This is a genomic window from Paenarthrobacter sp. 2TAF44 (assembly GCF_052114885.1).
Lineage (GTDB): Bacteria > Actinomycetota > Actinomycetes > Actinomycetales > Micrococcaceae > Arthrobacter.
Window position 1 is genome coordinate 114,573 of record NZ_JBFRFP010000004.1, and the last position, 115,343, is coordinate 229,915.

A 115,343-nucleotide genomic window follows, 5' to 3' on the forward strand; every position below is an offset into this window, starting at 1 on the left:
CAATGGAGGTCATGGCATTCCAGCCTGCACCGATCTTGCGGGCGGCTAGCCAGCCACCGGAACCATTGCCTGGGTACAGCCACAAAGCGCCGCCGTTGTCCCTGGCAAGGACATCGCTCTTGCCGTCACCGTCGAAATCAGTGATTTTTTGACTGGAGGTCTTGAAGGTGAACTTCCACTCGGCCAGAGCTGTCGGGGCCAATGCATAATCTGCAACAACCCTGGCGGTAACGGTTACTGCTCCACTCCCCGGATAGGTGCCAGGGGCAAGAACCTTTCCACCTACCAAATATTCCACGCCGGCGAGGGCGGGAATCGTGTAGGTATCGTTCGAGGTGCCGTCCCGGTCATTGAAAACTACGGGCGCAGGCGTCACGGGAAGGTGCCCACCAAATGTGGTGAGCGCTGCGGTGGCATCAATCAAACCCGCCCCACAGCCGGCCGGGCAACCAGCAGGAAGTGGTCGTGCCGAGTCCTTCAGCTGCTGTTCCACGTGGTCGGGAGTGAGGGCGATCCCCTCTGCCGAGTACAGGAGAGCCGCAAGGCCTGCCACATGAGGGGCGGCCATGGACGTTCCCTGCATAAACGCATAGCCCGCCGTGCCCTGCGTGGTTGTCCCTGAGTTGTAGGTGGACAAGATACCGTTCAGGGCCGAGGAACTCATCTCGCCCCCGGGAGCAGTTACATCAACGGCGCTCCCGTAGTTGGAGTACGACGCCTTCGCGCCGGTCCTGTCGCTCGCGGCAACGGTGATGACGTTCGGGCAGTTTGCAGGGCTGGAATCGGCCGCGGGGCGATTGGAATTTCCAGCAGCAACTACTACAACGGCTCCAGCGTTATGGGCGAAATTGATGGCGTTTTGGTACGTGTCAGAGCACGGCTTGATGCCACCGAGACTGAGGTTGATAACGCGGGCCGGGTTGGGATTGATGGGAGCCCCGCTAACAATGCCGCCTGCCGCCCAAATGATTCCATCTGCGATATCCGATGAATACCCACCACAGGCACCCAACGCCCGAACCGGAAGGATCTTAGCCTTCGGGGCAACACCGGTTACACCGTAAGTGTTGTTGCCGATCGCAGCGATTGTGCCAGCCACGTGCGTTCCATGCCAGGAAGAATTTATCTGCGGGCTGCCCACACCGCATTCATTTGCTGTCGACCAATCCCCGGGATCCGTAGGATCAGCGTCCCGGCCACTCCCATCCCGGGCATCGGTGGCATCGGACATCATGTCGTAGCCGGGCAGGACATTGGCGTCGAGATCCACATGACTGGTGATCCCGGTGTCCACTACTGCGACGACTACGCCTTCACCATGGTTGTATTGCCACGCCCCGGAAGGTCGAATGCCGGCCAAATCCTCAGAGAGATCCCACTGCGTGGAGTAATAAGCATCATTCGGATCAGCCGCCACCTGCATAATGTCGTCGGCTTCGGCGTAGGCAACGTTGGGATCCGCACGAAGGGTTTTCAGGAAATCCTCGGCTTTTGTCCCGGAAAGGGCCTTGGCAAGTTTGATGACCTGGCCGCCCGCTGCGTTCGGGTGCGAGCTCTGGGCAACGACTCCGAGCTTCATGGCCGCATGACCGGCGGCCTGCTCCACGGCAGCCGCAGCCGCTTTGGCGTTGTCCCGTAGCCCGACGATAAATTGGTCCGTTGCCGCCTCAGGTGCCGGACGGAGTGATTGAGGGGTGCTCGGGATGATGTCGCTATCTCCCGCTACTGCCGGCTGTATGGCCAGGCCGCCGGTGATGAGGAGCGTGGCCAACGCGAAGCCGACGGTCCTTAAGGATCGCATTGGGGAGTTTTTTACCATGGTTGGGCATCCTAGAACGGCGACTGAGCACGGTAAGGCTGGGTCGCGGGCAACTGGAGACCACCAGTTGACCCCCACAGAAAATTGTACGCAGAGGTGGCAGCACTTTCGGCCAGTCTTTTGCGAGGATTTGTCGAGGATTTGCCCTACAAAGAGCAGGACCCCGATTGCCCGAATCGGGGTCCCGCAGCGTTGCTGTCTGTCTCGCGCCTACATATCTGCGAGCGCTCCACCAGGGTTCTCGATGGCGTCGGCCACGTACCGGAGGAAGCCGGCGGCAGTCTCGCCGTCGCACACCCGGTGGTCGAAGGCTAGGGTCAACTCGGTAACCTTGCGTACGGCAAGTTCACCGTTGACCACCCACGGCCTGTCGATGATGCGGCCCACGCCGAGCATCGCAACCTCTGGATAGTTGATGATCGCGGCCGAGCCATCCACGCCGAACACACCGTAGTTGTTCAGCGTGAAGGTGCCTGAGCCGAGTTCGGCTGGGGTCGCCTTGCCGTCACGCGCGACGGCGGTCAGGCGCCGGATCTCGGCATCCAACTCGCGGGCGCTCAACTGGTGCGCGTTCCGGACAGACGGGACAACGAGACCGCGATCCGTCTGTGCTGCGAAACCCAGGTTGATTCCGTCAAAACCGACGATCTCCTGGGAGCCGTCCTCCCCGACTTCAAAGCGCGTGTTCAATGCCGGGTACTTTTTTAACCCAGCCGTGACAAAACGAGCAATGAAGGCCAGCAGACCGGGCGTGTCGTGCGGAGCGCGCTTCTTCAGTTCAGCCCGCATCTCAAGCAAAGCCGTTGCATCCACATCCACCCAGACCGTGGCCTCAGGGATTTCCGTGCGGCTCTTGGTCATGTTCGCGGCAACTGCCTTGCGAACTCCACGGACCGGAGTCCGGGCCGAGACAGCGAGCCCGGTACGGGAGTCGAGGTCGCCCTCAGCCACCGGCACCGAGGCCGGAGCCGTCTCACGAACACGAGCAGCAGGAGCTTGCGGGGCCTCAGGAGCTGAAATAGCAGCTTCCACATCCCGGCGCATGATCAGCCCACTAGCTCCCGAGCCCTCGATGTTCTCAAGGGAAACACCATGGTCCCGGGCCATCTTCCTGACGAGCGGCGAGATGACGGCGCTGAGCTTGCCGGGGATGCGCGTTCCGGCGACGGCCGGCTCGGAAGCAACCGGGGTGTCAGCCCGGATCTCCCTTTGGCGGTCGACGACGGCGACGCTCGCCTTCGGCGGGCGGGTGCGGCCTCCGGTCACGCCACCTGGAGTGCCGTATCCGATGAGTACATTGCCGGATCCAGCTTTCTCCTCGGTGCGATACGTCTCGGCGGCCGCATCAACCTCGGGCGAGGCCACGATCCCGGTCGAGACTGCATCGTCGGCAGAAGAGGTAGGTTCCGGCGCGGCGGGAGCAGCGCCCGAACGTGCGATCGAGATCAGCGGCTTGCCGACGTCGAGCGTTTGGCCAGCCTCACCGTGAAGCTCGGCCACGGTGCCCGCATAAGGCGAGGGCACCTCGACCATGGACTTCGCGGTTTCGACTTCAGCGATCGGCTGATCCACCTTGATTTCGTCACCCACAGCGACGAGCCAGTTCACGAGTTCAGCCTCAGTAAGGCCCTCCCCCAGGTCCGGCAGTCGAAATACCTGCATATCTGAGCTCATGGTCAGTCCTCCCATTGAAGGTCGTCGACGGCGTCGAGAATACGGTCGACGCTCGGCAGGTAGTAGTGCTCCAACTTGGGAGACGGGAACGGGACATCGAAGCCAGTCACACGGCGGATCGGTGCAGCGAGGTAGTGGAACGCACGCTCCTGCACACGGGCCACGATCTCGGAGGATACGGAGGCGAAGCCATGAGCCTCGGCGATCACGACGGCGCGTCCCGTCTTGCGCACGGACGCGCAGACGGTTTCATCGTCGAAGGGGACGAGGGTGCGGACATCGATGACCTCAAGCGAGCGACCCTCTTCGGCCGCAGCGGCCGCCGCTGCGAGCGCAGTGGGAACGGACGGCCCGTAGGCAATCAAGGTGGCGTCAGTGCCGGGACGAGCAACAGCCGCGCGGCCCTCGGTGGAGGTGCCGGCGTCGTGCTCTGCCCGCAAGGCGTCCAGGTCAACCTGGTCTTTGGACCAGTAGAGCTTCTTGGGCTCCATGAACATCACGGGATCATCCGAGTCGATGGCTTCGCGGAGCATCCGGTAACCGTCTGCAACGGTGGCTGGGGTGTAGACCTTCAGGCCTGCGGTGTGGGCGTAGTAGGACTCGGAGGAGTCGCAGTGGTGCTCCACTCCCCCGATGCCACCGGCGTAGGGAACACGGATAACCAGGGGCATCTTGACCTTGCCCTTGGTTCGGTTGTGCATCTTGGCGACGTGGCTGACGATCTGTTCGAACGCCGGATAGGCGAAGGCATCAAACTGCATCTCGATGACAGGCCGCATGCCGTTGATAGCCATGCCCACAGCCATGCCGACGATGCCGGATTCTGCCAGCGGGGTATCGAAGCAGCGCTGCTCGCCGAATTCGGCCATGAGTCCGTCGGTGATGCGGAAGACGCCGCCCAGGATGCCGACATCTTCGCCGAAGACCAGGACCGAGGAATCGGCACGCATGGCATCGGCCATTGCCGTGTTGAGGGCCTTGGCCATGGTGATGGACTGAGGGCCGCTCGCCTCAGCGGTAGCTGCAGCGGACGCGGCTGCGCTTGCGGTGGCGGCGCTGACGTTGCCGTTGACGTTGGTGGTGACGGTCATTTTGCGCTCTCCTCTCGTGCGAGTTCGCCGGCAAGCAGTTCAGACTGCTCTTTCAGCTGCGGGGTGGGCTTGGAGAACACGTACCTAAAGAGGTCCAGCGGCTGTACCGGGACGTCTTCACCCAGGCCTTCGCGCAATTGGGTGGCCACCGCTTCTGCATGTTCGGCAATGCGGTCGTTGGCGGCGTCATCCAAGAGTCCCTTGTCGGTCAGATAAGACTTCATGCGGGTCAGCGGATCCTTCGCTTGCCACTCGGCCACCTCACTGTCCGGGCGGTAGCGCGTTGCATCGTCGGCGTTGGTGTGCGCCTGCATGCGGTAGGTGTGGGCTTCGATAAGCAACGGCCCCGAGCCTTCGCGGGCCAGGTTCACGGCACGGTCCATGACGGCAAGGAGCGCGACGAGGTCGTTGCCGTCAACGCGCTCACCGGCCATGCCATAGCCAACAGCCTTGTGAGCCAGAGACGGTGCCACCGACTGGTGGCTGAGCGGAACGGAAATGGCGTACTTGTTGTTCTGCACGAAGAAGATGACCGGCAGGTGGAAGACGGCCGCAAAGTTCAAGGCCTCGTGGAAGTCACCCTCACTCGTGGCACCATCACCGCACATCGCCATCACCACGGTGTCCTCACCGCGGAGTTTGGCGGCATGCGCGACGCCGACGGCGTGCAGCAGCTGCGTGGTCAGCGGGGTGCACTGGATCCCGACGTGATGCTTCTTGGGATCGTAGCCACCGTGCCAGTCGCCGCGGAAGATCGTCATCGCCTCAACGGGGTCCACCCCGCGTGTCATGACGGCGACGGCGTCACGGTAGGTGGGGAACAGCCAGTCACCTTCGCTGAGGCACATGGCAGCCGCCACCTGGCAGGCTTCCTGTCCGTGGCTCGAGGGATAGACAGCCATGCGGCCCTGCCGGACGAGCGCGGAGTTCTGATCGTTGACGCGACGTCCGACGACGAGCTGCTCGTACGCGGCCATCAGTTCAGCGTCGTTCGGCGTTGGGTACTCGTGGCCGGGTTCGGTGCCTTGCTCTTCATGGGAGCGAAGGGTGCCATCCGGATTCACCATCTGAATCTGGTGCCGGGCAGGCAGCATGTAGTCCTCTACGCTGATGCCGAATTTTCTCTGGACGTCAGCAGCTTGGTCCTCTACTGCCGCTTCCGGCGCAGTGTGGTCTGCGTGGATCGTCATTGGTCCGTCCTTCTCTAGCCACTATGTGCTTCCAGTATGTTCCGGACAGCAGTTTCGTATCCAGCTTTCGTTCAAATCATGGAAGAGCATGCAGGAAGTGGCTATTCTGAAAGACGAATTGCAAATGTGAGCTGGGTAACGAGCCAGTCCTGTAGACGAATTGGAGACCACGTGAGCGAGACCGAGGCAGAGCAGACTGCCGTGCCCCTGGATGATGTTGACCGGGACATCATCCGCGAGCTCACAACTGACGGCCGGATGTCCATTACACAAGTGGCCGAAAACGTGCACATCAGCCGGGCGCACGCCTACTCACGCATTGCCCGGCTTACCGGCGAGGGGGTTTTGACCAAATTCACGGCGTTGGTGGACCCGATCAAAGCCGGCCTGCGATCTTCGGCCTACGTCACCCTCAAGGTCCAGCAGCATTCCTGGCGAGAACTGAAGGAGCGCTTGCGGGCGATTCCCGAGGTCCACCACATCGCCCTGGTGGGCGGCGACTTTGACGTCATCCTGCTGGTCCGCGCCACGGACAACATCCACCTCCGGCGTGTGATCTTCGACCAATTACAGTCCATGGACGGCATCCTGGACACCCAGACTTTCCTGGTGTTTGAGGACGTTGATACTCGGTAGCTGCCCTGGCGGCAGGCGCCTCGTACGGAACACACATTCGGGGACCATAGACTGTCCCCGTGCCCCTCAAAACTGCCTCCCTCACACGCGCCACTGTGCGGGTTACTGTTTCGGTTTTGGTGATCGCCCTGCTGTGGCTGATCGCCGCTTTTCAGTTCTTTTACAGCCCGCCGAGAGTAGTGCCTCACCGAACCGACGCGATCGTCGTTTTGGGCGGGTTAAGCAAGGAACGACTTCCAGTGGCTCAGGAACTCCAGGACAGCCTGGATATCCCCATTTTGGTGGTCTCGACGACGGGCCTTTCCGGCAACGTTGAGGGTGACGCTTTGTGCCACGAAGACGATGACCCAGATCTAGTTTGCTTCCGTCCCTCACCACTGAATACCCGAGGTGAAGCCAGAGGCCTTGCGGAGCTGATCGCGCAGAACGGATGGAAGTCCATCACTGTGGTTACCTCCGACTATCACCTGTTGCGGGCAGGTACTTTGATGCGGCAGTGCACGTCCGTAGAGATCCAAATGGTGGGCTCCCAACCCGACCTTTCGGCCGCAGCCTGGCTGGACAGATTCGTGGTCGAAACAGGTGGGCTGATCGACGTGTGGATGCAGCCGGAGTGTTCTTCTCACTAAGGTAGTGGGAGGAACTGTCAGAAAACACGTCGCCGAGCGACCGTCCACGGAAGGTGCACGAGGTGAGTCCAACACCAGCAGGCCCGCTTCCAGCGGGCCGTCATTTCAGGCGCCGTCGCTTTGGATTTCAGCTCCCGTCGGCTCCTGTCCGCACGCAACCTACGCCCATAACCGACCATCCGAGGCCTTCGTCAGCACCAATCCCCATAGTCCCCACCAAGAGCTCCGAGCAGCAACAGTTCAAGCGTCGGGTGGCGTTGGTTCTTGTCGCCCTGGTTGTTGTGGCCGTGCCGACTCTTCTGGCAGTCCTGCTTCTTGCGGGCTAGCTTTCACAAGCCCGCTAGAGTGTCGATCCTGGCTCAGCGGCAAGCTCAGCTAAGATGTTGAAGTCTCTGTCTGTCGCAAGATCGCTCTCTTGGGGGAATAACGTGCCCAGCATCATGCCCATTTTCGGTACCCGACCCGAAGCTATCAAAATGGCACCCATCGTCCATGCCTTGCACGAATCCGAAGAGTTCGACTGCATCGTTACCGTCACAGGCCAGCACCGCGAAATGCTCGACCAGGTCAACGACCTTTTCGGCATCACCCCGGACCACGATCTCGATATCCTCCAGCCAGGTCAGTCGCTCACCGACATCATGACGCGCACCATGACCGGGCTCGACAAGCTTTTCTCGGCAAACAAGCCGGACGCCGTCATCGTTCAAGGTGACACGACCACATCCACAGCTGGCGCAATCGCGGCATTCTACCATGGCATCCCCGTAATCCACGTCGAGGCAGGCCTCCGTAGCGGCAATCTCCTTTCGCCGTTCCCCGAGGAAGCCAACCGCAAGATCACCAGCCAAATCACGACGCTGCATCTTGCGCCCACTACGACCAGCCGGGCGAACCTCCTTGCCGAGGGCGTATCTGCTGAAGACATCGTGGTTACGGGCAATTCCGTGATCGATGCACTCTTCACCACAGTAGACAAGCAGATTCCCTTCACTGATCCCCAGCTCGAGGAGCTTGCAGCCAGTAGTCGCAAAATTCTCCTTGTGACCACGCACCGCCGCGAAAACCAGGGTGACGCTATGCGCGGTGTGGGCCGCGCGTTGGCCCGCATTGCAGACGCCGAGCCGGACCTCGTCATCGTCCTGCCCGCCCACAAGAATCCGGTCGTCAGGGAAGCGGTCCTGCCCGCCCTCGCGGGGAAGCCGAATGTGGTGGTCACGGAGCCTTTGGCCTACGGAGAGTTCACTCGAATGCTGTCCCTGGCACACATCGTCCTCACCGACTCCGGTGGAGTCCAGGAGGAAGCACCCAGCCTCGGCAAGCCCGTTCTTGTGATGCGTGAAAACACGGAACGTCCTGAAGCCGTTGAGGCTGGCACCGTTACTCTCATTGGCACCGACGAGGAACGAATTGTCTCCCAAGTTGACCGTCTCTTGAACGACGCCGATCACTTCGATGCCATGGCCAACGCCGTCAACCCCTACGGTGACGGTCGCGCATCAGAACGCACGGTCGCCGCGATTGCTGAGCTCCTCGGTGTAGGACAGCGGATCGACGAATTCGGTGTGACAGTTTCCGTCTAGTAAAGACGGTCATTGGAACAGGTTTGTCATGAACCGTTAGCACAAATTACAGTTCTTTCTGGAGCTTGAAAGTTGGCGTCAAGTTATTGAGTTTGGCGTGCCCACACGCCATTCTTTTGCCATAGGTCCAAGGTCTCACCCTACGAGCCCAAGGATCCACCGTGGCAAAGTTCAGGTCCGAGACATCACTACACCCCACTGCCAAAGTCAGGCTGCTAGCAGCGAGCGTCCTAGCCGCACTCATCTTGATATTTGGATTAATTCACGGGCCCGTTGCAGCCAAGGCTGCGGCATCCCCCGTCTATCCCATCAGCGGCTACTTCATCTATGGCAGTACGAGCGATGCCTCAAACACCAACAAACTCAGAGACATCAAATCAGTTGGCGGGGATACCGTGGTGACGTTCGGATCGCTGCTTAAGCCCTCCTCCCTTTCGGCAGTCCCGGCAGCGTGCGTGCTGAACGGCGTGAACTGCGCCAAAGCTGCGACCTCAGGTGTCAATGTCAACAGGTATTTCACGTACAACGACAACAGCTCTTGGGGCACTTCATCGCTTGTATGTCCGCGCGACAAGACCCTGGCCAGCGGCAGCACAATTTACACAGTGCTCGTCCTTCCCTCACAAGGGACGGGGTGCAACTCGTCCAACGGCTCCTACGACGTTGTGGTGATTACAGGCGGTACGGCATCAATCTCCATCTCCTTGGGCAGGGTAGCCACAACGCTGGGTATGAAGTACTACGCAGGGATGCCAGCGCCGGTGAAGAGGACCGACGTGACCTACCTGCCGGATCTGTCCTACCAGTCCACCTTCACGAGATTCACTGAACGATTCCTGCAGTACCAGGGCAAGGTCAACAACGTGGCCGGTCTGGCTGGCTTCTACCACCACACGGAGATGCCACTCAGCGACGGCGCCATCTGGGATTCGGTTCTCACTGTCTATGAGATCCAAAATTCGGCCATCGCCAAGTACCTGCCCACACGGTCGGCACTGGTTAGTCCCTACATTGATTCACGCAGCGCTGCTGGTGGGCGTGTCACGACAGACCAGGTACGGCGCTCCGTCAACAATATCGCCCACACTGCGAACGGCGTTGATCTGGCCATCGCCGTGCAGGATGGAATGGGAACGGGTAAGGCCGGGACCTTCTTCGGCAACGAAAGCGGCAACGCCGTGGACCAGTATGCGGCATCAATCGTCGGGAACGGTTCGTGGGGAAGCAAGTACTTGGCACCGAACCGCGACTACTTCATTGCGCTGGCCGACGGAATCGAGGGAACCGGCGCCGAGCTCTGGGCCAATCTAGAAGGTATGGCCCCGGCAACCAGTCAAAACCCGTGCGGAAGCAGCCTCCGCGGTCAAACCACCAAGTCAAGGGTTGATAAGCAATTGCAGCAGATGGGCAACTCCCCCGTAAAGGTCATCTCCTTCATGTGGGATAACTACTATACCTGCAGCGGCACCTGGACGCCCCTGTTCGATCGGTTGAAGACCGGCAGCACCACGCCTGTCATTACTGATTCCATCTTCTATGGGAACGGAGATGTCCTAGTGACGGGTTACAACCTCAGTGGCGGAACTGTAGACGTGAAGTGGACTGACACGGCTGGTAGGACCCATGAGAAGACGGTCTCTGCCACAAACTACAACGCGCAGTACGGAACACAACTGGGCATGAATCCACGCCTGGAGTCGGTGACGGCGAGCCTCGGCGGTACGTCCCTCGGTTCGGGCAAGTACTACATGATCAACGTAGTCAACGGCGCCGGCGTGAAGAACGATGCCTTCTACTCGGATCGCGGCTGATCCAGGGATAGGCAATAAGCGGCGTAAGAGTCACGGACCTTGCCGGAGGGCCGTGACTCTCAGGCGATATAGAAGCGGTTCTTCCCGTCCAACTGGTCCAGCCGGTGGCACCATACAGCGCGCTCGGAGCCGCTAGACGCCGCGTCAAGCTCATTTTCCAAGGCGTCGATATCCAGAGCGTGCTCGTCTTGCTCGAAGATAAAGTCGTCTTCAGAGAGCACTTGTGATTGCTCCGTCTGTTCAACATTGAAGGAATGTACTGACGGCCTCGCCCAGAAGATGCCATCGCCAACGGTTCGAGCCGGAACTCCAGCCGCCGTGGAGTTGGACGGGATCCGCTTTGTGACAAGGCAACGGGCAGCCAAAATGCTCCCGGAGCCAACCCGGGCACCCTTGAGGAGCAGCGCATCCTCGCCAAGCCATACGTGATCCCCCACCCAAATTGACGCACTTGGGTTGACACGTTGGTGTGAATCTACCGAATAGACCAAATGAGGGTCTGCTGTCCGCAAGGCCACACGTGAAGCGAACATCGCGTCGCGTCCAATAATTATGTGTTTCCGTTCAGTGGGGAGCATGTGCGCTTCAGAGGTGAATGAAGCCTCCGGACCAACGTACAACACGGACTCTTCAAAGACGGTCGCAACCAAACGCGTATAACGAGACGATTTGCGGATATAAATGACCGAGTCATTGCCCAGGAATCGAAGCCGCGAATTCCGAAGCATAACGCCGTCCTCCACATAGAGGACGTTGCCTGTGCCAGCAAACTCCACCGATGAGGAGACAAATTCCGATTCGGAAGTCTCAGTGAGGTAGACCTCGTTATCACGCACCTTGGTGACGTCCGCGTACGAGCGAATGGACTGGGGGGACATCACAAGGCCACCAAGACAACTACCAAGCTAGCGGGCAACGGACACAAATCCGTCTGCTGCATTCTCTCCTTCAGAAGCGGTGCCCCAGGTGGCAGCGTCGTCGAAATCTGCATCATCTGCAGACGCAACTTCAAGGACAGTGCTGTCCTTCCAGCCCACACCCGTCAAGGCGCTCAGCGCTTCGGGAGTCGGCGCGTTGCCATGCACCACCATTAGCAGTCGCTCAACTCCAGCGGCAACGACAAACCGCAACGCCACAAGGTCGGCGAGCACCCATTCACCCTGTGGTTCCACCACGGCGATATGCGAGGCTTTGCGATTCCTATCCTCGACTTCTTTAACCTCTGCTTCGACGTCGGAGACGAAGTGCACCTCAACGGTGTCGCCTGACTCAGAGACCTTTTGGCAGCGGTAACGGTAGTGACCGAAGTGGTCACCGTCCAAAACAACGTATTCCTCAAGCCCGGCAGTCTGGAGGTTGAGCTCCGAGGAACTCAGCTTCGTTTGTAAGCACTGTTCCGGACCTCGCCTTACAGGCTCGGGAAGGAGGCTGCTCCAGCGCGTTCCGTTCTCTTCGATCGCGGTCACCGCAGAGAGATCTTCGATTGGATCATAGGCTGCAAATAGCCGCTGGCCCTCCGATGTGAGCTTGACGAACTTGTAGGAGTGATCGGTCAGTAACTGCATAAATCGCGTCCGGCCCAGCGACCCCTCGATAAACCAGTTTGCACCTTTAACCTCGGAGGCAGCAGAGTCGACCCGCAATTGAACACGAAGCGTGTCGTCATCGTGGAAGGTCCGAATGTCCTCGCAGACAAACGACTTCGGCTGGGGAGCCGTGAGGAACTCACGGATAATGCACAACATCGTTGGCAGAGCGGCCCGTGCAACCGCCGAATGGCCACCGTCGACGCGATATTTAGTCAGGTTCGGGACGTCTTGAACCAGCTCAATAAGTGAGTGATTGCTCAGTTCATCTGAATTCGTGTAGAAGTAATCAATTTTGCGGCCTTCGGCGAAGTACTGCCGCAGAAGAACCTCGGGCTGCTCAATTTCATGGAGCGCACGGTTCCGGAACAGATTGTCCTTGAAGAACGGCTTGTTGAAGTAGTAAGGCAGGTTCATCTGGGGCACTGCCAGCAGCAACTGAGCGTCCGGGAAGTCTTTTGCGTAGTGGATGGCAATACTGCCGCCCTTGGAGGCGCCAAACAGGAGCATTTCCGTTGGATCAACACCATATTGGGTCCTCAGGTCCTCGATGGCTCGCCAAACTCGGTCATAAAGCGGGCGCCCGGCGCTGTCCACCATCATGTAGGAACCGGCGGCAAGATAGCGGTCCTGAAAGCACACCATCAGGGTCTCGTTCAAGTCTGTATCAGTAATTGCCTTCAGATAACTGACAGCGTAGGAGATACGGGACGTGGACGGACCAAACCCAGGAAAAGTAATCAGCAACTTTTTAGGGTTGGTGGTATTGCCGCGCAGCGAATAATAGACATCTCCGTGCTGCTCGACGCCGTACTGGTGGTCATACTTGAGCTGCTGCGGCGTTGTAAAAGCACCGCGTCCGATTTTCAGGTCGAAAGGGGCATCAATAGTTAATTTGAAGCGGGATACATCGTCCGAGCTGACGATAATGTTCCGATACTCCAGGGGGAAACCACGTGCTGGTGGCTCAATTTCATTCCCGTAAACAACCGTGGAATCTTGCAAGAGCTGGAAGCCTTGGCCACGGCGGTTCTCCCAGTCATGGATCGTCAGTTTTGCAAAGAAGAGGCCTTCCGGGAGGCTTTCGGAGGCGATACGGCGTACGCTGCCTTCCAGCCCCTTGGCTTTGAGGAATTGGCGAGCGCGCGTTTCCGGCCTCGAAGCCATGATCTTGCGCGCCAGCTCCGTTCCCAGAGGTGAATACGCTGCTGCCTTACCTGCATTCTTTATGCGGCGTTGAAAGCCTCGAATCATTTTCATTAGAGACTCAGCATTCTGTCGACGATTTTCGCGTTGATTCGCTCCGGGTCCACGCCCTCGAAGAAACGATCCCGGCGGTGAATATATATATCATCCGGACGGAGGTAGTGCTCCTGAACAATATGGTTGATGAGTTCGGAGTGCTCGTGGAAGACCGGCCCCAGTCCATCCTCACGGAAGTCGAGCCTGCCTTCGTACGGCTGGTCTCTGAAGAAGTCCACCGCGTCCCAGTGGTAGTACGCAATTGGTGTCCCGATGAATGCGGCGTCAAGGACGGCTGAACTATAATCCGTGAACACCATTTCCGCCGAGGCTATCGCCGCGCGGTAGCTGAGGTCGGACTTGACCACACGCTCGGAGAACCTGAACTGACCCGCACGCTTTTCTACGTTGGGATGCAATTTGACCTCGAGTGTTCGGTCCGTTTGCTCCAGGAATTTGATGAGGGCCGGATCCGATAGGACGGCATCGATGGCGCGGAAATACTTAGACTGGGTGAAGTGTTCAGCCGAGGACTGGTGCAAGTTGAACCGCCACGTGGGCATGAACAGGAGGTGCTCGCGGCTATGCTCGGCCCGCGCGAGTGACTCCATCCGTGGCAGACCCGAGTTGAGAGTCTCAACTGGAGCGAGCTTGCCCAGGTAGTCGGCCTCAATCTGGCCAGTGGCAACGAACACGTCGAAGTACTTGGATAGCACCCAATCCGTCATGTCGTTGAGTTGCACGCCATGCTGAAGGTAGACAAACCGAGAGTTGGCCAGTGTCTTGGCCTTGTAACGGATGTTGTAGATCTGCGAGGACACGACCAGGTCCGAGATCAGGAACTTCTCATAGAACTCTGTGGTGAAGATCGGAATGAGTTTGAAGCCCTTGGCTTCCAGCCGGGACCAATCATCTGACTTCGGGTTCAGTGCAAAGTAGACTTCGGTGAAGTCAGGGTGGTGCGTAACGAAGTACTCGTACAGGTGCTCCGCGTTATCGTCGGCCTGAAGTGGCCGGTCAAAGAATAGGATGGTCGATGAAGGTCGCAGGGGGCGTTCGTAGAAGTCGTAGCACTCGGGTCGGGCATATGCTGGCCGGAGCTCCCGTGGCAAATAGGACTTTTCGATCGTGAGGACGTCGTTGCCAAACCTCAGTCGGTAAAGCTGCAAAGCCGAGTCTTCACTGGCTTCGCCCTTGCGGAAGATAAGGTTGGCATCGCCATCGCTGAGTTGCTTGAACAGGTGGGTGTCATGTGCCGGGTTGTTCAGCCACCTAAGCCAGAACCCCTCAAACGGTTGAAGAGGATCCACCAGGGCAACGTGATCCACCAGGTCAAACTGGTGGATCAGGTCACTGAGATGGGCCAACGTTACTTGCGTAGTTTTCTGCGCCCTCATGCCGCGCAGGAACAGCGCAATGTACCTCACCAAGTACAGCTGAAGATCGTTGGAGGTGGTCGGTATCAGGGGTACCAGGCGGGTGGCGTCCGGGGCGACCTGGAGTCCGATGGCTGCTTTTGTATCTGAGGTGACGGAGAACCCTGTGGGCAAGGGAGTGACCGTTGCGATAGACCAGTACAGGCGGTAGCTGATATAGAGCCCAGAACGATCGATATCACCGATTGCTTCCAGGGCGTCGGCCAATCGCCGGGTGTTGAAAACGACGCCGAACACGTCGGTGTCGCGCGCGTAGTGGTAGCTCTGATCGATCTTTGTCCCGCCCACGTTATTCGCAATGGGGCCGGTATAGATTACGGGCTCCGCAAGATACACCGTTCGGGTACGAAGGTAATCCAACATGGTTGACACATAGCTGGCGGATATCTGATGCGACGTACGCACAAAGACGACATACTTGCTTTCAATGGAGCCACAGAGCTGGGTGATCTTTTCAGTCGTCAGGGCTTCATCGACATGCAGGAGCTCAAACTCACTTTCCGAGCGCAACCGCGCTGAAACCAAGCGTCGATACATCACAGACTCACGGTCAAGGCGTCCAGACTCTTCGAGAACGATCGTGAGTATGGGTGCTACGTCGGCCATCTATGTCCTTGGTAAGTCGAGTGCGTGGAAAAGGCGCAACGGAGAATCCCATGACAAGTCTGGCATCTGTGACGTATCGCACAGAAATATGCACCGAAATTTCCCCGAAGTTGCGCAAATCAACCCTTAGTATACGCGATGTTCCACATTCGTTGGATTTACAGGCTGCAAGGCTAAACCGACTCCCGCTATATATAGCGGGCCTTAGTCTTGCTGGGTGACAAATATCACCCCCTAGTTCACCCGGGGTTCACTCTTTGTTCGGGTCTTCATAGGAACGCTTTGGGAGGCTGTGCGGACAGAGACACTCTAGCCACACAACAGCGGAAGGAATCCAGCATGACGATCCGAACCTTGCAGGCCGGCGATTGTTTCCCGGTTGACCTCTTGAGCATTAATGATGATTGCCCTGCCACTACACGGACCAGCCCTCCTGCGCTGTGCTCCCTTGATGCCGGCCACGATGGCCAACACGTGGCCGCAGACTCTACTGCGTCCCCCGAGCTCGCCAACGCCGACACCTTCGATGAGACGGGCGATGTTAGGGGGAATTCCGGAACGTCAACCCTCACCGTTGTGAGCGTTTGGGACTGAACAGCTATTACATGGGCGGCAACCAGTGAACAGCCAGCCGGTAGTAGTCTTGTGAAAGCACAAGAGAGCGACTTTGGCCCGCACAGACGTGGTAGTTTGCAATACGGCCCGCCTCCCATCAGGAACAGTTCAAGCATGAAAGGGGCCGATCATTCGTACTCTGCGCACCGCCCTTGGGCAATTTAAAGACGGCGTACTAGCGCACGTAATGAAGGTCCCTCGCCGCAACAACGCCCATTCCATGCACGATTCGGCCCGCGGAAAGAACGATCTGGTCTTTCCGGTAGCCGTCGCGCTCGGAGACCATGATCGAAGCAATAGGCTCCCCGTCGCCACCCTCCTCCCAGAGTCCTCCAACAAAGCCTGGGGCTATGAATGGGATTGCGTCGCTCTTGAACCCCATTCCTGGCTCGAAACGTTGCAGAAGAAGCCCGTTAGGATGCTCTTCGTTGAGTCGTCCTGGGCTGAAGCGGTCGGCTGGGCCGGACCGCAAATGACCCCCAATATTCAACGCAAAGCTTTGACTGACATCGTTGAGTGGTGCAAGTCGAGAAGCATACCAACGGTTTTCTGGAGTAGAGCGCAAGAACCGTATTATGTAGAGCTATTCCACGCAGCGATGATTTTCGATGTCGTTCTTACACACGCCGCCGAGCGTGTCGAAGAGTACAAGGAAAAACTCAGACATGGCCGAGTGGGAACACTGAATTTCGCGGCCCAGCCTAAATTACACAATCCCGTCCGCCCGGATAACGGGTTCCAGGCGCGCGATGTTGGCTTTGCTGGAACGCATTCCCCCTCAAAGTCTCCTGAACTGCACAAGCAAATCGAGGTCGTCCTACGCGGGGCAAACGACGCGTCCAGCAAGATGGAGCACGGCCTGGAGATGTTTACGGACAAGCCTCACAGCAAAGCCAAGCCCTATCCACCAGCGCTGAACCCTCGCATGGTTGGAAGACTTGAGTACGAACAAATGCTCTCGGCGTACAAGGCTTACAAGTGTTTTGTGGCATCAACATCTCGGGAGATCTTCGAAGTAGCGGCCTCCGGCACGGCTGTTATCGCAGCTGGGAGGCTCATCCCCAACCATGCCTTCAGCGCCATCGAAGTTCCGTCTGCCTCAACGCGCGAGGAATCAGCGAGTTTGGTGCGCTCTCTGGTTCAAAGCACAGAGCTGCGTGATCGAACTGTTCACATGGCCCAGCGCAGGATCTGGCAGCAGCACACGTACTCGCACCGGGCGGCTGAGGTGCTTGGTGTCGTGGGCATTCCTGCCGAGCCCGCTGTAGAGACGTCCATGACAGTGGTCCCCAAGATTTCTGTTGTGGTTTCCAGCATCCGGCAAGAGCAGACAGGCCACATCCTCGGCACCGTTGGCAAACAAGTAAACGTGGATGTTGAGCTTGTTTTCTTGGCCCATGGATTTGAACCCCATGTAAGCAGCATTCGGGCTGAGGCACTGGATCATGGCATTGAAAATGTAGTAATACTGCAGCAACCCCGCTCAACATCACTGGGAAAATGCCTGAATTTCGCCGTTGATGCGTCATCCGGGACGTACGTGGCCAAGATGGACGATGATGACGTTTACGGCCCTCACTATCTGCAAGACCAGTCAGGGGCACTGCGTTTCAGCGGAGCAACTGTCAGCGGAAAGCAGGCACATTACATGTATCTCGCCGGCCCCGGCGTGACACTCCTCCGTTTTGGGCACAACGAACACAAGTTCACTGATTTTGTCATGGGACCGACAATGTTCACCGCCCGGGACACGTTGAAGGATATGCCCTTCCTGGACCTGAACCGCGGGGAAGATACTGACTTCCTGCGAAGGGTAAGGCAGGCCGGCGGAAGTGTTTATTCGTCCGACCGGTTCAACTTTCTTCAGATGCGCTCCGGCGACGGCGATGGCCACACATGGTCCGTCAAGGAAGAGGACCTCATGGCCACCGGCGTCGTCTCGTTCTTCGGGATGAACGAAGAGCACATCATCTTCTGAAGTCAGAGCAGGACGCCTTCGCCGACAACAGGGGTAGCTCGAATCCAAATACCTCGTGTATCGATGACTTTCTTGTCCGCGATGAACTGGGGATCCAAGGCACGAAACTGGTCGTGGTCCACCAGGACCACCACGACGTCAGATCGGCGAATGGATTCTTCAGTTGATACCAGTTCAACGTTGCTGCGGTTGAGGAGCCGCCCGGGCAACCCCTCGACGTGTGGTTCGGCAATGTTGATGCGCCGCTCCTTTAGGGCATCCGCAAGGTGAACTGCAATTTCAATGGCCGGTGACTCCCGGAGGTCATCGATATTCGCCTTGAACGCAAGGCCAAGGACCGAGACTTCCGCTGTGGCGGGAAGGCCAACCAGAGACGAAACCACCTGCTGGAAGACCCATTCGGGTTTGGCGTCATTGACTTCGCGTGCCGTACGGATCAATCGTGACTCTTCAGGCGCTGCCGCCACTATGAACCATGGATCCACGGCTATGCAATGACCTCCAACGCCGGGACCAGGCTGGAGGATGTTGACGCGCGGGTGGTGATTAGCCAACCTGATCAATTCCCAGACGTTAATCCCCATTTTCTCGCTAATAACGGATAATTCGTTTGCGAAAGCAATGTTGACGTCGCGGTAGGAGTTTTCCACGAGCTTTGCCATCTCGGCTGTGACAGCATCCGTCGTATGAATTTCACCCTGACAGAACACTGAGTACAGGTTCTTGGCCGCTTGGGCGGCTTCTGGCGTGAGGCCTCCTACAATCCTGTCGTTAGTGACGAGTTCAATCATCACCCGCCCCGGCAGAACGCGTTCCGGACAATGTGCTACCAAAATCGCCGGCCGCGAAGCTGATCCGTCAAGACTTAGGTCCGGCCTGAGGTTAAGGATGTATTCCGCCATGTGCTGGGTGGCTCCGGGTGGGGATGTAGATTCCAGAATCAGAAGCTCACCCCCCTGAAGCTGCGGAGCGATTGCTCGAGCCGCTGCGTCAATGTATGTAAGGTCAGCGGACCGATCCTCCTTGAAGGGCGTCGGAACTGCGACGATGTACGCTTCCGCCTTGGGTGTCGCGGTGGCGGCCGACAGTCGGCCTTGGCTGACCGCCCCTGCAACATGTACGCCAAGATCCGGCTCGACGAAGGGTACCTGACCGCGGTTAACCGCTTCCACGGTGTTCTCGTTGATGTCAACGCCGACCACAGAAAGACCGTTAGTCGCCAAGATTGCGGCTGTGGGCAACCCGATGTAGCCCAAGCCGATCACTGCGACCTTGTTAATTGTTGTCAATGCTGTCCCCTTGTTTAGACAGTGATGTGTTCTTTGGGATCTCCAAAGAACTTGATTTCGCCAGATGCCGCCAATTCTTCGTCCGTCGCGTCCCAGGTGTGCCCGTCTGCCTGACGCATTTGACAGAAGTTGAACCTGTCGGCGGCATACACCTTGCCGCCGGCCGTGGTTATAGACTTCAAGAAGGCGGTGTCCTCGCCCCTGCTAACGGGCTCAAACGGATGTGCTTCAAAGGTCTCACGGCGAGCAGTTATAGTGGGCCCCATGACGAACCGGCTGAAGCGGTGTTCCATATGCGGCATCCGAAGGACGGTAGCCCTGCTCGAGATGAAGTGCATGTGATGGGCGTGCTTTCCAACCACGTCTGCGTCAGAGTAATCCAGCGCGTACAGCAAATCGGCAAGATAGTTGGCGCCGTAGTAGTCGTCGTCGTCCATCTTCGTCAGGACTTCACCTGTGGAGGCGCCAACGCAGAGATTGAGGCACTCCCCTAAGGAAACATTCCGGGTTTGCGTTAGAACCTTGTACCGACGCACGCCATACTTCTCTGCCAGTTCCCGGGCATGGCTCGACATGATTTCAAAGCCATGAGTCAACAGCACGAGCTCGATGTCGACACCAACCTGGCTTCCGACCGTTCGGAAGACGTGCTCCAACTGATGGGGGCGAATGGTTGATACCAATGCGCTGACCGAAGGCAGCGCGGCTTGCCGTGATCGTTCGGGCAGCACCGACGCTACCACCGTCTCGGCGCGGTGTGCGTACGTGTTTTCTGCCCAGATCCGGCGTTGTCCGCGATGGACGACGCGATCATTTAGCTCTGCGCTGCGGGCGAGCATGCGTATCTGATGCTCCCCTTGGTCCTGTGACTCAGCAACGAAAACCTCGTCTGGCTCGAAGAAATGCCCGATAGCCGCGCTAGGAGTGGAAACGACTGGCGTCCCGGATGCTGTGATTTCGAAAATCCGGCGGGCACACATGCTCGGAGAATCAACCACGGAGTTGACGTTGAGGAACACCTTGTACGCCCGGTACGCAGTCAACATTCTCGAATAATCCAGGCTTCCAACAACGTTCTCATTGAACGGCACCGGGAACTGGTAGTTGGAGTCGCCACCGAGCTGCCGAGAGAAGATTTCCAACTTGGGGCCGGACTTGGCCGAGGCCTCCCTTGCTGCGGTCAGTAGCAGATCCATCTGCTGCCGGCGTTCCGGGTACTTGTGCGCGAAATACATTCCTGCGAACGCCACTCCTCTGGAGTGGCGCTCCTGCCCAACACGAACAGGATTGTGGATCGCTGGTTGGGCTGCAAACGGCAGGGCAGCCACGCGCTCGTGACCCAAGTCTTCCCGGTAAATGGGGATTCTATGCGAATCACTTGTAAACACGACGTCGAATTCCCGTGCAGCAGGCAAGAAGTCATCGTAGTGGGGCGGGTCCTCCTTGTTCCAGAAGACAGTGGGGATTGATTGCTCGCGGCACCATTCCATGAGTTCCAGGAATTCCGTTTTGGGGCCGGACGTTCCCATCAGCTGGTACTTCCAGGAGCCGCCATTTCCGTTCCAGGCAGATTCCACGAACAGAAAATCAATGGGAGTCTCCGCCAATTGTTGGCGCCAGTGATCCTTTTTCAGAGTTAGCAGCTTCCATTCGAAAGCGAACGCAGCAGCAGAGAAGTCATCCAAGATGACTCCAACAGTAAGGTCAGCTCGTCGAGGTTCTCGGTCAGGGATGCGGTGCGGCCCAAATGAAGGGGGGCCAAGGGCTGTTTTGCTGGGGGACTTTGATCTCCTCTGTTTCCGGTTGATCCTGGCTTCAACCTTCCTACGCCTGCGCCATTCCGCGACTTGTTCCACCCCGCCTTCACGATAGTGCCACGCGGCTTTCCTTAGATCCTGAACGTTGTAGATCATGCCCGGCTCCTACGCATTTTGCTCCTTGCCAACACTTCAGTCGTTTGAAGATCGGAGCGCGCCTCATCCCTGAGGCGCGCAGCAGTCAAGTTATTACCCTTAGCTAATTGACCGGTGAATTCCTGGTAGGCCTTAACCGTCTCGGCTGGACCACCATCCATGATCAGGTGTCCCTTGTCCAGCCAGAGGACCCGGCTGCACATCTTGGTGATGGTGTCCAGGGAGTGACTGACCAGGAAGACACAGCCGGCCTGTTCGCGGAGTTGGTCCATACGCCGTTTGCTTCGGTCACCAAACTGGGCGTCACCAGTGTTCAGCGCTTCGTCCACCAAAAGAATCTCCGGGTCGATGCTCGCGGCGATCGCGAAACGGAGCCTGGAGGCCATGCCCGATGAATATGACTTCATGGGCAGGTAAATGGAATCCTCCAGCCCGCAGAGTTCAACGATGCTATGGAACTTGGCCTCGACTTCCTGCCGGCTCATGCCCATGGCGAGGCAACCAAGGACAACGTTCTGATGGCCGGACAAGTCAGGCATCAGCGCAGCATTCACACCGAGCATGATGGGTGTACTCGAAGCGAAAATCGCTCCGGATGTGGGGCGCATTTGACCGCTGATGAGCTTCATCAGCGTGCTCTTGCCGGAGCCGTTACGGCCGATGATTCCCACGGACTCGCCGCGTTCCACCACCAAGGACAGTTCGTAAAGCGCACGTACCGTCACGGTGTTTGGTCGACGGCCAAGGCGGCTCAAGAACCTTGTATCCCGACGTTCCTGCGCCACTGCTTCCGAGTCCGTAGTGACCACGCGGTATTCCATCGCTGCACGGTCAACCACCACACACGGATGGCCTTCAACATCCACGACTTGCTCATCCGCGACCATAGGACTCCTCCCCTTGCCAGAAGAAGACCATACCCACGAGAAGTGCACCCAATGCCCAGACGGCTAGTGTGGCCCAGGACTGCCACGTGGGGGCTTGGGCGTAAAGGATGCAATTGCGAAGGATATCGATGACGTTGAACAACGGGTTCATTCTCAGAACGGCCAGAATGTCGGGGTGCTTCACAAACTTGTCGTAGGAGTAGAAGATTGCGGAACCGTACATCCAGGCGCGCATGAAGAACGGAAGCAGGTGGGTAGCATCGTGGACGCGCGAAATGATGCGCGCCAGGATCAGTCCAACGCCAAGATTGAAGACTGATTGAAGCAAAAGTGCCGGGATGATCAGTAGCCACAACCAGGTGATCTTCTCGACCGGCGGGATCAGGGTAATGATCAGAAGCATCGCGAGGATCAGCGGCACGTTGGACATCATTTCCCGGATGTTCATGCCGATCGGCAAAGTCGCCCGCGGAAAGTTGAAAGCCTGGACCACGGACTTATTGCTGTGGATGGAACGGGCACCGCTCGTAATAGCGCCCGATGTGCCCTGGAATATGAAGATTCCAATCACCAGGTAACCAACGTAATTCTCAATGCCGCCGCTGGTCTGGAGCAGAATGCCGAAAATAACGTAGTACGTCAGCCCATTGAAGATCGGGTTGAGCAGCAACCATGCACTGCCCAAGCGGTCTCGTCGCGTGCCACTCTGCACCCTCGCGCGGGCGTCATAAAAAATGAACTCACGGAAGTCCCAGAGCTGAACCAGATAGTCCAGAAAGCCCGGGCGCGCACCAACGCGCGTCAGGCGGCGCATGTCCACAGCCAGTGGTTGTACCAGTGCTGGCTCGGGCAGTAGTGCTTTTTTCGCCGACATCAGCTGACCCTCCTTACGTTGTTAGACGCCCAAATTTTCATAAGCCCGGATGTATGCCTGGGCATTTGCCTGCCAAGTCCTCGTGGCCAATACTTCTTGCCTGCCAGCGGCGCCAAGCCGCTTCCGTAAACCGTCATCATCAAGCAATTCGTACAACACCTCAGCCAGTCCCCCGGGATCTTCAGCGTTCGCCACTCTGCCGTTTACGCCGTCGTGCACTATCTCCCGCAAGGCGTCCAGGTTGCTGGCCACCACAGGCCGGCCGGAGGCCAGGGCCTCCACAGGTTTGAGCGGCGTCACGGCCCGGGTAACAGCCAGGTCCTTGCGTGGAACCACAAAAATATCCAGCGCCAAGTGGTAAAGGCGAGCCTGCTCCGGAGGAACACGCCCTGTGAAGAGCGTCCGTTCCGAAAGTCCCAAGCGCCGGACTTGGTCCTGAAGCCCGGGTGCAGCGGTGCCGTCCCCGACCAAAACCAGCTTCAACTGTGGCAGTCGTGGCGCAAGCAGCGCAAATGCTGTGACCAGATCGTCAAGGCCCTCGTAGTCGACAAGGCTGCTTACTGTCCCGATATAAAGCCCGTTCGGGTCCAGTCCCAGAGCCAGCCGCGCCTCGCCATGATCGAGCGGTTCAGATAAGTAAGCGCCGCCCACGGCATTCGGGCAGATAAGGATTTTATTGTCCGGAACGCCCATGGCCACGATGTTGTGTTTCATGGACTCGCCCAGCGTCACCACCAGGTCCGCGCTCTGCATGACGTCGGCTTCCCGTTCGGTAAACAACTTGTACCGTTCGCTCCGGCGAGCTTCCTCGCCACGGGTAGACGCCCACGTGTCAGCCAGTTGTCCACGGACTTCGTAGGCCCACGGGACGTCCAAGGCATTTGCGACTTCCCGGGCTACCAGGCCGTTGACGAAGTGGGTGGTGGTATGGAGGACGGCGGGCTTGAAGTCGTGGGCAAGGGACAAAATGCCTTCGGCCTGCTGCTGTAGGCGACCATGCATGGACGGCTTCATGCGCGCCGGCAGGAGACGTTCGTAGCGCACGCCGTCAACAACGTCATGCTGCCGCGCTGTCACCGCGCCGATCTGCACGGGGTAACCCAGGCGCGTTACGGCCAGGGCTTCCCAACCGGCGTCCTGTTGGGCTGTCAGGATGGAATGGCTGCGCCGCGCGTAGCCGCTGCCGGTATGCGGCACGGAGTTCGTCAGCAGATGCAGGACCCTGCGCGGCTGCGGTTTCACTGCGGATGCCGTCAACGTTGGACTCCACCCCTGGAAGACGCGGACTTCGGAATCAAGCCGCTGCCGCTGTTTCGCCATGCCGCCCCGCTCGCCAGCGAGGACGACGGCGGCGCCGCTCATGTCGCCGTCGTACCACTTGCGTCTGGCGAGGGTCGCCGGAGCCCGGGTCGCCCCCGCGGCGAGGGGCAGGAAAACATCCGCCCACGCTGGCTGCCCGGCAGCGATGGCTACTTCTGCCGCCTTGCGGGCGCGGTCGCCGTCAAGACCGGCACGGACGCCATGTTCAAACCGACGGGTAAGCCCAGCGGTGTCCCCCGCCGCGTGGGTGGCCAGCAGGAAGAGGGGACGGGCGGAATTGGGCGCAAGCCTGGCCACGAAACGGGCCAGCGGCCTAACGATCCTGGACGGCAGCCGGCGAAGGACCTGGAGGAACAAGACAAAGGGCGACTCTGTGAGGTGCTCTGACACGGTTCCCGCAGTCAGGGCAACGTTCTTGAGGAGTTGGATCACGCAGTCCCCCGGGCATCGGCAGACTCCGGATTGACCAAGGAGGTTATTGAGTCCATGTATCGAAGGGCCAGCTGGGCGTAGTCAGCGTTGTCCCTGACCCAGTCGCGTCCGCTGCTGCCTGAGGCAAGACGGCTTCGGTCCTCGGAAAGCTCCCGCCACAGCTGTGCCACTGCTTCGGCGTTCGCCGCGACGACGTCGCCTCCCCCTGCTTCAACGATGATGCGTTCCGCTTCACCCCGAACCACTGCCGTGACGTGCCGGCCAATGGCCAGAACCTCGTAGGTCTTGGAAGGGACGGTTGTCTCGAACGATTTCCAGTCATCACGGAGGGACACGATGCACGTATCAGCCTCGCGGTACTTGTCCATAACGGCCTGACCCTGCAATGAAGGGAAGAATGTCACGGGCGCGTTGAGCTCGCGGGCTAACTTCACCAGTTGCGGCCGGCTGGTGCCGTGACCCACCAATGTCAGGTGGAATCCATCGCCCAGCAGCGCGCTTGCCCTGATGAGGATGTCCAGGCGCTGGCTTTTGCCATGATTTCCGAGGTAGACGGCTTGAAAGACGTCGCGTTCCAGGGCAGGTGGCTCTAGGAAGGGCATGGAGTTCAAATCAAGGCCGTTACTCACGGTAACGACGTTCTTGATGCCGCGGTCCCGCAGCGTCTCGGTAAAGCCGTCGGTAACCGTGACAACCAGGTCCGCTCGCTGCTGGACGAACTCGACCACACGCTCCACCAGGCTTTTGACACTGCCTTGCACGATTCGCGCGTCGCGGGCCAGGTCCGGCCAGGCATCGCGCATCTCGACGATGAAAGGGACCCTGCGAAGTCGGGAAAGCACGTATCCAGTAGCCAGCGTCGGGAGGCTCGGAGCTGTGGCAAGAATCGCGTCTGGTTTCTTGCCGCCCAAACCTATGGGAACGGACATCACGGCGGAGAAGAGTTGGTCAACGAAACGTGCAAGTGGCGATGTGCCAAGATGCCGTAGGTATGGCACGCGCCTAATGGTTTCGCCGTGGGGGCCCTCCTGGTGGGCAAAAGCGAATCCGGCCTTTCGCCGGGGCAGATCCCGCTTGCCATTGGGATAGTGCGCGACGGGAGCGACGACGTCGACGTCCCAGCCGGCCTTCCGGAATTCCCGGGTCAGGGACAGCCAACGGCGCTGCGGGGGGCTGTGCTCCGGCCAATATGAGTGGGTGAGAAGCATTAGACGCAACGGGAATGCAGGATTTACGGCAGCCGCGTCCCTGGGGAGGGAAGTATCCATGGACTACTTGCCGTTGAGGCGGGGTCCGCGGATCCCCTTTGAGCGCAGGGCACGGAAGTACGCAAGGCCCAGTAGCAGCAACACCAAGACCGTCAGGCCTTGGACAAGGGGGTTGTTCTCCGCGACAGGGGCCAGGGCCACCTTCAAGGGGCCGGTGATGTCTGCGCTGACAACTGGTGGGGCTGCGGTTTTCGTAGGAGTGGGTGTGGGCGTAGGCGTCGGCTCGGCGGTGGCCGTGGCGGTCTCGGCGGGAACCTCGGGCTCTACAAAGAAGTTCTCGACAGCAACATCAGTGGGGACAGCAGGAGTGGGAGACGTAGCAGGCGGAGTCACAGCAGGCACTTCCGCGGGCGGAGCGACTGGCTCGACGACGGGCGGCACCACGGGTGCGGGAGCTGGCTCTTCGGAGGGCTGGGCAGGTTCCGTAGGAATAGGTTCCAGAGTGGCGGGAGGCGAGGACGGCTGAATGACGGGCGGGATGATGACCGGGAACGTAGGCTCAGGCGTGGGCGATGGGTCCGCCGGCTGTTCCGTGTCTGTGCCGGGGTTGGTTACCGTAGTGGCCATGGCTGGTTGGGTACCAAAAAACCCGAGAATAGCCAGCATGATGACCACAAGTGCGGCTTGAACACGTCTAATTCCGGTGCCCAACTTTCCCCCCGTTAATATGTCGTACAAAACGCCAAGGGCGTCCGTTCCAGTGCGTCCACCTGAAGGAGGGTAGGCGCGGCCGCCAACAGCAAGGAGGGCAGCCCGATTTAGTCTAGCGTATGGATAACAGTCATTTGATTCCGTAGGATCGTCTGCTGATGCCGACCCCAAGGAATTCATGACGCTCATTCGCGGAAGCCGTCCACGCATCAAAGTCATCCTCGCGGCACTTGTGCTCATAGCCGGAGTTGGAGGGACCGCTTTGGTTGCGCCCAGCCCCAGCATGGAGGCAGAGCGGCCGATTCAGGATCCACAGCCCCCAGCAGCTCCGAAGAAAACTCCGGCCGTTAAGGCTCCGAAACCGGCAAGCTACCCAATTGGTGGCTATTTCGTCTACGCCACTCCGAGCAGTTCCCGGAACCTGCAGAAGCTCAGCGAAATTAGGGCAGCAGGCGCTGACACCGTCATCACTTTTGGAACGCCTCTCGCGCCAGCTACCTTGGCCACGCTTCCCAAGGAGTGTGTCATCGATGGAGTGAACTGCGCCCAGGCTGCTGCGGGAACTCTGGAGGTCAACCGCTACTTCACGTACTCCGACGGAAGCGTATGGAGCAGCCAAGCTCTGAAGTGCCCCAAGGACCGCAGGATCACCAGCCAAGGCAAGGCATTCGTTGTGTTGGTCCTCCCAGCCCAAGGCAGCGGCTGCACGTCTACGAACGGGAAGTATGACGTGGTGGTTGCAGGCGGTGGCACTGCGGGCGGCATGGATCCAGCAGCTTCCCTGGCCTTGGCGGCCACGAAACTGGGCATGAAGTTCTATGCCGGCATGCCCCTTCCCGTGAAGAGAACGGATACGCCGTACCTCCCTGATGTTTCCTATCAGGGGACCCTTGCGCTCTTCACGGAGCACTTCCTTCAATATCAGGCTGCGGCAAATGACGTGAAGGGCCTGGCTGGCTTCTATCACAGCACAGAAATGCCCGTCACCGATGGCCACACTTTCGATCCCATCCTGGATCTGTACCGGATGCAGAACCAGGCCATCCACCGAATCCTCCCCACTCGCGGCGCAATCATTAGTCCCTACCTTGATGCGCGGGTCAGCGCTTTCAGTATCAGCCTGACGGAGGCTCGAAACGGGATCCGAAGAATTGCCCAGACGGCCAGCGGACTGGTTCTGAACATTGCCATCCAAGACGGCATGGGAACCGGCAAGGGTGGAGCTTTTCAGTCGAACGAAGCGAACTCGGCAGTTGACCGGTATGCGGAGAGCATCGTGGGCAAGGGCTCGTGGAGCAGCAAGTACGTGGCACCTGTTCGTGACTATTTCCTGGCAGCCGCTGCGGGCATTTCCGGAACAGGCGCCGTCCTGTGGGCAAACTTGGAGGGCATGGCTCCCGCCACAGCCTCCAACCCTTGTGGTGACAGTCTCCGCGGACAAAGCTCCAAAGCGAGGATAGACCGGCAGCTGCAACAGCTATCCAACGCGCAGAAGATCATTTCCTTCATGTGGGATTCGTATTACACCTGCGTTGGTACGGGCGTTCCCTTGAAAGCCCAGGTGGAGTCCGGAATCGCAACGCCAATTATTACCGACGCGACTTTCGACGCATCCACCGGCCAAGTGCGGATAACCGGCTTCAATCTTTCAGGCGGCAATGCCCAAGTGAAGTGGAGCACCAAAGGCGGACAACGCCTCATGAAAACCGTGAAGCCCACCAGCACAAATACGGCATACGGAGTCCAGGGCGGTATGAACCCGGAACTGGAGATGATCCTCGTAAACGTTGGTAAAACTACTCTGGCTGCCGGCCGCTACTACACCGTCAATGTCACCAACCAATGGGGCGCGGAAAACGACGATTTCTATTCGCAACGCATCTACACAGCACAGTCTTCCCGGGACTCCAAAGGCTAGCCACAGGCCAAGCGTGTTTGTACGCCTTAGCGCTGGCTGTCCTCGGGCTACAAGCACCGCGGCCACTTTTCAACCCATAGAGCGCGTCGACGTCCAAAGTAAGGCGATTAGGGTCCTTCGACGTGACCATGATGTTGCGATATGCACGTGGGAAGCCCCGAGCCGGGGGGTTCTATCTTGTTCCCGTAGGCGGCTGTGGCTAGCTCCTGAGTGTCGGCAGCAGCCATTACTCATTGCCGCTTGATAGAATCGTCACTGCTGACGCCGACACCAAGGAACACATGACGCTCCCGCCTGATACTGAAAATGCCGAGACTAAGTCCCGCCCTCGACGTCAAAAGAGCCCAAAACAGACCGCGCGAAATGTGTTAATTGGCTTTGCGGCCGTCGTCCTAATCGCGGGCCTGATTGGAGGCGGCTACCTTTACAACTTGGCACAGACCTTCAACTCGGGGACCACGAAGATTGAGTCAGCCTTCCCTGACGAGGCCACCCGACCCCAAAAGACCGAGCCTGCGAATGGTGCCCCCGCGCCCATGAATATCCTCGTGATGGGCAGTGATACCCGCGGGTCCGACGAATTGGACGTGGACACTGCTGCAGCCACCGATCAGCGCGCTGACACTCTGATGCTTGTCCACGTTCCGGCCGACCGGAAAAATGTCTACGCCGTTTCCCTCATGCGAGACCTGTGGGTCAACATCCCAGGGAAGGGCGAGTCCAAGATCAACGCGGCGCTTGCTCTTGGCGGTGTACCCCTGATGGTGCAAACTGTGGAGTCCCTCTTCCAGCAGCGGATCGATCACGTGGCAATGGTGGACTTCGAAGGTTTCAAGGGTCTCACCGATGCCTTGGGTGGCGTGGAAATAGACGTAAAGATCCCGTTCGCACCTGCATCTGGTCCAATGAGTGGCCACTACTACACAGCCGGCAAACAGACGCTAAACGGTGATGAAGCTCTCGCCTTTGTCCGCGAACGGAAGTCATTCAGCGACGGCGACTATCAGCGTGTGCGAAACCAGCAAGCGTACATGAAGGCAATCATCAGTAAGACGATTGCGCGCGAAACCTTGACGAACCCTGTGACCGTCAGCAGCATGGTGAGCGCGGTTTCGCCCTTCGTTAGCGTGGATAAGGGGTTCGACGCCGCCGCTATCGGCAGCCTCGCATTGGGTCTGAAGGACATTAGGGTGAACGACACTGTGATGTTTACCTTGCCCACACTCGGCACCGGTACTTCTCTGGACGGCCAATCGATTGTCGTTGCCGACACGACTGCCATTTCCGAGATCGCAGGCGCGCTCTCCAAGGATCAGCTAGGCGCGTACGTCACAGCACACGCACTCGAAAGAGGAAACTAGTGGGTAGGCCTGGGCAGGCAGTTCAGGAGATTCCTTCAGCTTCATGAGGGACCTCCGCGACTCGGCAAGCGCGAACTCGGCGGAATTACGCGAATACAGACCGAGATGGCTTTCCCAAGCGTTTTTGGAGCACTTGGCAAAAGGAGAGATGGTACCGACGCGGAATCCCCCACATCCATTCCGTATCCTTACCCTGTGCACAGGGAATATTTTTCGCTCGCCGGTGGCTGAACGGTTGTTACAGGCCGGGCTGGATCAGGTTTAGGACGCAAAGTTCGAGGTGAAAAGTGCTGGGAAGCGTGCCATGGTCGGCGAGCCCATCCAGCCACTGTCGGCCGAGATTATTCGAACGTTCGGCGGGAATGCCGCCAACTTCAAGGCAAAGCAGCTTATCGCAACAATGCTCCGTCAGAGCGACCTCATACTCACCATGAGCTCTCGACACCGACCAGCGGTTCTGCAACTCGATTCATCGCTGCTGAAACGAACCTTCACGATCGGGGAATTCGCAAGGATGCTCAGTGTCCTTCTGGAAGATGCATCAGTAGCGCCCTTGGGAACAATTGCAGATTGGCATCAAGTCCCAGCCCGTGCTGCTGCAGTTCGTCACGTGGCAATACCGGAAGATGCCAGTGCCAACGACGTGGTGGACCCATACCGCCGCGGATCTGACGTTTATAAACAAATGGAGGATGAACTTGCGCCTGCCATCCTCTCCATCCTGCGTTTTGCCAGGTTGAATGCAATATCTGACTCCGGGTTCGAGCTGTAAACCCAATCTGGGCCTGGACTAGGTTGCGTTATGTTCGAGTAATGGAAGCACGCAAAATCGCTCCATGAATATGGCAGAAGTTATAGTCAGACATGCCTTCCGCGTTTACCTCCGCACATCGTTCAACTTTTCGCAGTGATATAGCCGGTTTAAGGACGATCGCCATTGTCTCAGTAGTCCTAGTCCATGCTGGGGTGAGTTGGATACCTGGCGGATTTGTGGGCGTAGACGTTTTCTTTGTAATCTCCGGGTTTCTCATTACCGGTCAACTACTACGGGAAAATGAAGCTACAGGCAGACTCAATCTTCCAGAGTTTTGGGCCAGACGCGCTAGGCGGCTCTTCCCCGCATTGGCCTTTGTAGCGGTGACGGTCTTGGCAGTCAGTCCGTTCATATTTTCGCCCCTGGAGCTCAAAGAACTCGCAAGTCAGGCCGTCGCAGCTGTCCTTTCCGCATCAAATGTGCTCTTCGCATTCCAAGCTGCGGACTACTTCGGTCATGAAGTACAAGAGAGCCCTTTCCTCCATACGTGGTCTTTGGGAGTCGAAGAACAGTTCTATTTGGCTTTGCCCTTGCTCTTCCTGATCATTTCGTGGGCCGCACGACAATTGCGCTGGAGCATGCGCCTCGTTGCACTTTTGAGTTTGGTATCTTGTCTCGCTGTTTCGTTTGCTGCCTCAGCTGCCTTGACCCCAGAGCATCCGTTCTGGGCCTTCTATACAATCCCGACAAGGGCCTGGGAGTTTGCAGCAGGCGGGATTCTCGCAGTCGTTATAGGAGCCGTGAACTTGTCGAGGACGACGGCGGCAGTTGTTGCTTCCACCGGCGCGGCAGCCATTGTGGTTAGTTGCTTGTTTATTGGAGCCAACCAACCCTTTCCGGGCGTAATGGCGGCGCTTCCCGCTGCGGGTGCGCTGCTTGTGATTCTGGGCGGCTCAACGCCTAACCGGATGTCAAGCTTGTTTGGCACTAAGTTGATGGTTTGGACCGGCGAGCGGTCTTATTCCTGGTATCTCTGGCATTGGCCTGCCGTCGTTCTGGTTAGCGTGAGCTTTGACGTCCACTCAGTGTGGCTTGGTCTTGCGGCGTCGGCGCTAGCATTGGGCTTGGCGCACGCTACTTTCCTTTGGGTTGAGTCGCCGATCCGCGTGTCGAAAGCCCTTCGGGCCAGCAAACGCGCCACGTACACAGCCATGTCGGCCGGGTTTGTTGTCTGCGTTCTGGCCTCAGCGGGAATTTACGCTGGCGGTACATTGGCGTCAACAACAGGAGAGAATCGGACATGGCTTGCCGTACGTGAACAGGGTGCGCCTCAGGCATGCCCGGAGCGCCGCCACGCAGATTCCGGAATCGCGTACTGTGTTTCGGGTTCGACTGATGCCGCGAAAACTGTCATGGTGATTGGGGATTCCCACGCTGCACAGTGGGTTCCTACGCTGGCGAGGGTCGGTGCTGAGGACGGTTTCCGCCTCGTAATTCGCGCCCTCGATGCCTGCCCGGCTGCTGATGTGACGGTCCTGGCACACGGCGCCGTTTATTCCGATTGCGATTACTTCCATCGCGAGACTGAAGCGCTCATATACGAGCTTCGACCGGAAGTCGTTCTTACAGCAAATTCAAACAGCTATGTCGGACAAATCCCGGACAACGCGGGCAGTGTCAAATCTGTGGCCACTCAGTCCAGATTGTGGCGCGCAGGCTTCGCGTCCATTATTGAAGCAGCGCGCGACTCCGGAGCCGTGGCGGCAGTTATCGACGACACTCCGAGGCCCGGAGGTGACGCAGGTGTGTGCGTGACACGTCCTGGCGGAACCGAGCAGGGTTGCTCTCCGACGCGTTCCAGGGCTTTTGAGGACATTGCCACTCTACGAGACGCGGAACGGGCCGTCCAAGAGCAATGGACAATCAATCACGTCTTAAGTTTCGACGACCACCTCTGTCCGACTGATACATGCCTCATCGCCGATGGTGGAATCCCAGTTTTCACCGATAGCAACCACCTTTCCCAGGTCTGGGTCACCGCTCAGGAGCCGAAAGTCAGGGACTTCATCTCAGCCGCTTTGAAAGCCGCGATTAGTACTCCGTGAGCAAGGGACCTCTGTCGGTGCAAGTGTCTTCGGCCGCAGTTCGTTCCAACAGCTCGCGCAGTGACGTCATGAACGGTCCAATGAAGCTGCTGATCCGTATGCTCACCAGCCGGCCGTCGACGACTGACTCCAGCAGAAATTCTTCGCCCTGACGGGTCGTAAGGACACCATCTGCGACCCAGACCGAACCCGTACTGCCGCCAAACAATACTGACTGGAGTCTGTTTCGACTGTCCACCAGGGCCCCCTCCGGATCGACTTGGGCTTCGTGTCTTCAACTTAAGACAGTGGCCACAGCGCAGCACGAGTAGTGGGTACTCGACTTTTGCAGTCATTTAGGTAAGGACTACTTGGATTTGATGCCGTAAGGACATGTTCGAGTCCCCGTGACCTGTTGCGTCGGTGATAGAGTCTGACGGCGACACGAGTGGTTGGCAGCGGGCTGGCTGGCGTTTTCCGGTATTCTCCGTATTGCCTTCCGCTCATTTAAGGGGGAACGTGAAGATTCTTGTAACAGGCGCAAACGGGCGTCTGGGAATGGTCGTGCGCCAACAGCTTCAGCGCCGCGCAGATCTTTCCGCCATCTACCTGATCAGCCCCCGTGCCATCCCACAGACTGCAGCGGATGTCAGGGCAGACATCTCTGATCCCTCCGACTTGAAGCAGGCGGTCCTTTTTGCGGAGCCTGACGTCATTATTCATCTTGCTGGTGTCAGCGGGGCGGCATGCGACGCCAACCTGAAACTGTCAGAGGCTGTCAATGTCACGGCGATGCAGGTGCTCTGCGATGCCGCAATGACTGCGGGCACCTCTCGCATCGTTTTTTCCTCTACGGCCGCCGTCTATGGTGACCGCAATACGGAACCTGTGAGCGAGGCGCATCAGGTGGATTTAAGCAGTACGTATGCTCGGATGAAACACGAGGCCGAGGAAATCCTTCGGGAGGCAACGGATTCGGCGGTACTTTCAAGTGTCGCCTTGCGCATTTTCAACATCTACGGCGACAAATTTTCAGACTCGCTCGTCCATCGTTTGTTGTCTTCAACGCCTTTAAGGCCCTCACGATTGCAGGGCCTCGACACCTTCGTTCGCGACTACATTCACGCACCCGACGTGGCGGAGGCAATCTTGCGGTCCACCAACGTGCCGTTGCGGGGCCATCTGACTCTGAACATCGGAAGTGGCGAAGCCACGAGTAACAGGAAGTTGGTTCACCTTCTCAGCAAACTCGGAAAAATCCACTATGAGGTGGATGAACCGCGGGCCAGCTTCAGTTGTGCGGACATTGGTTTGGCTACGAGGCAGCTAAACTTCTGTCCCGAAACTCTTGATGACGTCCTGACGGCTTCAAGAGATTGGGCCAGCCTTTAGGACGAGGTCACACCGGTTCGCTCGCCCTGCTTGAACCACGTCAAGGTTCGCTCAATTCCGGTTTGCAGATCAACAGGTGTGACGTCTGGGAACAGTTCCTTCATCAAGCGGCCATCGCTTCGCGATGCCCGGACGTCTCCCGCCCGCGGATCGTGGTGGGAAATAGTCAGCTTCTGCTTCATAGCGCCTTCGAGGCCGGCAATGACCTCAAGCAAAGACGCATTGGATCCGAAAGCCAGATTGACTGGACTTTCTGAGCTCAATTGCTGCTGGCAGGCCGCAAGAAGAACTTCGCAGACCGTGTCTACATACGTGAAGTCACGGGATTGCAGTCCATCGCCATGCACCTCCAGCGGCTCACCACGGAGCGCGGCATCGAGGAACTTTGGGATAACTGCAGCATAGGCATGGCCGGCACGTTGACCTGGCCCGTAGACGTTAAAGAATCGAAACGCCAGCGTCTGCATACCGTATGTGCGCCCATAAGCGATGGTGTAAGACTCGGCAGCAAGCTTGCTAGCCGCGTAAGGGCTTACCGGACGAGTCCAGTCAGTCTCCGACTTAGGCAGGACTGGATTGCTGCCGTAAACGGAGCTCGACGAGGACATGAGAAAATGCTTGACGCCGTGCCGCCTGGCTGCTTCCAGGACGTTTAGGGTACCCGTTGCGTTGGCATGGTGGCTCTGCAAGGGGCGGGCCACTGATCTAGGCACGCTACCCAGTGCTCCGAGGTGGACGACAGAGTCGACACCTTCCATAGCAACGTCGAGGATAGCCTCATCAAGAATGGACCCCTCGATGACGTTCACAAGTCGTCCAGAAAGGTTTTCGGCATGTCCGGTGCTGAAGTTGTCAAGGACAACGAGCTCGGCCTGCGGATCGTTTTCGTTGATATATCGAACCAGGTTCGACCCGATGAAACCGGCACCACCAGTGATCAAGATCTTCATACTTCAATTGCTCCTTTATCTTGCCAGTGCTTCGGAAAAGCACAGCATCCGGTATGGTCTCGGCCAGGCTCACAAATGCTCCACTGATGCACCTTTGAGTGCATTTTTTGTGTCAAGCACCGGTACATCCGAATTATCCAGAATATTCAAGTCAAGGTAGTCGTGATCGGTGACCAGAAGGACCGCGTCGGATTTGCTGACCGTTTCGGCATCCAATGTTCCTCGTAGCATTTCCTTGGGCCAGTGGTGGTCTTCGACCAAGTCATCAACCCCTAAGACAATTGCACCAAACTCTTCAAGGAGCTCCCTAATACGCAAGGAGGGCGCCTCCCTGACATCCCCGGTGTTCTTCTTGTACGCCAGCCCGACCATCAAGATCCGTGAGCCTTTCAGAGGCTTGCCGACATTGTTCAAGCTCATGAGCAGGCGGCGGACGACATAGTCCGGCATGTGGTCATTGATGTCGTTGGCAAGTTCAACGAAGCGGAAGGCATGGCCAAGCTGACGACGAACGTGCCAAGAGAGATAGCTCGGATCCACAGGCAGGCAGTGTCCGCCAACGCCGGGACCCGGTACAAACTTCATATAGCCGAAGGGTTTGGTTGAGGCAGCGTCAATGGATTCCCACAGATCGATTCCCAAGGCGTGCGCATAGATCGCAAGCTCGTTAACCAGGGCAATGTTCACATGCCGGAAGGTGTTCTCCAGCAGCTTTGTCATTTCGGCTTCCTTTGGGGTTCCGACGGGAACAGTCCTTTCGACTAAGGAATCGTAGAAATCCTTGACGCGGACGAGCGATTCCGGTCCGAGTCCTGAAACGACCTTTGGCGTCTCGACGAAGCCCCACACCTTGTTGCCAGGGTCGATTCTTTCTGGACTGTAGCCTACGTAGAAATCGACATCCGCCGTTAGTCCGGAGCCGGTTTCCAAAATCGGCACAAGCAGTTCCTCGGTGGTTCCGGGGTGTGTGGTGGATTCGAGAATGACAGTGGAACCGCGGGTAATGAATTGCGCCAATGCCTTTGCCGAATCCGTGATGTAGCTCAAATCCGGAAGGCTCTCCTTAAGAGGGGTTGGCACCGTGATGATGGCGAAATCGAAACCAGCGGCCTCGGTGTAGCTAGTGGTGGGAAGGTAGCGCCCGGAGTCCAGTCTGCGCCGGAGTTCGTCATTTGTGATGTCTCCAACAAACGACTCGCCATTGCTCAGGGCGACGATCCTCCGTTCATCAATGTCCAACCCGACCACGTCATAGCCGACTTCGACAGCTCTCATGGCCACGGGAAGGCCTACATAGCCCTGTCCGACTATGACTGCTTTCTTTGATTTATCCATGAGTGGATCCCTATCGGTTGTTTGCTGGAACTTTGCGGGAATTTTCGCTGGCAATCGGGCGCGCGTTGGGGCGTCGACGGCGCCGTGCACGACCTGATACGCGTGGCGGCCCTATCGAGGCTTTTCGGTGACGGGGTGCCTTTGATGGTCGCTGCTGCCACCTGATGATCAACGTCCCGCATATGAGAAAAAGGCTCATGGTGGCGTAGCCAGTGACGCATGCCCATGCCGCGCCAAGGCCCCCGCTGCCGGGAATGAACACCAGCAGAAACAAACTCATCGCTGCCATGCCCACGACGCCGGTCCAACTGGAGAGCTTTATGTGCCCTGCGCCGGCCACTGCACGACTCAAAACCAGGTAGGGCGACAAGGCGATCTCGGCCAAGGCAAGCACACGGACGATGTCGACGGCTGGTGCATATTCTTGCCCAAACACCAGGGGAATGAGCCATGGCGCTGCAACATACATGACAGCCGTGTACGCCCCCGTCACTCCCGCAGCTCCGAGGACGAAGGTCAGCAGTTTCTTTCTGCCGAATTGATTCTGTGCAGCATCGCGGAAAGCGACTTGACCGACAGAATTGGATACGACCTGAATCAGACTCGCCGGCGTTGTCGCAACGGCGTACAAGCCAACAGCGCGGGTGTCGGCTAAGGCAGCAAGAAGATATTGATCCAGTCGGTAAGTTATGGACTGGCCCAGATTCATGCCCATCAGGCCGACGCCCTTGCGCAAAAGCTCTTTCGTTCCACCCGATGTCGGTTCGGTTGTTTTGAGGACAACGCCCTTGCCGATGATGCTGATGGCGATGACGCTGCGTGTTGTGAAACCGGTCGTGTAGGCAAGGAGTGCACCGAGCAGACCGTGCCCAAAAATCCAGAAAACGATGAGGGCAGCAGCGGTGACACCGAACCCGACGCTGTTCGCCATCGATGCCCGGCTTGGGAAGCCGGTGGCGCTCAGGGCGTCCGCCGTCTGATTGGCGAAGAACGCCGCAAGCCCCAAAGGCAGCACGCCCAAAATAACTTCGTTGACGCCCAAATGCACGTCAATTGCGCCAAGCAAGAAATAAGAGACGAGGATAAGGAGGACCAATTGCAAAGCGCCCAGCCATAGCGACGTTTTGGCATAGGCCCGCATCGTGACTCGTGGATCCCGGGGAAGAAGGATGCGCAGTGAAATGTTCGTACCAAGCCCACTTACCAGCGAAACGATCGTGACGGTGGTGATCAGGATCGCTAGGACTCCGCGGTCGTCCGGGAGGAGCATTCTGGCCGTGATAACGCCGCACAGCAAGGCCCCGAAGAGACCGGCCACGCTCCAGGCGGTAGTCCCAAGGACCTCTTTTCCTGACCCGGAACGGGTGGCGGCAAGCAGACGTCTCAATGTACTTTGCGCCCTTTAAGCCAGCTCAGCCCTATAGCGACGAGAATGAGTGCAACCCCGCCCGTGCCCCATGCGAAGATGGGCGCAAATGAATTCCTGACGTGCATCAGCAGGAGCGAGGCGGCAACGCCGAGGAAAGCCAGGGGCACGGGGCGCGGCGGAACGATGGAGAGACGGGAAGCCAGGAATCCAGCCAGCGCCAACGCGAGCAGTATGCCGGGGATCCCGAAATTGTGGTGTCCTTCGGCAATGATCGAACCGCCGATGGGACCTACACGGTGGGCAATCTCTGCGTTCATCAGACGAAAGTCCGTTTCAGCATCATCCCTGGGCAGGCCGAGTATTCCCGCGAGCCCACGCTCCAGAGGAGCTGCGTAGGTGGCCCCAGCCAAGTATGGTTCGTGCGCGGCTTCGTGCCAGCCAATAGTGGTAACGATAACCCGTGCCGAGTAGCCCATCTCCTCAATCGCCTTGATCGGCGAAGCGGACACCTCGTGAAGGGAGGTGTCCCCGAGTCCTTGGCTGCGGACCTGCTGTACTGCGGAGATCGCGACCAATCCGACGAGGACGCAGACCACCATTGATGCGAATGAAGGCGTCTTCCTGCAGCGGATGAATACAGCAAGGGCCGCGATCAACGGAAAGAGAGATTCACTGCGCAACCCCATGGGCAGGGCAAGCAGCAAGAATGTGAACAAGAAGACTAAACCCGTCCGCGAGATTAGCCGAGTAGTGTCCTGCGCTATGAGCGCAGATCCAATGGTAATTCCGAAATAGATAATGCCCACGGAATTTCCGGAAGTTGCCTCCAGGTATTCGCTGTAGCTGTTAAGGAAGAACAATGGGCCGAGCTGCGTATAGCAAACGAACAGCCAACTTGCGACCGCCACCGACAGTGTCAGTCCGCCCACGTCAACAATCGCGTCCCGCATGGATCGGTCAGATGAGTGTTCCTGCAGCTCAGAGGGCCGCATCTTCGTACCGGAGTTACTGGAAAGCCATGCGACAAACCCTATCGCCGTGGCATAGCTCAACAGGCCAAGGTCGATGAGGTAAGCGGCCCGGATCATCACAGGGTCGCTGTACCAGCCTGTCCACGTTCCATCCAGGAATGACGCCATTCGTCCGTTGTCAAGGGCCGGGGAGACGAACAATCCCAGGTGGAAAAGGCAAAGTATCAAGAAGTACAGGAAGGGAAAAGACCAAACGCCATCGGAGAGTGACTTGGCGACCAAGTAGCCCAGGGCGCACGCTAGCAGGAGCGAGATGATCGCCACCCTTTGGATCGGGGCCTGCTCGAAGACTGGTGCAAGCACTAGCAGACAGATTAGGATGGCGCTTCCGACGTGAGCAAGTACGGCTCCGTGGAGTTTCGCTCTGGATAAGACCTCGTCCGGCAGAACTGAGTGCGTAGTCTGTGTCTGGACCTTCACGCGCACCACAGCCTGCGGAAGTGGCCGACTGCAACCTCAATATCCAGTTCAGAACCGTACAACTTTCTACGGGCCAGCTCCCGGGTTTCAGGCGTTGGCCTGTCTCTTAGTGCATCGGCGATGGCATCGGCCCAAACGGATATGGCAGTTTGCAATGACAGAAGCTGTATCCCTCCGACATGCTGCGCGAGGTGAACGGCGCCTGCAACATCAGATGCAATAACGGGCGTACCAGCCGCACATGCCTCTACCAGCACGCCGGGCAGTCCCTCCAATGTGGAAGTGAACAACAGAAGATCTGCAGAGGCCAGCAGATCAGGGACGTCCATGCGTTCGCCGGCATAATGAACACGGTCCGTAACACCTAATTGCTCGGTTATCGACAGCCAACGCGACCGGTTTGCTGCCGACTGGACCTCGTCAGCTCCATCTCGACCTACAAAAACCAAGGCTCCCATCGGGTGTGCTTTGGCATACTCACCGAAGAACCGGATGGCCCCGTCTCTATTCTTAGTGGGGATGTCAGCCCGACCTATGTGGAGAATCAATGGTTCGGCCGGGGCGATCCCGAGCTCATCGCGGATGTCAGTGGTACCGGCGCTGGAGAACTTTTCCAGATCGAAACCTGTCATCAAGACACGGCAACGTGGGTCATTCGCCCAATCTTTCTTCCAGGCCACCGTTAGCGTTGAGGGAGCGATTCCGATGATGTCGGTTGCGAACTGGTTAAGGAGCCAGCGCATTGCCGCGTACTTTGCCCGCGCCGGCAGCGACTGTTCGGCACGGGGCCGGCCGTCGCTGCTGAAATTAGCGATCCGGATACGGGCGCCACCAAGGGTTGCCAACGCGAGGATGAATCCAGAAGCAAGATGAACGTGCGAGTGGACGACTTTGATGCGGTTGCCCCGGAGAAACCGGACGAACTTAAATGCAAACCAGGGGCTGGAGAGGCGTAAAGGGACAATCGTGGCGCCCGCCGCTCTGTAGTCGCCTGCCAGGGACCCTTCCCGCCCGGTGAGTGTGACCATTGTCAGTTTCGGGCCGGTCGCAGGCAGGGCTCGGGCTACTTCAAGCATCCGCATCTCGACGCCACCGCGGTCGACGGACCCGAGGATGTGGGCCACAGTAGAGCTGCTCTTTTCCGTCACCGTCATGATCTTTCCAGTGCTTTCGGCGCAGCCTCGAGTTGGCTGAAAAAGTCAATAACCCTTTGCGGGTCAAGTGAAGCGATAATTTGACGAGCATGCTCCAGGTTTGTGGCCCCCTGCTGTGTCATCCACTCATAGTTGTTAAGGGCTGAGCGGAGCAATCCGGTTAATTCTTCAACGGATCCTGAGGTAAAGAGGCAATCCGGTGGAAGCAATTCCGGGATTCCGCCTATGTCGGAACCAATGCAGGGCAGGCCCCGGGCCATCGCCTCAATGAGGGCTCTCGGGACACCTTCAGTGCGGGATGGCATGGCAAAAAGGTCAGCACGGTCAAGGATGTCGCGTATTTCCTCGGGCGTTTCAATGTGTCCATGGAAGTTGACATGCTTATCGATGCCTAGGTCTTTGGCCAGCTCAACAAGTACCCGATGTTTCGCGCCTCCGCCAACAAGTTCCAGGGTAATGCTGTGACCCTTGCTTAGGAGTTGGGCAGCTGCCTGGAGCAGGAGATCGTGGCCCTTGTACATCTGGTTGTGCGTTCCGACGGCGACCACGATAAGGCCCTCCCGCTCGGGGTGAGTAATTTTCGGTTGCGCAGCGAGCGTGCCGTCGGTGATGGCTATTCCGCTGCGGACGAGCGAGGCGGCACCTGCATGCACTGGGTATCGTCGCTGTAGTGTCCTCTCGGAGACGTAGATTGCGCCGTCGACGCTGGAAACTTGTCGCGCTACAAGTAGTTTCGCCAGCCATGCCAACTTGACTCCCGGCTTCCCCGCGACACCAGCCTTGAGGACGTCATAGGGGTCGCCCACCACGTGCGCGAAGGTCCGGGCTCCCAAGCGGCGACCCGCGCTAACGGTGATTCCACCGATTACACCGGGGAACCGGCCCCCGTAAACAGCACTGGCGTCGGTGGAAAACCGGCGCACAAGTTTGCGTATCTGCATGAACCGGGTCACCATGCCTCTTGCTCCCTGATACGAGGGGACCGCAAGGACCTTGACACCGTCGCCTTCAACGAGGCGGCCGCTGTCCCGAGGAATGTCTTCGACCCTGGCGACAACGATGACTTCGTCAAAGCTGTTCAGCCACAGCAGATGGTTCTCGTACCAGTCCTGCGAAGCATCCGAGTAAACACGGCCATCCAAGCCTCGGTGCAAACGCGCTTCCGTGGCATAGAAGACCGTTCGTTTACTGGCAGTCATGGGGTGGGTCCGATCTCAGTCGCAACAGTGATGAGTGAGGAAGTCATGGCTTATTCTTGCTTTCTGGTCATCAAGCTGCTTGTCCGAGTGTTCTTGTCGCCAGCGTAAAAGTGGTATTGGCGGTTCCAGAGCCGCTCTCTGTCAAAGTCGCGGAACACTACAGCCTGGGCATTGAGAGCAATTGCCTTGGCCTCTTCAGGGTTTATCAAGACTATGCGTAGTGCGGTTTCAAGTGCCGACGAGTCATCGATGGGCACAATCTTCCCGCATCCCGGATGTGGAATCACATCGCGGACCCCCGTGGCATCGGTTGCCACGATTGGGGTCCCGGAAGCCGCTGCTTCCAGAAGTACGGTCGGAAGGCCTTCACGGCGGGACGGAAGGCACAGCAGGTCTAATGCCGCGTACACCGTCGCAGTATCGTCCAAGTTGCCCGTCCTGTGTACCCAGGGCTCATCGAACGCAGCTACTGTCTCTGGGCGTAGCGATTCGATCCCATCGTCCGGTCCCACCAGGACGAGGTGGACGTCATCCATGTGCTGTCTAAGTGACTGCACTGCGTCCATGAGCGCGTCGATGCCCTTGTCAGCTGTGATGCGGCCGACGAAGCCTACAACTTTGGCATCGGCAGGGATATCGTGGTCCGCGCGGAATGATGTGCGCAGCTCAGGGTCCTGTCCCTTGAGTTGATAGCTCTCGAGATCGATGCTGTTAGCAGAGCCCTTTCCGAAAACTGTGACGTCAGCCGTGAGTCCTGCCTGGATCATCTGCTCCTTCAGAGCATGGCCGACAGCCACGACGTCTGTGGAAAGCCTAATGATTGTCTTCTCGATGAGAAGCATCATCTGTTTGCTGGCGCCGGTCATGGTCTCTGATCGAAGCCCATAGACGCAGTAAATGCGCCGAGGCTTCTGCAGCACCCAGGAAGCGATTGCACCCAGCAGTGAAGCCTTCGGTGTGCCGTACACAATGACATCAGGCTGGAGCTTTCGGATGAGCCTAAAAATCCGCCAAAGTGCGCGCAGATCAGACAACACCGACGGGTCACGTTCAATCGGCAGGGCGTGCGACGATACATTGTCCTGCTCCGCGAGGGAACTCAAAAGACCGGTATCGCCTGATGCAACCGCAACGCGCAATCCCCGACGCTGCAGGTAACCCATCTGGCCGCTCAACTGGGAGCTAACCGAGATGTCAGTTGTCTGGATGAAAAAAATGTCTGTCTTGGATTTCATTCTTGAGCCCGCTCCTCTGCCGCCAAAGTACTTTCCCCCATACCTAAGGATTGGCCAGCGGACGTTTGGCTGATCCGCTGGCCAAACCACAGCACCTCGGCCCTGCGGACGACGCTATCCATTTTGGGTGAGCCGAATTTCGCAAGCCAATAACCAACCTTGAGCATCAAACGGCACAATGCAGGAGGCAGCTGAAGGGGTTCCTTGTGCCCGTGCTGGAGCACAACGTCGCGCACGGTCAGTCCTTCCCACGGTTGCACACTGACAGTCGGCACACGTTCCGGCGCGTCGCCTACGGCGAGCACGTACTCCGCTAGACCGCCAAGACTGGACACCGGTGAGGGAGCGGAACCAGGTGCGGCCACGCTGGCAAGTGGTGAACGCGCGTACCTGATCAGACTCCGCGTAGTGCTTCGGCTGGGGTCCTGAATCGACGTGGCCCGGACAATCCGGACTGTCGACGGCCTCGTGAGGGTCTGATCCATGAGCAATTGCAAGGCTCGTTCGCCTAGGGCTTTGGACTGTGAATAAGGTGAGAAGGGTTGATGATCCCACGAACCGTCAAGCACAGGCCGCCGTCCCTGCACAGCAGCACTACTTATGTGGATGTACGTCGGGACACCGGCCTGCTGTGCCGCCAGCCAGATGAGGGCTGGCAAGACCGCGTTGGCACCAAAAAGCTCCAGACTCTGGCCGCTACCTGGGGTAGCAAGTCCAGCTGCATTTACCACGACATCCTTGTCCGCAAATGAGGCGGCCAGCGCGACGATCTCCTCGACGTGCTTGGAAGCTTCCGCTATGACCTCCTGAGCAGACCACTTTGGATCAGCCACCACGCGTGGGGCGACCTGCTTCAAGACGCCGTGGCCCGCAGAGGCCAAAACGTCGACCAGAGCGCCGCCAACAAATCCACTGCCCCCGACCACAATCCAGTCAGCCATCGAGACGGCTCCTTCCCACGTCGGCGTGACGGTTGCTCGCCCAGCGTCGAATCGCTGCCGGGGTCATGAGATACCCTGCGATAAGCACCCCGGCGATGCCCAGATATAGGACTGCTGTCCAGGGCGCTGCCTGGGCGGCAAGTATTCCCAGGGCACCTGTGGCGCAGCTGCCAGCAGCGACGATGGCGGCAACCTGGAGGTGGGTCAGACCGAGGTCTTCGAGCTGATGGTAGGTGTGGCTGCGGTGGGATTCATACCAACGCTGGCCTCCGGCAATTCTGGACAGCAGCGTGTACGTTGCGTCTGCCAGGTAGATGGCTATTGGCCCAAGGATTGCGAGGAGCGGCGCTCCCGAGCAGAAAGCTGCAAAAGCCATGACAGAAACTGCTGCGCCGAGCAGGTAGCTGCCGCTGTCGCCAAGGAAGATCCGATTCCGCCCAAGATTCCAAGGCAAGAAGGCGGCATAAACGGCAGCAAGTACCAATCCGGCCGCAGTCAGCCAGGGCTGCGACGTCAGCATTCCAGTCACCGCGTAAGTCCCACCGAATACGGCACCGTTCAAGCCCGAGATTCCGTCGACGCCATCCATGAAATTCGCGACATTTATGAACCCTGTTATGAACAGTCCTCCGAGCGGGATGATCCACGGTTCCGCGCCGGAAACGGCAACCACTGCCGCCGCGGCGGAAAGCCCGATCAGCAGTTGGCTTGCCACCCGATATTTGATGGAAATTCCTTTGAAGTCCTCCAGCCAGCCGGCGCCGGCCGCTGCCGCGGACGCAAGAAGAACACAAATGACTAGTTTCGGCGCATGTCCTCCCGCCAAGATGACCAGACAACCGGTTATGAAGCCAACAAGGGTTGCAAGACCAGCCCCACGAATCGCCGGGGACGAATGCGAGGAACGGGCTGATGGGATGTCGACGACTCCCAGTCGCCGCAGCAGGGGCAGGACCACATATGGAGCAAGAAGGCTGGCCAGCAGTCCGAGACCCGCCGCCGCGAACTCAAAGCTCACGCTGGCCCCTTCGAAGCGAGTTTGTTCGTTCCCGTTTCAAAGTCATCCGCAAAGAGCTGATACCACGCTTCGACGTCGAGGTCATCGGGCTCAAGTTGAGCGGCCATAGTATGGGAGATCTTTGGATGGATCGGACGCACATCTGATTCGTTGTGGCTGACCAAGACTTCGTGGAGCTTCTCGCCTTCGCGAAGGCCTGTATATACAATTTCAATGTTCTTGCCGCTGGCTGCAATCATCCGCTCAGCGACATCCTGGATCCGGACAGGCTCACCCATATCCAGGATCAACACCTCTCCTGGGCTCCCGATGCCGCCCGCCTGCACGACAAGCTGACACGCCTCGGGGATTGTCATGAAGAACCTAGTAACTTCTGGATGTGTGATGGTCAGCGGACGACCGGCAGCAATAAGCGTCTGGAACGTCGGAAGCATAGATCCCCTGCTGCCGATGACATTACCGAAGCGCACGGATAGGTACCTTCCACCACAGTTGGCGGCGGCCCAGGCGGTAAGCTGCTCAGCCAGCCGCTTTGAGTGCCCTAGTACACTCGTCGGGTCGGCGGCCTTGTCAGTAGAAATGTTTACGAAGGTCGAAACACCAGCTTCGCGAGCCGCGTTCAGGACGTTGAGCGTGCCGAGAACGTTGGTCTTCCAAGCCTCGCCCGGGTATTGCTCCAACATTGGCAAATGCTTGAGCGCAGCCGCATGAAACACCACCTCGGGTCGCCGCTCCCGGAAAATTTCCTCCAGTGCCTGTGGGTCACGGATATCGGCCAGGACGACATCCTTGGTGTCGAGGAGCCCGTGCCCCGCGATTGATATCTGCGCGCTTTGAAGACCGGATTCATCGCGGTCCAGCATCATCAGCTCGGCCGGTTCGAACCTGACAATCTGTCGGCACAGCTCAGACCCGATGGAACCGCCGGCCCCTGTCACAAGAACACGTTTGCCTTTAAGGTAGCCGGCAATGGAGGCCACCTCCGTGTCCACGGGATGCCGTCCAATAAGGTCTTCTATGGCGATGTCACGGACGTCGGCAGGCGCGGCTCTGCCTTCCATGATCTCGCTTAGGCTCGGTAGGACCTTGACTTGAATGCCGCAGGCTGCTGCTGCATCGGAAATGGATCGAAGGAGTTCCGAATCAGCCCTGGCAATCGACACGATCAGGACTTCAACTTCGGATTCATTGACGATCTGCGAAAGCCGGCTGCTGTCGCCCAGGACAGGGACACCTGCGAGCCTAAGGTTACGCTTCAAAGGATCGTCGTCGATTAATCCGACAGGCTGGTAACCGGAATGAGCGTCGGCATACATATTCCTGATCAACAACTGGCCCATGTGACCCGCGCCGTAGATGAGCGTGCGCTTCGCGTCCGTTTGGGGCTTGAGCAGGCGATCGGAGTTCAGTCGGCGGAGATATCGTGAGGAACCCATGAGCAGGAAGGCCAGAGGCAGCGCCATGAGCGTTGCGCTGCGGGGAATTCCGAAGCTCTCGCCGAGGAAGACTACGGGAATGCCAACGAGCATGGCAACGGAAATAACGGTAACCAGCAGGGCCGCAGCTTCTTCAAAACTCGCAGAAGTGTACCGACCCCGGTAGAGCCAGAATAGCCAGCCGACGAGTAGTTGGGCGATGACCAAGGCAACACAAACGGCTAGCAGCGGAGGCAAGCTCATCTGACTGCCATCAAACTCATAGCGGAAGAAAACACCGGCAATTAGCCCGATAATCCAAGACGCGGCATCCAAGCCAAATTGAAGGCGGTGGCTGAATGGGTTCAAATGCGAACTATTTTGGGGAGCGATCTCCGTCGAAGGCGTCCCCATAAGGTCACTTACGGTGTTGATCCGGTTGTTGTGTTTCATCGACTATCCCCAATGTTGTGCAAGTCGGGACTGAGCTAGTCCCTAGAATCTTGAAGCGCTGAAAGGCTGGTGAAACCGACATTGACGACTGAAGTCTGCAGCGGGATTCGATGCGCCAGGCATTGTGAAATTTGGATGCGAGGGGCAACGAAGCGTACATTCCAGTTCTCTCGGACCGGCTACGGCTTTACGCTGCCGTGGCGCATTTCTTGCCGATTCTTGGCTTCAGTCGAACGCCTCTTGCCTTTGTCGACTTGAGGTTTGTAGTCGTAGTAGTTGTGATCACCCTTGGTTGCCGGAAGACGGTTGATGACCACGCCCAACATACGGGCACGAACCGCTTCTATATTCGTGACAGCCCTGGCCAAATCCGCCTTCTTGGTTCGACCATCAACACTCACGACCAGCAGGATGCCACTGGCGTTAGCCGCAAGGACCGCAGGGTCCGTGACTGGGAGCAAAGGTGGGGCGTCAATAATGACCACTTCATACTCAGATTCCAAGTGAGTGAGCAGCTTGTCCATGGTCGAAGACCCAAGCAACTCACTTGGGTTCGGTGCCAAACGCCCCGATGCCAAAACGTGAAGCTGGCCAGCTGGCCCCCATGTCTGAATTGCGTCCTCAAGCGCCACGCTGCCCGTAAGGACGCCAGTAAGCCCCACGGAACCTTCCAAGCCCAAGTAATTGGCGACACGCGGTCGCCGCAAATCGGCATCGATGAGAAGAACTCGCGTCCCGCTTTCAGCGAGCATAATCGCCAAATTGACAGCGGTAGACGTTTTCCCTTCGCCTGGGATCGACGAGGAAACTACGACGCTCTGGTGCCCGCCACCGAGGTTCGTGAATGACAGGTGTGTCCGCAGCTGACGGAAGCCCTCTGCCCGCGGACTATATGGGTCTCCCTGGGTTAGTACAGGGGTCTTTTCCAAAGAAGGATCGCCGACGAATGTGCCCAGAACGCCGGCGCTGACGACTCGCTCGATGTCGTCCTGGGTCCGCAGCCGTGTATTGAGAACTTCACGTACGAACGCGAAGCCAAGGCCAAGGACCAGCCCTGCAACCAAGCCTAGAATCAGGTTCATCATGGGTCGAGGTGAAGAAGGACTGATGGGTGGCTCTGCCCGTTCGAAGACGCTCAATTTCACCAGTGAAACATCCTCGACGGACGCAACGCCTTTAATTAATTCGTCCGCCGTGGAGTTGGCAATCCTCGCCGCGAGTTCAGGGTTTGCGTCGGAAGCCGTAATGTCGATCAGCACGGTTTGGGGGGGCGCAGAGGCTGCAACGCGGCCTGCCAGTTTCCTTGATCCGCCTGGCAGATTTAAGTCATCGGCAACTGCCTGAAGGACGCGGGGGCTCGTTGCGAGACTTACATAGGACGTCACCCGGTTCTGTGCGAACATGTTCCCCTGCGTTACGTCAGTTGCTGAATTGCCGCCCTTGACAGAGACGAACAATTGTGAATGCGCGTCATAGGTGGGCGTCTGGGTCAACGTTTGTCCCAATGCCACGAGAACGGCCACAGCCGTGACAAGCAGTATGGAAATCCAGCGCTTGCGGATGACATGCAGGTAAGTACGCAACTCCACGGGGTTCCCCAATATTTTCGTGAGCGATATCCAACAAGGCGGCGAACCGAGGCGATCAGTCCGCTCACCGTTATTAGATCATGCCGTATAACCGATGTTGCAACATCGGTAGACGTGCGTAGTCATATGCTTACGCTTGTTAATTTTGACGCTATCATGCATCACTCATGCAGGTTTAAATGCTCTTGCCGCACGCACGTAATTCTCAACTAAAACTGGTTGACAAACTGTTGAGAGTGGGCTTAAGCGCTTCAGGGGCTACGGAATGAGGACAGCTTCCTGTATGGGTCCACACCGGCCAGCTGCTGCTTTGAGCCATCCAACTGCGAACACCCGAACGGCCCCTGACGCCGTCATACTTGCTCATCAAACGGAACGTTGTTCCGTCCATTGGAGCTGCGCATAGCGAGGATGGACGAAGAGCGCGGTCCGTTTTAGCGCGCGCTTCTCGGAAGAAGTCCGCCCAATGGGAAACCAGTCGTGCGGCTCCTCCGCACCTCGCAACCTGATTCCCCGGTACACCCTCTAGCCTTATTCGTAGGCTGGTCAGACGTTTGTATAACTTACTCAGGCCAGGTTCCTCTCGCGAACAACTACTAGTTCTATTGATATTCAAATCCCCTCCTGTGAATTAAGATTTTGGCCTCGGTCGGCAAGGGGTCACTTGCCAATTTTTTACACTGCCGTCGTCGCGCACAGGCAGCCTACCTCAGCTGTTTTTTGATCCGCCAAGTTCGCAGGTAAATAACTGGGACCGTGGAGAAAAGGGAATTGACAAGCATGAATCAAATGAGTGGTAACGGCCAATTGGGAGCAACCCCAACAGACGGGGCAACCGTGCAAGACCCAGAACTTCAGGCCAGCCAGTCTGGCAGGGTGTCCCGCTTGGCACTGTACTTAGATCGCTTGTGCATATCTCGCTAGACCACTAAGGGATCGACTGCAATACTGCTGCGCCTCGGGCCGACCCCAGCAAGCCGACCACGTGTCGTGGGATCACTTAACGAAGGCCAAGATCGGGAGCCTAACTGCAGTAGGCGAGGTGTGACCTCCCCCTCGGCACGACCCGGGAGTTTCACGCGAGTAGGTGACGCAAATAATCCGAGTAGTCGATGCAAGTAATACAAGTATTCTCGGTTGAGCAGATGCAAGTACGGCAAGTAGTAAACGCGCATCGTGCCCAACTAACTCGAGTACTAATTACTGTTGTTAAGGACCCACATTACACACTATTTTCGGATTGTGATGGACGCCACTTCAAGAATGAAAGTTCACTGCTTGGCGGGGTTTCCGTTCACTAATTCTAGAATTGGCGAGTAAGACCTTTCTTCCCGGTTCGCCAGGTTCATCGGCAGAGGTTGTTTTTTCGAAGCAACCGCCCGAGATACTACCTCACGGGAACCACCGAATAGGGGTGTCTTCATGAGTAATGACAAAGAGCATGTGGACGGCTCGCTGACAGAACGCAATACCGGCATCGGGCGTAGGGGGATTTTTAGAATCGTCCCCTTGGCAACTGCTGTAGCCGCCAGCGAGGGTTTGTTGGTTCTTAACTCAGGCGCAGCTCATGCTGCCGGAGTCGGGTCAACAGTGTCAGTCACAACTGATCCTTCGGTCCAGTATGCACTGCGCGCTAACGAACCAGTCAACGCCAGAGACTATGGTGCGGTCGGGAACGGCATCGCCGACGATTCGGCTGCCATTAGCGCAGCACTGCGCGCGGCGGGAGGAGGTTCTGTGGTCTTACCAGTAGGGACCTATTTGATTCCGTCTGCGACCCGACTCCAGATGTCGGCGAGTTACTCATCCCTTGTTGGCGATCCCTCCGGTTCGTCCGTGCTTAGGTTTACTCACCCAAGCGGGGGTATCGATGTGGGTAATGGAACGGATTTCATCTACCAGAACCTGATACAGAATCTAGTCATCGATGGGTTCAATATTGCCCAAACCCCTTTGCGCCTACGCAAGTCCGAAGAGATGGGCATGGTCAATGTCAGGATTCACCAAGCCGTTGTTGCCGCGATCGAAACCACCGACACAAGCCTGTTTCATTCGACGCGTCTTCAACTCGCCCGGACCCCAATCGGCATCAAGACTCTCGGCTACCTAGGAACGGCTGGGCTGCACGACGGCAACTTTTATCTCCTGGACAGCATCATTTCCGTGGAAGGTACAGGCGTCGCACACTTGGTTGTGAGCGGTGTGACTTACATTGAAGGCGTCAAGGCCGGCGTCCGATTCAACCGACTGGGCGGTCCTATCTCAGTCGGTACGATCCATTTTCGTGATTGTTACGTGACCAGCAGTCTGAATGAGTTTTCACTCTTCAAGGGCGTGGCGGCAACTGGCATAAATGCTGCTGCTTTGGTGGCGACGGATCTCAATGCCTACCTGCCAAATGTGGCGACACCACCCTTCGTGGACTTCAGAGGTTTGAACAACTCCGGTTCGACATTGAGAGCACGCCTCACGGGCGGAACCTTCACGCTTACGTCACTTGGATCCGGAAAACTCGTGGCCGTCCACAAATCGCAGAACTGGTTCCAGTTTTTCGTTACCTTGGCCAGTATTACAGGTGCTGCTACGACCCAATTCGCCAACCCGTATGTCGCTGGAGGCGTGGCACTCAGCCCACTTCAACTAGTTGGCTCCGGGAGCCCGGAGAGACGCGAAATGGCACCGGTCGGCTCGACCTACCAAAATTACGGAGGCGGTGCCGGAACGACGTTCTACGTCAAGCAAACTGGAAACGGAAGCACCGGCTGGGTGGGTAAATGACAAGGGCCGTCACGAAAGCTCGGCGCGGGCAGCACCGCTTTGAACGCTCGCCTAGGTCTCGAATTTGTAAGCCCGACCGGAGCTCACGGGTGGCTGCTCCTACGCCACGATCCAATTTAGAAATGCCCTTACATCGTCAGCAAACTGTTTCGGGCACTCCCACAACACAAGTGACCCGTCTTCTCGTAAATCTTCAACCAAGCACCGTGAATACGACTGGATAGGGTTTCATGGTGCCGCGGGACCATGTGGTCACGTACGCCGTATTCACGCATCTTGTACTGACCCTCGCTGCGAAACACAAGCCGCCATCTTCCACCTGGCGCAGCGGCAGACAACGCCGTGTACGCCTTGCAGAGACCTCGCGAGGCGCTGTCACGTCAACCCCCAGGGAAGATTTCGTGGCGGCTGTTTCAAGTGATTGGCACGGGTTTGGAGCGAAAAACACGGGACAACGGAGGCGTACACAGCGGCGGCATAGCAGACGTCGTCTTTGTAGGTGCAGCGGCCGCCAAGTATTGCATTTGATTCCCGACCGACACGGCCTACTTGGCCGAAATGAGGGTGTCTACAGTGTTGAGGCCGGCGGGAGGAGCCAATAGGACTTATGAAACCTTCCTGTCCACGACAAAGGAGTAGGCAAGGGGCCCGACCGGGAATTGAATTCCCCGGTAAGGGAAATTTTGATCGTGGCGACCAGTGATCGCCGTGGCGCACTGGGTTCACCCCGCGGCGGCAACAGCGACTGCCTGCCCCGTATATGGGCCGATTCGGCTTGGCCCACAATGTCTGAATCACCGGCGTCCATGACTTCACGACGATGGCCCCCCGACGGTCTGGCCGGTGCTGCAGGTCCAGCTGTGCCTCTGCGCCCTAACGGCGGAGCATCCTGGCCTACAGCAAGCAGGGTCAGCTCAGGCTGGAATGGCATAATCGCGATCCACTAGTTCAGCTCACTTCGAAAATCTCAGACCACCGCCAGTCCGGATCGTAATCAGGGCTGGCCGTTGCTCTACCCGCTATAGAATCCGACTATCGACGTGCAATTGCGTCACGACTTCGGGGGAATCTATGTTGGCTATTTTGGATGGACCGCGCGCGCTCAGGAACATGAACCGACGACGACGCTGGGCAGCGGCTCCATCCGTCGCCCTCGGTATCGCACTGGCTTTGGGGCTGGGAACTATTGGCGCACCGGCCAGGGCTGACGTCGTCAGTGATGTCATACATCTTCAAGGGGATGCGAATTCCATCTCAGTAAACACGACGACAGACACAGCTTATGTAGTGTCGTCCGGCGCCGTTCAGAGGCTTAAGGCAGGCGGCTCAAGTAACGTGATGTTCCCGGGGGACACCCCTGGACGGCTGGCCATCAATTCAGCTACAAACAAACTTTACGTAGCAAGCACAGATAAGACCATGGAAAAGAATTCCCTGGCAGTGATTGATGAAGCAGCACAGAAATCCATGTTGATCCCGTTCGACTCGATCATTGATTCGATTGCTGTCAACGAGGGGGCAAACAAGATCTACGTCAGCACTCAGGAGCACGTGACAGTAGTCGATGGATCCACCAATACTGCCAGCGTCGTGCCCGGTTCCACAGGAGCTGGCAACATCGTCATCAATGCAGGCACGAATAAGGCTTACGCTATCTCTGACAGCAGCGTGCAGGTCATCGATGCGTCTGGACTCATCAGCTCGACGGTGTCCGTCGGCGAGGGGCTCATCCTTGGCGCGGCAGTTAACCCAAGCAAAAACAAGATCTACGTCACAACCAAAACTACGTCCGGTTTCAGCATCAAAGTCATCGATGGCGCCAGTGACACTGTCTCCACGACCATGCCATGGTCTGGCCCCCTAGAGACCTGGGCCCTCAATCCGGCTACTGACATGCTGTACATAGGCGCGACTGCTGCATCCACGGCCGGCGCGGTCCGCGTTGTCGATGGAGCAACTATGACGGAGACGGCGCAGATAGCCACCCCAACGCAGGTGAAGAAAATCGTGGCGAATCCAGCGAATAACAAGATCTACGCCTCGATGGCTGACCGCGGGACCACGGTCATCGAGGGAAGGAATAACGCCAGCAGCGCCGTCAAGGTCACCCCGTGGCTTATTGCCGCCGTAAACACGTCCAACAACAAGGTGTACACGGCTGCCTCGAACTTAGTGACAATCATTGATGGGAATGCACAGCAGCCGGTCAAGAACGACTTCAACGGTGACCGCACGACGGATATCGTCTCCAGGGACTCGACAGGGTTACTTTGGCTCTACCCCGGCAACGGCTCAGGCGGCTGGCTTCCGCGAAAGCAGATAGGACAGGGCTGGAACATCATGACTGCCATGGTCGCGCCTGGAGATTTCGATGGCGACAGCAAGGCAGATCTATTGGCCCGCGATGGAAGCGGGATTCTATGGCTTTACCCCGGCAATGGCTCGGGGGGCTGGTTCTCACGCGTCCAGGTCGGCAGTGGTTGGGACAGCATGACAGCAATTGAGAACATCGGACAGTTCGACAGTGACAGGTTTGTAGACGTAGTTGCTCGTTCCAGTGAAGGTTTGTTATTCGTTTACCGTGGCGACGGCAAGGGCGGTTGGCTGCCTCGCATGTACGTAGGTTTCGGATGGAACGCCATGTCCGAGATTAGGGGGATAGGTGACTACAATGCAGACAGCGCTCCTGACGTCGTTGCTCGCGACGCTGCAGGGGCACTGCGGCTCTACCGTGGCAGCGGGGACGGAGGCTGGCTCGCCACACAGCAAATAGGCCAAGGCTGGAACTCCATGAACTCCCTCATAGGACCTGGCGACTTCAATGGTGACGGCAGAGCCGACATCCTGGCCCGGAATGGAGCAGGCGAGCTCTGGTTGTACGCAGGCAATAGCGGTTCGGGCTGGCCCACGGCCACCAAGGTCGGAACAGGTTGGAACGGCATGACGGCGATTCTTTAATTCCTCCGTCCTGAACAGTAACGCGGCTAGCTCTTGAATGATGGGGGCTAGCCGCGCCATATGGGCTGCAGAAACGCCCCCGCATCCTCAGCAACCCGTTCCGGGCACTCCCACAACACCAAGTGGCCCGTCTTCTCGTAGATCTTCAATTGAGCTCCAGGGATACGGTTGGCAAGGGTTTTTTGGTGGTGCCGCGGCACTATGTGGTCATGTGCGCCCCACAGGATGAGCGTCGGGGCTGAGATGGTTCCGGCTTCGGTTGGCGGAACAGCCTCGTAGTAGCCCCGCAAGGAAGCCTTCCAAACGGCTGACGGCATGGCCAAACCGTCCCGCACCCTGTCCTCGATGTAGGCAGCGGGCACATTGTGCAGCAGCCTGTACCAGGACAGAGATTCCCGAACCCAGTCCTCCGAAATTGGATCAGTGAGCTCCTCCACCTCGTTCGCAAACGGTGGTTTCCCCTGGAGACTCAACGGAGATCCAACAAGAATCAGAGATGCCACGAGTTCCGGATGCGTCGCAGCGAGTTGTTGGGCCACGTATCCGCCGCTGGATGAACCCAAGACGTGAGCCCTCGCTATACCCAAGGCATCAAACATCGCGACTACATCTTCCACAACCACTGTCAGCGAATACCCGGTTTCAGGTTTGTCGGCCCCACCATGGCCGCGTAGGTCAGGCGCGGCCAGAGTCAAGGATGGCAGCGAGGCAATCAGCGGCTCAAAACTCCGCCAGGATTCACCCCACGCATGCAACAACACCAAGGGCGCGGCGCCGTCGTCGTTCGCTTCACCAAGGTTCCCCCGCACAAAGCAGGGCACGTTGATCCCGGTACGCAGGGCGAGCATCCTGACCTCGGACTCCATGCGGTCAGCGTACGCCCGAGGTGACTACTGAACGACCGTCTTGGGTGAATCCGTTGCCGTCTGGTATTCCGCGCAGCAGCCCGAGTCTTCGGAGGACTCATCGCTGACTGTTGCAGCAGGCACAGCGCAGCAAACGTCGCCACGCCATGCGTTGATTCCTTCGCGCACGGCGACGGCGGCAATCACCAGAGCTGCGCCGGCATCAGCCCACCACCAACCCAGCGTGCTGTTCAGGACCAGGCCAATGAGCAGCACAGCAGAGAGATACGTACACAACAACGTCTGCTTAGAGTCAGCTACGGCCGTCTTGGAACCGAGCTCCCGTCCGGCTCGGCGCTGCGCCCAGGACAGCACAGGCATGATCGCCAGGCTGAGGGCCGCGATCACGATGCCTGGCGTCGAGTGCTGGGCCTCTCCCCCACCGGTGAGGGATCTGATGGCATCGAACGTGACGAAGGCGGCGAGGGCGAAGAAGGAAATCGCGATGATCCGCAGGGTTAAGTGCTCGCGCCGCTCGGGGTCCTTGGCGGAGAACTGCCAGGACAATGCCACCGCGGAGGCCACCTCGATCACCGAGTCCAGCCCGAAACCAATCAGGGCCGACGAATCCGCCGCACCACCAGCCCACAGTGCCGCTGCCGCCTCGATGACGTTGTAGGTGATGGTGGCGGCAGCGAAAAGTCTGATCCTACGTGTCAGGACGGTTCTGCGTTCCGACGCTTCCTGCAGGGCTGTGCTCATGCCAGGCACGTCCCATCAGGAGCACAGCAGTTGGGGTCCACCGCCAGGACCACACCGATCAGGTCCTTGATGGCGTGACCCAGACGTGCGTCGGCCAGTTCATAGCGGGTCCTGCGCCCGTCGGGAACCCCGACCACAAGGCCGCACCCGCGCAGGCAGGTCAGGTGGTTGGACATGCTCTGGCGGGAAACGCCCAGGGAATCTGCAAGTTCGGAGGGGAAAGCCGGCGCATCAGCCAGGGCAAGGAGTACGCGTGCCCTGGTGGCGTCCGAGATCGCATAGCCGAAGCGGGCCAGCACCGGAGCGTGGGTGAGGGTTTCCATGTCGTTAAAGTACAGCCGACGCTGTATTCATGCAATCGTGTACTGAATCTCCAAACGCCAAAGCCGCAACCTCCCAGACCCGCCGGCGGCAGCTCCGCCGTCGTACGCTTTACCGACACGACAGAGGCGGAGCCACCCCGTTAGGTGGCCCCGCCTCTGGTGCGTTGGGATTATCCAGTCCTGCGCCCGTCTTTCGGGTTACCTGTTGCGTTGGTATGCAGGGCGGGTCCCTTCGCGTGCCGACCTGGAGTTGCCGGCAGTCATGTGAAACGTTGCGGTTTAGAGGATGCCGGTCGGAACCAGGAGGGCCCATGCCAGGGCGGGCGCAACCAGGACCACTCCACCGGCGTAGATCATCAGCTGCTTGTACACGCGCTGACGGTCCGAATCCTGGGCGTTGGCCACGATCAGTGCGCCGTCGGTGGAGAAGGGCGAAACGTCCACCACAGTTGCTGCGATTGCAAGGGCTGCAACCGTTCCTGATGCACTCAACGTGCTGGAGGCCAGCAGGGGCCCGGCGAGCGGGATGAACGCGGTCAGCAGCGCGGTGGACGAGGCAAAGGCTGAACCGACGCCGATGACGTAGCAGAGAACCAAAGCGATCAGCAGCGGTGCGCCGAGCGCCAAAGCCATCTCTGCAAGGGTGTTGATAACGCCCACATGCTGCAGCAGGGAGACGTAGGTGATCATGCCAGCCACCAGAAGGACGGTGGACCAGGAAACGCCGCCGATGAAGGTGCGGTGCTCCTTGATGTTGACCAGCGCCAGCAGCAGGCCGGCGGAAAGGGCAACAAAGCCAATCGGCATCCGGAAGCCCAAGGTGCAGACGAGCATGACAGCGATCAGCAGGAGCGTCAGGATCTGCTGGCCATGAGGCCGCGTGGTGCGGGGAGTTTCCAGATCCACGTTCTGGACCCCTGCGCCGTCCTTCAGCTTTCCGAAGACGGCGAACAAAGCCAGGGAGAGTGCCGAGAGAAGCAGGTTGATGGCGAAGCTCGCCGCGAAGAGTCCGCCCTGGGAAATGGGGAAGCCGTTGTCGTGTGCGATGTTGTGGACCAGGACGCCGGCAACCGAGAGTGGCGAGAATCCACCGGCGTGTGCGCCATTGATGACGAAGGCACCCATGAGGACGGGGTGGATGCGTGACTCGTAAGCGAACCCCATGGCGGCAGGCGCCAGAAGTGCGACGGCGGCTGGCGAGAACGTGCCCAGCGAGGTCAGCGCGGCAGCGATAAGGAAGAAGACCCATGGCAGCAGCATCGTCTTGCCCCTGACGAGGCGCGCACAGTTCTGCACGATGATATCGATGGTTCCATTGCGGTTTGCCATGCTGAAGAAGTACGTCACGCCGATGATCGTCAGGACGATGCTGGCCGGGAAGTCCTCCAGGATCTCCTTATCGGACATTCCCAGCATGAAATACCCGACGCCGAACGAGGCTACCAGCCCCATCACACCGATGTTCAGTGGCCACTTGGTAGCGACAACGAACATGAGGACGAGGATGACCAAGGGAATGATCTGCGTAGCGGTCAGGGTCTGCTCCGTTCCCGAGGTGGCCGCCGGGTTGAAAATGGCGCCTCCGAACATCAGAGCGGCCAGACCCAGGACAGCAATCACGGCTGCTGTTATCAGCAGGATACGGCGACTGCGGTTAGGACGTTTGGAACCAGCCTCCTGAACATCATCCACTGATGTGGAGGCGGCTTGGTAATCGGTCTTAGTCATGATCTTTTACTCCTCGTTGAGTGGGCTGATGTCACTGAGCGGCTGATGCGAAGGAAGGCTCGACGGCGCTGCCGAGGAGTTCCGGGAGATGCAGGGTGGTGGTGGCGATGGTGCGTGCCGTACGGTCCACCCCGACCAACAGGGACCCGTTGCGTTCTTCGCTCCAGGTCTCGATCACGCCCGCAGGAGTACGAAGCCGCAGGATGGATCGCGGTTCACTGCCCGTGATGCTGTTGAGGACAGTTCCTGGGGTACTTGCTGCAAGCGTCAGGGCGATGCTTCCGGTAATTGCCAGGGCCGGGTGGGGCTTGCCCATGGAGAGCATCATGACGTTGACGTCGGCAGTGTCGCCTGTGCCCGTGTCCCCTGGGCCGGGGGCTCCGACTATTGCGAGCTTGGGGATAGCGCGGGCAGCGTCCTTGACTGTTGAGGCCAGGCCCATTCGGACGGCAGCCTGCCGCCGGATCTGGTCCAGGGTGTCCAACTGCAGCTTCACTCCGGCCTGCCAACTTTCGAAGCGGGCGGTGTCCAGGCCCAACTCCTCGGCCTTGACGATCACAACCGGGGCTCCGGCGTCGACCATTGAAACTGTCCAGCGCGTCCCGCCGGCGCTTATCGTGTCCGTTGCTTCACCGGTGGGAAGCAACTTCCCGGTCGTCTTTCCGGCGGGATCCTTGAAGCCCAGGCCCACCCGGTAGCCGGGAAATACGACGCCGGGCATCTGAGCATCCGGGACGATCGGCAGGGCGCCCTCTGGGGTGGCAACGCGCTGGATGATGATCTGGCCGGTATTGGTGTTGCGCGTGACGATCCGGGTGTTGTCGCCGCTGGGCGTGACCCAGCCCTTCTCGATCGCGTACAGTCCAACAACCGCGGAGCAGTTTCCGCAGTTACTCCCCCAGTCCACGGCCGCTTCCTCGATGCCGACCTGAGCGAAGGTGAACTCGACGTCGACATCCGGGTCGGAGGGACGGCGCAGAATCATGGCTTTGCTAGTGGTGGAGGTTGATCCTCCGACGCCGTCAATCTGGCGGTGGTCCGGGCTTCCGAAAAGCCGGGGCAGCAAAGAGTCCAGGTCCTTGTGGGTTTCGTCCAGGTGTTCACCTTCGAAGACCCAGCACTTGCTGGTGCCTCCACGCATCCATTCCGCTTCAATCTTCATGGCAATCCGTCCATCTCCTCTGCCGCGCTGGGTTTCAGGGGCCTATTAGAAGAATGATTCGGATCACAAATGAAGACAATGTTGGATATTTGATGGGGTGTGTAGAGACGCTTCATTCATTGAGCTTCAGGCTGCTTCTTGCTGTGTGCCTTCTGTTTATTGGTTGTCTTCTGGGCAAAAGCTACGGGAAATCACGCAGGATTGCATAGAATGAACCAAAATCAGAGGAGAGTTAACTGATGCTTAATGATCATGGCCAGGAATTATTCGACATTCGACGGTTGGCTCTGCTGGTTGAGGTGGTGGAGCAGGGATCCATCACTGCTGCGGCCGATCTGATGCTGTACACGCCATCGGCGGTTTCCCAACAACTGAGGAAGCTTGAACAGGAAGTAGGGCAGCCGCTTCTTACCCGCCGTTCCCGTGGTGTGGTGCCGACAGAAGCCGGTCAGGTGCTTGCCGGGCACGCCCGGAAGATGGTGGGACAGATGCGCGCCGCCCGGAACGATCTGGACCAAATCGCCGGACTCCGCCGCGGATCCCTGACCGTCGGCACGTTTCCCACCCTCGCCGGATCGTTCTTACCGCTCGTGATCCGCGCCTTCAAAAAGCGATACCCGGCCATCAGCCTGTCTGTCCGCAGCGCGCGTTTTGAGGAACTGGTCTCGGACCTCGAATCCGGGGAGACCGGCCTATGCCTGCTGTGGGACTACCCTTGGAATCGCTTCCATGACGACGCCATCCGGACAACCGAGGTGTTCCAGGAAAGCACGGTAATCCTCGTCGCCAAAGGCCACCACCTCACCGACCTCGATGAAGTAAAGATGGAGGATCTGAAAAAGGAATCCTGGATCGTCCGCGCGGATGCTCATCCTGTGGTGGAAGTTCTTAAGCGCTCCGCCAACGAGGCGGGCTTCGAGCCGACGATCGGTTTCCTGGCCAACGACTACCAGGAAGCGCAGGCCATGGTCAGCGTCGGAATGGGCGTCGCAATGGTGCCCAAAACCGCCGTCGCACTCCAGCACCCCGACGTCCGGGTGCTGAGCCTCGGCGCTGCTGCCCCGCTACGCCGGGTACTCCTGGCCCAACGTCAGGACAAGGTCTACGCGCCGGCCGAGATCGCTTTCCACACCACGCTGTTGGAGATCGCCCGGGAGCATGTTGGGGATTACCTCTAGGGCTCTTCCACCAACTGCGATTCATCAAAGAGGCTGGTCAGGCCAAGGACAGGAAGAGCTTTTCCAGGTCTTTCCTGTCCATGCTTGCGTCCTTCTGGGCAATGCACTGCTCCAGACCCGTGGCAATGATGGCGAACCCTGCCCGGTCGAGGGCTTTGGACACGGCGGCGAGCTGGGTGACGACATCCCTGCAGTCCCGCCCCTCCTCCAGCATGCGGGTGACAGCGGCGAGCTGACCCTGGGCGCGCTTGAGCCGATTGATCACCGGCGTGAGTTCTGAGGGGTTGAGTTCCAAGGGTTTCTCCAATACGTGAGGGACTCCAACAATCGTATACCCCCTAGGGTGTTTTGCATACCCGTGGGGGTATAGGCAATACTGGGTGGGGTATCCATTAGACGACGTTTTGAGAGGCCAGCAATGACTTCCCCCTCCACAGCCCGGGCCGTTATCGCCCTTGCTCCAGAAACCCTGCGCACCTGGATCGAGCAGCACCAGGACCTCTTCGTGATTGACGTGCGCTCCGCTGCTGAGTTCGAATCCATGCACATCCGCGGCTCCTACAACGTGCCGCTGCCGCTGCTCGCCGAGCACGCCGACGAACTCGCCGCCCGTCTCGGATCCCGCGTGGTGCTGGTCTGCCAGTCCGAAGCCCGCGCAGAACAGGCGCGACAGCGCCTCGGCAAGTCCGGCGTCGAGGGAGCCTACGTGCTGACGGGCGGGGCGCCCGGCTTCGCTGCCGCTGGTGGGGATGTCGTCAAGGGCAAGAACCGCTGGGATCTGGAGCGCCAGGTCCGCCTCGCTGCAGGCTCCTTGGTGGTCCTGGGCCTGGTCGGGGGCAAGTTCATCTCCCCGAAGATCCGCATGCTCGCCGGCGCCATTGGAACCGGGTTGACATTCTCGGCTACGACTAATACCTGTGCCATGGGCAAAGCCCTCTCGGCCATGCCGTGGAACAAGGCCGCCACGGAGCCCACCCGCGAAAGCGCCATCCTGCAGCTTCCCCTGCAGGCCGCCGAGGGCGCCGCGGCATGATTCCGGCCCTGGCTCTGGGGCTGGTCGTCGGCATCGTCCTGGGTGTTGTGGGCGGCGGCGGGTCCATCATCGCCGTGCCAGCCCTGGTGTACGGGGTGGGCATGACCCCGGCGCAGGCGGTTCCGACGTCGCTGCTGGTGGTGGGTGTATCCTCGCTGGCTGCCCTGATGCCCAGGGGCCGGGATGGCTTGAACTGGCCTGTGATCGCACTCGTAGGGGCTGCCGGCATTCCGGCAGCCTGGGCCGGCGCGTCCTTGGGCAGGCTGCTGGACCCGAACATCCTGATGCTGGCATTTGCCGTGATTATGGTGGCAGCAGGGATCAGGATGTTCATGAAGACCCGCGAAACCGAGGGATCCTGCAGCACGGGGCCACGCCGGATGCTCCGGACCTGCGCCCCGAAGGCCGTGGGAGTGGGCCTGCTCGTCGGGTTCCTCACAGGACTGCTCGGAGTGGGCGGCGGCTTCCTCATCGCCCCCGCGCTGACCATCTTCCTGGGCCTGCGCATGAAACAGGCCGTCGGAACTTCGTTGGCGATCATCGTGATCAACTCCGCAGCAGGGTTCAGCGCCCACGCCGCCGGATACACCATCGAGTGGACCACCACCCTGGCTTTCGCAGCCCCGGCCATCCTGGGATCCGTCGTCGCGGGCCGCCTGGCGCGGCGCCTGAAAGACAGGCACATCCGCATCTCATTCGCGGTACTCATCTTCGCCGTCGCGGCGTGGGTCACCGCCGGCACTTTCACCGCCTGGACCAGCGCCGCCCCCACCTATGGGGCCGCGGCAGAACGGCACCCGGACATCACCTAACACCTACTCGACGAAGGAGAGCACCAAATGCTTATCGAGCGCATTTACGATGAAGACCTCGCCCAGGCCAGCTACCTGATCGGCTGCCAGGCCAATGGCACCGCCGTTGTTGTGGACGGCCGCCGCGACATCGCGGTCTACCAGGAACTGGCTGAGAAGAACGGCATGAAGATCGTGGCCGTCACCGAAACCCACGTCCACGCCGACTACCTGTCCGGCACCCGCGAACTGGCCGCGGCCACAGGGGCGAAAATCTACGTCTCGGGCGAAGGTGGCCCGGACTGGCAATACGAATTCGACGGCGAACGCCTCTACGACGGCGACAAGATCACCATCGGCAACATCAGCATCCAAGCTGTGCACACCCCCGGCCACACCCCCGAGCACCTGTCTTTCCTCGTGACCGACGGCGCGTTCAGCGACCAGCCCGGTTACCTGCTCTCGGGTGACTTCGTCTTCTCCGGGGACCTTGGCCGACCGGACCTGCTGGACGAGGCTGCCGGCGGCATCAACACCCGCTTCGAAGGTGCCAAGCAGCTCTTCGCGAGCCTGCGGGACAAGTTCCTTACCCTGCCGGACTACGTCCAGGTCCACCCCGGACACGGTGCGGGCAGTGCCTGCGGCAAGGCCCTCGGTGCCATCCCTTCCTCCACGGTTGGCTATGAGAGGCTCTACTCCTGGTGGGGCCCCTACCTTGCCGCCAACGACGAGCGGGGTTTCATCGACGAACTCCTTGACGGCCAGCCCGACGCCCACGCCTACTTCGGACGGATGAAGCGGGAAAACCGCGAAGGACCTGCCGTCATGGGCGAACGCACCCCGCTGCCCGAGCTCGCCGTCAGCGTCGTTGCTGCGGGTCTGGCAGAAGACACCCTGACCTTCATCGACACACGCGCCAACAGCGAGGTCCACCAAGGCACGGTAACCCGCTCCCTGAACATACCGGCAGGCAAATCCGTCGCCAGCTACGGCGCCTGGGTAGTTAACCCTGAGACGGACAAGAACCCGCTGGTGCTGCTGGCACCGGATCGGGACGCTGCACAGGACATGTGGGACCACCTGGTCCGTGTCGGCATCGACAACGTTGCCGGCTACGTCACCAGCGTCGAAAGCCTACCCACCTTCACGCCGAAGCTCATCCAGCCCCCGGAACTCGACGGATTTGACGCCGTCATGGTGCTGGATGTCCGCAACAAGACCGAGCACGCGGCTGGGCATGTCCCCGGCTCGCACCAGCTCAGCGGCGGGCGCCTCATGTGGCACCTTGACGAAATCCCGGCCGAGGGCGCCATCGTCACCTACTGCCAGAGCGGGGTCCGGAACTCCGTGGCAGCCAGCGCGCTGCGGCGGGCCGGGTACAACGTCGTCGAACTCGAGGGCAGCTACGCAGCCTGGACCGCCCAGCAGAACTCAGTCGCCACGGCCTACCAGCCATAACCCCCTCCAAGTCCGCTCGGGCCGGTCGCCCCTCCGGCCCGAGCACCTCTTGGAAGTGCTGGGGCAACCGTAGTTCTCGTAGCTATGTCTCGCATCACCTAGACCACTGGAACGGATATCCTTTGTTATGCCCATCCCGGACCGACCGTCGTCGAACATCCCCGGAGACTCTGGAGACATATCCGGAGACCTTCACGACAAGCTCACTATCCCAGAACGATACGTAGCGCCCCGGAGTCAAAAGGTCCTCTATGTCATCGCGGTTATCCTTGCGGTGGTTGGCGCGGGAACCTTCTTCCTCATCCTCGCCGAAGTAAAGCAAAAAATTGATCTGGCCACAGTGGATGAAACAGTCAGCACGTGGTTCGTGAGCCAACGCTCGCCGACGGCGACGACGATCATGGCTGTCCTCGCCACGATTTTCGGCCCAATAGTCATGCCCATCATCGTGGCGGTCGTGACGGGGATCTGGATATTAAGAGCGCGAAAGCTCTGGCGACCTCTCTTGCTGGCCGGCGCCATGCTCACAGGAGTGATCCTCGCCCAAGTCATTACGCGTTTGGTCGAACGGCCAAGACCGCCCATGGATCTCATGGTGCTCGGCGCCGACAGCACCTACTCTTTTCCGTCGGGCCACGTACTCGGCGCCTCCGACTTCCTCCTCGTCGGAGCGTTCCTCGTCTTTTCCCGCCGCCGCAAGATAGGTGCTGTCATTGCCGGCTTCAGTGCCGCCGTCGCAGGGATCGCCACCCAAGCCATCAGCAGGCTTTACCTCGGCTACCACTGGCTCACGGATGTCCTCGCTTCCGTCTCTTTGTCACTCATAGTGCTGGCCGCAGTGATTGCCTTGGATACGTGGCGCACCACCAAGGCCCTGCCCGGACCAGAGGAGATGGCTGTGAAAAAGCGCGGCTGACGCATGACACACTACTCCGCCCGGTGCTCATAGACTTCAGAACACGTTCTGAGTTAGTGTTTGTACATGAGCGCAGCAACTCGATCACGAAAGACTGTCCAGTCTTCCAAGACCCCACTGCCAGTCCAGCCTTTCAAGACCCGGACGTCGTTCCAGTCGTCTGAACTGAGCCGCTCCTCCGCAGATGTTTTTGCAGCAGCCGCAGACCACCCCGTCCGGGTAACCCGCCGTGACGGCGAGGCTCTCGTTCTTATGTCCGAGAGCGCCGATGCGGCACGCATTTCACTGCTTGAACTGGCAGCCCAGCTGGTTGCAGTCTCAACAAGCACGGAGGGAACGCTTGCCGCCCGCATGAGCGATCGCTTCCCATGGATGCTTGCTCTGAGTCCAGCTGACCGAGAGGCTTGTGCCGATGATGTCCTGGCTGCAGCTAGAGCGTCCTTCGCTACCAATCAGCCCCATCTGGCCATTACAGAACTGACCTCATGGCGTGAGACTGCCACGGCGATCGCAGCCGGCCTCGGCAAGGAACCTTTGGAGTGGCTCGACGAATCGGAAGCCGTCGAGCGTCCCTAGTACATGGCGAAGAGGGAAAAGAGCCGCAGTGATTGCCTTGGACACGTGGCGCACCACCACGACATGTTGATGACACGGGACGAATAAAATGAAGCCATGGTGACTTTCGTTCCGTGGTTCAAAGGGTGAAGAGCGCTGGCGGTCGTTTGCTCGCCGGGCTCGCGCTCGAACGGTCCGGGAACCAGCCCCTGCACCGGCAGTTGTATTCGCAGCTGCGCACGCAAATCCTGGCCGGATCGCTGCCGAACGGGACGCGTTTACCCTCAACCCGCACGCTCGTTTCCGAGCTGGGTGTATCTCGGATCACTGTAGTTACCGCTTTCGAGCAGCTCACCGCCGAAGGCTTTCTGCGCTCCCGGGCAGGAGATGGCACCTATGTCGACACGCTGTGGAGCGACAACACTCCGCCGCAGCCCACATCCCGCCCGCCGTTGTCCGAACGCGGCGCCGCCACGTCCTCCCGCGGCACGGACCTTTTCAGTGAGGCACCACGTGCATGGTCCCCGGACGCGACCGAATCATTCCTGCCGAGCCAGATCGCGTCCTCGGCTTTTCCTGCATCAACCTGGAAGCGCCTGCTGGGCCGTCACGCCGGCCGCACCGATCAATCCTTCATCGGGTACAGCGATCCCAACGGCTACCGTCCGCTTCGGGAAGCAATCGCCGATTACGTCAACGACACCAAAGGCCTGGACTGCACCGCAGACCAGATCGTGATCACCTCGGGCGCACAACAAGCATTCAACATCCTGGCTGTCCTCCTGCTGGATGCAGATGACCCAGTCATCGTCGAGGACCCAGGACACATCGCCGGCAGACTCGCCTTCCAGTCCCAAGGCTGCCTCATCCAAGGAGTCCCCGTCGACGACGAAGGGGCAGTCCTCCCGGATGATCGAGGGGACGCGCCTGCGGCCCGCCTGGCCCTCCTGACTCCGGCTCGCCAACACCCACTCGGCACCGCCATGAGCCCAGCGCGGCGCTCAGACTGGATCACCTGGGCCCAACAAAACGACAGCTGGATCGTCGAAGACGACTGCGACAGCGAGCTGCGGTACCGCGGGAAACTCCTGCCCACACTTTTCGGCCTGGACCTGAGCAGGCACGTGATCACCGTCGGCTCATTCAGCAAAGTCCTCGCCCCCTCCATCCGCCTCGGATATTGCGTCCTGCCCGAGGATCTGGTCCAACCCTTTGCGTCCGTGTCCTCGGTCATCGGTCGCGCACCCGCCGTGTTACTCCAGGCCGCTCTCGCGGACTTCCTGACAGAAGGACACATGCACGCCCACCTGCGCCGCACCCGTCGGCTGTACTCAGCGCGCCAGGATGCCCTGCTCAACGCGATTCAACACCAGCTCAGCCACAGAATCGTACCCGCCCAGGTCGACGCCGGCCTGCACGTCATGGGCTGGCTCCAGGAACAACTGGACGACATCGACGTGGCGAGGGGGCTCGCCGCCAGCGGCGTATACACCTACCCCCTGAGCGAGTACCGGCTCACCCACCAGCTTCCTCCGGCACTGCTGATCGGATTTGCCGGAACCGCCGAAGAGCACATGCCCGCCGCCGTCGGCAGGATGGCCACAGCCTGGGACCGATGGGCCGACAGCAAACACCCCTGAATGGACTTAAGCGCCAAGCGCTTAATGGCTATTTTGTGATGTCCATTACCGGCGTACAACTAATGAGTGGCAGCAGCCACCACCTTTGATACGCCTCCCAGGAGCCCACCGATGCCCCCAGCAGATGCCCGATTCCGGGCCCTCCTCAGTCCGCGCCTGAACAACGCGGAAATCGAATCCCTTCCCCGCCTGACCGATGAGCTGGCCCGCACCCTGATCCAACGGATCGACGCGGCGCCCCTGTTCGCCCATGCATACGCTCTCCTGGGCAACCTCACCTACGGCGCGTACGGGCCCCATGACGTGCTCGACTTCGCACACCGCCACGGCCTCGCCGGCGTCTGCATCCATCTCCTCGACGGGGAGGACCGAAGCCTGAGCAGGATGAACGAGGACCAGCTGCGCGGATTCGCCGAGCGGGCACGCCACCTGGGCCTGAGCATCCACCTCGAGATCAGCACAACACTTCGCGCGGACGTGGACGAGGCGGTCCGCATCGCGGAACTCCTCGGCGTCCGGCACATCCGCGTCTACTCACGTTTCGCCGGCACCCTCACGCAGGTCATGAACCTCATCGAGCAGGACCTGCAGCGGCTGGCAGCCACCGCTGATGAGCACGACCTGCACTTCTCGTTCGAACAGCACGAAGAGCTGCGCTCAAGCGAGATCGCCGAGCTCTTGAACCGCCTCGCCCATCCACGGCTCCACGCCATGTTCGATTTCGGAAACATGATCAATGCCTGCGAACGTCCCATGGACGCCCTCTCCACCCTCGCCCCGCACATCCTGCAGGCACACCTGAAAGGCGTACAAGTCCTCCCCGAAGGGGACGGCTTCGGCCACCGCGGCGTACTGCAGGGAAGCCCCGACGACGACCTCCCCGGCGCGCGGATGCTCTTCGAACTCCTGATGCTTGGCGAAACCGAGCCCCAGGTCATCGCCCTGGCCCTTGAACAGGAAAACCTCTACTACGCCCCCGCCTTCCGCCACGCCAATGAGGGCACGAACCCATACATCCCCTACCGCGACCTGAGCACGACGGGCATCCCCTCAGGCTGGACCCAGGAAGAGCTTTTGGCCGCAGAACCCGGCTGGGCCGACCACCAGGTCAACTACGTGAAAGACCTCCTCAAGTCCCTGCGCGACATCGCCGTCGCACAGCTCCACACCACAAACTCCCTGGCAGGTGCACAATGACCACGATGACCAAAACCGCCACGAAATCCGCGAAAGCCCTCAACGCGAGCAAATGGATCCGCTTCGCGCTTCTCGTCATGGCTGGCGGCACGACCTACAAGCTCGCAAACCTTAAAGACGCCTTCTACGTTCCCATGCAGGAGGCCATGAGCCTCAGCCATACAGAGATCGGCACACTGCTAAGCGTCAACTCGATCGTAGCCACAGCACTCTTCGTCGTCGGCGGCTTCCTCGCCGACCGGATCTCCACGCGAATCCTCATCCCCGCCGGCCTGATCGGCACCGGCGCGCTGGGCCTGTTCCTGAGCACCTTCCCGGGCTTCAACACCTTGCTGCTGGTCTTCGCCCTGCTCGCCATATGCTCAGACTGCCTGGTCTGGCCCGCCCTGCTAAAGAGCATCCGCCAGCTCGGCGGGTCCAAAGAACAGGGACGGCTATTCGGCCTCCTCGAAGGCGGCCGCGGCGTCGTCGATACCGCCGTGGCATTCTCGGCACTGGGAGTCTTCGTCCTGATGGGTTCCGGTTCCGGTGGATTCCGTGCGGCCATCGCCTTCTACGCCATCATCGACATCGCCGTCGGCGTCCTGCTGTTCCTGCTGCTGCGCAACAAAACAATCCAACAAACCAACGACCAACCCGCACCGGCCAAGCAGAAGGCAGGACTGGCCGAAATTTGGCGGGCAGCGAAGCAGCCGCAGCTGTGGTGGGTGAGCTTCACCGTGTTCATGGTCTACGTGGTTTACTGCGGTCTCACCTACTTCATCCCCTACCTGACCTACGTCTACGGACTGCCCGTCGCGCTCGTCGGCGCCTACGGCATCATCAACCAGTACGGACTGAAAATCCTCGGCGGTCCCATCGGCGGACTGCTCGCTGACAAAGTCTTCAAAAGTGCAAGCCGGTACATCCGGCTCGCGTTCCTGTGCCTCATCCCGGTCCTGGCCGTGCTGCTGCTACTCCCCGCCGACCCAGGCACCCAGATCCCGGCCATGATCGTCACCCTTCTGTTCTCGCTCATCGTCTTCACCATGCGCGGTGTGTTCTGGGCACCCATGGACGAAGTCGGAATCCCCGAGGAAACCAGCGGCACCGCCTTCGGGATCGCCTGCCTTGTCGGCTATGCGCCCGGGATGTTCGCATTCATGGTCTACGGCTCAATCCTCGACGCCAACCCGGGCGCCAGCGGATACCACATCGTGTTCATCGTGCTCGCGGCCCTCGCGCTCGTGGGAACACTCGTAGCCAGCGGGCTCACCCGCGCCGCCCAAACCCGAAAGGCCGCAATCAACATCTAACCTGGCCGCCGGAGCCAACCGGCCCCCGTCCTCGCCATGGCTAAGGCCCGTACCGAAGAGGTACGGGCCTTAGCGGCAACAACACCAGTTTGTGGGCGTGGGCTGGTTCTGAAGTTAGGACCTATTTGGCGATCCGACCCACAATCCCGCGGGCCACCAACCTGTCTACTCCGGGAAGATGCGTTGCCCTGATGATCCATCGACGCAGGAGGCGTTGTGTCCGGTTTTTGGGCAGGAATGATGTCGCTGCGCGCCTCCCGGCTGCCTGGGCCTCGCGAACGACGGGTCGCCAGCGTCGCTCGAATTCGCTGAGGGCCGCACTGATTCCCTCGGGTGAAGTCACGGGTCCGAGGACGTCGCCCAGGAGCGCAGCCCCCGCGATCGCGAGTGAGCCACCCTGACCGGCGAGGAGCGACACTGCGCCGCACGCGTCCCCAAGAAGAACTGTCCGTCCTTTTTGCCAGCCCGGCATGATGATCTGCGCCACGACATCGTCGTACGGATGTTCAGGGCACAGTTGCAGCACACGGTCGACCGCGTCGCTGAGTCCTGCGAATTCTTGGCGCAGCCGATCCCGCGCACTCCCGGATCCCACGAAGCCCGCCGGGTCTGCGGTATCACGGTAGACCATCAATGTCGCCACTTCGTCCGAGCGCAGATTGTAGAGCCCGGCCATCCTGTCTATGGTGTCGCTAAGGACGAACCGGTTCCGGAAGCGGTTATTCAGGAAAGGCTCGGTCACGATGAACGCGGCGGCACGCATGCCGAGAGGGCGCAGGTACTCTTCTTCGGGCCCGAACACCTGGGCACGCACGCTGGAATGGATCCCGTCCGCGCCGATGAGGACGTCGGCACTGACTGCGCCGCCCGGGGAAGCATCCATTGCGACCCGCACGCCACCGCCATCGCTCCACACTTGGGTAACCGGCGCCCCGTAGCGGATCCGGACCAAGCCGCCGTCGACGTCGTCGAGGGCAGCGAGTGCCACCCGCTCCATGTCAGGGCGCAGCAGGCTCAAGACTTTCCCGCCGGCAAGTCTGGCGAACCGGTCGTAGTCGAGGCTGGATGTGGGGCGACCTGTTGCATCGACGTACTCGGCGGCCTCGACGTGGTAGGCCACGTCTGCGAGCCTCGGGTAGAGGCCGATCCGCTCTGCCGCTTCTACCCCTGGGCCAAAGAAGTCCATCATGTACCCATCGCGGCGCGGAGCCGAGGATTTCTCGAGGAGTTCAACGTCCCAGCCAGCCAAACCGAGCTGGCGGGCAGCGACGAGCCCCGCAATGCCCGCCCCGACAACCACGGCTTTCATGTTTACCTCGAATGATCAGCTCAGCCGGGCCAAAGGTCACCCAGCAGGAGCTCCAATGTCCCTGATCGCTTATTCTTGGCCGTTCCCCCGGTCGCTGTCCAGAGCGAAAGATTCGGATTGGTCTCCAGCTGTGCTCTGCGGGCGAGGCGTGTGACGGTCTCGCAAAGGTGGCTCCTGGTAATCGCTGATAAAATGGCGGGCGCACCGTCGTCGCGCGGTGTTATGAACTGGGTTTCATTCGCATCCTGCGCAGGGCGGCTACCGCGAACACCCCGGCGAGCGGCAAGGCGACGACGACGGCGCTCAGCCACGCGCCTGTGCCCTGCCAGCCTTGGACGGCGGCGTTGAGGGCTTGGACGCCGGTCGCCGCGGCGGCGAGCAGGAAGGCCGCGGCTGCGAGCGCCGGCGCGAGGCCTGCCGGGAGTACGGCTTCGCGGGGCAGGAGTCGCCATACGAGCAGGAGGACAAGGCCCAGCACCCCGAGGACTACGCGGTATTCGACGACCTCGCCCCAGTGATGCTCGGCGGCGGCCTGGGCGCAGTCGAGCCCGGGGTAAGGCGCCTGCAGGACCGCACATCTGGCGGCCGTGTAGGCGACACCGGGCAGGTCGCCGGCTACGAAGCCCGCACCCCAGATCCGGCCGAACAGCTCCGATATGGCGCCGCTGACCCCGACGGCGATTGCGCCAATGGCCGCGAGGCCAACCACGGGGCGCAGGAACGCGCGCAGGGGCAGCCGGGCGACGTCGTGAAGTGACGGGCGCAGGACTGGCGTCACAGTGTCGACTGGGCCGAAGCGGTGGACAGCTTCGCGCTCGGCGTCCTCCGGGCTCATGCCCTGCCCGCGGAGCCGGGCGGCGCATTCGCGCAAATGCGCCTCTGTCTCGGCGAGGAGCCGGCGCCCGGCGGCGGGATCACCGTCCCGCGCGGCGATGAAGAGCTCGTCAAGGTAAGCGTCGATGGGCCCCCCTTCAGTCCCGGCGCCGTTCTCCGCGCTCACGACGCCGCTCCAAGAACACCGCGGACTGCCGCGGAGAAGCCTTTCCATTCCTCCACCATGCGGGCTAGTTCGGCGTGCCCGGCCTCGGTGAGCGCATAGACGCGCCGGCGGCCGCCGGGGTCATCTGCCCAACGGCTCGCGACGCACCTCGCCGCCTCGAGCTTGTGCAGTGCGGGATAGACCGAACCCTCCTGGAGCTCGATCCGCGCGCCGCTGCGCTCATGAATGCGTGCGATCAGCGCGTAGCCGTGTGCCTCGCCCGCACCGAGCGAGCTGAGCAGAAGAAGGTCAAGCTGTCCGTTCACTGAACTACGTCCCATACCTAGGCAGTCTAGGTATGGGACGTAGTGCTGGCAAGAGCACCCGCATTCCTATCGAAGTCAGCATCGCGTTCTATCAGTTTTGGGTGTTTCAAGATTTTCCAAGATTCTCGTTACAGTTTGTTGGCTGCCGGACATTAACAGGGCATGAGGAACGAGCATCAACAATTCCTTCGGCCAAACGATTTACTACACCACCGTCGACGGTGACTCTTTCGACAGCCTCGGCTACAAATTCCGGTGCACCACCGACCAGTTGCTCCGGTGGAACACAACCCTTACGACAGATCGGCCCATCCCCGCAGGGACCAGGGTAAGACTCATGCCCGGCGAAGTCGCAATCGAGGGCGCCCATGGCACATTCACCACCGACGCCGAAGGCGTCCCCCTGACCTACACCACCGCTCCAGGGGATACTGAGCGGCAGATCGCTTTCCGCTTCGGCGTGCCTGAAATCGCGGATCTGGAATCGGCGAACCGCCCGCTCACCGGCACCGACCGTGTCTGGTACGCCTTCTCAGACCTGCCCTCCGGAGAGTTGGCCCCAGGCCAGACAATCAGCCTCAACCTGACCAAGCCCATCCACAAATGACCCCGCAAGCTACGCCGGCGAAGCCTTCTCAATAGCAGAAGGGGGGCAAGTTGAGCGTCGAACAACCAGGTTTGCCGGGCAGACGATTTGCTGGTCGGTTAACTCCCCTTTGATCAGGCTTAGCGAGAGACGGCCGGCAAGTACGCCTTGCTCAAACGGTGTTTGATGGACGGTTGTGAGGTCCATCGTTTCTGCCATCGGGTGGTCGTCGATCCCGATGATTGACATATCCTGGGGGACGCGAAGGCCAGATCGCCGCAGGCTTTGAAGAGCGCCGTAGGCAACTTCGTCAGAAAAGGCAAATACTGCGGTGGGCAGGCGAGACAGGGTCAGAATTTTGTCCATGCCCTGGGAGCCGCCATCAAGGCCCCATGGAACGGAAACCACGAGTTCCTCATGAGCGTCAAAACCTGCCGCGGCGAGTGCACTCCGGTATCCTCGCTCGCGGCCAACATCGGCGGAGTATTGTTTGCCTTCCGGGTCAACACTGCTGATCATCGCGATCCGCCGATGTCCCAGCCCCAGCAGATGATTGACGGCGTGTCGCGCCGCCAACTCCTCATCGATCCCGACCGAAGGACGCCCAGGCGTAATGCTTCCCGCCACAATGGCGTGAACCCCCATGGCGTCAAGACGCTCCCACTCCTCCTCTGTGATGGGGAAGGCAATATTGATGATGGCATCTACTTTTCGACGCGCCGGGAGTTCCTCGAAAAACCGGCGCCTGTCTTCGGAGCTATCGAGAGGGTAGAGGAGCACGTCGATACCGGCGGCCGTTAGTTCTGCAGCTACGCCGGCGATGACAGCCGAGTAGAACCACTCGTTGATCATGGGAGTGATAAGCCCAACGCGTCCGGTTCGCCCGCCGGCGAGCTTCGAGGCTTCGGGTGAGACGACGTAGCCAAGTTGTTCGGACAGTTGCTGGATCTTGAGGCGGGTGCGTTCGGACACGCCTTTGCCCCCTGCCAGGGCGCGCGAGACCGCGCTTACCGAAACGCCCGCCTCCCGGGCTACGTCCACCATGTTCACTGAATGTCGATCCCCATTGGCCATTCTTCAATAGTACCGGATTGAACGCATACGTTTGCGTAAATTTTGCTCAAAAACGAAGCGTGTTCACTTGAACGTGAAGGCCAGCAACTCCTGGTCGTAGAAGTTAACGCTTGACCCTGCCGATCTGAGCACCTATCTTTAACTCAAACGTTTGCGTAAGAGACTCAAGTCACAGCTGACGAGTCGCGTCGACGAATCGCTTCGACCAATCCCGCCCGTCGAAAACCGGCAATGATGCCCGGAAAGCAGAACAGGAAGCACCCTCTCTTGAGCACCAAAACCCCAACCATGCATGCCGACGTCGAGGAAGTGTCGGGTGCAGACTGGTGGCGGCAAGCCGCCGTGTACCAGATCTATCCGCGGAGCTTCTCTGATTCCAACGGTGACGGCCTGGGCGACGTCAAAGGCATTACGGCCAAGGTCCCGTATTTGAAGTCACTCGGGATTGACGCCGTTTGGTTGAGTCCCTTCTACCCGTCGGCCCTCGCAGACGGCGGCTATGACGTGGACGATTACCGCGACGTGGACCCCAGGCTAGGCAGCTTGGCGGACTTCGATGAGATGACCGTTGCGCTCCACGCCGCGGGCATCAAGCTGATCGTGGACATCGTGCCCAACCACTCCTCTGACCGGCATGAGTGGTTCAAGGAAGCCCTCGCCGGATCCAGGGGCTCCGCCGCCCGGAACCGCTACATCTTCCGTGAAGGCAAGGGCGCGGAGGGCGAGTTGCCGCCGTCGGACTGGGAATCCCTTTTCGGCGGCCCGGCCTGGGAGCGCATTACCGAACCGGACGGCACTGCCGGGCAGTGGTACATGCATCTGTTCGCCAAGGAGCAGCCGGACTTCAACTGGGACAACCGGGAGGTGCGCGAGGACTTCCTCAAGACCTTGCGTTTCTGGGCCGATCGCGGCGTTGACGGTTTTCGCATCGATGTGGCGCATGCCCTGGCCAAGGATCTGACCGAACCGCTGCCGGCAAAGGCTGAACTGGCGGCCGAGAACGAGACGGTGGACGGTAAGCACCCGTTCTGGGACCGGGACGAAGTCCACCAGATCTATGCAGAATGGCGGGCCCTGTTCAACGAGTACACCCCGCCGCGCACCGCCGTCGCCGAAGCCTGGGTGCATGCTGACCGACGCGGCCGTTATGCCAGCCCCGAGGGTCTGGGACAGGCATTCAATTTCGATCTTCTGCAGGCAGCCTTCGACGCCGGACAGTTCAGGGAGATCATCACCCGCAACCTGACCGAATCCGAGATCAGCGGCGCGCCCTCCACCTGGGTGTTTTCCAACCACGACGTCGTCCGGCATGCCACCCGCTATGGGCTGCCCAAGGGTCCCGGGCGCAACGGCCCTGCCCAGGCGTGGCTGATGTCCGGCGGCAACGAACCTGCCCTGGACCGTGAACTGGGCCTGCGACGGGCCAGGGCCGCATCCCTGCTGATGCTTGCCCTGCCAGGATCCGCGTACCTTTACCAGGGCGAGGAACTGGGCCTGCATGAAGTCGTCGAAATATCCGACGCCGACCGTCAGGATCCGACTTTCTTCCGCAACCCGGGCGTCGACGTCGGCCGTGACGGCTGCCGAGTCCCGCTGCCCTGGACCACCGAAGGTATCGCGTTCGGATTCGGCAAAGCCACGGCGCACCTGCCGCAGCCGGAATGGTTCAGCGCCTATGCCGTGGCAACCCAGCAGGACAACCCCGGATCCACGCTTGCCCTTTACCGTGAGGCCTTGCGGCTCCGAGGCAGCCTCCAGACCGAGGAACAACTCAAATGGATCAACCACCGAAATGATGCAGTGCTGCACTTCATCCGACCCAACGGCTGGCAGTCCATAACGAACTTCGGCGTTCAGCCCGTCGCCTTGCCGGCCGGCACCGTCGTCGTCAGCAGCGGTCCCCTTGTGGATCGAAAGCTTCCCGCGGACACCACCGCGTGGATCATCTGAACCCGTTCACCCCCCTCGACCCACCGGCGTCCCTGCCGGGGTTCACTTACGAAGGAGTAATCATGAAAGTAAAGCTGTCCGCCACGGCGGCACTAATAATGGCAGGCGCCCTGGCGCTCTCCGCCTGCGGCGGAAACGCCAACGGCGGGACCACAGCCGGTGGCGGCGACGCCGCAAACAGTTTGGACGGCCGCGGGCCTATCACTTACGTCCAGGGCAAGGACAACAACAACGTAGTCCGCCCCCTGATCGAAAAGTGGAACGCCGCACACCCGAATGAGAAGGTCACGTTCAAGGAGCAGACGGACCAGGCAGACCAGCAGCACGACGACCTGGTCCAGCACTTCCAGGCCAAAGATGCCGGGTATGACGTCATGACCGTCGACCTCGTCTGGACCGCGGAATTCGCTGCCAAGGGGTGGCTGCAGCCGCTCAAGGACAAGATGGCGATCGACACCGCTGGAATGCTCCCTTCCACGGTCAACGGGGCTTCCTATAAGGGAACGCTGTACGCAGCACCGGAATCTTCCGACGGCGGCATCCTGTACTACCGCAAGGACCTGGTCCCCACGCCGCCCAAGACCTGGGACGAAATGATGAGTATGTGCTCCATCGCCAAGGCCAACAACATCGGCTGCTACGCCGGTCAGTTCAGCAAGTACGAGGGCCTGACCGTCAACGCGTCTGAGGCCATCAACTCCGCGGGCGGTTCTGTGCTGGACAAAGATGGCAAGCCCAGCCTGAACACCCCCGAGGCCAAGGCCGGACTTGAGAACCTCGCCAAGGCCTACGCAGATGGCAACATCCCCACGGAAGCCATCACCTTCCAGGAGGAACAGGGACGCCAGGCCTTCCAAGACGGCAAGCTCCTGTTCCACCGCAACTGGCCCTACCTCTACAACCTGGCCACCACCGAAGGCTCCTCCAAGGTGGCGGACAAGCTCGGCATGACCGCACTACCCGGCAAAGATGGTCCCGGCGCATCCTCTCTTGGCGGTCACAATGTCGGAGTAAGCGTCTACTCCAAGAACAAGGCCACCGCAGCTGACTTCCTGAAGTTCATCACCTCGGAGGAATCCCAGAGGTTCTTCGCCACTCAAGGCTCCCTCGCGCCCGTACTCACCAAGCTGTACGAGGACAAGGAACTTGTGGCAAAACTGCCGTACCTGCCGGTCCTGAAGACTTCCATCGAGAACGCCGTTCCCCGCCCAGTAACCCCCTTCTACCCTGCCGTGACCAAGGCCATCCAGGAGAACGCCTACGCAGCCATCAAGGGCGAGAAGCCCGTGGACACTGCGCTGTCAGACATGCAGAAGTCCATCGAATCCGCCTCTGCGGGATCGTAGTTCTGCCATGACAACCCAATTAGGTCCGACGCCGGTCAAGTCACCGGCGTCGGGCGGTACCCCCAGCCATCGCGGCTCCAAGAGCGTAGGTGAGGACAACAAGATCCTCAGTCAAGGCAAGTGGGCTTCCTGGCTCCTGGCCCCCACCGTCATCGCCTTGGGCATCGTCATTGTTTACCCGATCATCAGCGCCATTGTCATGTCCCTCCAGAAGGACGCCGGACTCGATCCCGCCACTGGACTCTTCGCCGCGGGCGGCCCGGCAGGCCTCCTGAACTACGTCAACTGGATCGCCCAGCAGTGTTCAGCCCCGGGCGGCGGAACCGTGGCCTGTCCGGCGGGAACCCTCGGCGGCCAGTTCTGGTCAGCCACTGCAACAACCTTCTTCTTCACCGTTGTCACCGTGGCCCTGGAAACCGTAATGGGCTTCTGGATGGCCATGATCATGGCCCGCACCTTCAAGGGCCGGAGCTTGGTCCGCGCCGCCGTGCTCGTGCCGTGGGCCATTCCTACGGCCGTCACGGCCAAGCTGTGGTTCTTCATCTTCGCCTTCGAAGGCATCGCCAACAAGCTGTTCAACACCACCATCCTGTGGACCGGTAGTGAATGGCCGGCAAAATGGGCGATTATCATCGCCGACGTGTGGAAGACGACGCCGTTCATGGCGCTGCTGATCCTCGCCGGCCTCCAGATGATCCCGGCCGAGGTTTATGAGGCTGCCAAGGTGGACGGTGCCACTGCATGGCAGCGGTTCCGGATGATCACCCTCCCGCTGGTGAAGCCGGCGCTTATGGTGGCCATCCTGTTCCGCACGTTGGACGCATTGCGTATGTTCGACCTCCCGTACATCCTGACCGGCGGCGCGAACAACACCACCACACTGTCCATCCTGGTGATCAACCAGATCAGGCAAGGGTTCAACTCGGCGGCAGCGCTATCGACCATCACGTTCATCATCATCTTCATCGTCGCGTTCATCTTCGTCCGCTTCTTGGGCGCGAATGTCGTCGAACAAAGCGGCGCGACCGGGAAGGGGAAGAAATGAGCACTCTGACAGCCACAACTGCCCTGAGAGCAGAACAGGACAGGGGCCGCAAGATGGCCCAGAACCGTGAGAAGTGGGCCCAGGGGCGCACCTACATCAGCGCCGCAGTCATCCTTATCTGGTGCCTGGCGCCCGCGTACTGGATGGTGGTCACGGCCTTCCGCGATGTCGGCTTCACCTACGACACCTCGATCCTTCCCACCCACGTCACGTTGGATAACTTCAACACTGCCTTCGATACCTCCTTCGGCAACCGGTTCGGTCAGGCACTGCTGAACAGTGTGTTCATCGGCGTGGTGGTCACCGCTGTCTCGTTGCTGATTGGTGTATTCGCCGCCTACGCACTGGCGCGGCTGAACTTCCGATTCAAGTACCTCGTGCTGGGCTTCATTCTGGGAGCCTCCATGTTCCCCGGCGTTGCCCTGATCACCCCGCTCTTCCAGCTTTTTACCAACATTGGCTGGATGGGCACCTACCAGGCGCTGATCATCCCGAACATCTCGTTCGTGCTGCCGCTGACCGTCTACACCATGACCTCCTTCTTCCGCGAAATGCCTTGGGAGCTGGAGGAATCGGCCCGGGTGGATGGCTGCACGCAGGGCCAGGCGTTCCGCAAAGTGATCATGCCTCTCGCGGCACCGGCGATCTTCACCACGGCAATCCTGGCGTTCATCTCCTCCTGGAATGAATTCCTGATCGCCAGCCAGCTCTCGAGCGATGCAACCCAGCCGGTCACGGTGGCCATCGCCAACTTCGCCGGAGCGCAGCCGAACCAGATTCCCTACACCGCCATCATGGCTGCCGGAACCATCGTCACGATTCCGCTGGTGATCCTGGTCCTGGTCTTCCAGCGCAAGATCGTGGCCGGCCTCACCGCGGGCGCAGTCAAGTGACAGGTACGGATTTGAATGCGAACCAGAACGATGGAAGGGTCCGCCGTGAACACCGGCGGACCCGCTCCGGGGAGGACTTCGACATCATCATCGGCTTACTCGGGTTCTGGGCCGTCGTCCTGCTGGTCGTCACCGTCTGGATGGAGGTGACCGAACAGCCGGCCCTCGGCTGGGCATTGGGCCTGCTCGGCGTGCTCCTGGCCCTCTACGGCATGGTGCGGCTTCGCCGGCGTCTGCCCGCAAGGACCGCCACCCGGCGGAACTAGGAGCCTGCACGGCAGAAGGTGTCGGTGTTGAGGACCCGGACTGAGCGGGGCCGCCTCGGAGCAGTGGCAGCATGAGCCGAACACTCACGCCCCTTCCTGCTGCTGGTGCACTGCCGTAAAGTCGGGCCATGAATGCTTCGGCTTCTGGTCCGGATCCAGTCCTCGATCCCACCGCCGGGTTCCGACGCCGCAGCGCCGCGATCGCCTTGCCGGTTGCCTTCGTCTGTCAGCTAGTCTGCAATTCGCTCTACGCCGGGGCATCAACCTCGACCGGCCTCAGCGACACGGGCAGCTCCGCCGGTGGCCTCGAGCTCGCCGCTGCGGCTCCCGGTGCCTTGCTGGCAGCCGTCATGTTCGCTCTCGTCGGATCACTGCTGGCAGTGCTCGGGCTTCCCGTTGCGCTGCGACTGCTTCGTCCGGCTCGTCCGCGACTGTCCTTGTGGGCTGTGGCGCTCATGGTCGCCGGCTACATCAGCTACTTCGGTATCAGCTTCGCCAACCTGGACAGGATCGCCCTGGCCACGGGCGACGTGGATGCGGCCGCCGCCCTGGATGCATCACCCGCCGGAACGTGGGGCCAGCCGTTCTACCTGCTCTTCGCCATCGGCAATATTATTGGCACGCTACTCCTCGGCCTCGCGGTGATCCTGGCCGGCCGCGCCGTCGGGGTGCCGTGGTGGGCTGGCGCGCTCATCATCTGCTGGACCATCGGCCACGTCACCAACATCGTCGTCGGCAACGAGTGGTTCGCCGTGGCCGGTGGCGCGCTTGAGATCGTCGGGCTCACATTCGTTTCCGCGGCGGTGTGGCGGTCGACGAACGCGGACTGGGTTGCGCGGGGCTGAGCCATGCGCTCGCCGACCACTTTGCCGCGTAGGACCGCTGGCAGATTCCCATGCCGCATTATCTTGGCGCTTCGAGCCTCTCTTTGAGCCGCCTGTGGCTCGCTGGGGCACCTCGCTAGGCGAGCTGACGTACGGCGGGCACGAGGGCCTTGCCGAAGCCGTGCCCCTCGAAATCAAGCTCGAACGTCGCTCGGGACCTTTCGCCGTCGTCGAGCGGTTCGACGTCGATGCTCGCGTGAGGGCGGATCGGGCCCTCAACGCCGTGTGCGGCGAACCGACGGGGCGGCTCGATCTCCGTGATCTCTTGGGTAATCGTGCGCTCGTTGGTGGCGATCCGACAGGGTCTGGCGGCCTCTCTTGCTGGCCGGCGCTAGGCTGACCGGCGTGATCCTCGTCCAAGTCATTACGCGTTTGGTCGAACGGCCAAGACCGCCCATGGATCTCATGGTGCTCGGCGCTGACAGCACCTACTCTTTTCCCTCAGGCCATCTACTCGGCACGTCGCAGCCATGAAGGCTCAGCCAATTTGAACCGATGCCGATTCACACAACTCCTAGCATTACCCGAAAGCCGAGACCCCAAAATCGCTGCTAGGTTCTCCCGCGCTTCGGGAATTGGCCGGACACCCACGGCCAACCTCGGCCTCGCCTGGTTGCCTTAGACCAGCCCGCGGTGCTGAACCCCCAGTTGCCGACCGAGGGGAAGGTTGCAGCCCCAAGGGCGCGGTGCACTTGGCGGGACAAGACCTTGGGAATCATGCTCGGTTAGCATGAGGGTGAGCCATTTGAGCTGAGGGAGTGCCATGCGTGCCGCTGACCTGCAGGTTTCTTTACCGGTTATTCATAGGGAGACAACTGCCGTGGAGGCGGGACGGCTCATCGCTGGGGGCGGCATGGTCGGTCTCGTCATTGCCAACGACGCCGGTACACCTGTGGCGATTGTTTCCGCCGTGGACGTACTGCAGCTCATGATTCCGGACTATGTTCTTGATGATCCCTCACTGGCCGGCGTTTTTGATGAGAAGGGCGCCGCAGAACTGTGGGACGTTCTCGATCGACGCACGATCGCCGAGCTGATTGCCGACGACCGGGTCGCCGTGCGCAAGATCCTGACGGTCGACCCCGGAGACACGCTGATCGAAGTCGCAGCCAGGATGGTCGAAGCACGCACTCAGATCGTGCGGGTAAGGGGCCCACGGCATGAGACTCCTATGTTCGTGACACTACCCGCAGTCATGAGCGCGATCCTCCAAGACCGCTCTGACGCGGGACAGGGGAACGGTTCAGCGTGAGCGTACAGATCCTGCTGGCCCTGGCGGTCTTTGTTGGAGCCTATGTCCTGATCGCAACAGAGAAAGTGCCCCGCGTCACGGCTTCCCTGGGCGGCGCGGCCGCCATGATCCTGATCGGCGCGACGGATGATCATGGCATCTTCTTTTCCCAAGACACCGGAATCGACTGGAACGTCGTCTTCCTGCTTCTGGGGATGATGATCATCGTCGGCATCCTTCGGCAAACGGGACTCTTTGAATTTCTTGCCATCTGGGCGGCGAAGAAGGCACGCGGGCGGCCCTACGCGATCATGGTCATGCTGGTGGTGATCACCGCCGTCCTGTCTGCCTTTCTCGACAACGTCACCACCGTGCTGCTGGTCGTGCCCGTGACTCTCCTCGTCTGCGAACGGCTCGCCGCGCCCTCAGCCCCCTTCCTGATCGCTGAGGTGATGGCCAGCAATATCGGCGGGACCGCGACGCTGATCGGCGACCCGCCAAACATCATCATCGCCAGCCGCGGAGGACTGACCTTCAACGACTTCATCGTCAACCTTTCGCCCCTGATAGCGATTCTCCTGCTTGTCTTCATCGCCCTGTGCCGGGTGTTGTTCCGCTCGGCATTCCGCTATCAGCCCGAGCGTGCGGCACGAATAATGGCACTCAAGGAGAGAGAGGCAATCGGGGACAAATCGCTCCTGATCAAATGCCTCGTGGTCCTTGGCGCGGTGCTGTTTGGATTCATCGCTCATCCGCTGACAGGACTCGCGCCGGCGATCGTGGCGATGTTCGGCGCAGGGCTGCTGGTGATGCTTGCGCGCCTCGAGGCGCAGAAGGTTTTCGGCGATGTCGAATGGGAAACCCTGGTGTTCTTTGCTGGCCTGTTCATCATGGTCGGATCGTTGGCTAATCTTGGCGTCATAGATGCGGTTGGGCAGGCAGCGGCGGCCATCGTCGGCAACGACTACGGGCTCGCCGCCATGTGGCTGACGATTGTTTCGGCAGTGGCTTCCGGCATCATCGACAACATCCCGTACGTGGCAACCCTTGCTCCGATAACCGATGATCTGGTCCGCGGGGGCGGCGCGGCGGCCCAGCCGCTTTGGTGGGCCCTTGCGCTCGGCGCCGATCTTGGAGGCAATGCAACGGCAGTGGGCGCCAGTGCCAATGTCGTGGTTATCGGAATCGCCAAACGTCACGGCGAGCCGATTTCCTTCTGGACCTTCACCAAGTACGGACTTATCGTCACGCCTGTCATGATCGCCATAGCTGTGCTCTATCTTTGGATGCGCTACTTCATCTGATCGGCGCCACCTGCGACCGGGCTTCCTTCGAACTGCCTGGCAACCAGGACGTCGGTGGAGGAATGGGCCAGGATGGACAGCACGATGACCAGGGCCACGAGATGGAAGACTTCATCTGAGCTTGCCATGCCTGATTCGAGCACGAGCAGCCCGTAGACGACGGAGGCGAAGCCTTTCGGACCGAACCACATGGCTGCGAGCTGTTCCTTGAGGGGCAGCCGTGTGCCGAGGAAAGACACCAGTAAGGCGACCGGTCGGGCGACCAGAATGGCCAGCAGGGCGAACACCCATCCGGTCCATCCAATTTCTCCGAACAGAAAGGTTGGGGTTATGAGGGCACCAAATACCAGGATGGCGGCCAGCTTGAGCAGCTCGGACACGAGTTCACCGAATTGTTCGAATTCTTCCCGGAAGCCCGGGCCCGCTGTAGCCACGGTGATGCCGGCCGAGAAGGCTGCGAGGAAGAGGTTGGCCCCGGTCACGAGGCAGATCGCAAGCACCAGCAGCCCGATGGATACGGCAACCAGGGGTTGAAGGCCTTTCGTGGCCTTCAAAAACGGCAGCCGCTCCAGCCAAATGACGATCAGCGGGACAAGAACCCCGACCAGCAGTCCCAGGATTATTTCTTCGGCGAGCACCCCGGTTTCGACGTCGATTCCGCCACCGAGGGCAAGCAGGACAAGGACGACCGGGAGTGCCAGCCCGTCGTTGAGTCCCGATTCAACATTTAGAAGGTGCCGCAGGCGCCCGGGGACCTCCTTGCGGCCGACTATGGCGGCGGCGAACACGGGGTCGGTGGGAGCGAGGACTGCCCCCAGCAGCAGACATTGAAGCCACGGCAGTCCAACGATGTAACGGGCCAGCAGGGCGGTAATGACCAGCGTCAGCGGCAGCCCGAAGAGCAGTGCCCGGCCAGGCAGGCGCCAGGCCCTGCGCAGATCCGACAGCCCCACCTTCATGCCATCGGTAAAAAGCACGGAGAACAGGGCCAACTGGGCCAGCACCCCGACGACAGGATCATCAGAGTGTATGGGGAGGACATTCAGCATGCCCTGGCCAAGGACGAAGCCGCCCACCAGGAACAGCACTGCCGTGGAAAGCACAGTCCGGCTAGCCAGCTCGGAAATAAGAACCCCGAGCAACAGCAGCACCGCGAAACAGAGCGTCAAGACCGGAACCATAATCATTCCCCCAATCCGCTCACACCATGCGGCCGACTGCCGGGCTGTGGGCTAGGACCATCCTGTCCCGTCCGTGGCGCATCGTCCAGACGCTCCTGGCGACGGCGCCCTATGTGGCCGCACTCGCCCTGGGTAACTATCGGTCCCGCCAGTCAGGTGGCGCTGCTACCCAACCCCTTTTGCGGGGCACCGGGACTAGGGAAGTTTCGCTGACCTAAGCTGAGATCATGAACGAGAAGAGTGAAGGTTCACTCGGACGCAGGATCACCGATTTCCTGGGTCTAACAGATAGCCCAGGAACGCGGGCCAGGATAGTCGAAAAAACGACTCCCCTGGAATTGCTTGTCAGAGCCATCATCATTTCGGCCCTCCCTATTGGGGCCGTCATCGTCTACATCACAGACCCGGAGTTCGCACTCCTCGTGCTCGTCATCTGCTTTGTCCTGCTCGCTGCGCGGTTCTGGTTTCGCTGGTTCCGGTACCGAAGTCAATAGCGGCTTCAGGCGCAGATCACCTGAGACGTCGTAAGACCGTGGCACGATGAGAGTTGGAGAACCCCTTTTGCAGTAACACCGTTCAGGACTTGCCTTAATCGTCCTTATCAACGGCGCGGGCTTCAGGGAAGATGCTGAGAAAGAGGCTGTCTACACATTGCCGTGAAGGATCCCTCATCGGACACGGGAACTGGGTCCGCCGCCGCATGTTTCGTGCCGCGACCAGCGCTGATCAGTGATCGACTGGCGAGGATGGGAAGGCGATCTCGTGAAGCGGAGGAGAAGGAGAAGCCATGTCAGCACTCACGCACACCATAGAAATCGACCGTCCGCCAGATGAGGTTTTTGCGTATGCGAGCGACCCGCTGCGCTTCCCGGAGTGGCAGGCTGACGTCATGGAGGTGCACTTCGAGGGCGCGGGCAGCCGCGAGGTCGGGTCGCGGTTCACCACCACCCGCCGGATCGGCCCCAACGAGCGCACGATGACCCAGGAGATCACGGAGGTTCAGCCGCCGCATCGATTCTCCGCACACGGCGTCGAGGGCCCGATCCGCCCTCACGCGAGCATCGACGTCGAACCGCTCGACGACGGCGCGAGGTCGCGTGTGACGTTCGAGCTCGATTTCGAAGGGCACGGCTTCGGCAAGGCGCTCGTGCCCGCCGTACGTCAGCTCGCCTCGCGGGGTGCCCCAGCGAGCCACCGGCGGCTTAAGGAGCGGCTCGAGGGCCCCGGATAGCAGCCTTGAGGGAGCGGATACCTTCTTGCCGAAGGATTCTGATCGTCATAACAATGACAAGACCGTGGAGAAGGGACCACGCAACTTTGGGTGGGTCAGCTAATGGACCGGGGAAGAAGACCAAGGTCATGGCGATGGAAGCCGCGGAGAAAACGATAGCTGCGATCAGCGGCGCGGGGGTCATTGTTTTCAAATCACTCAGATTCCAGATCCCAACAAAGATGCCGGCGAGAGCAACCACGCCGAAGGCTACGCAGATGGCAACGACGGCAGCGATCCATCCGGCGGGTACGAATGTGCCGGCAGTCTGGTAGTCCTGAAATTCCCCGTTCCCCGCTACCGTGTACACGACTGTAATCCCCGCAGTTAAGAACCCTGATATCAGGTCGAAGAATCCCAGACAATAGCGCCTGAACCTTGTAGCACCGTCAGGAATGAGTGCGGGCGCTCCGCTTGTTGGCACCGTCACAACGTCGTACTGACCTGCAGAATCTGACTGATCGGTCTGCGGCTGTTCTTGTCCCATTGGCGCGCCCTCTCGCATGCAACGGGGACGTCCCCCACGTTGCCATCACGAAGTGTATCCCGGCCCCACTGACATTGCCGCGGGAAGGGCGTTATCTACGAGGACGGCTGCAATGGCGGCGGCGGTGGCGAAGGTGTCGGTGTTGAGGACCCGGCTGCGGGCTGAGGCGCCGTCCAGGAGCAGCGCCAGCTGCTCACCCAACTGCTCGGGGTTGTTGGCGCCGGCGTCGCGGGCGGTATCGATGAGCCGGGCGGCAAAGTCTTTCTTGTAGTTGCGGGCGTACTCGCGTGCCGGGTGACCGGGGTCGGGGATTTCGACGGCCGCCGCGATGAACGGGCACAGGGGCGCATGGATGTCGAAGATGGCGAGGAGCCGTTCGCGGGGTGTGAGGTCGGTGCGGTCGAAGACCTCGGGCAAGATATCGGGATCGAACTGGCGGAGGCACTCGGCAATCAGCTCGTCCTTGCCGGGGAAGTGCTGGTAAAGCGTTCGCTTGGACACCTCAGCCACCGAGCAGAGCTGGTCCATCCCCGTGCAGTTGATGCCTTGATCGCGGAACAGCTGTTGCGATGCGCTGAGGATGCGCTCCCGCGCACCTCTACCGCGGCGCATTCCCCTCGGCCCCTTCTCCAACTCCGTCATACCTCCAGCTTAGCCCAAAAACGGTACTGATCGGTGTACTTAACTTGCGCTCCATCCAATGACGTGGATACGTTAAGCACTCAGATCGGTGTACTTAGCATCGGCGCGGCAATGAATGGAGCACTCATGGGAAAGCTTGATGGCAAGATCGCTGTGATCACCGGCGGATCCACCGGCATGGCACTGGCAGGCGCAAAACTCTTCGTCGAGGAAGGAGCACACGTCTTCATCCAGGCCCGACGGCAAGAAGCGTTGGATGACGCCGTCAAACTGATCGGCCGCAACGTCACCGCCGTCCAGGGTGACGCGGCCGACTTGGACGACCTGGACCGCTTGTACGACACCGTCAAGCGGGAAAAGGGTTCGATCGATGTGCTGTGGGCAAGCGCGGGGATGGGCGAACCGGCCGCCCTCGGCGAGATAACCGAAGAACAATTCCACCGCGCTTTCTCGCTCAACGCCCGCGGCACGCTGTTCACGGTGCAGAAGGCGCTGCCGCTGATCAACGACAACGGCTCGATCTTCATGACCGGATCCAACGCCTCCCTCGGCGCCTTCCCCGGATGGAGCCTCTACGCGGGAAGCAAAGCTGTTCAGCAAGCCTGGGCCCGCGTCTGGCTCAACGAACTGCGCGACCGGAAGATCCGCGTCAACGTCCTGACCCCCGGGCAAGTGGCCACGGCCAAACAGGCAGAACTTTTCGACGACGCAACCAAGGCAGCATTCGAAGCCCTCATTCCCCGCGGAACGATGGGCCGTCCCGAAGAAATCGCCTCAGTTGCCCTGTTCCTCGCCTCCGACGACTCCAGCTACGTCAATGGCCTGGAACTGGTGGCAGACGGCGGCACCACCTCACTCTGAAACACACCTAGAGACCAAGAAAAGAGCACAACTCATGAGCAGCATCACCATTATTGGCACCGGAAACATGGCCCGCACCATCGGCACGCTCGCGGTGGCGGGCGGCAATACGGTCGAGGTCATGGGACGTGATCAGTCCAAGGCAGATCGCCTGGCCAAGGTTCTGGGCGGGGGTTCGACGGCGGGTACGTGGGGTGCCGCACCTGCCGGGGACATCGTCATCACCGCCCTGTTGTACGACGGCGTCGTTCCGGTGGTCGCCGAGTTCGGAGACGCCCTCGCGGACAAGGTCATCGTGGACATCAGCAATCCCTTCAACCCCACGTTCGACGGGCTGGCCCATAAGGACGCGACCTCAATCGCGCAGGAAGTCGCCAAAATTGCCCCTGTTGGCTCCAGCGTGGTGAAGGCATTCAACACGATCTTCCGCAATGTCCTGGAGAAGGGTCAGCCCGACGTCTTCATCGCCGGTGACAATGGGCAGGCAAAGGAGGACGTGGCGGCATTCATCAAGAGCCTCGGGCTGCGCGCTCGGGACGTCGGCGGCCTGAAAATGGCTCACTGGCTCGAAGGAATGGGCCTGGTCACGGTGGGCCTCGCTGGCAACGGGGTGGGCCACTGGGACTTCGCTCTGGGCGCCAACGAATTCACCGGCTGAACCACCTGGGCACAGGGACCTTCACCTAGTCCTGTCGGATTTGCATCATCAGTCCGAAGAGGTCCGGGAGACCGTGCTCTTCACTGATTTGACCGTTTGTGAATCGATAGATGTTCATTGCCTGCGTTTGGATGGGTTTGCCTGTCGCAGGTACGCCGAGGAAGTCTCCTCGGTGTGTGCCACGAAGGATGAATCGTGCGGCAACCGTGTTTCCTTCAATGATGGTTTCCTCCAGTGACCACTGAACGTCGGGAAACGCCTGTCGCATTATCCCGATGATTTCGAGGTAGCCGCTTGGACCCTGCACTGGCTCTGGCAGAAAGGGCACATGGAACGTTGCCGACGGTGAGATGATCTCATCACCAATCTTTTCGTCGGCTGAATTGATGAATTCAACGAATCGGTCCATGCGTCCGCGGAGCTCTTCAGTCATTTTGCTGCTTCCTTCACGTCTCTATTGGGTACGGCATATACCGCTGGTTAGCGGCTATTGATTGATGAACCCGGGTCCCGCAAGCGTGTCAGCTCGCTCGCTCGGCAGCCGCCGTCGACCGATTGGCATTTCGCAGCCGGCCCAGCAGTTCCACGAGATCATGCGTGTCCTGCTCGGTAAGCACGGGATTCAGCCGCAGATCCAGCTCGGCTTCAACAGTCTTCCTGGCCCGTTCCAGCAGCATGCGGCCGTCCGCCGTTAGCTCGATGAGGGAGGATCTGCGATCGTCCGGATTATTTCTCCGACGGCAATGTCCGGCCTTTTCAATCCGGTCAATGAGCTTGCTCGTGCCCCCGACGGTAATCGCAAGAGCCGAGGCCACATCGAAAACCCGGCACGCACCCAGGCGATCGACGACGGCCATTGGTTCAAATCTGCTCATAGGGAGGCCATGCTCTTTGCGCAATCTGCTATCGAGCGCGTCCCACAGCTCGGTTTCCAATCGGGTCAGTTCGCTGAAGAGAGGATATAGAGACCCAGTTTCGATGCCCTTGATCATGAAGAGACTCTAACACTTTGCTTCCATGGAATATAGTTCTACGGAAACAAAGAAGTGGAGTTACAAGCGGCTGCTGGGCAGAGACTACAGCTTTGCCCAGCCTCCGCAGCCTTCGGTGATGAACCTCTGGCCCCGGACCAGTTTCACCAGGGGGAATCCACTCGTCACAGCTCCCTCGGAGCTGTCAATGCTGTCTGGGCGCGTGATCTGCCAGGAGCAGGCCCGTGTGACTTCTTTTGTGGTTCGGTACGTGCCCGGCGCGATATCCTTCCCAACGATCCACGTCCCGTCTTGGATGATCCCGTCTTGGAGGGTGCTCGGACCTTGCGGAGCAGCTCCTGGAGCAGCGGCAACGGCCGAATCACGAACGGCTTCAGTCCCGGCAGCAACCACGCCGAGGAAAAGCGAGGCCGCTCCCGCGACCGCAACCACTATCGCCGCCTGTTTGCTTGGTAGCGCAACCCAAGAGGGCCTCTTGAAAATGAGCGAATAGAGACCAGTAAGCAACGCTGCCAGGCCGATGAAGATCAGGATCGATTCGCCATTCCCCGTAACAGCATTGGCCAGGGCAAGTACGGCAAGCAATGCCCCGACGATCCAAAAGGATGGACCTAAGCGCTTCCTGGAACCGCTGGACCAATTTTCCGGCGCAGGATTCTGCGGAAAGGGTGGGGGTCCGAAGCCAGGATGTTGGAATGGCTGCTGCTGGTAATACGGCTGGTACTGAAAAGGTGATTGCTGGAACGGCCCCTGCTGGAAAGGTGGCTGCTGGTACTGGTGTGGCGCCGGAGCAACAGCGGGTGCTGCAAAGGGCTGCGACGATCCATACGGAGGCGAGCCCGGCGGCGCGAAGGACTGCGGCTGTTGCAGCGGCATCGCCGGCACGTTCAACTGGCCGTAAGACGCACCATCCGTGTCATTCGTCATCAAATCCCCCACTGAAAATAACCCCCAAGGCACGTTCGTTAGCAGCTGGCCCAACTACGCATCAGACTACGACACGGAGTCCGCCTATCACGGGCTTGCCAGGACATTTTCCTGGCAAGCCTGAACGCCAATGCCCTATCGGCCGAAAGGGCGCGCTGCCTAAACTGAGGGAGCACGAAGCAACCACGGTTTGCGGGGTTGAGCGTGCTTAAGAACGGAGAGCGCCATGCTCAAGATGCTCATGTGCAAACTGAACTTGAGCCACGCCTGGCACGTGGAATCAGCAGAGGATGGCAGCGGCCGTTACAGGCGATGCGCGCGGTGCGGTAAGTACGACCGTGACTGGGACGGCAGCGGCTTTATGCACTGAACCGGCCTATGCCTTCACGTTCTCCTTGGATGCCGTTGCCGGAAGCGACAAAGTAAAAGTGCTGCCCCTTCCGGGTGTACTGGTGCACGTGATGCTGCCGCCGTGCCGTTCCACGATGGACTTTGTAATGGAAAGTCCAAGGCCCACGCCTGGGATGGCGGCCTGCCGGGCAGCACCTGTCCGGAAGAAGCGCGTGAAAATCTTGGACGTCTCCTCTGTGGTCATACCCATGCCGGTATCTTGAACCTCCAGCTGGATCCACCCGTCGTTCCGGGCGGCCCTCACGGTGACTCGTCCACCACCCGGGGAGTACTTGATGGCATTGGAAACGAGGTTATCCAGGGCCTGCCCCAACCTCAATGGATCAGCATCTGCCCACAGCGGCGAAGGTACATCGGCCACAAGCCCCACATTGGCAAAATCGGCCTGCGCGTGGGCTGAAACCAAGCTGTTTTCAACCAGGCCCGCGACGTCGGTACGCCGCAGGTGGATGCTCTCCACTGCCGCGGCTGACATGAGCAGATCGTCCACCAGAACGCGGAGCCGCTCCGCATTGCGCTCGGCGACTTCCAACCGGGTCCTCGCTCTATCCGAGAGCTCTTCATCGCCCCGGAGCACCAAGTCCAAGTTGCCAAGGATCGAGGTCAGCGGGGACCCGAATTCGTGCGAGACGTTGGCAACCAGTTCATCCTTGGCTGCGAGGGCCTGGACGACGTCGGTCACGTCGCGGAACACGATGACGGCTCCGCCAAAACCTTCGTCGACGCCGTATTTCATGCTGCGTGCGGCGGTCGAAATTGCCCGCTGTTCGGTTCCCGTACCGAACCACACCAGGTAATCCGAATACGTTTCCCCCTGGGCGGCCCGTTGAGTGGGGCTTTTTTCGGGCGGAAGCGGTGTCAGCCGATCCTGGCCAAAGATCAGGAGCTCGTCCCGTGTGGGAGCTGCTCCAGACCGGGATGGAGTCGCCACGCGATGGAATTCTTTTTGTTGGTTGTTGGTCAAAAGCGTCTCGCCCTTGGAATCGACGGCGACAATTCCGACGTCGATTGTGTCCAGGATCGTCCCAAGCAGCATTTCGCGATCCCTGCTCGCCGCGAGCAATTGCCGCAAAGCTTGGTCACGCTGCCTGACACGCTGTTGCTGGATCCTGGCATTCGAGCCGGAGAGCCGAATGGTGACTGCAACGGCAAACATCACCAGGGGCAAGACGATAACCGAGAACATGTCGGACGATGGGGGTTTTGGCAAGTGCGAAATGAACGGCGGGAGGGCAATGATGAGGGGACCAAGAAAGCTGATGATAAGGCTGGACCTGGTTCGCAGGCCTGACGCGGATAACCAGATCACAGGAAAAAGTGCAAGAACGACGAGGCCTGGCAGCGAGCCATAGGCACCATTTCGCGTGAATGCGAGGGCAACCAGATCCAGGACGGGGATGGCCAGGCTTGCGCCCGGCGCCAGACGCTCCCACGGCACTAGGAAGCAACTCAAGAAAAGCATCCCGTGCATGAAGATTCCGGTGACAAACTGCCCGTTCTGTATGAGATTTGGCCAAAGGGCAGGGGCAGAGACGAACAATCCTCCGACTACCAGGGTCAAAGGCAATTCGCAGACGGCTACCCGGGCCCTGGGCGTCAGTTTTCTAAAGATGCGGGCGGCTGTGCGGAGTAAAGGCTGCTCAGTCAAGGCAGAGTCCTTCGTTGGGGGGACACGGACCAAATATCGTTTCGCGCCGATTCCGGGAAGAGCTCGGGGCGGAGCGTAAAACCGGAACGTTGGGACGACGCATATTGCACATATTAGGTGCTATAAAACTTGAATGCTTGTATCGTACGTATTGGGTGACGCTTCCCGCTTTGCGCTGGGCTTGCGGGGATGTGCGCCGACTCGAGGGAATCAATGAACGAGCCTGGGGTTGCTGTAGTCATTGAGGATGATGAAGACGTCCGAAACTTGGTGGGCGCCATCCTAAAAGAGGCGGGTTTTGTGGTCCACTCCGCCGCCACCGGACGTGAAGGCGTCGAAGTTGTCCGACATCATCAAGCCGTGGCGGTCACATTGGATGTCGGACTTCCTGACATGGATGGTCACGAGGTTTTACGGCGAATCCGACAATTCAGTGATGCCTACGTCGTCATGCTCACTGCACGCAAAGACGAACCGGACACCCTGACCGCTTTTCTGACGGGCGCGGACGACTACGTGAAAAAGCCGTTCCTGCCCCGCGAGCTAAGGGCAAGAGTCACAGCGATGATGCGGCGGCCGCGCGTGGGCGTTGGATTGTCTTTGCCTGAGGATGCCGGCGACACTGGCTTGGCCCGTTCGAATGGACGCAATGATGCGGTCATTGAACACAATGGATTGTCGTTGAATTACAAATCCCGGACAGTTGCCCTGGATGGTTCTCCCCTGACTTTGACCAGAAGCGAATTCGATCTGCTGCTGGAGTTGCTTCGCAACCCGGAGGAAGTGCGGACAAGGGCTGACCTGGTCCGTGCTGCCCGTGGTGATTATTACGACGACGACGCTTATATCAGCGAGGCCGACGAACGGGCCGTTGAAACCCACATTGGAAATCTTCGCCGAAAACTGCGCGAAGATTCACAATCTCCGCGGTTTCTGCAGACGATCCGGGGAGTCGGCTATCGACTGGCACCGAAAAGACCGGATTAGGAAATGGGGTCCGGTTCCGGACTTTCATTCCTTAGTACGTAGCTTTTCCTTAGCTCCTTGACCGTGCGCTGACCACACTCGGCAATCTCATCAAGGAGAGGCTGGGCATTGCGTAATTCACCGTTCAGAATGTGTTCCTCAAGCAGGGCTGCAAGAACCGAAAGGCGAACGCCGCCCACCATGGCAGAAGAGGTTCTGAGGCTCAAGATCGTGTCCAGTGCCGCGGCTTCGTCGCCATGTTCGACGGCGGTGGCGAGGCTTTCGTACCGTACTCGCCAGAGCCGGGCAAAGTCGCTTGCAAACTTGCGAGCTATGCCAGGATCGCCCACCTGATCTTCCAAGAGCTGGAATTCCGCAAGGTCCAATATCGGCCGCCGATCGGCGTCGGGCTTCCACGTGGAACCCTCCGCTGGGCCGATATGGTCGGAGTCCCCACGCTCGTCGACCTCACTGAAATCTGAACTGAACATAACCCGATGCTACTTCCTGAACTCAGATTTAAACCGATCTTGCGCTAATCTTGAGCAAATCCTCAGCCCCTCCTGATTTCTTGAGTTACTTTTAATATGCAAATTAACTGCGCTGCTTCATCCACCACTGAGCGTTGTTATAGTGTTGATGACCGCTGGTCCCAGAATGGCAATAAACAGGACCGGAAAGATGAAGAATAGCAGGGGAAAGAGAATTGTTACCGGAAGCTTCATCGCTTTCTCCTCGGCGCGTTGCCGGCGCTTAACCCTCATAACCTTCGCCTGAACTTTTAACACGCGACTAATGGCAATCCCGTACGTGTCGGCCTGGATAACCGCCTGCACGAAGCTTCGGAGTTCAGGAATGTTGGTCCGTTGGGCCAACGCGAGATAGGACTCGCGGCGGCTCCGCCCAACCTGCATGTCCTGGAGTGTCCTCACGATTTCTTCCGCCAGCGGTCCCTTGCCGTTTTCTCCCGCGCGGGCCATGGCGCCTTCGAAGCCGAGGCCAGCCTCAACCGAAATGAGCATCTGGTCCATCGTGTTGGCCAGTTCCAACTGTATTTTCTTCTGCCGTTCCTGACCTTTGCTATAAAGCATCAGGTCGGGAATGAAATATCCCAGCAGGACCACAAAGATCCCCACAAGCTTGATGAGTCCGCTCTGGCTGGTGGTAGTGATAAAGAAACCGAAAATCGCGCCGAGAAGGCCAAGCGCGGGCTTGGCTGCGAGGACACGTCCAAGCGGAAGCGAGGTCGGACGGCCGGCCAGCGCCAGCAGCCTATCCAGCTTCTGGACGTAGCTACCAGGGGTCAGCCTGTATCCGAGGCGCTCCAAGCCCCCGCTCCTGTTCTGCTGCTCCACTTCAATAGCGATTTGACCCCTGGAGAGCAGCTCGCGGACTGCCCGCGGGGTCCTCCGGTCAGTTGAAAGGAGGGACCACGCGAAATAGGCGCTCGGCAACGGAACCAGCAACAAGGATAAAAGCAGGAAAGGGTGCAAGGTTCACCTCAAAATTTCAAATCGATGATCTTGCGCATCCACAGACCACCGATGGTCATCAAGATGACGGAAGCCACGATCATCACCCAACCGAGCGGATTGGTAAACATTACGTTCATATAGCCGGGGTTGACGATCATGAGCATGATGACGATTCCCACCGGAAGAGCCATCAGGATGTACGCGGAAAACTTTCCCTCTGCAGCCAGGGACTTGATGTGTCCTTTGATTTCACTGCGTTCGCGAATGGTGTCGTTCACCTGGTCCAGCACGTCTGCGAGGTTCCCACCCACCTCGCGGTTGATCTGGATCGCTTGGGCTATCCATACGAAATCCTCGCTTCGCATTCTCTCCGCCGTATCGTTCAGGGAAGCTTGCAAGTCCCGTCCCAGGCTTGTCTCCGTGATGACCCTGCGCATTTCTTCGGATGTGGGGCTGACTGATTCCGCAGCCGCGGCGTCGATGGCGCGGAGGATGCTGTGGCCAGCCCTTAGTCCACCAGAAAGCAGCTGTAGTGTGTCACCCAATTGATCCTCGAATTTGTCACGTCTTTTGCCCGCGCGGAACTTCAGGACCAGCCGGGCCACGAAGGGTGCCAGGACACTGAGGAGAATCGCGACCAGAATGCCGCCGACAACCAACCCGATCAAAGCTCCTACCACCGCGCCTGCAATCACCAAAACGACGAAGTCCGCCTGGCTCATTCGCACACCCGCGTCGTCGAGCTGTTCCCGGTTGAAAAGCCGAACGTTGCGCCGCGTCAATACACCATGAATCATGTCCGTGGCGGACCCGGTAAATCGCGTCAGATGGGAACCGGGAAGCACCTGGTAGGGCCTCCTCCGGTCCAGCGGAACCTCGGGGGTCTTAGGCAGAATGACGGCTACTCCGAACAGCACGATGGCTGACAGCATGAGGGCCAGCCCAAAGAAAAGAATCATGGCGCGCTCACGTCCTCGGCGTCGACGTCAGTGGAGCCGCAAAAAGCTCGGGCGAAACATGAATGCCCAAGTCCATGAAACGGTCGATGAACCGGGGACGGATGCCCGTAGATACCGGTCGGCCCAGAAACCTACCGTGAGCATCAACGCCGGCCGAATAGTCGAAAACAAACGCGTCCTGGAGTGTGACGATATCGCCCTCCATGCCTTGAACCTCAGTCACATGGGTAATCCGGCGGGTTCCATCGCGGAGACGCGAAATTTGGATGATGAGATTCACGGCGGACGCGAGCTGCTCGCGGATTGCCCGCAGTGGCAAGTCCATTCCAGCCATAAGAACCAGCGTTTCAAGCCTGGCCACGGCGTCTCGTGGAGAATTCGAGTGCACCGTTGAGAGTGAGCCGTCGTGCCCTGTGTTCATGGCCTGCAGCATGTCCAGCGACTCTCCCCCACGCACCTCGCCCACCACGATCCTGTCAGGCCGCATGCGGAGGGAGTTTCGGAGCAGCTCCCGGATCGTGACTTCGCCCTTGCCCTCCGTGTTTGGTGGCCGGCTCTCAAGCCTGACCACGTGCTGCTGCTGGATCTGCAGCTCCACGGCGTCCTCAATGGTCACTATGCGGTTGTCCTCAGGGATGAAAGAAGACAGGACATTCAACAAGGTGGTTTTGCCGGTTCCGGTACCGCCGGAAACAATAATGTTCAGTTTCGCTTTGACACAGGCATTCAGAAGTTCGGCGATTTCCGGGGTCAGCGTGCCAAAGTCGATCAAATTCCTGATGGTCAAAGGCACTTTGCTGAATTTTCGGATGGTCAGGGACGAGCCGCCAACAGCAAGCGGCGGAATCACGGCATTGACGCGTGAGCCGTCCTCCAACCGGGCGTCAACCAGCGGGGATGACTCATCGATCCGGCGTCCCACCTTGGAGACGATGCGTTCGATAACTCTTCTCAGATGATCTTCGGAGCTAAATCCCGAATCAGTGAGGATCAGTTTGCCGCGCCGTTCGACGTAAATCTGGTCCATCCTGTTGACCATGATCTCCGTGACTTCGGGGTCATCCAGCAGGCGTTGCAGTGGCCCGTAGCCCAGGACATCATCAGCCACGTCCGCCACAAGCCGACTGCGCTCTTCAGGAGAGAGCGGCACCTGTTCAGCGTCAATGATTCTGGTCAGCTCTTCCCGGGCAGCAGTCCGCAGCTCCTGCTCACTCAAGGCCGAGTCGTTGAACCTCGCACCGAGGCGCTCAAACAATGCCGTTGCAGCCCGTCGCTTGAGGGCAGCGAATGCGTCCACCGGCTGCTGGGCCTTTGGCATCGGAGCGTCCGGATGATCAGCCAATTTCACCGAGAGGTGAGGCTTCGACGCAACCGTGGCCTTCGTTTGAAGGTTTGGTTTGGCCTGCTGTGCGGCCTGCGCAAAGGTGGGGTTCGTCGTCGGGAGTGGCTTTGGTCCTTGCCCAAGCGCAGTCCCTGGACCGGCGGATTCTTCTTCGGCGTCACGCAGACGTTCGGACAGCTTCACTGGACTACCACCCTTCTGTGCAGTTTTCGCTGGGCCGAGGCCCGCCATGCGGGGTTGAAGCGTTCAACGAGATGGTTCAAGCCCTTGATTGCCGGGTCCTTCGCCCCCTCTTGAAGCACTGGAATTCCCCGGTTGGTGGAGAGCGCGACTGCTTTTGACCGGGGGATGCTCACGTCGACGGGGGCACCAACGGTGGATTCAACGTCCTGGACGGACAACCCGGACTTGGAATCGGCCATGTTGAGCACCACATGACGGGTTTCCGGGAGCAGATTGAGCTTGCGAAGGATATCCAGGCCGGAGCGCAGGCCCCGAACACTTGGTACATCCATCGCTGACACCCACACCGCATCGGTGCACTGCTCCAGCGCTGCGAGGCCGATTTCAGGCAGTCCAGGGGCTGTATCAACCACCACGTACTGAAACTCTTCGGCAAGTTGCTCAAGCAGCCGAGCCACCTGTTCCGGAGTAATTTCATCTGCTTCAACGGGGTTCTTAGGCGCACAAAGGGCATAGATGCTCGCCGGATGGACCGTGAGAAAGGCCTTGAGTACCAGGGAATCCTGGCTGGCCGACGGTGTGACAGCGTCGGTAACAGTGTGCTCCGGATTGAGGTAGAGCCCCGAGGCGACATCCCCGAACTGCAAATCCAGATCCACGATGACTACGCTCATCGGCGCTATCTTGCCCAGCCCCACAGCAATGTTCGTGGCGATGGTCGTCTTACCCACACCGCCCTTGGGAGAGAAGACGCCGATCACCAGTCCCTTGGGGGCGCCTGCTGGCTTAGGTTCCGAAGTCCGCTGACGGGTGGCGAACGACTGGCAGGCGCGCTCCAGGGTCACCCTGATCTCGGCCATGTCCGCCGCTGGGCTCATGATGTCGCGGATGCCGGATCGCATCGCCTGGAGGATGAAGTCCGGCTGCGGCTCCGCGACAAGAACCACGCTGAGCTCGGGTACCTGAACGTTAAGGACCGTAGCCAAGCGCATCGCTTCCTCCACCGGCACGTCCGGCCCCAGAATCAGCACCTCAAGCTGTCCCTGGTTCAGGGCGCCGAAGAGCTCGGCGGGGTCAACAGGCAGGACGCTGGTGAAGAAGGTCTGCACACTTCCGGGGAGGCCGCCGGCAACGGCTTGACGTAGCCGCTGATCAAATTCAGCACTGGGCGTTATCAGGACAAACCGGCTCACTTGTACACCTCGCTCCGTTGGATGATTCTGGGTCCGCTCTCCTGGGCGTCCACCGGTTCCTTGCTCAGCCAGATTTTGGCGAACTCGGAGGCGAAAACGATCTTGGTTGCGTCCGAGTCGCCCACTGCAACGGTCAGGAGCAGGGAACCCGTAGGCAGGGTGCTGTCCTTGGGATCAGGTGCTGTGGTCCCGGGACTGGGGGCAGGGCTGGGCTGGCTCGTAGGTGCTGGCTCGGGGGCCCGCTGCACTGCAGTCACAAGCACCTTGTGAATGGACAATTGGGTGGTTTCCTTATCGGGCTTGGACTCGATTCCACCGCTTTCCATGGAAATGAAAATCCCGACGTGGTCACCAGGAACCACCCGTCCGCCCACCACACGCACAGGCTCCACCTGGAATGAGACCTCTTGCATTCCGGGAGGCACTGCGACGTTCCCCGGAGTCTTCAGTGCCTCCGGAGCTACAAGGCGCTCGGCCACCAATGGTTCGCCCGGAACGAGGTCCACGGCAGCAACTTTTCCGGTTGAATCGCCCAGCGTCTTGAGTGCCGATGCGGGGACGGAAGACTGCGGAAGCTGCTGGGCAGCCAGGGAAGCCTTCATGGCCTCTACCGGGGTGCCGGCGGGAATCGGAGCCTTGACCATCAAGACCTCAACAGGGGCAAGATTCTGGACAGCCCGTTGATCCGCGCCCTGCGCGTAGACGAACACGAGGATCACCCCTATGACCGCCAGCAGCGCTGCTGCCGATCCTGCCAATAAGCGTGATTTCACTTAACACTCCTGTGCTTCAAAAATTGGAAAAGCTAGTTGGTCAGGCGTACTACGGTGACCCCGTTGGCATCCACCGGCCCCAACGTGTAGCCGTCTGCCAGCGACACGTATTTGACGAAGCTCCCCACGATCCCCCGGCAATTCCCGGTGCAGGACAGCGAGGAGGAAACATAGGGACTCTGGTTATGGAAAACGTCCGGAAGAGTGGTGCCGCCGCTGAACTTCCATCCCGTCACTTTGAATGCTGCAAACGAGATCAGGTGGTAAATGGCTCCGCTTCCCGTGCCGGTGACGGAATTGAAGACCGGAAGCAGCACAATGATGTCTTTTCCGGCGTTGATGGTGGCGGCCCAGTTGTTCAGGGTGGTGGAACAATTTGGCGGCGCACTGTTCCCCGGTGCGCTGCCGCCCTTGTTCAGCGCCAGGTCAATGGTGCCACCGCAGGAGCCAGGATCCTGGACAATCCATCCGAATCCACCCTCTACTGCCGCGCCTGAAGGCCCGTAGTTGCAGCTGGGGTTGGCGCCCGTGCCGTGAGCCTGCAAAAGCTGCTGGACGCCGCCAACGTAGCCCTGCACCTGGCAGATCGAAAACGTCAGGGGGAATGGAGTAGTTCCCTTACGTGGGCTGCCCCACTGTACGGTCGATGAGGTCACAACGTCCGCGGAATTCATGCCAAGGACACGACCGAAGACCAGCGAAACGGCATTTGGAGCACCACCCGCTTGCTGGGAGCCGGCGGACACGGTTACCTTCCGGTTAGTCAGATCAAGGTTTACCGAGTTGATGTTTCCAAGGCCGTCCACAGCATTCTTGTTGGCCATGTCCTTGGCGATCTGGGACGTACTCGAGCAATTCGGATCGCTGGTGCTGACGGCACACTTCTCAGCCACGGCCAGGGCGGCGGCATCGGATCCGTTCTGCGCTTGCGCCTTTTCCGAGTAGAGCTTTCCTGCATCCACAGCGAGGGCGGCAAAGCCAAGTAACGCAACCAGAATCAGAGCTATGAGGACCGCGACGGCCCCGCGTTCGCCGTCGTCGTCATTGCCCTTTATCCGCCACATACCATCACCCCTACGCCTTGCATCGGGAACGGTCCTGCGATTCCCGTGAGGGTGCTGAGTGTGTACTTGACGGTGACGGACATCTGCGCGCCGGACGTGCAGCTGGTAGCACTGAAGGTGAAGTTCGCATCTGCCAGCTTTGGGTTCAGAGTTACAGCCGCGTTTTTCGCCGCGGTCCTGGCTGCCGACTGATCATTCGCGATGGACATCACGCGCACGCCCTCGCGGGCGGCGTTCGTGAGCGAGACCTGCGCGTTGTAGGCGCGCCCGAATTCCATGATCCCCAGAACCAGGAGGATCAGGACGGGTGCGAGCAACGCGAACTCGACCGCTACGGCACCCCGTTCTGATGTCCTGTGCATGTGGATCTGCCTTCGTATCAAAAGTTGAAAGAGGAACGGGTGGGTGGGGCCACCGACCCACCCACCCGGGTACCCGCCGTGAGTCCGACTACTTTGAGCAGCTACCCGCGACGCCGGCGGCAGTAGTAGCGGTCCATGTGCCACCCTTGACGGCACAGGCTGAGCTGTTGAAGGTCTCGACGAGGTTACCGCCGAGCAGGGTTACAGCAACGATGATGACCACGGCGATGAGCGCAACCATGATGCCGTATTCGACGGCGGTAGCGCCGTTCTCTTCACGACGGGCGCGGGATGCGATGTTGGAGAGGGTGACAAACATTTGAAAACTCCTGAGCGAGTTGGGATTTGGGCTGGCCCGATACCAGCTCCCAATCAACGTAGCAACGGAGAGAGGCCCATCTCGGAGTCCTTGGGACTTCCTGTGGAAAGCCTCTGGAACCTGCGCATTTCCTGCGCTAATCCTAGGAATTCCCTTGCCTTACCCGCACAAAAAAGGCCGCGCCATCATTGGCACGGCCTTATCCTGGAGTTTTCGTCAGCCCATTGCAGGCGCAACCACGGGTGGTGCCGAGAGCTGCTTACGCGCCCACCGGGCCAACTTCTTGCCCTTGCCCTTCCACCAGTTGTCTTCATCCTTGTTGTAGTGCCAGCGGAAGATGATCATCACCAGCACGGCCATACTCATGGCCACCTGAATCCATGACCAGCTGACCGCTTCAGCGAGCGCGCTGATCCCCATCACAAGGATGGAAGGCACCGCCAACGTCCTGAAGATCGTATTAGCCACGTACCGGGGGCGTGAACTTGGCACGGACAGCGCACGCACCATATCGAAACACAGGCACACCACTACCATTATTTGCCCCACGGACATAAGGAGAAGCCCGGGCAGCGACCCCGCGAACATTGCGGCCGATTCCATTCCTGTACTCAACGTAAACCCCTCCAACAAACGTCATTTCAGATCCTCTGTGCTCCATTGAATCGGCTGCCGGAGGGGCCCGTCACGAGTAGTGGGTACTCGTTTCCGGCCAGCCCGACTACTTGGTTACTTGCCGGGTACTTGGTCCAGTACGGCCGGACTTTCCACAACGCGGGGTCAGTTACGGCCCATAAATCCCCTCGGAATGGGCCCGAAGTGACCCCGCGTTGGGCGATGTACACTCGCGGTGAGGGCGAAGCGCATGGCCAAGGATTTTCGGCACCGGTGTCAGCGAAGGGGCAGGATGTTCGGTTCAAAGAAGCAGACGCTCAACGATCTGATGGACGAGCTCAGGGCCCGACCTGAGTCGGGAGTCGCTCGGTGTCGGGCCCAACTTCCCGGGCGTCGCCGCGAATCCGCTCCTGAGCAGTGATGCCCGGAAGCGCAATGCGGAATTGCGCAATGGAGCGCTTGCGCTCGGCGTTCTCGTCGACTGGCGGGAGGTCAACAGCAATCCACGCGTGGTCCTGATGTTCGACGTGGAGACCGCCGACGGCATATCGTTCCGCGGCATTGCAGACGAAGACCTCACGATCACCGCTCTCACCCGGCTCGCCCCAGGACAGACCTTGCCTGTGCGCTACCGGCCGGCGATCATGGATCACTACGTCGCCCTTGCCCAGGACGCGGACCCTACCCGAGTGCAGCAGCTCTCTGACGAGATCGCGAGCCGCAAACAGGCCTGACCCGAACGCATCTCCGCAACGCGGGGTCAGTTACGGCCCATAAATCCCGTCGCGACGGGCCCTAAATGACCCCGCGTTGGAGGTTTGAGCGGGACTATGCTTGGCAGCAGGGCTTGGTTTTTCAGATCTGGGGGATGGATGGTGCTTGGCTATGGGGGATAGCGTTTTCTTGCCGTTGGAGGATTACTTCAGCAGAATCGCAAGGCGCAGGGCGATTGTGTTGTGTCAGCTGCCGATGGTGGCGATAGTGACGTTGATTGTTTTCCTGGCCCTTCTCTTCAACCCCGCCAGCCTGTTGCATCCGGCGTTCTTCCTGGTCCTCTTTCTGCACATCGTGATCCTGGCGGCATGCCTCGTGCTTCCGTGGAACCGTCTCCCTTCATGGAGCTTCGTCTTCATCCCCGTGCTGGATTGTCTCGCTCTGGGCCTCTTGCGCGAGGTTGGCGGGCCCGTTCTCAGCGTCGTGGGATTGGTCATGGCCTTCCCCGTGATTTGGCTGTCGGTCAGCGCCAGGAAGGGCCACGTGGCCCTGGCCATCCTGGCACCGCTTTGCGCCACCGTGGCTTCGCCCTTGGTGTTGGGTCACGAGGTTGAACGGTCAGAGCTGATCCGCATGATTGTCTTCCCTGCCATCATGGGTGGTTTGGCCATCACCGGGCATGCTGTTGCTCGCGGGCTGATCAAACACAGCGACCGGATGGACCGAAAGGATCGCGAGTTGGTGCGGCTCCATGGTGCCACCAAAGAACATGCGCAACTCCTGGACACTGTCCTTGAAACCGTCAACGTTGGTGTCTGGGCCATGGACACAAACGGTGCTGACATTCTGACCAACCGTCGCCTTCGCGCCGACCGTTCATGGGCTCACGAGTCGACGGACGCCGTGAATCCGTTCACCGTTGGGACTGCTCACTCCAATGAGGAACGGAACAGTCCGGCCGATCTTGCTGTCCGAGGCGCCAGTTTCACCAACAGACTTGTGCGCGTAGGCGATGGCGAGAAGCAGCGCACCTTTTCCGCCGCCGCCCGCCCCCTGCTCGGCGAAGCGGGCCAGATGAAGGGTTCCATCATTGCTTTCACCGACGTCACAGCACTGGTGAAGGCGCAAACGGCCCGCGACAAGTTCGTTGCCACGATCTCCCATGAACTTCGAACTCCGCTCACGTCCATTCTCGGATACCTGGAAATACTCGACGACCAGCCAAATCCTGCCTTCATGGGCATCATCGAACGGAACGCTGAACGTCTGCTGACCCTCGTCAATGATCTGCTTCTTGTCGCTTCCGAAGACCTCGAACTGCGCCGCCGGCCCACCAACGTTTCGGAACTGCTCCAGGAGTCAGTCAAGAACGCCAGGCTTGCGGCAGCCGCAAGAGGTATCACCATTGCACTGCAAATCCACGGAGATGTAGCGGCAGATGTGGACCCTGGCCAATTCGCCAAAGCCATTGACCAATTGCTGTCGAACGCCATCAAGTTCTCGCCCGAAGGCACCCAGGTAGTCATCGGCCTCCGGGGAAATAACGGCGAAGTGGAACTCTCCGTCCGCGATCACGGGATCGGTATGACCGAACAAGAACAAGACGAAGCCTTCACCAAATTCTTCAGGGCCGATCAGGCAATGGAATCGGCAATACCCGGGGCGGGTCTGGGGTTACCCCTCAGCAAAGCCATCATCGAAGCCCACGGTGGAACCATCGGATTGAACAGCCGGCCAGGCTCCGGCACGACTGTCACCGTCACGGTTCCGCGTTAGCCCCAGAGTTGCGCCTGCTCCGCGGGCGCCGGGTGCAGAGGACGTCGGTTGCCGCCAAAGTAGAGGCATGCCTACTACTGAATGATGCTCACCCAGACTGATTGCTTGTTGGATAATCGAGTATGGGCGCTGAGTTGCTGACAATTCCTGAATGTCCCCATACCGCGGCCGCTCAGGAACTCTTCGAGCGGGCACTGGCGCTGGCCGGGATTTCCGGCATGGTGCACGTGGTGGTGGACTCCGACGAGGAAGCAGCCTCGCTCGGATTCCACGGCTCCCCCACGTTCCAGATCGACGGACTGGACCTCTTTCCGGTCCTGGGAGACCCCGCGCTGAGCTGCCGGATCTATCCGACGACGGACGGGCCCCGGAGCCTGCCGTCTCTGGAATCGCTCCGAACAGCGATTCAAGACAAGCTGAAGGGCATTTAGCTTAGGGACGGGTCAGGAACGATTCCACTTTCCCCGGATCCCGCTCGATCACCGGCTCCAAAACCTGGTCAATCCTGCTGAGCAGTTCAGCATCAAGTTTCACTCCCGACGCCGTGGCGTTGTCCACCAATTGCTCTGGCTTGGACGCCCCCACGATCGCTGCCGAGACGTTGCTGTTCTGCAAAACCCAAGCCACCGCCAGCGCGGCCATGGACAGTCCTGCTTCCTTGGCAATGGGCTGCAATTCCTGGACCTTCTCCAACACCTCGGGACGCATGAACTTGTGGTCGTCTTTCAGAGTTCCGTCATCGGTGGTGAAGCGCGAATCGGTTGGCGCCCCCTTGCCGGGAATGTACTTGCCTGTCAGGACGCCCTGGGCCAAAGGGGACCAGCAGATCTGTCCCAGTCCCAGCTCCTCGCTGGTGGGAACGACTTCCTCCTCGATAACCCGCCACAGCATTGAGTATTGGGGTTGGTTCGAAATCAGGCTGATTCCAAGGTCCTTGGCGAGTTTGGCGCCAGCCCGGATCTCGTCCGGAGTCCATTCCGAAACACCGATGTAAAGTGCCTTGCCGGCCCGGACAATGTCCGCAAAAGCCTGCATCGTCTCCTCAAGAGGCGTTTCATAGTCGTAGCGGTGGGCTTGGTAGAGGTCGACGTAATCCGTGCCGAGCCTGCGCAATGAGCCGTTGATCGACTCCATCATGTGTTTTCGCGAGAGCCCGCGATCATTCTTTCCTTCACCGGTGGGAAAGTAGACCTTGGTGAAAATCTCAAGGCCTTCACGCCGAACCCCCTTGAGAGCTTCGCCCAAGGCCGTTTCTGCACGGGTTCCCGCGTAAGCGTCGGCAGTGTCGAAAGTGGTGATTCCAAGATCCAGTGCTTGCCGTACGCAGGATGTTGCCGCCTCCTGGTCGATCTGTTCGCCGTGGGTGACCCAGTTGCCGTAGGCCAGTTCGCTGATGTACATGCCGGAGGCGCCGAGCTTGCGATATTCCATGGGTTAAGTCCCTTTCATACGTGTGGTTGTTAGCTACAAGGTGTGGTTCTTAGGTGCGTGGCGTGGCAGGTCGCCTGCCTCGCAAGGGAAATGGCGGCGCTGTAGTGCCGCGAATAACCAGCTGGGCGGACAGCACCAAATCCGGCTCCGCACCGGCGTCGGGCGTTATCAAAGCCAGCAACCGGCGCGCAGTTTCGGACCCTTGCAGGGCAACCGAGTGGTCCATGGTGGTCAGGTCCAGAATCTCGGAGAGTTCATGGTTATCGAAGCCAATGACCGACATATCGCCCGGAACATCGATTCCGCCCGCCTTCAGAGTGCGCAACACGCCAAAAGCCATCTCGTCGGACGCTACGAAGACCCCAGTAGGGGCTACTTCCGCGCACAACAGCCGGGACATGGCCCTTGATCCGCCAGCCGTTGAATTCTCCTCGTGGACCTCAAGGTCCTGGCTGGGCTCCAGCCCTGCCTCGCCCAGAGCCTCGCGATAGCCCTTCCAACGGTTGGCCGGCGGGACTCCTCCCAACGTGCTGTCTGCAGCCTCGCGAATTCCGATGAAGGCGATGCGTTCGTGCCCCAAATTGAGCAGGTGCCGTGCTGCTGCCCGCCCGGCCGCGTGGTCGTCTACCCGAACACCAGGCCTGCCAGGAGTTCCCGACCCCAAAAAGGCAACAGGTAAGTTCTGGGTTTCAAGGGCGGCTAGTTCCTCCGGAGTCGGTTGCAACGCAAAGACCAATACTCCGTCGGCCCGACCGGTCAGGCTCGACCCAGCGAAGAAACGCTCCCGCGCGGCAGTGTCAGCGAGTTCGTACAACAGGACGTCAAAGCCTGCTTGGCGAAGCACACGCCCCGCCGATGCCAGCACTTGCCCGCAGAACCATTTGGAGAGGTTGGGAGTGACAATCGCGATGGCTCCCGTCCGGCCAGTTGCTAAACGTGAACCAGCCAGCGAGGGAACATACCCTAGCTCTTGGGCAATGCGTTGCACGCGCTTGCGCGTCTCCAACGAAACTCCCGGCATATCCCGCAGTGCGCGCGAGACTGTTGATACCGAGACATTCGCGCGTTCCGCGACCGCATCCACTGTTGACGACATGGGAATGACGGTAGCGGCACCTGAAGATTAACGCAAGCGCTTGCGAACGAACTGGCTGACGTGGTTATCGAGATGGGGTTACTGACGGTGAGGACGTATCACTGCCCTCCGAAGTGCTCATGGTCGGTGTCGACGTTGACGTTGATGTCGATTTCGACGACGACGACGACGAGGACGGCGAACTTGTCATGCTGCCGGACGAACTGGTCATCATCTCACTGGGAGTCCCGCCACTGCCCTCGGCTTTCTCTAGGACCTTGTTGATCAAGTCTTCGAGTTCTTTCTGGTCAGAATCGCCCAGGCTTGGCCCACTCTTCGTGGCAACCACCAGCAACCTCCCGTCGGCCGCGGAGACCTGCATGAGCTTCTTCTGGGTTTCACCGGAACGTGTACTGACGGTTCCGAATGTTTCCTTTGCCTTCGTCTTAGCGTCTAACTTCTCACTGGAGACTTCATACATCTGACCCACGGCTTTCACGGTGAACTTGGCGCATTTGTCCATTTTGCCGCTGATGTCCTTGAGAACTTTCTCCGCGTCCGGACCCTCTTTACCGGATTGCGCGGACAAGGACCGGGGCTGATCACTGTCAGACAGGGCGACGGCAACATCTCCGTGTTCAACCTTGTCTACCAGCCCCGCCGTGGCGATTTCCTTGCAATCCTGAGGATCGACGCTTGCCGTATTCAAAAGGAGATCGGCGATCTTGCCGCCTTGGTCCACCTGCTCCTTGGAATAGAGCTTGAGCTCGTTGCCATCTCCATCCTTCATACCGGAGATCAGGTCCCGCAATTCGTCCTCGCTGTAGACCTTGTCCTGAGCAGGCATCGAGGTGGAGGCTGACGAGGTGGTGGCAGACGAAGGACTTGCCGTGCTGCCCCCACCCCCACTACATGCCGCCAAAGCCACTGCTGCAACTGCAAATACTGCAAGCGCTGGAACTTTTCGCATCAGATAATGCCTTCCGATGAACGTTGGGATTTTCTAAAGCTGCCCGCCAGGACCTGTGTCCTTAACTTCACCGCGCCAAGCACCTGTTTCTGTTCCGCGGGATTCGATAAAGTCCTTGAATTTCCGCAGATCGGCTTTAACCTGCATCTCGTCGATCTTCAGTGCCGCACCGGCCTTCTCGGTGGCGGTTTCCGGTGCCCACTCAAAATGGACGTTGACCTTGGTGTGGTTGTCATCCATCCGGGTGAACCGCACGACGCCGGCATGCGACTTCCCGTCGGTACTGCGCCAGGCGATCCGATCATCAGGCTGCTGGTCCACGATTTCGGTATCGAATTCGCGCTCCACGCCAGCGATCTTGGTGACCCAGTGGTTGGTGGTGTCACTCAGCTGGGTCACGGCCTCTACGCCGGACATGAACTCCGGAAAGGACTCAAACTGGGTCCACTGGTTATAGGCAGTGTGCACTGGAACAGCGACATCAATGGTTTCTTCAACGGTTTCCATTTTTCCTCCTATTGTTGAAGCGGCCCGCAAACAGCGGGCAGCGGTAGGCCTCCGAGGCGCGCTGGAGTACGCGTCGGTTCAATAGTTGTGATCTCCGGGAAGCGGAGCGACTGAGGATAGTCGGATGGACTTCGTCCGGGCGATGGACAATCGCCGGGAATGTAGGGATCAGAGATGATCGACATCGACTGTTTCCTCAAGAAAGGGAGGCTGCTGCCCGCCTCTGGACCTGCTCCCGCTTTTAGGCTAAACCTCGATATGTTGTGGGGCAAGGATCCGACGAGGCCCGCGGCCCGAATGCAGAAGTCCCTTCTTCAGCAGCAATTTTCAGTTGTTTCCGGCGACAGCACTACCAACGTTATACCCGGTTGCTTCCAACGTTGTACCCTGTGATCAGGGCGATTCCGGCCCTTTGCGCAGGGAAAGGAGCGGCCATGTCTGTCACTATCCGGGACGTCGCCAGGGTCAGCGGTTTTTCCATCAAGACGGTATCCAACGTCATTAACGGGCACCCCCAGCTACGCGCGGAAACGCGGGCACGGGTTCAGGAAGCCATTGACCAGTTGGGGTACAGGCCCAATCTCTCTGCGAGGAATCTGAGGTCGGGGCGTACCGGAGTCATCGGCCTCATCATTCCGGATCTCACCACGGCATATTTTGCTGAACTCGCCGACGCCGTCATGCGTGCAGCGGCCGCCAAGGGAATCGCTGTCCTGATTGAACCGATCGGCAGCGGGCGTGAAAATGAGCTGGCCGCACTTCGTGGCCAACACCGGCACATGGTGGACGGCATCATCTACAGCTCCTTGACCTTGGGGGCCGCGGACACTGAAATTCTGAAGGGAGTGGACACTCCGCTGGTTGTCCTCGGTGATACTTCTTTCGAGGGCCAGGTGGATCGGATCACGATGGCAAACACGGCGGGTGCCAAGTCCGCCACGGAGCATTTGTTGGGCATCGGCCGACGCCGGGTTGTGGCCTTGGGTGCGCACGAGGGCGATATTGTCGCGTCCGCTGAACTTCGCTTGGACGGATACAAGGCCGCACTGGAAGACGTCGGAGTGCCCTTCGATCCAAAGCTGGTTTACTACGCGGATTCCTGGCACCGCAGAGGGGGTGCCGCCGCTATGACGCGGATGCTCGCTGACGGACTGGACTTTGACGCGGTGTTTGCCTTCAATGACACCTTGGCGCTGGGCGCCATGCGCGTCCTTCAAGAGGCCGGACTGCATATCCCCGAGGATGTCGCCATTGTCGGCTTTGATGACCTGGATGAAACGCAATACTCCCTGCCAACTTTGTCCACCATCAATCCACGGCGGGACCAGATCGCCGAGGCAGCCGTTGAGATGCTCCTGCGACGCATAGAGGGCGGCGACGGGCCGGAGGCGAACGAGATCGAAACGGGCTTCTCCCTCCAAATCCGCGAGTCTTCCGGCGGATCTCCGGACAGCGCCTCCATGGCAACATCTGCCGCTTGAAATAAAAATACACTGAGGTCTTGACCCCTCTCGCAGCACGGCGCATGCTTGATACAACGTTTACGTACAACGTTTACCTAAATCGTTGACAGCAGGTTTTGGGGACATGGCTGTCCCATTTCACGAAAGGGCTGACATGAAAAGGTCGCTCACATTCCTCACCGTCGTCGCAGCCGCGTCGTTAGCGCTAACGTCCTGTTCAGGCGGGGGCGCAAGCGGGGAAAGCAAAGACGGCGCCAAAGCGGAACTAACGTTCTGGCACGGTTATACCGAGGCTGACGGGAAGGTCCTGAACAAGATCGTGGATGACTTCAACGCCTCCCAGAATGAAGTCAGCATCAAAGTCCAAACCAATCCCTGGTCGGTCATTGATGACACCCTCCTGCCGGCCCTCTCCTCCGGAAAGGGTCCTGACATTGTGGCGATGCCGGCCGAACGGCTCCCCGTCTACGCTGACAAAGGGGCCTTCGTTCAGCTGGATGACTTCTACAAGAATCCGTCCAGCAATCTCGACAAGCTGATTCCCGCCGCCGCGGACATGGAAACCGTCAACGGACATAAGTACGGCGTCCCATCCGGCTTCGTTCCCTTGGCGATGTTCTACAACAAGTCCCTGTTTGCCAAGGCTGGAATCACCACCCCGCCTACTACCTGGGACGAATGGATCGCCGCGGCCAAGAAGCTGACCGTGGATGAAAACAACGACGGCACACCAGAACAGTACGGACTTGGTTTGCCTGACCACGCAACCGTAGCCAACGGCGTCTGGCCTTCCCTCTTCTATGGCAACGGCGGAAACGTCGTCAAAGATGGCAAGGCTGTGGTGGACTCGCCGGAGAATGCCCAGACACTCAAGACGTGGGTGGATGCCATCCGGAACGACAAGATCTCACCAGCCGGCCTGGACGGTATTGCCGGTGACAAGCTCTTCAGCAGCGGCAAGGCAGCCATGTACCTTGGAGGCCCGTGGATGTCTTCCATCGCCACTGAAAACAAGATCGATTACGGCATTGCCGCCGTCCCTGCCGGTCCCAAGGACCAGGCAGCGTCCGCCATCGGTATTTCAATGGGCATCACAACGCAGAAGGACGAGGCGAAAGCCGCGGCAGCACAGAAGTTCTTCACGTACTTCCTGCAAAAGGAACAGGCCACGGCCTGGTCCCTGGGTTCGGGCTGGCCGCCGCTGCGCTCGGACATCCCCGCATCTGATGTCGCTGCGAATCCCGTAGTAGAAGCCTTGACCAAGCAGTCTGAGTTCGGCCGCCCGCTTCTGCCCGGCGTCGTGAACAGCACGGACGTTCTGACCGCCGTCGACAAGCTCACACAGCGCGCTGTGGCTGGCGAGAACATTCAGGACCTGCTCAAGGAAACCCAGGCGTCAGTCCAGAAGATCGTCGACGCCAAATAGTTGAACGGAACAGGTGCGGCGCCTAATGGGCGCCGCACCCTCCGGAAAGAAGCTCCCAAATGAGCACCACCATGCACAAGAAAACGACGGCGGCACCCCGGTACCGTGCGCCAGCCCCCTTGGGCGGGCGACGCAACCCGGCAATCGGCCAACGCCGCAAGAACATCCAGGCCCTGGCCTTCCTGGTCCCAGCACTCTTGGTCCTTGGCACGTTCACTGCCTGGCCCATGATTTCCGCCCTGCGATTGTCCTTCACTGATGCCAGCGGCTTCGGCAAGGAAAAGTGGTTGGGCTTCGAGAACTACGCCCGCATCTTCACCGATCCGGTCATCCTCAATGCAGTACTCAACACTGCCCTTTATGCCCTGTTGTTCACGCCAATGGCGGTGGCTCTTGCGCTCGTCCTGGCGCTGCTGCTGAACGATCCCCGGCTGCCATTTCGAGGATTCTTCCGAACCGCTTTGTTCCTGCCGTTCATTATCAGCCTCGCTGTTGCAGCGATCGCCTGGTCCTACCTGATCGACCCCCAGGTTGGTTTGTTGAACTACTGGCTGGGGAACGCCGGGATCCGCATCGGAAACGTCCTGCAGGATCCCGTCCTGGCCATGCCCGCGGTTGCCTTCGTTGCCGTGTGGAAGAGCTTCGGCTTCTACATGGTCATCTTTCTCGCCGGGCTGCAGGAAATCCCAGGATCTCTCTACGAGGCCGCCAAGGTTGATGGCGCCGGGCCTTTCATGCGGTTCCGCCATGTCACCATGCCGATGCTGTCCAACACCACGGCTTTCGTCCTCATCTTCGCCCTGATCGCCGCCCTCCAGGCTTTCGACCAGATCTATGTAATGACTGGCGGAGGACCTTACGGCCACACCGAAACCGTGGTCATGCAGATCTATAAGTCCGGGTTCCAGAAACTCGACGTCGGTTTCGCCTCCGCACTCTCCTACGTCCTGCTGGCCGCCACGCTGCTGCTCAGCGTTGTCCAGTTCGTTTTCTTCGGAGAACGAGAACGGGAAGGTGACTAATGTCCACCACACTAAGACTGCAGCCCGCCCCTGGGCGAGCCGGGTCCACATCCCGCAACGCCACGAGATCAAGGCTGAACCGCGCTTTAGTGGTGGTTCTCCTGGGCCTTGCGACGGCCGTGATCCTCTTGCCCATCGCCATCATTATCTTCACGGCCTTCAAACCGGTGGCCGAGGTTAACGCTTTTCCGCCGACCCTCACCCCGGGCACGTGGACCTTGGACAATTTCACCAGGATCTTCCAGGACCTCCCCTTCATCCGGCTGATCGCCAACAGCTTCGTCTTTGCTGGTGGAGTAACACTCTTTGCCCTCCTGTTCGACTCGTTGGCTGCCTATGCACTGGCCAGGATCGATTTCACCGGCAAGAAGTTCCTGCTGATTGCGATCATTGCCAGCCTCATGATTCCCTTCCAAGCCACCCTTGTTCCGGTCTACCAACTGGCAAGCGACCTGGGCTGGGTCAACACCTTCGCTGCGCTGATCATCCCCCGCGCCGCAGACGCTTTCGGAATCTTCTTCCTGCGGCAGTTCTTCCTGTCCCTCCCCCGGGACCTGGACAACGCAGCCCGCATTGATGGCGCCTCCGAATGGCGCGTGTATTGGAATGTTGTCCTCCCGAATGCGATGCCGGCCATCCTGACCCTCGGAGTGTTCGTCTTCGTGAACAACTGGAACGACCTGCTCTGGCCATTGATCTTCACCACCGACAAGGACATGGGCACTCTGACCTCAGGGCTGACCCTCTTGACGGGACCGGGCGGAATCGTCCCCTACGGCGTGATGATGGCAGGCGCTCTCGTAGCCATCCTGCCCCTCGCCGCCATCTTTATGTTTGTCCAACGCCGCTTCATTGAGAGCGTCGCCACCACAGGATTGAAGTGAGGAAAAATTTGAACTGGCATGAAGACGGGCGCCTGCATTTCGGCCTCGGGATTGAAGACACCTTCATTCCCCAGGAACGCGCCGGAGAACGGTCCCTGGACGAATACGAACTCACCCAGCACTACCGCTTCTGGCATCAGGACTTGGGGCTTGCCAAGGAGGCGGGCGCAGAGTTCCTGCGTTGGGGCATCCCCTGGTACAAGATCAATCCCGAGCGTGATGTCTGGAAGTGGGACTGGCTGGACCAAGTGATGGAACGGTTCCAGGAACTTGGGCTGAAGCCCTTGGTGGACTTGATGCACTACGGAACCCCCACGTGGCTGGACAACCAGTTCCTGAACTCCAGCTATCCGGAACGCGTGGCTGATTACTCCGCCCGGGTCGCGGCCCGCTATGCCGATACGGTGGTGGACTACACACCGGTTAACGAGCCCATGATCCACACCCTGTTTGCCGGGAAGTTCGGGCACTGGCCACCCTACCTGGCGGGCGACGACGGCCTCGTCGCCTTGGTCCGCAACCTCTCCAAAGGATTTGTCCTCGCCCAACAAAACATGGCTGAGGTACTTGGTGAGCGGGCCATCTTCACTCACGTCGATGCTGGTTTCCGGTTCGTCAGTGACTCGAACAACGGCGAACACGATGATGAACTCCGTCACCTCAAGGCGCGCTCCTATCTGGTGGAGGACCTGGTGACGGGCAAAGTGAATGCCAATCACGAGCTCACGCCCTGGCTCTCCCGGCACGGAATGACCGACCACGATCTGGCATGGCACCAAGAGAACATCGTGCTCCCTGATGTGATGGGCGTTAACTACTACCCCCTGCACTCCACCGAGCTCCTGGAATCTGCGCGTCCCGTCCGTGGTGACATCAACGATCCCCGTGCTGTCCGCAACGACTGGACGGAGGGATTGGCCGACGTTCTGACCACCTACGGCAAGCGCTATGGTGCTCCAGTTGCGCTCACCGAAACCTGCCTCACAGGCTCCTATGAGAGGCGGATCGAGTGGCTTGATGCCTCCGTACGATGCGTCCAGGAACTCCGCGCGGCAGGGCAGGACATCGTGGGATACACCTGGTGGCCAGTTACGGATATGTACGAGTGGACCTACCGCTACGGCACCGAACCGCTTGAACATTACCGGCTCACCATGGGCCTTTGGGACCTTGTCCCGGACGAAATCGGCACCCTTCACCGGGTGAAGAATCCCGTCGCCGATAGGTTCCAGCATTACGCCGACGCAGCTGTGACCCAGCCGCCCGCTGGTATCACCAAAGAACCCGCATTCGCCTCCGAAAAAGGAAGAAGCCCGTGGCCACAGCACGCCTGACCCTCGACCCACGACGCACCATCGGCACAGTGAACCGCAGGACGTTCGGTTCATTCGTTGAACACCTCGGCCGCTGCGTCTATGACGGTATTTACGAACCCGGCCACCCCCTCGCTGACTCCGCCGGATTCCGGAACGACGTCAAGGAACTCGTCAAAGAACTGGGAGTATCCGCAATCCGGTATCCCGGCGGGAACTTCGTCTCCGGATTCAAATGGGAAGACAGCGTTGGCCCGGTGGAACAGCGGCCCAAACGGCTTGACCTCGCATGGCACTCCACCGAAACCAACCAGGTGGGACTCCACGAATTCGCAGGATGGCTCGAGGAAATCGGCAGCGAGCTCATGCTCGCCGTCAATCTCGGAACACGCGGCACCGAGGAGGCCTTGGATCTGCTCGAATACTGCAACCTCCCGTTCGGTACCGCCTTGGCCGAAAAACGGGCAGGCAATGGCCACGACAAAGCGTTCAACATCAAAATGTGGTGTCTGGGAAACGAAATGGACGGCCCTTGGCAGATCGGGCATCGCAGCGCTGATGACTACGGCAAGATTGCTTCCCAGACGGCGAAAGCCATGCGCCAACTGGACCCTTCCATTGAACTTGTCGCCTGTGGCTCCTCAAGCGCCGATATGCCCACTTTCGGCGAATGGGAACGAGTGGTGCTCGGGCATACCTACGACGATGTCGATTTCATCTCCTGCCACGCCTACTACGAGATCAAAGACGGGGACCTGGGAAGCTTCCTGGCTTCGGCGGCCAACATGGACCGGTTCATTGACTCTGTCACTGCCACCGCAGACCACATCAAGGCTGTGAAGGGAAGCGACAAGACCCTGAACATCTCCTTCGATGAGTGGAACGTCTGGTACAACGAACGTTTCGAGACGGTCGATAAGATCACGGGCATCGACAACTGGCCCGTCGCTCCCCGGTTGCTTGAGGATACCTATAGCGTGGCGGACGCCGTTGTGGTGGGAAACCTCCTCATTTCACTGCTCAACCATGCAGACAGGGTCACCTCAGCTTCCCTCGCCCAACTGGTCAACGTCATCGCCCCCATCATGACTGAACCCGGCGGGCCCGCCTGGAGACAGACCACATTTTTCCCCTTCGCCCTGACCTCCCACAACGCAAACGGCACTGCTCTGGACATAGGACTCGAAAGCGAAAAATACGACACCGCCGCCCACGGCACCGTCAGGATCGTCGACGCCGCCGCCACCCACAATCCCGACGACGGATCCGCATCGGTCTTCCTCGTCAACCGCAGCTCAGACCGGGAATCCACAGTCACCATCGACACCAGCCATCTCCGGGACGTGCAAATACTTAGCGCCCTGACGCTCACCGATACTGACGTCTTCGCCGCCAACACCCTGGCCGATCCACACCGCGTTCAACTCCGTGACCTCGAGGGAACGGAACAGCGCCCCGGCACCATCACCCTTACGCTGCCACCGGTCTCCTGGAGCGCGTTGTTCCTGACCAGCACCCCCGAAAAGGCCTGATACACAGCCAACAAGAAATGGGAGAACAAATGCACGAACAATCTGTGCCTTCAGCCATGCCCAAATTCAGGAGCAGCCCTCCACGCACGAGACCGATCGTCGCCGCCGTCGTGCTTGTCATGCTGGCAGTACTGGCGGGCCAGTTCACTGCGATATCGCCAGCCGTGGCAGTGACCAGCGGGAACGGTGCGCTGGTGTACTCACCGCCGGCGGGATCCTCGTTCAATCCGGAAGGCGGGCGTGCGGCAGGCACCACCTACGCCAAAGTCATTACCCTCAAGAACAACGGAACCGCCAACGGCACCCTGCTGGCCACCTTCGACAAATTGGTACTGACAAACGGCGTCCAGAGCTATCCCATCCACCGCAGCACGGATAACGGCGCCACGTGGACCAAGATCTCTGAAGTGAATCCAAGCATCAACTTCCCCGCGCTGACGCGGACGGCGCAGCCTTTCCTCTTCGAACTCCCCCAACAGGTTGGCAACCTGCCCGCCGGCACCATTCTGCTCACGGGGATGATCATGCCCGAAGATCGCTCCAGCAGCAGACTTGTTGTGTACAAGAGCTTGGACAAGGGCGTCACGTGGTCCTACCAGAGCACCATCGACTCCGGCGGACCGGCAGTCTACGATCCCAGCCCGACCTCCACCACGAGTACTGTTTGGGAACCCTCCCTGGCAATCGACGGCAACGGCGGACTCGCGGCCTATTTCTCCGACGAGCGGCAAAAAGCAAACGGCGTGCTCCAAGCCGTGTCGTATCGACGCTCAACTGATGGCGGCCTCACGTGGGGTGCACTCGGCAACGTTTCTGCGCCGACAAACAACAGCGACCGCCCCGGCATGATTACAGTGACCAAGATGCAGGATGGCCGTTATCTGGCCACTTTCGAAGTGGTCAACCGTCCCAGCCAGTCGCAGAACACAGCGCCGGTCTATT

General features: G+C 59.6%; 104 protein-coding genes and 1 pseudogene (2 of these 105 cut by a window edge). 48 read left to right on the forward strand and 57 right to left on the reverse strand.

All coding sequences use genetic code 11. From position 1 onward, the window contains the following. The 4 genes from AB4Z15_RS06095 to pdhA all read right to left on the reverse strand — a co-directional run. Positions 1-1,819: the 5' portion of a S8 family serine peptidase gene (locus AB4Z15_RS06095; protein WP_442016536.1), read on the reverse strand. Its footprint begins 605 nt before the window's first position; 1,819 of the gene's 2,424 nt are visible here — the first part of the coding sequence; the start codon lies at positions 1,817-1,819; the stop codon falls past the left edge of the window. Positions 1,820-2,029: 210 nt separating this feature from the next. Continuing rightward, positions 2,030-3,493, reverse strand: coding sequence for a dihydrolipoamide acetyltransferase family protein (locus AB4Z15_RS06100; protein ID WP_442016537.1), 1,464 nt, complete (start codon positions 3,491-3,493; stop codon positions 2,030-2,032). A 2-nt stretch (positions 3,494-3,495) separates the two neighbouring features. Continuing rightward, positions 3,496-4,584 (reverse strand): alpha-ketoacid dehydrogenase subunit beta, encoded by a 1,089-nt coding sequence (locus AB4Z15_RS06105; RefSeq protein WP_442016538.1) that lies wholly within the window; start codon positions 4,582-4,584, stop codon positions 3,496-3,498. After that, the gene (gene pdhA, locus AB4Z15_RS06110) at positions 4,581-5,774 is read right to left on the reverse strand and encodes a pyruvate dehydrogenase (acetyl-transferring) E1 component subunit alpha (protein WP_442016539.1); all 1,194 of its coding nucleotides are present in this window, start codon (positions 5,772-5,774) and stop codon (positions 4,581-4,583) included. Before pdhA ends, AB4Z15_RS06105 begins: the two co-directional genes overlap by 4 nt. A 171-nt stretch (positions 5,775-5,945) precedes the next feature. Between pdhA and AB4Z15_RS06115 the strand changes: the two genes are divergently transcribed. The 4 genes from AB4Z15_RS06115 to AB4Z15_RS06130 all read left to right on the forward strand — a co-directional run bounded on the left by AB4Z15_RS06115 (position 5,946) and on the right by AB4Z15_RS06130 (position 10,433). After that, positions 5,946-6,410, forward strand: coding sequence for an Lrp/AsnC family transcriptional regulator (locus AB4Z15_RS06115; RefSeq protein ID WP_442016540.1), 465 nt, complete (start codon positions 5,946-5,948; stop codon positions 6,408-6,410). Positions 6,411-6,469: 59 nt separating this feature from the next. Continuing rightward, on the forward strand, positions 6,470-7,039 hold the full coding sequence (locus AB4Z15_RS06120; protein WP_442016541.1) for a YdcF family protein: 570 nt from the start codon (positions 6,470-6,472) through the stop codon (positions 7,037-7,039). Positions 7,040-7,467: 428 nt separating this feature from the next. Next, complete coding sequence (gene wecB, locus AB4Z15_RS06125; RefSeq protein ID WP_442016542.1) at positions 7,468-8,622, forward strand: non-hydrolyzing UDP-N-acetylglucosamine 2-epimerase; 1,155 nt, start codon at positions 7,468-7,470, stop codon at positions 8,620-8,622. A gap of 161 nt (positions 8,623-8,783) precedes the next feature. Further along, the gene (locus AB4Z15_RS06130; RefSeq protein ID WP_442016543.1) at positions 8,784-10,433 is read left to right on the forward strand and encodes a hypothetical protein; all 1,650 of its coding nucleotides are present in this window, start codon (positions 8,784-8,786) and stop codon (positions 10,431-10,433) included. A 59-nt stretch (positions 10,434-10,492) separates the two neighbouring features. Here the strand turns inward: AB4Z15_RS06130 and AB4Z15_RS06135 are convergent, their stop codons facing one another. From AB4Z15_RS06135 to AB4Z15_RS06145, 3 genes are read right to left on the reverse strand one after another with little or no spacing between them, the layout of a single operon-like run. Further along, the gene (locus AB4Z15_RS06135; RefSeq protein ID WP_442016544.1) at positions 10,493-11,311 is read right to left on the reverse strand and encodes an acyltransferase; all 819 of its coding nucleotides are present in this window, start codon (positions 11,309-11,311) and stop codon (positions 10,493-10,495) included. Between the two features lie 27 nt (positions 11,312-11,338). Further along, positions 11,339-13,279, reverse strand: coding sequence for a hypothetical protein (locus AB4Z15_RS06140; RefSeq protein WP_442016545.1), 1,941 nt, complete (start codon positions 13,277-13,279; stop codon positions 11,339-11,341). After that, positions 13,279-15,303: a CDP-glycerol glycerophosphotransferase family protein gene (locus AB4Z15_RS06145; protein WP_442016546.1), complete on the reverse strand. Its 2,025-nt coding sequence runs from the start codon at positions 15,301-15,303 to the stop codon at positions 13,279-13,281. Before AB4Z15_RS06145 ends, AB4Z15_RS06140 begins: the two co-directional genes overlap by 1 nt. Before the next feature lie 339 nt (positions 15,304-15,642). Here AB4Z15_RS06145 and AB4Z15_RS06150 point away from each other — a divergent pair, with 339 nt between their 5' ends. Further along, positions 15,643-15,897 (forward strand): hypothetical protein, encoded by a 255-nt coding sequence (locus AB4Z15_RS06150; protein ID WP_442016547.1) that lies wholly within the window; start codon positions 15,643-15,645, stop codon positions 15,895-15,897. Positions 15,898-16,093: 196 nt separating this feature from the next. Here the strand turns inward: AB4Z15_RS06150 and AB4Z15_RS06155 are convergent, their stop codons facing one another. Then, positions 16,094-16,300: a hypothetical protein gene (locus AB4Z15_RS06155; protein WP_442016548.1), complete on the reverse strand. Its 207-nt coding sequence runs from the start codon at positions 16,298-16,300 to the stop codon at positions 16,094-16,096. Positions 16,301-16,591: 291 nt separating this feature from the next. Between AB4Z15_RS06155 and AB4Z15_RS06160 the strand changes: the two genes are divergently transcribed. Then, positions 16,592-17,896 (forward strand): glycosyltransferase family protein, encoded by a 1,305-nt coding sequence (locus AB4Z15_RS06160; RefSeq protein WP_442016549.1) that lies wholly within the window; start codon positions 16,592-16,594, stop codon positions 17,894-17,896. A gap of 2 nt (positions 17,897-17,898) precedes the next feature. On the opposite strand, the gene wecC is transcribed toward AB4Z15_RS06160, so the two are convergent. The 7 genes from wecC to AB4Z15_RS06195 all read right to left on the reverse strand — a co-directional run bounded on the left by wecC (position 17,899) and on the right by AB4Z15_RS06195 (position 26,446). After that, positions 17,899-19,185 carry a UDP-N-acetyl-D-mannosamine dehydrogenase gene (wecC, locus tag AB4Z15_RS06165; RefSeq protein ID WP_442016550.1) on the reverse strand — a complete coding sequence of 429 codons (1,287 nt, stop codon included), beginning with the start codon at positions 19,183-19,185 and terminating at the stop codon, positions 17,899-17,901. Positions 19,186-19,199: 14 nt separating this feature from the next. Continuing rightward, positions 19,200-20,870: a glycosyltransferase family protein gene (locus tag AB4Z15_RS06170; RefSeq protein WP_442016551.1), complete on the reverse strand. Its 1,671-nt coding sequence runs from the start codon at positions 20,868-20,870 to the stop codon at positions 19,200-19,202. Positions 20,871-21,094: 224 nt separating this feature from the next. Then, on the reverse strand, positions 21,095-21,985 hold the full coding sequence (locus AB4Z15_RS06175; RefSeq protein ID WP_442016552.1) for an ABC transporter ATP-binding protein: 891 nt from the start codon (positions 21,983-21,985) through the stop codon (positions 21,095-21,097). Further along, positions 21,972-22,859: an ABC transporter permease gene (locus AB4Z15_RS06180; RefSeq protein WP_442016553.1), complete on the reverse strand. Its 888-nt coding sequence runs from the start codon at positions 22,857-22,859 to the stop codon at positions 21,972-21,974. The genes AB4Z15_RS06175 and AB4Z15_RS06180 overlap by 14 nt, the downstream gene beginning before the upstream one ends. A 21-nt stretch (positions 22,860-22,880) precedes the next feature. Continuing rightward, entirely contained in the window at positions 22,881-24,611 is a 1,731-nt protein-coding gene (locus AB4Z15_RS06185) for a glycosyltransferase family 4 protein (RefSeq protein ID WP_442016554.1), read from the reverse strand. Continuing rightward, complete coding sequence (locus AB4Z15_RS06190; RefSeq protein WP_442016555.1) at positions 24,608-25,879, reverse strand: glycosyltransferase family 4 protein; 1,272 nt, start codon at positions 25,877-25,879, stop codon at positions 24,608-24,610. Before AB4Z15_RS06190 ends, AB4Z15_RS06185 begins: the two co-directional genes overlap by 4 nt. 3 nt (positions 25,880-25,882) lie before the next feature. After that, the gene (locus AB4Z15_RS06195) at positions 25,883-26,446 is read right to left on the reverse strand and encodes a hypothetical protein (protein WP_442016556.1); all 564 of its coding nucleotides are present in this window, start codon (positions 26,444-26,446) and stop codon (positions 25,883-25,885) included. A 262-nt stretch (positions 26,447-26,708) separates the two neighbouring features. Here AB4Z15_RS06195 and AB4Z15_RS06200 point away from each other — a divergent pair, with 262 nt between their 5' ends. From AB4Z15_RS06200 to AB4Z15_RS06220, 5 genes and pseudogenes are all read left to right on the forward strand, one after another. Beyond that, the gene (locus tag AB4Z15_RS06200) at positions 26,709-28,448 is read left to right on the forward strand and encodes a DUF4434 domain-containing protein (RefSeq protein WP_442016557.1); all 1,740 of its coding nucleotides are present in this window, start codon (positions 26,709-26,711) and stop codon (positions 28,446-28,448) included. Between the two features lie 431 nt (positions 28,449-28,879). Next, entirely contained in the window at positions 28,880-29,809 is a 930-nt protein-coding gene (locus AB4Z15_RS06205; RefSeq protein ID WP_442016558.1) for an LCP family protein, read from the forward strand. A 148-nt stretch (positions 29,810-29,957) separates the two neighbouring features. Beyond that, positions 29,958-30,581, forward strand: a pseudogene (locus tag AB4Z15_RS06210) (arsenate reductase/protein-tyrosine-phosphatase family protein). 92 nt (positions 30,582-30,673) lie between these two features. After that, entirely contained in the window at positions 30,674-32,668 is a 1,995-nt protein-coding gene (locus AB4Z15_RS06215) for an acyltransferase family protein (protein WP_442016559.1), read from the forward strand. A gap of 498 nt (positions 32,669-33,166) precedes the next feature. Next, positions 33,167-34,039, forward strand: coding sequence for an NAD-dependent epimerase/dehydratase family protein (locus AB4Z15_RS06220; protein ID WP_442016560.1), 873 nt, complete (start codon positions 33,167-33,169; stop codon positions 34,037-34,039). Here the strand turns inward: AB4Z15_RS06220 and AB4Z15_RS06225 are convergent. The 11 genes from AB4Z15_RS06225 to AB4Z15_RS06275 all read right to left on the reverse strand — a co-directional run bounded on the left by AB4Z15_RS06225 (position 34,036) and on the right by AB4Z15_RS06275 (position 48,148). After that, positions 34,036-34,989 (reverse strand): NAD-dependent epimerase/dehydratase family protein, encoded by a 954-nt coding sequence (locus AB4Z15_RS06225; RefSeq protein ID WP_442016561.1) that lies wholly within the window; start codon positions 34,987-34,989, stop codon positions 34,036-34,038. The two genes, AB4Z15_RS06220 and AB4Z15_RS06225, sit on opposite strands and share 4 nt — an antisense overlap. A 69-nt stretch (positions 34,990-35,058) precedes the next feature. Next, the gene (locus AB4Z15_RS06230) at positions 35,059-36,324 is read right to left on the reverse strand and encodes a nucleotide sugar dehydrogenase (protein WP_442016562.1); all 1,266 of its coding nucleotides are present in this window, start codon (positions 36,322-36,324) and stop codon (positions 35,059-35,061) included. Positions 36,325-36,334: 10 nt separating this feature from the next. After that, positions 36,335-37,711, reverse strand: coding sequence for a lipopolysaccharide biosynthesis protein (locus tag AB4Z15_RS06235; protein ID WP_442016563.1), 1,377 nt, complete (start codon positions 37,709-37,711; stop codon positions 36,335-36,337). After that, the gene (gene wzy / locus AB4Z15_RS06240) at positions 37,708-39,153 is read right to left on the reverse strand and encodes an O-antigen polysaccharide polymerase Wzy (RefSeq protein WP_442016564.1); all 1,446 of its coding nucleotides are present in this window, start codon (positions 39,151-39,153) and stop codon (positions 37,708-37,710) included. Before wzy ends, AB4Z15_RS06235 begins: the two co-directional genes overlap by 4 nt. Continuing rightward, on the reverse strand, positions 39,141-40,298 hold the full coding sequence (locus tag AB4Z15_RS06245; RefSeq protein ID WP_442016565.1) for a glycosyltransferase: 1,158 nt from the start codon (positions 40,296-40,298) through the stop codon (positions 39,141-39,143). Before AB4Z15_RS06245 ends, wzy begins: the two co-directional genes overlap by 13 nt. Further along, positions 40,295-41,497 (reverse strand): glycosyltransferase family 4 protein, encoded by a 1,203-nt coding sequence (locus AB4Z15_RS06250; protein WP_442016566.1) that lies wholly within the window; start codon positions 41,495-41,497, stop codon positions 40,295-40,297. Before AB4Z15_RS06250 ends, AB4Z15_RS06245 begins: the two co-directional genes overlap by 4 nt. Before the next feature lie 50 nt (positions 41,498-41,547). Continuing rightward, a complete protein-coding gene (locus AB4Z15_RS06255) occupies positions 41,548-42,732 on the reverse strand; it encodes a glycosyltransferase (RefSeq protein WP_442016567.1) in 1,185 nt (394 codons plus the stop codon). Then, a complete protein-coding gene (locus AB4Z15_RS06260) occupies positions 42,729-43,673 on the reverse strand; it encodes an NAD-dependent epimerase/dehydratase family protein (RefSeq protein WP_442016568.1) in 945 nt (314 codons plus the stop codon). The genes AB4Z15_RS06255 and AB4Z15_RS06260 overlap by 4 nt, the downstream gene beginning before the upstream one ends. After that, positions 43,666-44,691: an MraY family glycosyltransferase gene (locus tag AB4Z15_RS06265; protein WP_442016569.1), complete on the reverse strand. Its 1,026-nt coding sequence runs from the start codon at positions 44,689-44,691 to the stop codon at positions 43,666-43,668. Before AB4Z15_RS06265 ends, AB4Z15_RS06260 begins: the two co-directional genes overlap by 8 nt. Then, positions 44,688-46,370: a polysaccharide biosynthesis protein gene (locus AB4Z15_RS06270; protein WP_442016570.1), complete on the reverse strand. Its 1,683-nt coding sequence runs from the start codon at positions 46,368-46,370 to the stop codon at positions 44,688-44,690. The genes AB4Z15_RS06265 and AB4Z15_RS06270 overlap by 4 nt, the downstream gene beginning before the upstream one ends. A gap of 368 nt (positions 46,371-46,738) precedes the next feature. Next, positions 46,739-48,148 (reverse strand): polysaccharide biosynthesis tyrosine autokinase, encoded by a 1,410-nt coding sequence (locus AB4Z15_RS06275; RefSeq protein ID WP_442016571.1) that lies wholly within the window; start codon positions 48,146-48,148, stop codon positions 46,739-46,741. Between the two features lie 1,443 nt (positions 48,149-49,591). On the opposite strand from AB4Z15_RS06275, the gene AB4Z15_RS06280 reads away from it, so the two are divergent. Next, on the forward strand, positions 49,592-50,926 hold the full coding sequence (locus AB4Z15_RS06280) for a glycosyl hydrolase family 28-related protein (RefSeq protein WP_442016572.1): 1,335 nt from the start codon (positions 49,592-49,594) through the stop codon (positions 50,924-50,926). A 1,110-nt stretch (positions 50,927-52,036) separates the two neighbouring features. Then, positions 52,037-53,884: an FG-GAP-like repeat-containing protein gene (locus tag AB4Z15_RS06285; RefSeq protein ID WP_442016573.1), complete on the forward strand. Its 1,848-nt coding sequence runs from the start codon at positions 52,037-52,039 to the stop codon at positions 53,882-53,884. 47 nt (positions 53,885-53,931) lie between these two features. On the opposite strand, the gene AB4Z15_RS06290 is transcribed toward AB4Z15_RS06285, so the two are convergent. The 5 genes from AB4Z15_RS06290 to AB4Z15_RS06310 form a co-directional block, all read right to left on the reverse strand. Continuing rightward, positions 53,932-54,750: an alpha/beta fold hydrolase gene (locus AB4Z15_RS06290; RefSeq protein ID WP_442016574.1), complete on the reverse strand. Its 819-nt coding sequence runs from the start codon at positions 54,748-54,750 to the stop codon at positions 53,932-53,934. Between the two features lie 24 nt (positions 54,751-54,774). Beyond that, the gene (locus AB4Z15_RS06295; RefSeq protein WP_442016575.1) at positions 54,775-55,491 is read right to left on the reverse strand and encodes a cation transporter; all 717 of its coding nucleotides are present in this window, start codon (positions 55,489-55,491) and stop codon (positions 54,775-54,777) included. After that, a complete protein-coding gene (locus AB4Z15_RS06300; protein ID WP_442016576.1) occupies positions 55,488-55,814 on the reverse strand; it encodes an ArsR/SmtB family transcription factor in 327 nt (108 codons plus the stop codon). The genes AB4Z15_RS06295 and AB4Z15_RS06300 overlap by 4 nt, the downstream gene beginning before the upstream one ends. Before the next feature lie 279 nt (positions 55,815-56,093). After that, entirely contained in the window at positions 56,094-57,542 is a 1,449-nt protein-coding gene (locus AB4Z15_RS06305) for an SLC13 family permease (RefSeq protein ID WP_442016577.1), read from the reverse strand. Between the two features lie 31 nt (positions 57,543-57,573). After that, the gene (locus AB4Z15_RS06310; protein ID WP_442016578.1) at positions 57,574-58,704 is read right to left on the reverse strand and encodes a PrpF domain-containing protein; all 1,131 of its coding nucleotides are present in this window, start codon (positions 58,702-58,704) and stop codon (positions 57,574-57,576) included. A 239-nt stretch (positions 58,705-58,943) separates the two neighbouring features. Here AB4Z15_RS06310 and AB4Z15_RS06315 point away from each other — a divergent pair, with 239 nt between their 5' ends. After that, positions 58,944-59,882, forward strand: a complete 939-nt coding sequence (locus AB4Z15_RS06315; RefSeq protein WP_442016579.1) for a LysR substrate-binding domain-containing protein — start codon at positions 58,944-58,946, stop codon at positions 59,880-59,882. A gap of 37 nt (positions 59,883-59,919) precedes the next feature. Here the strand turns inward: AB4Z15_RS06315 and AB4Z15_RS06320 are convergent, their stop codons facing one another. After that, positions 59,920-60,177, reverse strand: coding sequence for a metal-sensitive transcriptional regulator (locus tag AB4Z15_RS06320; RefSeq protein WP_442016580.1), 258 nt, complete (start codon positions 60,175-60,177; stop codon positions 59,920-59,922). Between the two features lie 123 nt (positions 60,178-60,300). Here AB4Z15_RS06320 and AB4Z15_RS06325 point away from each other — a divergent pair, with 123 nt between their 5' ends. From AB4Z15_RS06325 to AB4Z15_RS06360, 8 genes are all read left to right on the forward strand, one after another. Beyond that, a complete protein-coding gene (locus tag AB4Z15_RS06325) occupies positions 60,301-60,915 on the forward strand; it encodes a rhodanese-like domain-containing protein (RefSeq protein WP_442016581.1) in 615 nt (204 codons plus the stop codon). Then, the gene (locus tag AB4Z15_RS06330) at positions 60,912-61,727 is read left to right on the forward strand and encodes a sulfite exporter TauE/SafE family protein (protein ID WP_442016582.1); all 816 of its coding nucleotides are present in this window, start codon (positions 60,912-60,914) and stop codon (positions 61,725-61,727) included. Before AB4Z15_RS06325 ends, AB4Z15_RS06330 begins: the two co-directional genes overlap by 4 nt. Before the next feature lie 27 nt (positions 61,728-61,754). Next, complete coding sequence (locus AB4Z15_RS06335) at positions 61,755-63,164, forward strand: MBL fold metallo-hydrolase (protein ID WP_442016583.1); 1,410 nt, start codon at positions 61,755-61,757, stop codon at positions 63,162-63,164. Between the two features lie 127 nt (positions 63,165-63,291). Then, positions 63,292-64,080, forward strand: coding sequence for a phosphatase PAP2 family protein (locus tag AB4Z15_RS06340; RefSeq protein ID WP_442016584.1), 789 nt, complete (start codon positions 63,292-63,294; stop codon positions 64,078-64,080). 66 nt (positions 64,081-64,146) lie between these two features. Beyond that, the gene (locus tag AB4Z15_RS06345) at positions 64,147-64,656 is read left to right on the forward strand and encodes a prevent-host-death protein (RefSeq protein ID WP_442016585.1); all 510 of its coding nucleotides are present in this window, start codon (positions 64,147-64,149) and stop codon (positions 64,654-64,656) included. A 125-nt stretch (positions 64,657-64,781) separates the two neighbouring features. Continuing rightward, positions 64,782-66,275, forward strand: coding sequence for a MocR-like pyridoxine biosynthesis transcription factor PdxR (pdxR, locus tag AB4Z15_RS06350; RefSeq protein ID WP_442016586.1), 1,494 nt, complete (start codon positions 64,782-64,784; stop codon positions 66,273-66,275). 111 nt (positions 66,276-66,386) lie between these two features. Further along, positions 66,387-67,472 carry a sugar phosphate isomerase/epimerase family protein gene (locus AB4Z15_RS06355; RefSeq protein WP_442016587.1) on the forward strand — a complete coding sequence of 362 codons (1,086 nt, stop codon included), beginning with the start codon at positions 66,387-66,389 and terminating at the stop codon, positions 67,470-67,472. Between the two features lie 5 nt (positions 67,473-67,477). After that, positions 67,478-68,767: an MFS transporter gene (locus AB4Z15_RS06360; protein ID WP_442016588.1), complete on the forward strand. Its 1,290-nt coding sequence runs from the start codon at positions 67,478-67,480 to the stop codon at positions 68,765-68,767. A gap of 121 nt (positions 68,768-68,888) precedes the next feature. Here the strand turns inward: AB4Z15_RS06360 and AB4Z15_RS06365 are convergent, their stop codons facing one another. From AB4Z15_RS06365 to AB4Z15_RS06375, 3 genes are all read right to left on the reverse strand, one after another. Next, positions 68,889-70,076 carry an FAD-dependent monooxygenase gene (locus AB4Z15_RS06365; protein WP_442016589.1) on the reverse strand — a complete coding sequence of 396 codons (1,188 nt, stop codon included), beginning with the start codon at positions 70,074-70,076 and terminating at the stop codon, positions 68,889-68,891. Between the two features lie 220 nt (positions 70,077-70,296). Then, positions 70,297-71,076 (reverse strand): permease prefix domain 1-containing protein, encoded by a 780-nt coding sequence (locus AB4Z15_RS06370; RefSeq protein WP_442016590.1) that lies wholly within the window; start codon positions 71,074-71,076, stop codon positions 70,297-70,299. After that, on the reverse strand, positions 71,073-71,396 hold the full coding sequence (locus AB4Z15_RS06375) for a PadR family transcriptional regulator (RefSeq protein WP_442016591.1): 324 nt from the start codon (positions 71,394-71,396) through the stop codon (positions 71,073-71,075). Before AB4Z15_RS06375 ends, AB4Z15_RS06370 begins: the two co-directional genes overlap by 4 nt. A gap of 322 nt (positions 71,397-71,718) precedes the next feature. Between AB4Z15_RS06375 and AB4Z15_RS06380 the strand changes: the two genes are divergently transcribed. Then, positions 71,719-71,988, forward strand: a complete 270-nt coding sequence (locus AB4Z15_RS06380; protein WP_442016592.1) for a hypothetical protein — start codon at positions 71,719-71,721, stop codon at positions 71,986-71,988. A 9-nt stretch (positions 71,989-71,997) separates the two neighbouring features. Here the strand turns inward: AB4Z15_RS06380 and AB4Z15_RS06385 are convergent, their stop codons facing one another. Then, a complete protein-coding gene (locus AB4Z15_RS06385; protein WP_442016593.1) occupies positions 71,998-73,041 on the reverse strand; it encodes a LacI family DNA-binding transcriptional regulator in 1,044 nt (347 codons plus the stop codon). Positions 73,042-73,329: 288 nt separating this feature from the next. On the opposite strand from AB4Z15_RS06385, the gene AB4Z15_RS06390 reads away from it, so the two are divergent. The 9 genes from AB4Z15_RS06390 to AB4Z15_RS06430 all read left to right on the forward strand — a co-directional run bounded on the left by AB4Z15_RS06390 (position 73,330) and on the right by AB4Z15_RS06430 (position 81,960). Then, positions 73,330-74,991, forward strand: a complete 1,662-nt coding sequence (locus AB4Z15_RS06390) for a glycoside hydrolase family 13 protein (protein ID WP_442016663.1) — start codon at positions 73,330-73,332, stop codon at positions 74,989-74,991. Between the two features lie 62 nt (positions 74,992-75,053). After that, positions 75,054-76,337: an ABC transporter substrate-binding protein gene (locus tag AB4Z15_RS06395; protein ID WP_442016594.1), complete on the forward strand. Its 1,284-nt coding sequence runs from the start codon at positions 75,054-75,056 to the stop codon at positions 76,335-76,337. 7 nt (positions 76,338-76,344) lie between these two features. Continuing rightward, entirely contained in the window at positions 76,345-77,382 is a 1,038-nt protein-coding gene (locus tag AB4Z15_RS06400; protein ID WP_442016595.1) for a carbohydrate ABC transporter permease, read from the forward strand. Next, complete coding sequence (locus tag AB4Z15_RS06405; RefSeq protein WP_442004637.1) at positions 77,379-78,275, forward strand: carbohydrate ABC transporter permease; 897 nt, start codon at positions 77,379-77,381, stop codon at positions 78,273-78,275. Before AB4Z15_RS06400 ends, AB4Z15_RS06405 begins: the two co-directional genes overlap by 4 nt. Positions 78,276-78,286: 11 nt before the next feature. Further along, positions 78,287-78,541, forward strand: a complete 255-nt coding sequence (locus AB4Z15_RS06410; RefSeq protein ID WP_442016596.1) for a hypothetical protein — start codon at positions 78,287-78,289, stop codon at positions 78,539-78,541. Positions 78,542-78,669: 128 nt separating this feature from the next. Further along, positions 78,670-79,386 carry a hypothetical protein gene (locus tag AB4Z15_RS06415; RefSeq protein ID WP_442016597.1) on the forward strand — a complete coding sequence of 239 codons (717 nt, stop codon included), beginning with the start codon at positions 78,670-78,672 and terminating at the stop codon, positions 79,384-79,386. Between the two features lie 94 nt (positions 79,387-79,480). Continuing rightward, the gene (locus AB4Z15_RS06420; RefSeq protein WP_442016598.1) at positions 79,481-79,765 is read left to right on the forward strand and encodes a hypothetical protein; all 285 of its coding nucleotides are present in this window, start codon (positions 79,481-79,483) and stop codon (positions 79,763-79,765) included. Positions 79,766-80,188: 423 nt separating this feature from the next. Beyond that, the gene (locus AB4Z15_RS06425) at positions 80,189-80,677 is read left to right on the forward strand and encodes a hypothetical protein (protein ID WP_442016599.1); all 489 of its coding nucleotides are present in this window, start codon (positions 80,189-80,191) and stop codon (positions 80,675-80,677) included. Continuing rightward, positions 80,674-81,960 (forward strand): ArsB/NhaD family transporter, encoded by a 1,287-nt coding sequence (locus AB4Z15_RS06430; RefSeq protein ID WP_442016600.1) that lies wholly within the window; start codon positions 80,674-80,676, stop codon positions 81,958-81,960. Before AB4Z15_RS06425 ends, AB4Z15_RS06430 begins: the two co-directional genes overlap by 4 nt. Here the strand turns inward: AB4Z15_RS06430 and AB4Z15_RS06435 are convergent. Further along, the gene (locus AB4Z15_RS06435) at positions 81,948-83,129 is read right to left on the reverse strand and encodes a cation:proton antiporter (RefSeq protein ID WP_442016601.1); all 1,182 of its coding nucleotides are present in this window, start codon (positions 83,127-83,129) and stop codon (positions 81,948-81,950) included. The genes AB4Z15_RS06430 and AB4Z15_RS06435 overlap by 13 nt on opposite strands. Positions 83,130-83,167: 38 nt before the next feature. On the opposite strand from AB4Z15_RS06435, the gene AB4Z15_RS06440 reads away from it, so the two are divergent. From AB4Z15_RS06440 to AB4Z15_RS06450, 3 genes are all read left to right on the forward strand, one after another. Continuing rightward, complete coding sequence (locus tag AB4Z15_RS06440; protein WP_442016602.1) at positions 83,168-83,359, forward strand: hypothetical protein; 192 nt, start codon at positions 83,168-83,170, stop codon at positions 83,357-83,359. A 9-nt stretch (positions 83,360-83,368) separates the two neighbouring features. Then, positions 83,369-83,635, forward strand: coding sequence for a hypothetical protein (locus AB4Z15_RS06445; protein WP_442016603.1), 267 nt, complete (start codon positions 83,369-83,371; stop codon positions 83,633-83,635). Positions 83,636-83,928: 293 nt separating this feature from the next. Further along, the gene (locus AB4Z15_RS06450; protein ID WP_442016604.1) at positions 83,929-84,372 is read left to right on the forward strand and encodes an SRPBCC family protein; all 444 of its coding nucleotides are present in this window, start codon (positions 83,929-83,931) and stop codon (positions 84,370-84,372) included. On the opposite strand, the gene AB4Z15_RS06455 is transcribed toward AB4Z15_RS06450, so the two are convergent. Beyond that, positions 84,344-84,898, reverse strand: a complete 555-nt coding sequence (locus AB4Z15_RS06455) for a hypothetical protein (protein ID WP_442016605.1) — start codon at positions 84,896-84,898, stop codon at positions 84,344-84,346. The genes AB4Z15_RS06450 and AB4Z15_RS06455 overlap by 29 nt on opposite strands. Positions 84,899-84,943: 45 nt before the next feature. Beyond that, positions 84,944-85,540 carry a TetR/AcrR family transcriptional regulator gene (locus AB4Z15_RS06460; RefSeq protein WP_442016606.1) on the reverse strand — a complete coding sequence of 199 codons (597 nt, stop codon included), beginning with the start codon at positions 85,538-85,540 and terminating at the stop codon, positions 84,944-84,946. Positions 85,541-85,666: 126 nt separating this feature from the next. Between AB4Z15_RS06460 and AB4Z15_RS06465 the strand changes: the two genes are divergently transcribed. Both AB4Z15_RS06465 and AB4Z15_RS06470 read left to right on the forward strand, forming a co-directional pair. Beyond that, positions 85,667-86,401, forward strand: coding sequence for an SDR family NAD(P)-dependent oxidoreductase (locus AB4Z15_RS06465; protein ID WP_442016607.1), 735 nt, complete (start codon positions 85,667-85,669; stop codon positions 86,399-86,401). 34 nt (positions 86,402-86,435) lie between these two features. Then, positions 86,436-87,059, forward strand: a complete 624-nt coding sequence (locus AB4Z15_RS06470) for an NADPH-dependent F420 reductase (RefSeq protein ID WP_442016608.1) — start codon at positions 86,436-86,438, stop codon at positions 87,057-87,059. A 25-nt stretch (positions 87,060-87,084) separates the two neighbouring features. Here the strand turns inward: AB4Z15_RS06470 and AB4Z15_RS06475 are convergent, their stop codons facing one another. From AB4Z15_RS06475 to AB4Z15_RS06490, 4 genes are all read right to left on the reverse strand, one after another. After that, positions 87,085-87,492, reverse strand: coding sequence for an ester cyclase (locus AB4Z15_RS06475; protein ID WP_442016609.1), 408 nt, complete (start codon positions 87,490-87,492; stop codon positions 87,085-87,087). An 88-nt stretch (positions 87,493-87,580) separates the two neighbouring features. Beyond that, the gene (locus AB4Z15_RS06480) at positions 87,581-88,051 is read right to left on the reverse strand and encodes a MarR family winged helix-turn-helix transcriptional regulator (RefSeq protein WP_442016610.1); all 471 of its coding nucleotides are present in this window, start codon (positions 88,049-88,051) and stop codon (positions 87,581-87,583) included. 84 nt (positions 88,052-88,135) lie between these two features. Then, entirely contained in the window at positions 88,136-88,978 is an 843-nt protein-coding gene (locus AB4Z15_RS06485) for a hypothetical protein (protein WP_442016611.1), read from the reverse strand. A gap of 376 nt (positions 88,979-89,354) precedes the next feature. Continuing rightward, entirely contained in the window at positions 89,355-91,037 is a 1,683-nt protein-coding gene (locus AB4Z15_RS06490; RefSeq protein ID WP_442016612.1) for a sensor histidine kinase, read from the reverse strand. A 213-nt stretch (positions 91,038-91,250) separates the two neighbouring features. Between AB4Z15_RS06490 and AB4Z15_RS06495 the strand changes: the two genes are divergently transcribed. Further along, complete coding sequence (locus tag AB4Z15_RS06495; protein WP_442016613.1) at positions 91,251-92,024, forward strand: response regulator transcription factor; 774 nt, start codon at positions 91,251-91,253, stop codon at positions 92,022-92,024. On the opposite strand, the gene AB4Z15_RS06500 is transcribed toward AB4Z15_RS06495, so the two are convergent. The 10 genes from AB4Z15_RS06500 to AB4Z15_RS06545 all read right to left on the reverse strand — a co-directional run bounded on the left by AB4Z15_RS06500 (position 92,021) and on the right by AB4Z15_RS06545 (position 100,111). Then, entirely contained in the window at positions 92,021-92,494 is a 474-nt protein-coding gene (locus tag AB4Z15_RS06500; RefSeq protein WP_442016614.1) for an Hpt domain-containing protein, read from the reverse strand. The two genes, AB4Z15_RS06495 and AB4Z15_RS06500, sit on opposite strands and share 4 nt — an antisense overlap. Positions 92,495-92,611: 117 nt before the next feature. Continuing rightward, the gene (locus AB4Z15_RS06505) at positions 92,612-93,496 is read right to left on the reverse strand and encodes a type II secretion system F family protein (protein ID WP_442016615.1); all 885 of its coding nucleotides are present in this window, start codon (positions 93,494-93,496) and stop codon (positions 92,612-92,614) included. Between the two features lie 8 nt (positions 93,497-93,504). Next, positions 93,505-94,437: a type II secretion system F family protein gene (locus tag AB4Z15_RS06510; RefSeq protein ID WP_442016616.1), complete on the reverse strand. Its 933-nt coding sequence runs from the start codon at positions 94,435-94,437 to the stop codon at positions 93,505-93,507. A gap of 7 nt (positions 94,438-94,444) precedes the next feature. Continuing rightward, positions 94,445-95,755, reverse strand: a complete 1,311-nt coding sequence (locus AB4Z15_RS06515) for a CpaF family protein (protein ID WP_442016664.1) — start codon at positions 95,753-95,755, stop codon at positions 94,445-94,447. A 203-nt stretch (positions 95,756-95,958) separates the two neighbouring features. Continuing rightward, entirely contained in the window at positions 95,959-97,155 is a 1,197-nt protein-coding gene (locus AB4Z15_RS06520; RefSeq protein WP_442016617.1) for an AAA family ATPase, read from the reverse strand. Continuing rightward, positions 97,152-97,928 (reverse strand): Flp pilus assembly protein CpaB, encoded by a 777-nt coding sequence (gene cpaB / locus AB4Z15_RS06525; RefSeq protein ID WP_442003595.1) that lies wholly within the window; start codon positions 97,926-97,928, stop codon positions 97,152-97,154. The genes AB4Z15_RS06520 and cpaB overlap by 4 nt, the downstream gene beginning before the upstream one ends. A 32-nt stretch (positions 97,929-97,960) precedes the next feature. Continuing rightward, entirely contained in the window at positions 97,961-98,992 is a 1,032-nt protein-coding gene (locus tag AB4Z15_RS06530; protein ID WP_442003594.1) for a Tad domain-containing protein, read from the reverse strand. Next, positions 98,980-99,354 carry a TadE/TadG family type IV pilus assembly protein gene (locus tag AB4Z15_RS06535; RefSeq protein ID WP_216926392.1) on the reverse strand — a complete coding sequence of 125 codons (375 nt, stop codon included), beginning with the start codon at positions 99,352-99,354 and terminating at the stop codon, positions 98,980-98,982. Before AB4Z15_RS06535 ends, AB4Z15_RS06530 begins: the two co-directional genes overlap by 13 nt. Positions 99,355-99,442: 88 nt before the next feature. Continuing rightward, the gene (locus tag AB4Z15_RS06540; RefSeq protein ID WP_442003593.1) at positions 99,443-99,673 is read right to left on the reverse strand and encodes a Flp family type IVb pilin; all 231 of its coding nucleotides are present in this window, start codon (positions 99,671-99,673) and stop codon (positions 99,443-99,445) included. Positions 99,674-99,889: 216 nt separating this feature from the next. Further along, on the reverse strand, positions 99,890-100,111 hold the full coding sequence (locus AB4Z15_RS06545) for a hypothetical protein (protein ID WP_442016618.1): 222 nt from the start codon (positions 100,109-100,111) through the stop codon (positions 99,890-99,892). 620 nt (positions 100,112-100,731) lie between these two features. On the opposite strand from AB4Z15_RS06545, the gene AB4Z15_RS06550 reads away from it, so the two are divergent. The 3 genes from AB4Z15_RS06550 to AB4Z15_RS06560 all read left to right on the forward strand — a co-directional run bounded on the left by AB4Z15_RS06550 (position 100,732) and on the right by AB4Z15_RS06560 (position 103,209). After that, positions 100,732-101,022 carry a hypothetical protein gene (locus AB4Z15_RS06550; RefSeq protein ID WP_442003591.1) on the forward strand — a complete coding sequence of 97 codons (291 nt, stop codon included), beginning with the start codon at positions 100,732-100,734 and terminating at the stop codon, positions 101,020-101,022. A gap of 247 nt (positions 101,023-101,269) precedes the next feature. Then, a complete protein-coding gene (locus tag AB4Z15_RS06555) occupies positions 101,270-102,778 on the forward strand; it encodes a sensor histidine kinase (RefSeq protein ID WP_442003590.1) in 1,509 nt (502 codons plus the stop codon). Between the two features lie 122 nt (positions 102,779-102,900). Continuing rightward, positions 102,901-103,209, forward strand: coding sequence for a hypothetical protein (locus AB4Z15_RS06560; protein WP_442003589.1), 309 nt, complete (start codon positions 102,901-102,903; stop codon positions 103,207-103,209). 1 nt (position 103,210) lies between these two features. Here the strand turns inward: AB4Z15_RS06560 and AB4Z15_RS06565 are convergent, their stop codons facing one another. From AB4Z15_RS06565 to AB4Z15_RS06580, 4 genes are all read right to left on the reverse strand, one after another. Then, positions 103,211-104,209, reverse strand: coding sequence for an aldo/keto reductase family protein (locus AB4Z15_RS06565; protein ID WP_442003588.1), 999 nt, complete (start codon positions 104,207-104,209; stop codon positions 103,211-103,213). A gap of 49 nt (positions 104,210-104,258) precedes the next feature. Further along, positions 104,259-105,305, reverse strand: coding sequence for a LacI family DNA-binding transcriptional regulator (locus tag AB4Z15_RS06570; RefSeq protein ID WP_442016619.1), 1,047 nt, complete (start codon positions 105,303-105,305; stop codon positions 104,259-104,261). A gap of 64 nt (positions 105,306-105,369) precedes the next feature. Beyond that, on the reverse strand, positions 105,370-106,131 hold the full coding sequence (locus AB4Z15_RS06575) for a hypothetical protein (protein WP_442016620.1): 762 nt from the start codon (positions 106,129-106,131) through the stop codon (positions 105,370-105,372). 156 nt (positions 106,132-106,287) lie between these two features. Beyond that, entirely contained in the window at positions 106,288-106,761 is a 474-nt protein-coding gene (locus AB4Z15_RS06580; protein WP_442016621.1) for an SRPBCC family protein, read from the reverse strand. Between the two features lie 434 nt (positions 106,762-107,195). On the opposite strand from AB4Z15_RS06580, the gene AB4Z15_RS06585 reads away from it, so the two are divergent. The 7 genes from AB4Z15_RS06585 to AB4Z15_RS06615 all read left to right on the forward strand — a co-directional run. After that, positions 107,196-108,242 carry a LacI family DNA-binding transcriptional regulator gene (locus AB4Z15_RS06585; RefSeq protein ID WP_442016622.1) on the forward strand — a complete coding sequence of 349 codons (1,047 nt, stop codon included), beginning with the start codon at positions 107,196-107,198 and terminating at the stop codon, positions 108,240-108,242. 136 nt (positions 108,243-108,378) lie between these two features. Beyond that, positions 108,379-109,650 carry an ABC transporter substrate-binding protein gene (locus AB4Z15_RS06590; protein ID WP_431116242.1) on the forward strand — a complete coding sequence of 424 codons (1,272 nt, stop codon included), beginning with the start codon at positions 108,379-108,381 and terminating at the stop codon, positions 109,648-109,650. A gap of 59 nt (positions 109,651-109,709) precedes the next feature. After that, the gene (locus AB4Z15_RS06595; protein ID WP_442016623.1) at positions 109,710-110,672 is read left to right on the forward strand and encodes a carbohydrate ABC transporter permease; all 963 of its coding nucleotides are present in this window, start codon (positions 109,710-109,712) and stop codon (positions 110,670-110,672) included. Then, complete coding sequence (locus AB4Z15_RS06600) at positions 110,672-111,556, forward strand: carbohydrate ABC transporter permease (RefSeq protein ID WP_442016624.1); 885 nt, start codon at positions 110,672-110,674, stop codon at positions 111,554-111,556. The genes AB4Z15_RS06595 and AB4Z15_RS06600 overlap by 1 nt, the downstream gene beginning before the upstream one ends. A gap of 8 nt (positions 111,557-111,564) precedes the next feature. Next, entirely contained in the window at positions 111,565-112,890 is a 1,326-nt protein-coding gene (locus tag AB4Z15_RS06605) for a family 1 glycosylhydrolase (protein WP_442016625.1), read from the forward strand. Further along, positions 112,872-114,401 carry an arabinosylfuranosidase ArfA gene (arfA, locus tag AB4Z15_RS06610; RefSeq protein ID WP_442016626.1) on the forward strand — a complete coding sequence of 510 codons (1,530 nt, stop codon included), beginning with the start codon at positions 112,872-112,874 and terminating at the stop codon, positions 114,399-114,401. Before AB4Z15_RS06605 ends, arfA begins: the two co-directional genes overlap by 19 nt. Before the next feature lie 29 nt (positions 114,402-114,430). Further along, positions 114,431-115,343: the 5' portion of an exo-alpha-sialidase gene (locus AB4Z15_RS06615; RefSeq protein WP_442016627.1), read on the forward strand. Its footprint extends 1,082 nt past the window's final position; only the first 913 of its 1,995 coding nucleotides appear in the window; it begins with the start codon at positions 114,431-114,433; its stop codon lies beyond the right edge, outside the window.

What these genes read in the sequence shown, in the direction of transcription:
- AB4Z15_RS06595 (WP_442016623.1), top strand. Translation starts at nt 109,710, where the DNA reads ATGAGCACCACCATGCACAAGAAAACGACGGCGGCACCCCGGTACCGT.
- AB4Z15_RS06445 (WP_442016603.1), top strand. Translation starts at nt 83,369, where the DNA reads ATGAACGAGAAGAGTGAAGGTTCACTCGGACGCAGGATCACCGATTTC.
- AB4Z15_RS06140 (WP_442016545.1), bottom strand. Translation starts at nt 13,279, where the DNA reads ATGAAAATGATTCGAGGCTTTCAACGCCGCATAAAGAATGCAGGTAAG.
- AB4Z15_RS06175 (WP_442016552.1), bottom strand. Translation starts at nt 21,985, where the DNA reads ATGGTCGCGGATGAGCAAGTCGTGGATGTTGAAGGCCATCCGTGTGTG.
- AB4Z15_RS06300 (WP_442016576.1), bottom strand. Translation starts at nt 55,814, where the DNA reads ATGGAAACCCTCACCCACGCTCCGGTGCTGGCCCGCTTCGGCTATGCG.
- AB4Z15_RS06215 (WP_442016559.1), top strand. Translation starts at nt 30,674, where the DNA reads ATGCCTTCCGCGTTTACCTCCGCACATCGTTCAACTTTTCGCAGTGAT.
- AB4Z15_RS06355 (WP_442016587.1), top strand. Translation starts at nt 66,387, where the DNA reads ATGCCCCCAGCAGATGCCCGATTCCGGGCCCTCCTCAGTCCGCGCCTG.
- AB4Z15_RS06345 (WP_442016585.1), top strand. Translation starts at nt 64,147, where the DNA reads ATGAGCGCAGCAACTCGATCACGAAAGACTGTCCAGTCTTCCAAGACC.
- AB4Z15_RS06285 (WP_442016573.1), top strand. Translation starts at nt 52,037, where the DNA reads ATGAACCGACGACGACGCTGGGCAGCGGCTCCATCCGTCGCCCTCGGT.
- AB4Z15_RS06290 (WP_442016574.1), bottom strand. Translation starts at nt 54,750, where the DNA reads ATGGAGTCCGAGGTCAGGATGCTCGCCCTGCGTACCGGGATCAACGTG.
- AB4Z15_RS06385 (WP_442016593.1), bottom strand. Translation starts at nt 73,041, where the DNA reads ATGGCCAATGGGGATCGACATTCAGTGAACATGGTGGACGTAGCCCGG.
- AB4Z15_RS06440 (WP_442016602.1), top strand. Translation starts at nt 83,168, where the DNA reads ATGCGGCCGACTGCCGGGCTGTGGGCTAGGACCATCCTGTCCCGTCCG.
- AB4Z15_RS06150 (WP_442016547.1), top strand. Translation starts at nt 15,643, where the DNA reads ATGACGATCCGAACCTTGCAGGCCGGCGATTGTTTCCCGGTTGACCTC.
- AB4Z15_RS06305 (WP_442016577.1), bottom strand. Translation starts at nt 57,542, where the DNA reads ATGACTAAGACCGATTACCAAGCCGCCTCCACATCAGTGGATGATGTT.
- AB4Z15_RS06325 (WP_442016581.1), top strand. Translation starts at nt 60,301, where the DNA reads ATGACTTCCCCCTCCACAGCCCGGGCCGTTATCGCCCTTGCTCCAGAA.
- AB4Z15_RS06460 (WP_442016606.1), bottom strand. Translation starts at nt 85,540, where the DNA reads ATGACGGAGTTGGAGAAGGGGCCGAGGGGAATGCGCCGCGGTAGAGGT.
- AB4Z15_RS06480 (WP_442016610.1), bottom strand. Translation starts at nt 88,051, where the DNA reads ATGATCAAGGGCATCGAAACTGGGTCTCTATATCCTCTCTTCAGCGAA.
- AB4Z15_RS06575 (WP_442016620.1), bottom strand. Translation starts at nt 106,131, where the DNA reads ATGCCTGCTCAGGACAAGGTCTACAGCGAGGACGAATTGCGGGACCTG.
- AB4Z15_RS06585 (WP_442016622.1), top strand. Translation starts at nt 107,196, where the DNA reads ATGTCTGTCACTATCCGGGACGTCGCCAGGGTCAGCGGTTTTTCCATC.
- AB4Z15_RS06310 (WP_442016578.1), bottom strand. Translation starts at nt 58,704, where the DNA reads ATGAAGATTGAAGCGGAATGGATGCGTGGAGGCACCAGCAAGTGCTGG.
- pdhA (WP_442016539.1), bottom strand. Translation starts at nt 5,774, where the DNA reads ATGACGATCCACGCAGACCACACTGCGCCGGAAGCGGCAGTAGAGGAC.
- AB4Z15_RS06465 (WP_442016607.1), top strand. Translation starts at nt 85,667, where the DNA reads ATGGGAAAGCTTGATGGCAAGATCGCTGTGATCACCGGCGGATCCACC.
- AB4Z15_RS06360 (WP_442016588.1), top strand. Translation starts at nt 67,478, where the DNA reads ATGACCAAAACCGCCACGAAATCCGCGAAAGCCCTCAACGCGAGCAAA.
- AB4Z15_RS06255 (WP_442016567.1), bottom strand. Translation starts at nt 42,732, where the DNA reads ATGAAATCCAAGACAGACATTTTTTTCATCCAGACAACTGACATCTCG.
- AB4Z15_RS06560 (WP_442003589.1), top strand. Translation starts at nt 102,901, where the DNA reads ATGGGCGCTGAGTTGCTGACAATTCCTGAATGTCCCCATACCGCGGCC.
- AB4Z15_RS06590 (WP_431116242.1), top strand. Translation starts at nt 108,379, where the DNA reads ATGAAAAGGTCGCTCACATTCCTCACCGTCGTCGCAGCCGCGTCGTTA.
- AB4Z15_RS06485 (WP_442016611.1), bottom strand. Translation starts at nt 88,978, where the DNA reads ATGACGAATGACACGGATGGTGCGTCTTACGGCCAGTTGAACGTGCCG.
- AB4Z15_RS06540 (WP_442003593.1), bottom strand. Translation starts at nt 99,673, where the DNA reads ATGTTTGTCACCCTCTCCAACATCGCATCCCGCGCCCGTCGTGAAGAG.
- AB4Z15_RS06500 (WP_442016614.1), bottom strand. Translation starts at nt 92,494, where the DNA reads ATGTTCAGTTCAGATTTCAGTGAGGTCGACGAGCGTGGGGACTCCGAC.
- AB4Z15_RS06145 (WP_442016546.1), bottom strand. Translation starts at nt 15,303, where the DNA reads ATGGCCGACGTAGCACCCATACTCACGATCGTTCTCGAAGAGTCTGGA.
- AB4Z15_RS06180 (WP_442016553.1), bottom strand. Translation starts at nt 22,859, where the DNA reads ATGTCGGCGAAAAAAGCACTACTGCCCGAGCCAGCACTGGTACAACCA.
- AB4Z15_RS06335 (WP_442016583.1), top strand. Translation starts at nt 61,755, where the DNA reads ATGCTTATCGAGCGCATTTACGATGAAGACCTCGCCCAGGCCAGCTAC.
- AB4Z15_RS06390 (WP_442016663.1), top strand. Translation starts at nt 73,330, where the DNA reads ATGCATGCCGACGTCGAGGAAGTGTCGGGTGCAGACTGGTGGCGGCAA.
- AB4Z15_RS06580 (WP_442016621.1), bottom strand. Translation starts at nt 106,761, where the DNA reads ATGGAAACCGTTGAAGAAACCATTGATGTCGCTGTTCCAGTGCACACT.
- AB4Z15_RS06510 (WP_442016616.1), bottom strand. Translation starts at nt 94,437, where the DNA reads ATGATTCTTTTCTTTGGGCTGGCCCTCATGCTGTCAGCCATCGTGCTG.
- AB4Z15_RS06330 (WP_442016582.1), top strand. Translation starts at nt 60,912, where the DNA reads ATGATTCCGGCCCTGGCTCTGGGGCTGGTCGTCGGCATCGTCCTGGGT.
- AB4Z15_RS06455 (WP_442016605.1), bottom strand. Translation starts at nt 84,898, where the DNA reads ATGGGACAAGAACAGCCGCAGACCGATCAGTCAGATTCTGCAGGTCAG.
- AB4Z15_RS06365 (WP_442016589.1), bottom strand. Translation starts at nt 70,076, where the DNA reads ATGAAAGCCGTGGTTGTCGGGGCGGGCATTGCGGGGCTCGTCGCTGCC.
- AB4Z15_RS06295 (WP_442016575.1), bottom strand. Translation starts at nt 55,491, where the DNA reads ATGAGCACAGCCCTGCAGGAAGCGTCGGAACGCAGAACCGTCCTGACA.
- AB4Z15_RS06565 (WP_442003588.1), bottom strand. Translation starts at nt 104,209, where the DNA reads ATGGAATATCGCAAGCTCGGCGCCTCCGGCATGTACATCAGCGAACTG.
- AB4Z15_RS06425 (WP_442016599.1), top strand. Translation starts at nt 80,189, where the DNA reads ATGCGTGCCGCTGACCTGCAGGTTTCTTTACCGGTTATTCATAGGGAG.
- AB4Z15_RS06315 (WP_442016579.1), top strand. Translation starts at nt 58,944, where the DNA reads ATGCTTAATGATCATGGCCAGGAATTATTCGACATTCGACGGTTGGCT.
- AB4Z15_RS06395 (WP_442016594.1), top strand. Translation starts at nt 75,054, where the DNA reads ATGAAAGTAAAGCTGTCCGCCACGGCGGCACTAATAATGGCAGGCGCC.
- AB4Z15_RS06190 (WP_442016555.1), bottom strand. Translation starts at nt 25,879, where the DNA reads ATGGATACTTCCCTCCCCAGGGACGCGGCTGCCGTAAATCCTGCATTC.
- AB4Z15_RS06340 (WP_442016584.1), top strand. Translation starts at nt 63,292, where the DNA reads ATGCCCATCCCGGACCGACCGTCGTCGAACATCCCCGGAGACTCTGGA.
- AB4Z15_RS06515 (WP_442016664.1), bottom strand. Translation starts at nt 95,755, where the DNA reads ATGCCAAAGGCCCAGCAGCCGGTGGACGCATTCGCTGCCCTCAAGCGA.
- AB4Z15_RS06570 (WP_442016619.1), bottom strand. Translation starts at nt 105,305, where the DNA reads ATGTCGTCAACAGTGGATGCGGTCGCGGAACGCGCGAATGTCTCGGTA.
- AB4Z15_RS06495 (WP_442016613.1), top strand. Translation starts at nt 91,251, where the DNA reads ATGAACGAGCCTGGGGTTGCTGTAGTCATTGAGGATGATGAAGACGTC.
- AB4Z15_RS06270 (WP_442016570.1), bottom strand. Translation starts at nt 46,370, where the DNA reads ATGAGCTTGCCTCCGCTGCTAGCCGTTTGTGTTGCCTTGGTCATCGCC.
- AB4Z15_RS06155 (WP_442016548.1), bottom strand. Translation starts at nt 16,300, where the DNA reads ATGGGGTTCAAGAGCGACGCAATCCCATTCATAGCCCCAGGCTTTGTT.
- AB4Z15_RS06475 (WP_442016609.1), bottom strand. Translation starts at nt 87,492, where the DNA reads ATGACTGAAGAGCTCCGCGGACGCATGGACCGATTCGTTGAATTCATC.
- AB4Z15_RS06375 (WP_442016591.1), bottom strand. Translation starts at nt 71,396, where the DNA reads ATGGGACGTAGTTCAGTGAACGGACAGCTTGACCTTCTTCTGCTCAGC.
- AB4Z15_RS06260 (WP_442016568.1), bottom strand. Translation starts at nt 43,673, where the DNA reads ATGGCTGACTGGATTGTGGTCGGGGGCAGTGGATTTGTTGGCGGCGCT.
- AB4Z15_RS06600 (WP_442016624.1), top strand. Translation starts at nt 110,672, where the DNA reads ATGTCCACCACACTAAGACTGCAGCCCGCCCCTGGGCGAGCCGGGTCC.
- AB4Z15_RS06380 (WP_442016592.1), top strand. Translation starts at nt 71,719, where the DNA reads ATGCCCGGCGAAGTCGCAATCGAGGGCGCCCATGGCACATTCACCACC.
- AB4Z15_RS06470 (WP_442016608.1), top strand. Translation starts at nt 86,436, where the DNA reads ATGAGCAGCATCACCATTATTGGCACCGGAAACATGGCCCGCACCATC.
- AB4Z15_RS06200 (WP_442016557.1), top strand. Translation starts at nt 26,709, where the DNA reads ATGACGCTCATTCGCGGAAGCCGTCCACGCATCAAAGTCATCCTCGCG.
- AB4Z15_RS06400 (WP_442016595.1), top strand. Translation starts at nt 76,345, where the DNA reads ATGACAACCCAATTAGGTCCGACGCCGGTCAAGTCACCGGCGTCGGGC.
- AB4Z15_RS06230 (WP_442016562.1), bottom strand. Translation starts at nt 36,324, where the DNA reads ATGGATAAATCAAAGAAAGCAGTCATAGTCGGACAGGGCTATGTAGGC.
- AB4Z15_RS06245 (WP_442016565.1), bottom strand. Translation starts at nt 40,298, where the DNA reads ATGACGGTGACGGAAAAGAGCAGCTCTACTGTGGCCCACATCCTCGGG.
- AB4Z15_RS06405 (WP_442004637.1), top strand. Translation starts at nt 77,379, where the DNA reads ATGAGCACTCTGACAGCCACAACTGCCCTGAGAGCAGAACAGGACAGG.
- AB4Z15_RS06250 (WP_442016566.1), bottom strand. Translation starts at nt 41,497, where the DNA reads ATGACTGCCAGTAAACGAACGGTCTTCTATGCCACGGAAGCGCGTTTG.
- AB4Z15_RS06105 (WP_442016538.1), bottom strand. Translation starts at nt 4,584, where the DNA reads ATGACCGTCACCACCAACGTCAACGGCAACGTCAGCGCCGCCACCGCA.
- AB4Z15_RS06195 (WP_442016556.1), bottom strand. Translation starts at nt 26,446, where the DNA reads ATGGCCACTACGGTAACCAACCCCGGCACAGACACGGAACAGCCGGCG.
- AB4Z15_RS06450 (WP_442016604.1), top strand. Translation starts at nt 83,929, where the DNA reads ATGTCAGCACTCACGCACACCATAGAAATCGACCGTCCGCCAGATGAG.
- AB4Z15_RS06135 (WP_442016544.1), bottom strand. Translation starts at nt 11,311, where the DNA reads ATGTCCCCCCAGTCCATTCGCTCGTACGCGGACGTCACCAAGGTGCGT.
- AB4Z15_RS06535 (WP_216926392.1), bottom strand. Translation starts at nt 99,354, where the DNA reads ATGCACAGGACATCAGAACGGGGTGCCGTAGCGGTCGAGTTCGCGTTG.
- AB4Z15_RS06415 (WP_442016597.1), top strand. Translation starts at nt 78,670, where the DNA reads ATGAATGCTTCGGCTTCTGGTCCGGATCCAGTCCTCGATCCCACCGCC.
- AB4Z15_RS06530 (WP_442003594.1), bottom strand. Translation starts at nt 98,992, where the DNA reads ATGTGGCGGATAAAGGGCAATGACGACGACGGCGAACGCGGGGCCGTC.
- AB4Z15_RS06225 (WP_442016561.1), bottom strand. Translation starts at nt 34,989, where the DNA reads ATGAAGATCTTGATCACTGGTGGTGCCGGTTTCATCGGGTCGAACCTG.
- AB4Z15_RS06100 (WP_442016537.1), bottom strand. Translation starts at nt 3,493, where the DNA reads ATGAGCTCAGATATGCAGGTATTTCGACTGCCGGACCTGGGGGAGGGC.